Origin of the sequence: Streptomyces indicus (assembly GCF_900100315.1) — a bacterium.
Taxonomy (GTDB): Bacteria; Actinomycetota; Actinomycetes; order Streptomycetales; family Streptomycetaceae; genus Streptomyces; species Streptomyces indicus.
Genome location: NZ_FNFF01000008.1, coordinates 53,353 through 168,695, shown reverse-complemented (window position 1 = coordinate 168,695; position 115,343 = coordinate 53,353). Strand labels below are relative to the sequence as shown.

Here is a 115,343-nt window from a genome sequence, read left to right as displayed (position 1 = left end):
TCTGCCCTTCCACCCGGACCTGCCGGCCTGGGCGATGGACGCCGGCGCCGACGTCTGCGTCACGAGCATCCACAAGATGGGCAGCGGCCTGGAACAGGGCTCGGTGTTCCACCTCCAGGGCGACCTGATCGACCCGGCCGCCCTCGCCTCGCGCGCCGACCTGCTCGGCACCACCAGCCCGTCCGTCCTGATCTACGCGGGCATCGACGGCTGGCGCCGCCAGATGGTCCGGCACGGCCGTCAACTCCTGGGCGACGCCCTGGCCTTGGCCGCCACCACCCGGCAGGCCATCGAGACCGTCGACAGCCTGCACGTGGAGGACCGCGCCGACTTCTGCGGCCCCGGCCTCGCCCACGACTTCGACCCGCTGCCCACGGTCATCGACCTCGCGGAACCGGGCCTGACCGGCTACCGCGTGGCCGACTGGCTGCGCACCCACCACCGCGTCGACGTGCACCTGTCCGACCACCGCCGCATCGGCGCGCAGCTCACCCACGCCGACGACGAGGAGAGCACCGACCGGCTCGTCCTCGCCCTGCGCGACCTCGTCGAGCACGCCGAGGAGCTCCAGCCGCCGGAGAAGGTCGCCGTCCCGTCCTCCTCCGACCTGCGCCTGACGCAGGAAATCCCGCCCCGCGACGCCTACTTCGCCCGCACGGAGGACGTGGCGCTGCACCGCGCCCACGGCCGGATCGCCGCCGAGATGCTCACCCCGTATCCCCCGGGCATCCCGGTGGCCCTCCCCGGCGAACGCCTCACCGAACCGGTCCTGACCTACCTGCGCACCGGCATCGCGGCGGGCATGAACCTGCCGGACGCGGCGGATCCTTCGCTGCGGACGGTGCGGGTGGTGCGCGGGCGCTGACCGGGAGGGTTCACCCGTGGCCGGGTGCGCCGAGCACCTCCCGCGCCCACGCCACGCGCCGGGTCCCTGCCGGGTAGGGGAGCGCGGCGGCCACCGACGCGGCGCGCTCCAACTCGCCTTCGCCCGCCTTCGCGCCGGAGCTCACGCGCGGGCCCGCGCCCCGCTCCCCTGCCGCCCGTACGAGCGCCGCGCCGAGCGCGATCCGGGCCTCCACCTCGGCGAGGCGTTCGCCCGTGCGCTCGGCCCGTGCGACCTCCGCGCGGGCGAGGGTGAGCGCGGACTGCGGCTGTTCCAGGAGGAGTTCGGCCCAGGCCGCGAGGACCGGGGTCTGCTCCGCGTGCCCGTCGAGGGCCGCCGCCGCGTCCGCCGGACGGCCCGCGCGCAGGGCGAGTTCGGCCCGCGCCCGGCGTACCTCGTGCTCCGCCTGCCGGTCGCCGAGCGCCGCGGCGACCGTCCCCGCGCGGTCGAGGAGCGCGGCCGCCTCCGCGGTGTCGTCCAGGCGAAGCCGGACCAGGGCCAGGGTCGTCAGGGCGTACGGGAAGCACCAGGCGTCGTAGGCCTCCGCGCCCGCCACCGCCTGCACGGCCAGGTCGCGGGCCGGGCCGGGCTGCTCCAGCAGCAGGTGCAGCTCGGCGAGGTTGGCCCGCTCGAAGGCGGCCGCGGTCGGGTCGCCGGAGCGCTCCGCGAGGTCGAGGGCGCGGGTGCCGATGCCGACGGCCTCGTGCAGGCGTCCCGCGCGCCGGGCGTTCTCGCGCAGCGTGGACAGGACCGAGCCCAGGAGGGTCGGATCGCCGTACGCCTCGGCGGGGGCCAGGGCCCGGTCGCCGGCCTCGCGGGCCTCCTCGAAGCGGCCGTCGAGCCCGAGGTTGGCCGACTGGAGCGCGAACGCGCGGGCCGCGAGGCCCTGCCCGGCCGCCCCCGGTACGGCAGTCGAGGCGGCGAGCGCCTCGCGGGCCGCTTCGGTGCCCTCCGCGTAACGGCCCTGCACGCAGCGGATCAGGGACAGCGCGAGGTGGTGGCGGGCCGCCGGTTCGGGCGCGGTGTCCGCGGTCACCGGGTGCTCGCGCAGGATGCGCAGACCGGAGGCGGTGGCGCTGGTCTTGGCCAGGGTCTCGGCGAGCAGGGCCGCCGCGAGCACCGCGTCGTCGTGCGCGGCGCGCCGCTCGAACTCGGCGAGGGCGAGCCGCAGCGTGCCGGCCGCCTGCTCGAAGTGGCCCATCCGGCGCAGGACATGGGCGTGCGCGAGCCGGGCGCGGGCCGCGTCCACGTCGAGCCGGGCCACCAGGTCGCGGTAGTAGCGGTCGGCGGTGTCGTTGGCGTACAGGGCGGCGGCGCGCTCGGCGGCCCGGCGCAGATAGTCGGCCGCACGCGGGTCGTCGGCGCGCGTGAAGTGGGCGGCGAGGGTGTCCACGGCGTCGGGCCTGCGGCGCTGCACCGCCTGCGCGAAGGCGCCGTGCAGCTGCCGGCGGCGTACGGCCGAGAGGCTTTCGTAGCAGGTGAGGCGCACGAGCGGGTGCCGGAAGGCGAGGCCGGGCTGCTGTCTCCCGGAGACGACCACGGGCCGTTCCTCGATGAGCGCGGCGCCGATGGCCCGCTCCAGGGCCTCGGTCGCCGCGGCGCCCGTGACCGGCGGATGCAGCCCCTGGGCGGCCACGTCGAGCAGTTCGGAGGTGGCGGTCCGCGCGCCCGCCGCCGAGAGGGCTTCCACGATCCGGCGTGTGTCGTGGTCGAGCCGCGCGAGCCGCTCGGCCACCAACTGCCGTACGCCGTCGGGGGCCACGCTCCCGTACGGTGCGCCGTCCGCAGGAGTGCCGCTGTCGGCGCTGGAGTCGTCGCCGTCCGTACCGGTCGCGGCGTCCCGCGCCAGCTCCAGCGCGAACAGCGGGTTGCCGAGCGACAGGTCCCAGACCCGCCCGAGCCGTCCGTCGTCCACGGCTGCGGGCGCCGCCTCGCGCGCCACCGCCAGGCAGGCGTCCCGGTCAAGGCGCGGCACGGGCTCGACCACGGCGAGCCCCTGGCGGACGAGCGCCGCCAGATCCGCCCGCCGCGGATCGCTCTCGGGCAGCTCCTCCTCGCGGTACGTGACCAGGCACCGCCACCGCCCGCCCCCGGCCCGCCGCGCGAGATGACCGAGCAGCTGGTACGAGCCGGTGTCCGCTGCGTGCAGATCGTCCAGCACGAGCAACACCGGCTGCGCGGCGGCCAGTTCACCGAGCAGCCCGGCCGTGGCGCGGAACAGCCGGTCACGCTCCTGCTCGGGGCTGCGCTCACCGACCGCGGGCACCTGCCCCAACGAGGGCAGGAACGCTGCGAGTTCGGGATACTCGGCGCCCGCCCGGGCCCACTCGGCCACGCTCCGCTCGGCCAGCCACCCGTCGAGCGCCTCCGCGAACACCCCGTACGGCGTGTGCCCCTCCGCGTCGTGCCCCGCGCCCCACAGCACCACCGTGCCCGCCGCGACCGCCCGCCGTGCGGCCTCGCCCGCGAGCCGGGTCTTGCCCACGCCCGCCTCGCCCGTGAGCAGCCGTACCGGCGGTCCGTCGTCGGAGAGCAGCCGGGCCAGTTCCGCGTCGCGGCCGTGCAGCCGGGCCGTCCGGATGCCCCGCAGCGGCGCCGGCAGGGTCGGCGGCAGGTCCGCGGCGAGCGCGGCCGGTGCCGCGAGGGCCGCCCGGTGCAGCCGCTCCGTATCGGGCCCGGGCCGCGCCCCGAGTTCGGCGTCGAGCGCCTCGCGGCACAGGTGGTACTGGCGCACGGCCCGGCGCCGCAGCCCCTGCCGTACGTAGGCGTCGATGAGCACCTGGTGGGCGAGCTCCTCGGCCGGGCTCGCGGCGAGGACCTGCTCGGCCGCGGCGGCGGCCTCGGCGGGTGAACCCTGCGCCATGTGGGCCGCGGCGAGCGCGAGCAGCACCTCCTCGCGCAGGGCCGCGAGCCGGTCGCGGCGGGCCGCTGCCCAGTGCGCGTAGCGGTCCTCGGGCAGCAGCTCGCCGGTGAACTGCCGTAGTACGGAGTCGAGTTCGCCGATCCGCCGGGCGTCGCGGCCTTCGGTCTGCCCGCTGTCGAGCGCCGTACGTGCCGCGGCCTCGACGTGGTCGGCGTCGATCCACACGGTCGCCGGGTCCAGGAGTAGGAAGGCCCCGTCGGAGATCAGATACGAGGAGGCCGCGCGCGGGGCGAGTTCGGGTTCGAGGGCGCGGCGTGCGGCGTGCAGGGCGACCCGGAGGCTGCCGGTGGCGGAGTGCTGGTCGGCGTCGGGCCAGCACAGGGCCATGGCCTGCTCGCGGTGGAGGCGGTGGCCCGGGGTGACGGCGAGCAGCTTCACCAGGGCCTGGGCGCTGGGGCGCGGCCACCGCTCGGGCGTGGCGGGACCTGCTTCCCGTATCGCCCGAAAACCACCCATGAGGTGCAGACGCAGCAGGGGAGCGGTGGCACCGCCGCCTGCTGTCTGTCGTGCGTCCATGAGGGCGCCAGGTTAACCGAGCAGGCCGAAGGCCCCCGGGACGCACCCGGGGGCCTGCGGCCTGCTGACTCAGGCGGCGCTCACGACAGCGTGTACGTCGTCATCTGGTGGATCGCGTTGTTCAGGGACAGCACCCCGCCGCCGAGGAGCTCGGCCGCGCGGTTGACGCCGTAGTCGTCGAAGTTGAGCGAGACCACGTCGTCCACGCCGTCGCCGTCGAGGTCGTCGGCGAGGTAGGCGCGGCCGCCCATGAGGGTGGCGCCGCCGATGCCCGACTGGAACACCTGGCCGTTGGTGAGCTGGTACGGGTCGTACGCCACCACACCGGCCTCGGTGCCGCCGACCACCAGCTTGCGGCCGCCGGGCCCGGTCGCGAAGTCCGCGGTGCGCAGGCTGGCGAGCACCGAGCTGCGGGTCTCCGCGCCGCCCGCGCCGAAGCCCCGGAAGGTGCCGAAGCTGATCGCGTACAGAGGGCTGTCCGCGCCCTCCTCGTCGAGGAAGAAGTTCCCGTGCGACCAGGGGCTGCCGGTCTTCGCCGTGTGCAGCACCTCGCCGGTGCGGCCGTCGCGGATCTCGACGAGGACGCTCGGCGAGGCGGTGCTGAGGTCACCCGAGACGGTCGGGTCGGTCAGCGCCACCCAGGTGTGCACCACCGCGTGGCCGTCCGCGTACGGGATCTTCGGCGAGGCGAAGACCCCGTGGTCGAGCACGACGCCGTGCAGCTTCCCGTCCACGGCGCTGGCCGGTGCCTTCGGCTCGGCGTCCCACTCCACCTCGCCGGTGGCGCCGTCGAGCGCCGCGCCGCCCACCACGGCGTCGTCCGCGAAGAGCGCGTTCCTGGTCGTGTACTGGGTGTGCACCCGGCCGTCCGCGACCACGGTGTCGGCGAACACGACGTCGGTGCGGTCGGTGGGCGCCTCGTACGTCCACAGGCTCTCGCCGGAGCCCGTGTAGACCCGCAGCGCGTCCGTCGGCACGAGGATCTCGTCCTTGCCGCCGCCGTCCACGTCGGCCACGGTCACCGAGCGCACGTACTGGCCGCCCCCGTCGATCGTCCTCAGGACCCTGCCGGTGGCGCCGTCCAGGACCACCGTGGCGTGGTCGGCCGCGACGATCACCTCGGGCCGGGCGTCCCCGGCGACGTCACCGGTCGCGATGTTCCGTACCGCACCGCCCACTTGGGCCTTCCACAGCTGCTCCGGCCCGCCGCCCTTCACCAGCGACGGACCCGACCAGGCCCACACCCCGGTCGACGAGCCGCCGGCGACCACGTCCGGCTTCCCGTCCGCGTTCAGGTCGGCGGTGGCTCCGTAGTTCAAGTCGCCCTGGAGCGCGGTGAGTTCCTTGCGCTTGCCGCCGCCCAGGGTGAAAGTGCGGATGTTCTGCGCCTGGTCGATCACGCGGACCAGGTCGTCCCCGCCCGCGCGCAGGATCTCGTGGTGCAGCGGCGAGGCGTCGGTGCCGCGCTGCTGCCAGGCGATCTGCCCGTTGCCGCGGAACACGGTGAGCGCGCCGTAGAGCCGGCCCGCCGGGTTGGCCGCGTTGTCCACGTCCCGGTCGTCCTGCGCCGAGGCGACCAGCCTGCCGCCGACGGCCTCCAGGTCCCAGAAGCTGGGCCCGTCCCCGGTGTTGTGCGCGTCCCGCTTCACCGTGTGCGTCCACGCGACGCGCGCGCCGTCCTTGCCGTCGAGCACCCGGAGCGTGGCGGAGTTGAGATAGAGGTACGCGTCGAGGGTGGACTCGGCGACCACGTACTCGGCGCCCGCGGTGCCGGCCGCCTCGCCCACCGTCATGGCGGTGGGCAGCGCGTTGACCCGGCTGTCGAGGGTGGTCCGTGCGCCGTCCGCCGGGTCGTACGCGACGACCTCGTACCGCACGGCGTCGTTGACGTCGGCCTGCTCCAGGGCGACGACGCGGCCGCGCGCGGCGTCCAGGTGGAGCTGCCGCCCGTACAGGTCGCTCCCCTTGCTCCACAGCACCGAGCCGTCGGCGGTGTCGAGCGCGAGGGTGGTGCCGTGCGCGGCGACCCCGTTGGCCTTCCGCAGGTTCCACGACACGGCGACCTTGCCGCCGCCGAGCTCCACGAGCCCGCCCCAGGTCGCGGCCCGCGTCTCGCCGGTGTCGTACGTCCAGGTCTTCGACGGCGTCAACTTCCCGTCGGCGTAGGCGAATCGGAGGCCGGTGAGCTGCGCGGTCGCGGTCGCCGGCGCACCGCCCTGGCTGAGGCGCGGCGCGTCCGCGACCAGCAGCGTCCCGTCCACGACCTTCACCATGGAGGCGTACGGGTAGAGCTTGGACCACAGCGTGCTGCCGGTCCGCCCGTCGAGCACCGTCACGAAGGTGCCGCTGGAGAGCGGCGAACCCGGTGAAGTGAACGGCCGGTACGGGGAGTTGCCGACCGCGGCCGAGAACACGAGGTCCGGCGTGCCGTCCCCGGTCAGGTCCCCGGTGTCGTACCCCTGGTCGGAGGCGGGTGTGAACGGGCTCGCGGCGTTGTAGCCCATGAGGATCCGCGCCGGATACGGCTCCTGCTGCCACGGCCGCACCGGCTTGACCTGCCAGTCCGCGTACAGCGAGGCGTTGCTGCGGGCCCAGGCGGTGGTGCCGTCGGGCTCGTGCAGCTGGATGTTCCCCAGGCTGTGGACGGTGAAGTACCGGCCGCCGCCGGCGGGCACGGTGGCGCCGGCGCCGCGTACGCCTTCGAGCGTGGACTTGGCGGTGAACGTCACCGGGCCGTCGGTCGTCGTGTCGTCGGCCGAGGTGGTGGCGTCCGTGGGTGCGTCGGCGGCCGCCTTCTCAGGGGTGGCGGCGGCCGCCGACGCGTCGCCGTACACATCGACACCGATGCGGTCGGCGAGCTTCTCGGCCTGGGCGGCCGTCAGCTTCATCACGGCGCTGTCGTCGCCCTCGGCCGCGAGGGCGTACGGCGCGGCGGTGAGCGTGAGCCCGGCCGCGACGAGCGCGGAGGCGAGTCGAAGACCCTTGCTTGACCTGCGAGTTGTGGACATCACTTGGCTCCCTGCGCGATACGGACCGCCGAACCGTTGCCGAGGACGGCCTGGTCGAACGAGTACAGGAGGGCGTCGGAACCGGCCTGGTCCTCGATGCCGACGGTGGCGCCCGAACCGGCGCCCGGTACGGACTGGTACTGGAAGGTGAAACCGCCCGAGGCCTCGTCGAAGACGGCCTCGAAGCTCACGCGGGCGCCGCTCGCCACGACGACGGCGTTGTTCCACACGACCGCGAACTTCCGGGCGCCCGGCTGGCCCGTGGTGGCCGTCTGCACGCTCGACTTCCGGTCGAGGGTGAGGTCGTCCCAGTACGGGGCGACGATGCCGTTCGGCTTCTCGGCGGCCGGCAGCGCGGTGTTGGCGTAGTCCCCGAGGCGCGGCTCCAGGAAGTTGACAAGGCCGTTGGTGGTGACGGACGCGCTGGTGTACTCGACCCCGTACAGGCTCACGGGGAACGGCAGTTGAACGGTCTTCGCGTCCTCGTCCCCGCTGAGCGCGACCGTGCCGGTGCCCTTGATCCAGGCGTACGCGGCCGGGGCGCAGCTGTTGCCGAAGCGGTCGGCGCGGGCCGGGAGCCGGACCGTGCGCGCCTCGGCGCCGTCCACCGTCAGCTCCGTGCGCGCGACGCCGTTGCAGAGCACCGGCGCGGCGGGCGTCACCGTGAGCGTGTAGCCGCCCTCGGCGACCTCCGGCAGGGTGAACGTGCCGTCGCCGGCCGTGCGCACCTTCGCCACCGGGGTGCCGGTGACCTCGACGGCGGCTCCGGCGAGGGGCTTGCCCGTCACGTCGAGGACGGTGCCGGTGACGGCATGGCGCGCGACCGGGTCCAGTGCGAGGTCCTGCACCAGCGGCTGCCCGGTGGTGAGTTCGACGCCCTCGACGGTCCGCGTGGCGTATCCGTAGCCGCCGAGCGTGAAGTCGTACGTGCCCGGCGCGAGCGGAACGCGGTACGTGCCGTCGGCGCCGGTCGTGACGGTCCGGGTGCCGGACGCGCCGTTCACGGCCTTGACCGTGATGCCCGGCAGTGCGGCCCCGGTGGCCTTGTCCGTCACGCGCCCGGAGACGGTCGCGGCGGTGTGCGGGGCCTTGTCGACCGAGGCGAGGATGTCGAGCCGGCCCTCGCCCCACACGTTGTTGGCCGCGGCGGTGCCGCCGCAGTGGGTGTCGTCCACGTCGTGGGCGCCCTGGTTCAGGAGCGCGCGGGTGGCATCGATGTCACCGATGAGCGAGGGGGCGGCGGACCAGAGCAGGGCGGCGGCGCCGGAGACGTGCGGCGCGGCCATCGACGTGCCGCTGCTGGCGCGGTAGGTCGAACCGGGCCAGGTGGAGCGGACGTCGACGCCCGGCGCGGAGATGTTCGGCTTCATCGACCCGTCCACCTTCGACGGCCCGAACCCGGAGAACGAGGCGATCGCACCGTTGCTGTCGTACGCGCCCACGCCGTAGGACGGCGCCTGCGCGCCCGGGGCCTCGGCCGTGGAGCAGGTCGTGCCGTCGCCCGCGTTGCCCGCGGCGAAGACCTCGAAGATCCCGGCGGCGTTCCAGGCCTCGACGATGTCCTGGTAGAAGGTGGTGTTGCCGCCCGCCCAGGAGTTGTTGACGATGTGCGGCGCCAGATCGGGACGCGGGTTCTGCCCGTTGCGGTCCGTCGGCGCGAGGATCCACTGCCCGGCCGCGAGCAGCGAGGCGTCCGAGCACTCCCGTGCCTCACAGCCCTTGGCGGCGATCCAGGTGGCGCCGGGCGCGACTCCGTACCCGTTCGCGCCGGCCATGGTGCCCATGGTGTGCGTGCCGTGCCCGTTGTTGTCGCAGGGGACACCGGCCGTCGGGCACTGCCCGGTCGGATCGAACCAGTTGTAGTCGTGCTCGAACCTCCCGTCGCCCTTGTTGCCGCGGTAGTTGGCGACCAGATCCGGGTGGTCGAACTGCACACCGGAGTCGATGTTGGCGATGACGATGCCCTCGCCGCGGTTCTCGTACTGCTCCCAGACCTGATCGGCCTTGATGTCGGCGACGCCCCACTGGGGGGTGGCGGCCGCGGCGACCGTGCCGCCCTGCTGCTCCACCTCGTCCAGCGCGTACCGTCGCTCCTTCACCAGCCGGGCCACATCGGAGCGCGCGGCGAGCTTCGCGGCCAGCTCGGCGTCCCCCTCGACCCGTACGACATCGGCGATCCAGAAGTCCTGGTGGCCGACCTTCTCCTTGTCCAGGAAGGAGACCAGGGACCGCTGGTTCTGCCGCGCGTGCTCACGCAGCGCGTCGTACGCGGCCTCGGCCTTCGCGCCGTGCGCCTTCCTGCCGCGCGCACCGGCCAAGTCGGCCTCGCCGCCGTCGAGCACGACGAAGAAGGCGGCCTCACCCCCGTCCTCCAGCGCACGCGCCAGCGCGGCGTCGACCTTGGGGCTGCCGCCCCCGGTCCGCGCACTGTCCTCGGCGGCAGCGGACGGAGGACTCATCAACAGGGCGGCCGCCGCGGACAGCGACACCACCGCCCACACGCCACGGCTGCGTCGCCGGGCCGGTCTTGGCACGTGCATCGAAGGGCTCCTCAAGGGAGGGATCGGGGGAGCCCGGACGCTAGAACCGCGCCGTTACTCGGGCATTACTGCACCGCTCCCGCCTGCCCGGAAATTGCTGCGCACGCTGTCGGCGGCCGCGACTACGGTGCAGCCACCGGTGGTTGCCGACCACCCGGACGTACCCGGACGCACAGGGGAGCCCATGACCACACTCGAGAACCGTCCCGCGACCGCACTCCTCGTCATCGACGTACAGAACGGTGTCGTCGGTGAGGCCCACGACCGCGACGCGGTGATCGCCCGCATCGGCGAACTGGTCGACCGGGCCCGCGCGGAGTCCACCCCGGTGCTCTGGATCCGCCACTCCGACACGAACCTCGCCCACGGCAGCGAGGACTGGCAGCTCGTCCCTGAGCTCGAACCCGCCCCGGACGAACGGATCGTCGAGAAGAACTACTGGGACTCCTTCGAGGCCACCACACTCGAGTCCGCCCTCGCAGAGCTCCATGTCGGCCGCCTGATCCTCACCGGCGCCGAGACCGATGCATGCATCCGCTCGACCCTGCACGGCGCCTTGACCCGCGGCTACGACACCACCCTGGTGTCCGACGCCCACACCACCTCGGACAAATCCTCCTGGGGCGCCCCGGCCCCGGAGTCGGTCATCGCACACACGAACCTGTACTGGACGTACCAGACGGCACCGGGGCGCACGGCGGGCACGGTGCCGGCGAAGGACGTGGATTTCACGGCCGGTTGATCCTCCCGCTGCCTGGCACATCAGTTCAGTCAGTGACTCTCAAGGCGGTTGATCACGTCAATTCGCACCGCTTCAGGCGAGGTTGACGGATTCACAGGCCCCGTAAAGCCATGATCACCGCCATGAGAGCTCCCTTGATGCGCCGCTCCCTGGCCGCGGCCCTGTTCCTGTCCGCCCTCGCTCCCGTCGCGGTGGCGGCCGACCCGCAGCAGTCCGTGGCCGAAGACCCCCGCCCCGCGCGCCCCGCCGCGCACGCCCGTCTCCTCGGCGAGACGACCGTCCCGCACAAGACGGAGTTCCGGGGGACGACGGTCGGCGGGCTGTCCGGGATCGACCGCGACCGCTGCACCGGCGAGTACGTGTTCCTCAGCGACGACCGCTCGTTCCTCCAGCCCGCCCGCTTCTACACCGCGAAGGTGCACGTGGACGCCGAGGGCGTGCACGCCGTCCGCTTCACCGGCACCCGCCCCTTGCGCGGGCCCGATGGCGCCGTCTACCCGTCACCGGCCGCCGACGCCGCGCACGCCGTCGACCCGGAGGAGATCCGCGTCGACCCGCTCACCTGCCGCTACTGGTGGGCCCAGGAGGGCGACCGGCCGACCGCGGCCGACGCTCCGCTGGTGCAGCCCTCGCTCCAGTACGCCGCACGGTCCGGCGCCTACCGCGGCCAGTTCCGCCTCCCCACCAACTACGCCATCACCCGGGACGACCGCGGCCCGCGCCGCAACCAGTCCCTCGAGGCGTTCACCTTCGGCTCCCGCGGCAGGGTCGTGACCAGCGCGGTGGAGGGCCCGCTGTTCCAGGACGGCCCGGTGCCCGACACCCGCCACGGCGCGCTGGTCCGCGTCACCCAGCAGACCCGCACCGGCCGCATGCTCGGCCAGTACGCGTACCCGATCGAGAAGATCTTCGCCGAGTCCGACCCGGACAGCCCGTGGGGCCCGGACACCGGAGTCCCGTCGGTCCTCGCTTTCCCCGACGACCCGCACCGCTTCCTCGTCCTGGAACGCACCTGGGTCGCCGGCTCCGGCTACAAGATCCGCCTCTACGACACCACCACGCGCGGCGCCACCGACATCCGCACCGTGCGCTCCCTGGCGGACCGCGAGGACGTACGCCCGATGCGCAAGAAGCTCGTCGCGGACTTCCACACCCTCGGCCTCTCCACCGTCGACAACACGGAGGGCATGACCTGGGGCCCTCGACTCCCCACCGGCGAACGCACGTTGCTCGTGGTGAGCGACGACAACTTCGACAAGGAGGCGGTCACGCAGATCGCGGCACTGGCGATCCGCTGACGCCCTGACCGCCCGACCGCCCGGCAGCTGCGGCACGACAAAACCCCCAGGTTCAGAACCTGGGGGTTTCACATGGAGCGGGTGACGAGAATCGAACTCGCGCTCTCAGCTTGGGAAGCTGATGTTCTACCATTAAACTACACCCGCGTGACGCACAGTCGCTGACCAGCGCATCGCCGCTCACCATACCTCATCGAAGGCCCCCGGTGCAGAGCCCCGGGGGCCTTCGGCGTGCGTGGGCCGGGTGAAGCGGGTGCGGCGTAAAGGAGTTGGGGCGTACGGTGGGGATGCGGAGCGCCGCCTGGAGTGCCGTCCCATTCATCCCGTAATGTGAGCTTTCGCCGTCAGCAGCGTGGGGAAGGGACCCGAGGACTTGATGGAGCGCACCGTCGTCCGCTGTGCCGAAGGGCACGTGTTCAGCACCGTTTCGTTTCCGATGCAGCAGGCCGACCGGCTCGGCCCGGGGCGGCTGATCCGCTGTCCCCGCTGCGCCCGGCTCCGGCATGCGGTGCCGGTGGAATCGGCCAAGCATCACTGACACGCGTACGGATACATACGCAGTCCTTCGCAGCGCGCGGGTGCCACCGGAATTCGGCGGGCCCGCGCGCTCTGCGTATCCTCGGGACGTGCTTCTCTCAGACAAGGACATCCGCGCCGAGATCGACGCCGGACGCGTACGGATCGATCCCTACGACGAATCCATGGTGCAGCCGTCGAGTATCGACGTGCGCCTCGACCGCTATTTCCGGGTGTTCGAGAACCACCGCTATCCGCACATCGACCCCGCCGTCGAGCAGGCCGACCTGACGCGGATGGTCGAGCCGGAGGGCGACGAGCCCTTCATCCTGCACCCCGGTGAGTTCGTGCTCGCGTCGACGTACGAGGTCATCACGCTGCCCGACGATCTCGCCAGCCGGCTGGAGGGGAAGAGCTCCCTCGGGCGGCTCGGGCTCGTGACGCACTCCACCGCCGGGTTCATCGATCCCGGCTTCTCGGGGCATGTGACGCTCGAGCTCTCCAACCTCGCCACGCTGCCGATCAAGCTGTGGCCGGGCATGAAGATCGGCCAGCTGTGCATGTTCCGGCTGTCCTCGCCGGCCGAATTCCCGTACGGCAGCGAGCGGTACGGCTCCCGCTACCAGGGGCAGCGCGGCCCGACGGCCTCCCGCTCCTTCCTCAACTTCCACCGCACCCAGGTCTGAGAACAGGTCAGAACACCATGAGCGACGTCCGAGAGAACCTGACCTACGAGAAGTTCGGCACCGCGGTGCGCGAGCTCGCGCAGACCATCGCCGACGACGGCTACCAGCCCGACATCGTGCTCAGCATCGCGCGCGGCGGTGTCTTCGTCGCGGGCGGTCTCGCGTACGCCCTCGACTGCAAGAACATCCACCTGGTGAACGTCGAGTTCTACACGGGCGTCGGCACGACCCTCGACATGCCGGTCATGCTCGCGCCCGTGCCCAACGCGATCGACTTCACCGACAAGAAGGTGCTCATCGCGGACGACGTGGCCGACACCGGCAAGACGCTGAAGCTGGTGCACGACTTCTGCCTGGACGCGGTCGCCGAGGTCCGCTCCGCCGTCATCTACGAGAAGTCCCACTCCCTGGTGAAGTGCGAGTACGTGTGGAAGCGCACGGACGAGTGGATCAACTTCCCGTGGAGCGTCGAGCCGCCCGTGGTGAAGCGCGACGGCCAGGTGCTCGACGCCTGAGCCGAAGGCTCTTCAGCCTTTTCGCGAAAACTGGATAGTGTGCCGCGCTTTCCGGATGAAGTCCGGAAATCGAGAATCGTGAGTGTGCCAAGACCCCGCGCATTTCGGATGCCTATCGCGTTCTGCGGATAGGCAAATGCCGTCAGCCTCGATCTCTGCCAGTAGCATCTGCGGAGTCGAGGGTGATAGCAGGGCCGTGGGGAGGGATATATGCCAGGTGAGCCTGGTGGGGATACGGCACCTCGTGTGATCATGCGGACGCGGCAGGTGGACGAGGCTCGCGGGACAATTGCGGACGCCTATTACACCAACAGCATCGAACTTCTCGAGAAGCCGACCGAATTCGATGCCGGCCTGGATATCGCCCAGTTGGGACAGGTCACCAGCGGACTGCTGCACTTCGGCACCGACGTCCGTATGAGCTTCGGCGAGCTGGGGGCGTACCACGTCGACCTCCCCCTGAGCGGCCACCTCGACTGGACGCAGGAAGCCTGCGGCGAGGGGTCGGCGGACGCCGCGGAGGCGGTGGTCTTCGATCCGGTCGGCGATGTGACCCTGGACCGGCTGAGCGGGGACTGCCGCGTCCTCGCGGTCAAGTTCGACCAGGAGGCCCTGCAGCAGCACTTGGAGAAGCTGCTCGGGCGCACGGTGCCCCGGCCGCTGCGGCTGGGCGGGCCGCTGGACGTCTCCAGCGGGGTCGGCCGCGACTGGGCCCGGCTCGCCCGGTGGCTGCAGACGGGGGCGCACGACGGGAGCGGTCTGTTCCGGCATCCGCTGATGGCCCGGCAGATCGAGGAGCTGCTGTTCACCGGTCTCCTGCTGGCCGCCGACCACCCGTACCGCGAGGAAACTGCACGCGCCCGCCGCGCCGTTGCGGCCCAGGGCCCTGAAGCGCGTCATCGAGGCGGTCCAGGCGCGCCCCGAGCATCCGTACACCGCCACCGAGCTGGCACAGATCGCCCAGCTCAGCCCGCGCCGGCTGCAGGAGACCTTCCGCGAGCACCTCGGCCTTTCACCGATGGCGTACGTACGGCAGGTCCGCCTGGAGCGCGTCCATCGCGAGCTGCAGCAGGCCGGGCCCGGCGAGGCCGGCGTCGGTGATGTCGCGCGCCGCTGGGGGTTCACGCATCTGGGCCGGTTCGCGGCCGAGTACAAGGCCAGATACGGCCGTTCACCGTCGTACACGCTCACTCATTGACGCGGGCGTACGGGAATCCGCAGATTCGTTTCCGTTCCTGCCCGAGAATGAAATAACGCTGCTGGACAACTCCCGCGCATTGCGGATGAATTGACGGCCGTATGCGTGAGAGAAAGAGGAAACGAAGGGAATTCGTTTGGGGTGTCCGTGGCGGTGGCGCTAGAAATCCCGCCACGAAGAAGATTCTCGCGGGCTTCGCCGTCGCCGCACTCGGCCTCGGTATTCTCAGCCCCTCAGCAGCTGCGGCCACGGACCCGGTTCCGACGGTCAAGCCGACCTCCTCGATCTCGCAGCTGCGTGGCGGCGACGGGTGCGAGGAATGTGTGAAGCGGTACATCAAGAAGTACGGCAAGGGCCCGAAGGGCGACCGCGGCCCCGCCGGTCCGCGCGGTGTCGCAGGGCCTGCGGGCAAGGCCGGGCCCCGCGGGCCCGAGGGCAAGGCGGGCACGTCCGGGATCGCCGGGCCTGCGGGCAAGGACGGGGCGGACGGGGCCACCGGCCCGCAGGGTCCCGCAGGACCGGTCGGTCCCCCCGGGATCTCGGAGCTGGAGTACGTGGAGGCCAGCGACTCCATCCCGGCGAACTCCGCCAACGGCCAGGTCTCCGTCGTGGCGACCTGCCCGGCCGGCAAGCAGCCGATCGGCGGCGGCGTCTTCCTCAACGCGCAGGGCGACACGAACACCGACAAGTACGGTCTCGCGATCTCCTCGCCGACCACCGCCAAGGACGGCTGGCTCGGCTTCGCCTGGGCCAAGAACCTGCCCAGTCGCCTGGACGTCACCACGCACGCGATCTGCGCCAAGGTCGCGTAACACCGCCTGGCACGGCACTCACAGCACCCGCATGTGAAGGGGCCCGGCTCGCACCCCGAGCCGGGCCCCTTCACGTACGCGTACCGTCAACTGCCTCAGAACGTCCCGAGCTTGATGATCGAGAGCAGCGCGATCAGCTGGATCGCACTGGCGCCCAAGGCGCGCGGCCACGGCAGGTCGTGCGACTTGGAGACCATCGTGGTGAGCAGGGCGCCCGCCGCGAGCCAGGTGGCCCAGCCGAGGATCTGCACCAGCGGGGCGTCGCCGCCGAGGAACATCGCGAACACCAGGCGGGGCGCGTCCGTCAGCGACATGATCAGCATCGAGAGGCCGACCGTCGGCTGCCACGCCCCGTCACCGCCGAGCTGACGCGCGACGGTGTGCGTGACGACGCCGAGCACGAAGGCGCTCAGGACGATCGCCACACCGGTGGTCAGCACGATCGGGACGCTGGTCGCGAGCGTCGCGTTGATCGCGTCCTCGCGGGCGCCGTCGAAGCCGAAGACCGCGAGCAGCCCGTAGACGAAGGTGACGAGCACCGCGGGGACCCACATCGTGTGGTCGCGCATCTGCAGGTAGGTCGGGCCCGGGCGCAGGATCACGCCGCTGACCAGGTCCTTCCAGTGCAGTCTCGGCCCGGCCGGGGCGGGCGCCGCACCGGCGCGGTAGGTACCGCCCTGGCTGTACGGGTCCTCGCCGACCGTGAAGGCCTGCGTGTGGCCCGGGTTGTTGTGCGCCGCGTACGGGTCGTGCCCCTGCTGGTACGGGTCGCCGAAGTACTCCGGCTCACCGTGCGCACCGTGCCCGCGGTCCTGCCGGCCGCCGGCCTGCGGCCACTGCTGCTGACCCGGCTGCTGCGGGTAGCCGCCCGGGCCACCGGGGTACTGCTGCTGCGGGTACGGGGGCGCGGCGGGGCGGCCGTACGGCTGCTGCTGTCCGTACGGCGGCTGCTGCGGGTTGTGTTGCGGGCGCGGGGACGCGGGGCGGTTGCCCCGGTTGCCGCGGCCGATCCTGAATCCAGCCACGTATTCGAACGTACCTGGTTCTGCCGGGCCCGTGGCCGGGCCGGCCACATTACGGCCCCTTTGCGGCTGACCTGTGACAACCCCTAGGGGGTCCCTGAGGGGGTGGCCGGATTGACGTCCGGTCACGGTGTCCGCGGAGGGGGCGCCGGTCCCGTCTCCGCGACGGATTGGTTGAACTCAGTCACCTTTACGATGCTGAGGCCCAATTCGGGGATGTTCGTTACATTACGTACGGCTTGTGCGGACATCGTCCCCGTAGCGTCGAAGGCATCGAACTCAGTGAGAGCCACGTGAGAGCCAGCCGAGGACAGGACGTCATGCGAGCCATCCGCCCCACCGTGCGCACCGCCGCCGTCGCCACCGGCGTCATCGCCGCGTTCGCCGTGTCCACGGGGGCCGCCCTCGCGATGGACCAGTCGCCGGCACCGGCCGAGTCGGCCGCCGTCTCCCCGCGTCCCGACCGGGTCCGCGTGACCATGCCCGACGGGCGGGTCGCCACGCTGACCGAGGGCGGGGCGGGCGGACCGCGCGCCGACCTCGCCATGCCGAACGGCAACCCGCTCGGCAGCCTCGACGCGAAGCACCCCAGTGCGCTGAACGACGGCTGGACGTACAAGCTCGTCCAGGACGGGCGTACGGCCAAGTTCGTGGTGATCGACGGGCGCGGCGGGGGGTGCAGCTGGGTGTACGACTTCGGCGGGCGGCTGATCGAGAAGTACTCCGTCGACCGGGGCCGGCGCGGCCACGGCGGCGACGGTGAGCGTGCGGGCGGTGTCCGGGCCTCCGCCTACGAGGCCGGGGCGAACAGCCCCACCACTCCGCTCGGCAGCGTCCGCGCGGGCGTCGAGGAGCAGCCGCAGGAGCACGCGGTCAGCGCCCCGCTGGTCGCGGCGGGCGGCGGCCTCGCGGCGGCGGGCGCGGCGGGCCTGGGCTTCGCGGTGCTGCGCCGGCGTACGGGCTGAGTGCCGCGTACGAGCTGAGCGCGGTGTACGCGTTGAGCCGGATGCGGCGTACGAGCTGAATACGGCGCGCGGATCGACCGCGGCGCATCCACAAACGGACTGAGGGGCCGGCACGGGGCGGCCCCTCAGTCGCTTTTCCTTTCCCGCTGACGCGGGGACTACTTCACCGGCTCGGGCTCCGGAGCGTCCTCCGACTCCTCGGAACCCGCCGGGTCCACCGGCGTCTTCACCGAGTCGAGCAGCAGCTGCGCCACGTCCACGACCTGGAGCGACTCCGGCGCCTTGCCGTCGTTCTTCTTGCCGTTGACCGAGTCGGTCAGCATGACCAGGCAGAACGGGCAGGCGGTCGAGACGATGTCCGGGTTCACGGACAGGGCCTCGTCCACGCGCTCGGTGTTGATCCGCTTGCCGATCCGCTCCTCCATCCACATCCGCGCGCCGCCGGCGCCGCAGCAGAAGCCGCGCTCCTTGTGGCGGTGCATCTCCTGCTGGCGCAGGCCCGGGACGGCGGACATGATCTCGCGCGGGGGCGTGTAGATCTTGTTGTGCCGGCCCAGGTAGCACGGGTCGTGGTACGTGATCAGGCCCTCGACGGGCGTGACCGGGATGAGCTTGCCCTCGTCGATGAGGTGCTGGAGCAGCTGCGTGTGGTGGATGACCTCGTAGTCGCCGCCGAGCTGCGGGTACTCGTTGCCGAGGGTGTTGAGGCAGTGCGGGCAGGTGGCGACGATCTTCTTCGCCGACTTGGGCTTCTTCGACTCGGGCGTGACCTTGCCGTCGTCGTCCAGCTCCTCGCCGAACGCCGTGTTCAGCGCCATGACGTTCTCCATGCCGAGCTCCTGGAACAGGGGCTCGTTGCCCAGACGCCGGGCGGAGTCGCCGGTGCACTTCTCGTCGCCGCCCATGATGGCGAACTTGACGCCCGCCATGTGCAGCAGCTCCGCGAAGGCCTTGGTGGTCTTCTTGGCCCGGTCCTCCAGGGCGCCCGCGCAGCCGACCCAGTACAGGTACTCGACCTCGGACAGGTCCTCGATGTCCTTGCCGACGACCGGCACCTCGAACTCGACTTCCTTGAGCCACTCCAGGCGCTGCTTCTTGGCCAGGCCCCAGGGGTTGCCCTTCTTCTCCAGGTTCTTGAGCATCGTGCCCGCCTCGGACGGGAACGCGGACTCGATCATCACCTGGTAGCGGCGCATGTCGACGATGTGGTCGACGTGCTCGATGTCCACCGGGCACTGCTCGACGCAGGCGCCGCAGGTGGTGCAGGACCACAGGACGTCGGGGTCGATGACGCCGTTCTCTTCGAGGGTGCCGATCAGCGGGCGCTCGGCCTCGGCGAGAGCGGTGGCGGGCACGTCCTTCAGGGCCTCTTCGGAGGCCTTCTCGTTGCCCTCCATGTCCTTGCCGCCGCCGGCCAGCAGATACGGCGCCTTCGCGTGCGCGTGGTCGCGCAGCGACATGATCAGGAGCTTCGGCGAGAGCGGCTTGCCGGTGTTCCAGGCGGGGCACTGCGACTGGCAGCGGCCGCACTCGGTGCAGGTGGAGAAGTCCAGCAGGCCCTTCCAGCTGAACTGCTCGACCTGGCTGACACCGAAGACGTCGTCCTCGCCCGGGTCCTCGAAGTTGATCGGCTTGCCGCCGGAGGTCATCGGGAGCAGCGCGCCGAGAGCGGTCTCGCCCTTCGCGTTGCGCTTGAACCAGATGTTGGGGAAGCCGAGGAAGCGGTGCCAGGCCACACCCATGTCGGTCTTGAGCGAGACCACGATCATCCAGGTGAAGGAGGTCGCGATCTTCAGGCCGGCGAAGAAGTACGTGAGGTTCTGGAGCGTCGACAGGTCGAGGCCCGCGAGCGCCTGGACCACCGGGTACGAGATGAAGAACGAGGCCTCGTAGCTGTCGACGTGGTGCATCGCGCCCTCGAGCGCGTGCAGCATGAAGATGCAGACGCCCACGATGAGGATCACGGTCTCGACGAAGTACGCCTGGCCCTTGTTCGAGCCCTGGAAGCGGGACTTGCGGCCGGGCTTGTTCGGGTTGCTCAGCTGCCGGATCAGGATCAGCGCGAGGATGCCGACCACCGTCATGGTGCCGATGAACTCGACGTACATGTTGTACGGAGCCCAGTCACCGATGACCGGGATCAGCCAGTCGGCCTGGAAGAGCTGGCCGAAGGCGTTCACGATCGTCAGGAGCAGCGTGTAGAAGCCGATCGCGACGAACCAGTGGGCGATGCCCACGATGCCCCACCGGTTCATGCGCGTGTGCAGCAGGAACTCCCGTACCAGCGTCACCGTGCGCTGATACGGGTTGTCGGTCCTGCTGCCCGCCGGCACCGGCTGGCCCAGCATGAAATAGCGGACGAACTGGCCGATGGCACGCGCGAACAGGGCGACGCCGACCACGGTCAGTACCAACGACACGATGATCGCGGCGAGTTGCATGAGGGCTCCTCGGGCCTGCGAGGCGGGGGGCTTCGGGGCTTGGGCTTCGAGCTTCGGGCTTCAGTGAGATTACTAAGCGGTAACTTACCCGGCTCGTCCGAGCCTACCCACTTCCATGGGGGCAATGTAGCCAGGCTCACGGTGATCTGCGTCGCTGAGGGTTGCCTTGCTCGCCGTGAGCCGGGCCGGTCCGAAGCGCCTTCGGCCGCCGTGAGCCGGGCCGCTGCGAGGTGCCTTACAAGCGCTCCACATTCCGCGCCCGGGCGCACCGGTTGCGGGCGTCGAAGACGTACGCCGCCTCGCGGACCACCAGTTCGTAGTCGATGCAGTCGTGGTCCGTGGCGACGATCACCGCGTCCGCCTCGCGCAGCTCGGGCGCGGTCAGCTCCACGCAGAGCACCTCCGACGGCAGCCGCAGCGGGTCGGCGTAGGGCTCGACGGCGCGGACGCGGGCGCCGCGGGACAGCAGCCGCTCGGCGATCGTGACCGCCGGGGACTCGCGGACGTCGCCGGTGTTCTTCTTGTACGCGAGGCCGAGGAGGAGGATCCGCGCTCCGGCCGCCGGCCGCCCGAGGGCCTGCTCGACGCGGCGGACGACCTGCTCGGGCATGCCGTCGTTGATCTCCTGGGCCAGCGAGACGAAGCGGACGTCGTGCTGGAGCCGGCGGCGCACCTGCCAGGAGAGGTACGAGGGGTCCACGGGCAGGCAGTGGCCGCCGACCCCGGGGCCCGGATAGAAGGGCATGAAGCCGAAGGGCTTGGTGGCGGCCGCGTCCACGGCCTCCCAGATGTCCACGCCGAGCGGGCCCGCGCACAGGGCGAGTTCGTTGACGAGGGCGATGTTGACCTGCCGGAAGGTGTTCTCCAGGAGCTTGGTCAGCTCAGCGGTGCGGGTGGAGGAGACCGGCACGGTGCGCTGCACGATGCGGTCGTAGAACGCCTCCACCGCTTCGAGCGAGGCGGGGTCCACGCCCGACACGACCTTCGGCGTGTTCTCCAGGCGCCAGCGCGCGTTGCCCGGATCGATGCGCTCGGGGCTGTAGCCGAGGTGGAAGTCGCGTCCCGCGGTGAGCGCGCTGCCCGCTTCGAGCAGGGGGCGCAGCAGGTCCTCCGTGGTCCCGGGGTAGCTGGTGGACTCGAGCACGACCGTGGCCCCCGGGCGCAGGTGCGGCGCGACGGCTCGTCCCGCGCTCTCGACGTAACTGAGGTCGGGGGCGCCCTCGCGCAGCGGGGTCGGGACGCTGATCACGCAGATGTCGAAGCCGTCGAGGTCCGCGGCGTCGCAGGTCACCCGCAGCCGGCCGCCGTCGAGCGCGGCGAGCAGCCGCTCGCCGGTGATGTCCTCGACGGGGGAGTCGCCCGCGGCCAGGCGCTTCACGCGCAGTTCGTCGACATCGAGTCCGACGACGTCGAAACCGGCTTCCGCCGCCCGGACGGCGAGCGGGAGCCCCACGTAGCCGAGGCCGATCACGGCGACACGCTCAGGCTGCGGGGTTTCCGGTACGGCCATGCGATGTCCTCAATTCGACTGGATCTGACCGAGTTCGACCAGATGCGATGAAGCGAATCGTGTTATTCGCCACATATTGGGACATAGCGAACTAGCTTATGAAGGCCTCGGCCCGGTGCGTGCGTCATGCATCACCCCGATACCGCAACAGAACGGGCAAGTTCATGGATCGCGAACCCACGACGTACCTGGTCACCGGCGGAGCCGGCTTCATCGGCTCCCACCTCGCCGAGGCCCTGCTGGCCCGCGGCGACTCGGTCGTCGTGCTCGACGACCTCTCCACCGGGGACACGGCCAACCTGGCGGCCGTCATGGACCACCCCCGGCTGCGCTTCATCCGCGGCTCGGTCCTCGAGCCGGAGCTCGTGGCGGACCTCGCCCGCCGCTGCGACGCCGTGGTGCACCTGGCCGCCGCGGTCGGCGTACGGCTGATCGTCGAGCAGCCGCTCAAGTCCTTCACGACGAACGTGCGCGGCACCGAGAACGTGATCGCCGCCGCCCACCGCCACAACCGCCCGCTCCTGCTCGCCTCCACCTCGGAGATCTACGGCAAGAACAGCGCGGGCCCGCTCACCGAGACCGCCGACCGCATCCTCGGCCAGACCGGCGTCGCGCGCTGGTCGTACTCCACCGCGAAGGCCGTGGACGAGATCCTCGCCCTCGCCCACCACCGCGAGTTCGGCCTGCCCGTCGCGGTCGTACGGCTCTTCAACACCGTCGGACCGCGCCAGTCCCCCGCGTACGGCATGGTCATCCCGCGCCTCGTCCGGCAGGCCCTGGCCGGCGAACCGCTCACCGTGCACGGCGACGGGCGCCAGCGCCGCTGCTTCGCCCATGTCGCCGACGTGGTGGACGCCCTGCTGCGGCTGCTCGACCACCCGGGCGCCGTCGGCGGAGTCTTCAACGTCGGCACGGGCGAGGAGGTCTCGATCGCCGAGCTCGCCGCCCGCGTCGTCGCCCGTACCGGAAGCGACTCGCCCATCGGGCTCATCCCGTACGACCAGGTCTACGCGAGCGGCTTCGAGGACATGGAGCGGCGCGTGCCCGACACCACACGGCTGCGCGAACTGACCGGCTGGGCCCCGCGGTTCGGCCTCGACGCCATCCTCGACTCGACGATCGCCGACGTCCGGCGGCGCGCCGCCGCACCCCAGGTCACGGTCCCGGAACCGGCCCGCCCGGGCACCGGATCGCGCCCCCTGGTCTGAACCCTGACCCGACCGGCCGACTGGTCTGACAGGACACGATCCCCATGCTCTACACCGTCGTGGCGGCCGTCGCCGCCGTCCTCCTGACCGCGCTGCTCACCCGCCTCGTCCGCGTACTCGCCCTGCGCACCGGCCTGTTGGACCGGCCCGGCGCGCGCAAGGCGCACACCCGGCCGACCCCGCACCTGGGCGGCGCCGCGGTGGTCGCGGGCACGCTCCTGGTGAGCTGCACGGGGTACGCCCCGCTCGGCTCCGGCACGCAGCGCCTGCTGTGGGCCGCCTCGGCCGTGGCCCTGCTCGGGCTCATGGACGACCTGCGGCCGCTGGGCGCGCGGGTGCGGCTCGTGGTCGAGTGCGCGGCGGCGGTGTACGTCGTGTACGGCTCGGGCCTGGGCTTCCTCGCGGCGCTCTGCGCGGTCGGCTGGATCGTCTTCGTCACCAACGCCTTCAACCTGCTCGACAACTCCGACGGCGCGATGGGCACGGTCGGGGCCGTCACCGCGCTCGGGCTCGCGCTCTGCGCGGCCACGGAGGGGCGTGCCGACCTGGCGCTCGTCCTCACCGTCCTCGCCGCCGCGCTCGGCGGCTTCCTCGGCCACAACTGGCACCCGGCCAAGATCTTCCTCGGCGACTGCGGTTCGCTCTTCACCGGCTTCCTGCTGGCCTCGGCCGCCGTCACCGTGCACACCGGGCACGAGGCGCTGCCGACGGCGCTCGGCCTGCTGGCCCTGACGCTGGTCGCCACCGCCGACACCCTGCTCGTCGTCCTCTCGCGCCGCCGCGCGGGCCGCCCGCTGCTCCTGGGCGGCACCGACCACACCGCGCACCGCCTGCGCCGCGTCGGCTTCACGGTGCCGGGCGCGGCGGTGGTGCTCGGCGCGGTGGCCTTCGCGGGCGTCCTGACCGGCTTCCTGATGCACCGCGGCGCGGCGGGCCCGAGTGCGGCAACTCCCTTGCTGCTCGCGGTGACCGGCGGCGTCTGGGCCCTCCTGAAGGTCCCGGTGTACGGGGAGCGGGCGCGGCTCGGCGCAGCAGCGGGACGGCCCCGCCCCGCGGCCGCGCGCCCCGTACCGCCCGTGCCGCCCGTACGGCGCGGGCCGGTGGGCGGGCCCCGGACGGTGGCGGCGGCCGCCCGTCCGGCCGAAGGCCCGCGCACGCTGGCCCTGCGGACCCGGCCCGCCCGTACGCCTACGGGTACCCGTGCCCCTGCCCCTTCTCCCTCCCCTTCCTCGACGCGCTCCCGGTCCGTGCCCGCGCGGCGGACCTCCGGCACCCCCGCGGCCGGCACCTGGATCCCGGCCGGCGGGCCCAAGTCCCCGGCCGCGGGCGGCCGTACGGGCGCACCGGCGGGCCGCAGCCGGCGCGGACTCGCGGCCCTGACCCGCACCGTCCTCGGGGCGCGCCGTGCGCAGCCGGGGGTCCGGCGCACCACCGCCGACCTGGCGAGAGGCTGACGATGACCACCCTGAAGAGCGGCTTGCACGGCGGGGCGGGGGCGGGATCCGGGGTGGCTGGGTCCGCCTCCCCTGCACCCGAACTCACCGCCTCTGCATCCCCGTTGCCCCCGGCCGTCCTCGCCGCGACCGTCCCCTGCGCGGGCGTGCCCATCGCGGCGGTCGCGCCGGCCGAGGGTGCCGCCGCCGTGGTGCGGCTCGCCGCGCAGGGTGCGGCCGCGGACGTGCACCTCTGCAACGCGTACACCCTCGCCCTCGCCGACACCGAACCCCGGCTGCACCGCCTGCTGAGCTCGGCGACGCTCAACTTCCCCGACGGACAAGGGGTGGTGTGGGCCAACCGCCTCGTGCACCGCGACCGCACCCTGCCGCGCGCCCGCGTCTACGGCCCCGACCTCTTCCTCGACGTCTTCCGCACGGGCCAGACGGTGGGCCTCACCCACTACCTCCTCGGCTCGACCCGCGAGGTCCTCGACGCCCTCACCGCCGAGCTGACCACGCGCTTCCCGCGCGCCCGGATCGTCGGCACCGAGGCGCCGCCCTTCCGCGAGCTCACCGCCGACGAACGTGCCGCGCAGGCCGCCCGCATCGCGGCCTCCGGCGCCCAGATCGTCTGGCTCGGCCTCGGCACCCCGAAACAGGACCACGAAGCCGCCCGCCTCGCCGCCCTGCACCCCGCCGTGTACGTCGCGGTCGGTGCGGCCTTCGACTTCGTCTCGGGCAACAAGCCCCAGGCACCCGCCTGGATGCAACGCACCGGTCTGGAATGGCTGTTCCGCCTGTGCAGCGAGCCGCGCCGGCTGTGGCGGCGGGTGCTGTGGGGGCATCCGCGGTTCCTGTACGCGGCGTTCCGACCCCGTACGAAGGGAGAGGGCCGATGAGCACCACCCCGCGCGGCGGCACCGTCCTGCACCGACTCCGCCTGGCGGCCCAGCAGTTCGGCATCGACATCCGCCGCTACCCGGCCGACCGCACCGGACTGCACCTCGTCCGGCTGCTCGACACGTACGAGATCGACACCGTCCTCGACGTGGGCGCGCACACCGGCGGCTACGGTGATCTGCTGCGCCGCAGCGGCTACCGCGGCCGGATCGTCTCCTTCGAGCCGCTCACCGGCCCGCGCGCCGCGCTGCTGCACCGCACGCAGGCGGACGACACCTGGACGGTGCTGCCGTACGCGCTGGGGGACAGCTCCGGCACCACGGAGCTGAACGTCGCCGGCAACGCGGGCGCCAGCAGCTCCGTTCTGCCGATGCTGCCCCGCCACCGCGAGGCCGCCCCGCAGTCCGCGTACACGGGACGGCAGCAGGCCGAGGTCCGGCGGATCGACGAGCTGTGGGAGCAGATCACCGCGCCCGGCGAGCGGATCTTCCTGAAGCTGGACGTCCAGGGCTACGAGGCCCATGTGCTGCGTGGCCTGGGCGAGTTCGCCGACGAGATCGCCGGCCTCCAGATGGAGACCTCCCTCGTCCCGCTGTACGAGGGCGGGCTGCTCTTCGACGATGCGCTCGCCCGCGTCCGGGGCGAGCTCGGCATGAAGGTGATGTCGATCGTGCCCGGCTTCACCGAACCGGCGAGCGGCCGGATGCTCCAGTGCGACCTGGTCGCGTTCAAGGAGGGCCCGGAGGCGGAGCGCGCCGACCGGGCACACCAGGAGCAGGCCCTCGTATGACGCCGGCAGAGCAGGCAGCGCAGGTGGCGCAGGCGGCGAAGGTCGGGCGGGCATCTCACGCGACGAAGGCGCGGATCGCGTACGTGCTGCCGTATCTGACCGCCTACCGTGTGCCGTTCCTGGAGCACCTGACCCGGGAACTGTCCAGGCGCGGCGTCGAGTTGACGGTCGCGCACGGCCGTGCCACCGGGATCTCGGTGGCCCGCGGCGACGAGCTGCGGATGCCCGGCGCCGTGGAGCTGCGGCAGCGCAGGGTCGAGGTGCGCGGCCGCGAACTGGTCTGGCACCACGGCCTGGGCGCACTGGCGCGTACGCACGATGCGCTCGTCGTGCCGCAGACGCTGCACAATCTGCGCGTCTATCCGCTGCTCGCCCGCCGGCGGGTGCCCGTCGGCCTGTGGGGCCACGGGCACACGCACGTCTCGGCGCACACCGGGGCCGAGCACCGGGCGAAGGCCGCGCTCACGCGGTGGGCCGACTGGTTCTTCGCCTACACCGAGGCCGGCGGGCAGTACGCGCGGCGGGCGGGGCTGCCCGCCGAGCGGATCACCGTGGTGCAGAACACCCTGGACACCGTGGCGCTCACGGCCGCCCGCGACCAGGTCTCCGCGGCCGAGGCGCAGGCCCTGCGCGCACGGTACGGGCTGACGGCCGGGCGGACCGGGCTGTTCATCGGGGCGGTCGACGAGCTCAAGCGCATCCCGTTCCTGCTGGCCGCGGCCGAGCGGATCGCCGGGCAACTGCCCGGCTTCCGGCTGCTCGTCGCCGGTACGGGGGAGCAGCGCACGCTCGTCGAGTCCTGCCCGGCCGCCGTGTACGTCGGGCCGGTGGACGCGGGAGCGAAGGCGCGGCTCGGCGCGGTCTCGGACGTGCTGCTCATGCCCGGCGCGGTCGGCCTGTGCGCCGTGGACTCCTTCGCGCTGCGCACCCCCCTGGTCACCACGCCCTGGCGGTACCACGGGCCGGAGTTCGGCTATCTGGCGCACGGCCGCAACGCCCTGGTGGTCGAGGACGCCGCCTACGCCGACGCGGTCGTCCAACTCCTGTGCAGACCACGCGAATTGGCGCGGCTGCGGCGTGCCTGCCGGTGCGACGCTCAGCGCTACACCGTCGAGGAGATGGCCCTGCGTTTCGCCCGCGGCGCCGAAGGGCTGCTCGCCCTGGCCGGACAGCGGCGCCGCTCCGCACCACGGCGGCCGCGACCGGCCGCGTGAGGACCCCCGTACGTCCCGTCCACGAACCGAGGAGCCGCCGACCATGAGCCTGCTCGACGCCGTGCGCACCAGCCGCGGCACCGTACGCCTGCCGGCCCCGCTGCAACGCGCCACGCGCGCCGCCGCGCTGCGCGGCATGGTCCCCCAGCCTGTGTGGCGGCGGTTGCAGCCCACCGGCTGCTGGACCGTGCACGCCCCGGACGGCAGCGCCTTCCGCTACGAGGCCGCGCAGCGGGACATCATGGCCCGCTGGGTGGTGTGGACCGATCTGCGGGACTGGGAGGAGAGCACCCAGCCGGTGCTCTTCGACCTCGCGCGCTCGGCCCGCTGCTTCCTGGACATCGGCGCCTTCTCCGGCATCTACACGCTGCTCGCCTGCCAGGCCAACCCCCGCCTGCGCGCCCTCGCGTTCGAGCCCAACCCGGCGACGCTGCCGATGCTCCGCCGCAACCTGGAGCTCAACGGCCTTTGCGACCGCGTCACGGTCGTCGAGAAGGCGCTCTCCGACGCACCCGGCCGCGCGCGCCTGACCATCCCGTACGACACCACGGCGGCCTCGCTCAACGACGAGCCCGCCGCCGTGGACAGCGTGGAGGTCGAGGTGACCACGGCGGACGAGATCGCGGGAGACCTGCCGGTCGACCTCGTCAAGATCGACGTGGAGGGCTTCGAGCCGCACATCCTGCGCGGCATGTCGGGCCTGCTCACCACCCGCCGCCCCGCGCTCGTCGCCGAGTGTCTGGACGGGCCCGCCCTGGAGCGGCTGCGCGCCACCGCCGCGGAGTTCGGCTACCGGACGGTGCGCCATCTCGGCCGCGGCGGTGCCGTCCCGGCCGGCGAGGGCTTCACACCACCGCCGTACTACGCCAACTTCCTCTTCACGCACGGAGGTTGAGCGGTGACGGACCGTTCACGGCGCTCCCTGCTGCTGCGCAGGACCGGCTACGTCTGCGCGGGCCTGCTCGTGCTCGCCGTCCTCGCCGGCGGGCTGCTCTACGCCCGTCTCGACAGCAACATCCGCACCGACGAGGCCACCGCCCGCGCCCTGCGCGCGGACCACGGCTCACGGCCCGCCAAGACCGGCAAGGCGCAGAACATCCTGCTGCTCGGCACCGACAGCCAGGCGGGCTGGGGCTCGACCCGCGCGGACACCACGATGCTCCTGCACCTGTCGGCGGACCGCCGCAGCGCCTCGATGACGAGCATCCCGCGCGACCTGATGGTGGACATCCCGGCCTGCCTGACGGCCGAGGGCAATCGCACGCAGGCCGAGTACGCACAGTTCAACTGGGCGTACGAGCGGGCCGGTGCGTCCTGCACCATCCGCACCTTCGAGAAGCTCAGCGGCATCCGCGTCGACCACCATCTGGTGGTGGACTTCTCCGGGTTCATGAAGGTCACCGACGCCGTCGGCGGGGTCGAGGTCGATGTGCCGGCCACCGTGCACGAATCGGTGGACGATCCCGATTACGGTGTCACGCTGAAGCCGGGCCGACAGCTCCTGAGCGGTGAGAAGGCGCTCGTGTTCGTGCGGACGCGGCTCGGCGTCGGCGACGGCAGCGACCTGCAACGCATCGAGCGGCAGAAGCAGTTCATGCAGCAGCTCGCGCGCAAGGTCATCGACGCCGGCACCCTCACATCTCCGACCCGGCTCTATCCGGTCCTGGACGCCGTCACCTCGTCCCTGACCGCGGACTCCGGCATGGACTCGCCCGCCGAGCTGTACTCCCTGCTGAGCAGCGCCCGCAGCCTGCCGCCGCACGCCATCAGGACGGTCACGCTGCCCGCCACCGAGCACCCCGACTACTTCGGCCGCTACAAGCCCGTCGAGGACCAGGCCCGCGCCTTGTTCAAGGCGCTGCGCGCGGACGCGCCGCTGCCGAAGCACCTCTACAACGCGTACGACGAGGACGGCCACCGGGAGCGGCCGTACTTCGAGAAGAGCTGATCCGTCACCACACGTCGCAGATCCGTCACCACACGTCGGGAACCCCCACCATGGCCATGACGCGCGTCGCGGCGCCCCCGCGTCCGCCCGCCCCCTCCCGCGCGCCCGGGGCGCCTCTGCCGCCGGCGCCGTCTCGGCACCGCCTCGCGGCGGCCGTCCTGACGGCCGGCGCGCTGGTGCTGGCCTTCGCCTTCGTCCGGTTCACGGTGGACGACGCGTTCATCTCGTGGCGGTACGGGCGGATGCTCGCGGAGCACGGGGTGTGGAACTGGAACCCGCCCGGCTCCGCCCTCGTCGAGGCCTACACGAACCCCCTCTACACCGCGCTGTCGGCGGTGCCGGCGCTGCTCGGCGTGCCGACCGAGGCCTTCTTCAAGGTGGTCGGCGCGGGTCTGGCCGTGGGGCACGTCCTGGTCGTGCGCCGCCTCGCTCTGCCGTACCGGCGCAAGGTCCTGCTGTGGGCGGTGGTGCTGCTCAACCCGGTGTCCTGGGTGCACGCCTTCAGCGGCCTGGAGACGGCCTCGTTCGCGCTGCTCGTGGCGCTGCTGTTCGGCTGGGTGTACCGGCGCGGGAGTCTGCACCGCTGGGGGCACGTGGTGGCGCTCGCGGTGGCGCTGTCCAGGCCGGAGGGGATGGCGTACGCGCTGGTGGCCGAGGTGTGGGCGCTGGCCGTGAGCCGGCGCCGCGCCGATCTGCGGGGCGCGCTGGCGGTGGGCGGTGCGCTCGGCTGCTACTGGCTCGCGCGGTGGTGGTACTTCGGGAAGTTCTTCCCCAACACCTTCTACGAGAAGTCCACCGGCAAGGACAACTGGATCGACGCGCTCGCCGGGCTGCCGGTGCCGGTGCTGCTCGCGGGGGCCGTGCTCGTCGGGACGGTCGTCGTGGGAGGCGTGCTGGTCCTGCGGAGGGTCCTGCGTGCGGACTCGGGGGGCCGTGCTTCGGCGGGGAGCAACGACCGGCTGCGGTCGGCGACTCCCCTGGTGCTCGCCGCCCTCTCTGCCGCGCTCTTCCTCGGCCTGTACCAAGCCTCCCAGCTCGCCGTGACCTTCTGCGGCCGCTTCCCGTGGCAGGTGCTCTTCCCGGTCGCCCTGGTCGTGCTGGCGCGGCCGGCCGGGGAGCGGAGCGTGCGGTGGCCGGCGGCCGCGGTGCTGCTCGCCGCGGCGGCGGAGGCCCTGAGCAGCGGAGCCGTGGACGCGAGCGCCCTGCTCGCCGTGAGCGTCTGCGCGGCGGCCGGATGGATCCTGTGCCGGGGCGGCCTTCCGGGCCGGGGCGGCCGGGGCCCCGCGGTGCTCCTCCTCGGCGGTGCGCTGGCCGTGAGCGTGTCGGTCACCGGTCCGCGCGAGCTGGGCTTCGCGCTCACCGAGCGCCACCGGCTGGCCCACGCGCACGGCGCGCTCGCCCGCGCGGTGGAGGCCGACCCCTCGCTGAACGGGCCGCTGGCCATGGGGGACGCCGGACTCGCCCCGTACTGCATGAGCGCTGACCGGCCCGTCTTCGACCTGCTCGGCCTGGCCAACCCGGCGGTGGGCACGGGCACGGTGCCCGGGCAGTTCGCCGCCGGGCGCCTGAGCGCGCTCGTCACGCAGGCGCAGCCCGGCGACCCCGAAGGCCTGCGGTACGTGAACGGGGCCGCGCGGCCGGTCCACCGGGCCGCTCTGGACGCCGGTTTCGAGCGGCTGGGGTCCGTGGCGTACACGGGTTCACGCCGGCTGGAGCTGTACGCGCCGCCCGGCCGCGGTGCGCGGGCGGGGGAGGCGCTGGCGCTCGCGGCGCGGGCGGCGGCCCGGGAGCAGGGCCTGTCCGACGTGGCCCTGTTCCGCCGTCACCTCGTCGACTTCCCGTTCCTGCGCGGCTGTTGAGCGATCAGGTCCCGCGCGGCCTCCTGGGGGCCGGCGGGGTTCGGGACCTGTGGCGCGTACGACCTCCGCGTACCGGCCAGGACCGTCTGCGCGAGGACCGGGACGCCCAGCGCCACCGGCACCCAGGCCAGCACCCACAGCCGGTCGAGCTCCTCGAGCAGAGGGTGGGCGAAGGCGGTGCCGAGTCCGGTGAGGCCCGCGGCTAGGGCGAACGGCAGCAGCGCGGGCCGGTGCCGCCACAGCGCCCACAGGCACAGCCCGAGAAGGGCGGCGAAGCCGGCGTTGTGGTGGAACCACGTCGGCCAGTAACCGGCCTCCAGGGCGAGCATGCCGCGGATCGGGTCGGGCACGTCGGGGCGGGTGAAGTAGCGGGTGAGCGTGTCCTGCATCGTCTCGCTCGCCGCGGGCAGACCGAGCAGCGAGGTGGCGGCGGCGACCGCCCCCGCCACCCCCGCCGCCGTCACGGTCAGCAGCCGCAACGCGGCGGGCTGCACGGCCCGTTGCCCGGCCCGCCGCCACAGGCTCAGCCCGCCCGCCGCGGCGAGCGCCACCGCGAACAGCAGGGCCGTGGAGTACTTGGTGAGGGCCAGGGCGAGGAAACCCGTGGCGAAGAGGGCGAGTCCGGCCGTGCGCCGTCCCGTGCCCGCCCCCGCCCCGGTCGAGGTCGTCGTCGCAGCCGTCAGGATCCGCACCACCCCGATGCCGCAGAGCAGCAGGCACGGGGTCGCCAGGGAGTCGGCGAGGGCCCGCGCGCCCCAGTAGCCGAGCCCGCCGGCCAGCAGCACGGCCTCGCCCGCCAGGGACGCGCGCCGGCCGAGTCCCGCGCCGCGCAGCAGCCGGTACGCCAGCACGCCGGAGAGCGCCGTCAGCGCGCAGGACAGTGTCCACAGGCCCTTGAGCGGGCCCAGGAGCGCGATGAAGGGGGCGGCGAGCAGCGGATAGCCGGGCCGGGTGTCGAAGACCCGCTCGTAGCGCGGGTGGTCGGGCTTCAGGCCGTGCGGGTTCGCGGCCACGCAGGCCGCCGTGCCGGGGCCGGCGGCGCAGTAGGCGTCGCGGGCCGCGGCCTGCGCCTGCGCGCGGGGCATGCCGAGGATTTCGTACGCGGCCCGCGTATAGCGGTAACTGTCGTTGCTGTAGCCCCAGTCGGACAGCGAGCCCGCACCGTGGAAGCCGGCCAGGACCAGGGCCAGCAGCAGAGGGGCGGCCAGGCGGCGCAGGATCGTCATCGGGTGCTCCCGAGCGCGGGGGTGTGCCAGGCGGCGGGCGGTGCCGTGAAGCCGAGGTGCGGGGCGAGCAGGTGGCGCAGCACATGGGTCTCGGTCAGATGGGCGCGCACCCAGGCGCGGCCACGGGCACCCCGGGCGAGGAGCTCCGCGGGGTCCTCGCGCAGCAACTCCCGTACGAGCTCGGCCGCTTCGCGCGGCGTATCCGCCAGGTACAGGCCCTCCTCCGGGCCGGGCAGCCACTCCAGGCCCGGCTGCCGCGAGGTGACGTGGACGCGGCCCGCGCACAGGGCGATGGCGAGGCGGTCCGACGCATAGCCGGTGTGGCTGCGGTACCGGTCCCAGCCCGCGGTCAGCAACCCCCGCCGCATCACGGCGAGTTGCTCATGGAACGGCACGGGGCCGCGCGCGTACGACCCGGACCAGCTGCGCCCGTACACCGCGAGGTCGCAGCCGTCCATGCGGGCGAGCCGCCGGACGAGATCGAGGCGTTCGCGGTCGTCCGGCAGCAGTTCGACGCCGCAGAAGGTGCGGCGGGTGCCGAGGAAGGTGACCTGGGACGAGACGGGGCCCGGGTCGTCCTCGTCGGCGTGGAAGCGCAGGGCCGCCGCGTGCGGGCTGTAGTGCACCGGGACGCCGGCGGCCCGCCGGAGCATCGCCTGCTGCTCACCGGCCGCGACGCTGGAGACCACGGTGGCCCGGCGCATCCACGCCAGGTTGCTCCGGCGCGGCTGCTTGAGCGGTCCGCCCCACGCATCGCCCTCCCACACGAGGACCGGCGGCCCGCCGAGCGCGCCGAGCAGTTCCCGTACCTGCCGCTCGGACCAGGTGCGGGCCTGCGGCGACTGGACCATGAGCAGGGCCGGCGGCTCCTCGCGGGCCAGGGCGCGCAGGTCGGGCGGCGTCACGGCGGGCGCGAGATACCGGTGCCGCAGCAGGCCCTCGGCGGCCAGCTCGGCGAAGGCGGGCACGAAGCGGTTGTCCGGTCCGTGGTCGCGCGCCTCGTTGCTGAGCTGGAGGACGAGCGGGGGCTCGGCCCGGTGGTCGGGTGCGGGTGCTGGTGCGGGTGCCGTTGCCCGACTGGTGGCGGGGGCGGTCGTACGGGACGTACGGGTGGTCATGCGGGTCATGCGGGTCATGCGGGTCGTACGGGCGGTCATACGGAGGCCTCCTCGATCCTGCCGCGGCAGTTGACGGTGCGCGCAAACCAGGCGGTGTACGCGCGGGCGGTGTCGTCCAGGGAGAAGCGGGTGCGCACCCGGTCCCGGCCCAGCGCGCCCAGTTCCGCCCGGTGCGCGTGGTCGAGCGCCAGCCGCAGCATGGCCTCGGCGATCAGGTCGGGCCGGTCCACGTCCACGAGGTGGCCGGCCCGGTCCACCACCCACGGCACCGCGCCGCTGCGGCGCCCGGCCACCACGGGGATGCCGAGCGCCATGGCCTCCGCGCAGATCATGGAGAAGGACTCGACGCGGGACGGATGCACGAGCACGTGCGCCTCGGCGGCCAGCCGGCGCAGCATCGCCGCGTGCGGCAGCGGGCCCGCGAACTCCACGCCGTCCGCGAGCCCGCGCCTGCGCGCCCAGGTCTCGGCTTCGCCCCCGGGTCCGTGCGCCCGGCCGAACATCACGAGCCGCGCCTGCGGCAGCCGCTCCCGTACGAGCGGGAACGCCCACAGCGCGGCCGCCGTGTTCTTCCAGCGCCCCCACCCCTGCGAGGCCGTGGCGAACACCGGCGCGCGGCCCGGTGGCGGTGCGGCCGGCGCGGGCAGGGCGTCCGTGCGGACCGCGTTGGGGATGACCTCGATCGGCCGGCGCACCCCCAGGAAGCGGCGGAAATGCGCGGCCGTATAAGGGCTGTTGGCGCCGAGCGCGGTCGCCTTGAGCGCGGCGGGGACGGCCATGGTGTGCCGCCACCAGCGGTACGCGCTGCGCATCTCCCACGCGTACCGCAGCGGGGTGTCCCGGGCGGTGACGCAGGTGGGCAGCCCCGAGGCGATGGCGCCGAGCGCGAACTCGTAGGTCCAGTGCGCGCTCACCACGTCCAGGGGCTGCCCGCGCAGCGCGTCCGCGAGGCCGCGGCGCTCCTCGCGGAACAGGTCGCGGGCCCGGTGCCGCTCCCGCATCGGCACGACCACGAGCTTCAACGAGCCGCTCCCGTACGTCTGTTGAGCGCGCACCCGGTCGCTGAGCGCGACGACCGTGACGTCGTGGCCCTGCTCCCACCAGGTGCGGGCCAGCCAGCCGGTGGACGGGCCGGAGTACACCTGCGGGACCTCGCAGCCGAGGGCCTCCCGCAGGGGGTCGAGGTCTACCGGGCCGGTGAGGCCGATGCGCATACGGGCTCCTGGTGGGGCGGGGTGGCGGCGGATGCGCCGCGGGTCAGGACGGCTCGGACGGCGGGGATGCGCCGCCGGAGCGGGAGGCAGGCCGCCGCGCACGCGAGCACCGCGGCGGTGGACAGACAGGCCCGCGCCAGGGGCTGGCCCGGCAGGGTCCACAGGCTGTGGACACCGCGGCCGGCCGCGAACAGCGCGAGTCCGAGGACCGCGTGCACGGCGTGGGCGCGCAGCAGCGGGCCCGCGGCGAGCACCGCTCCGGCCGACCAGTGGCGCAGTTGCAGGGCATGGCCGAAGGCGGGGGCCGTGGACGCCAGGGCGAGCACGGTGAGGCTGCCGGTCGCCGCGGCCAGGGCGAGCAGCACAACCGTGCCCGCGATCACCGCGGCCTGGGAGGCGACCGAGGCGCCGGGCGCGCGGCGGATCTGGTCGAGGGAGTTGCCGGTGGAGCAGAGCAGCGCGCAGGCCGCGCCGAGCGCCAGCGCCGGAAGCAGCCGGGCCGCGCCCTCCCAGCCGGGCCCGAGCAGCACGAGCAGCCAGTCCGGCCCCGTGGCGGCCACCGCACCGAAGCCGAGGAACCCCGCCCCCGAGGTCGCGCACAGCAGATCGTGCGCGGCCCGGCGGGGCAGCCGGCCGCCGTTGCGCGCGCGGGCCTCGGCCAGTTCGGGGGCGGCCGCGCGCTGGAGGCCCTGGGCGAGGGCGGTCAGCGGGATGCCGGTGGCGAGCGAGGCCCGCGAGAACCAGCCGGTGGCGGCCGGACCGAACAGGGCGGCCGCGCACCACAGGGGCGCGTTGTTCGTGGCCGACTGCACGATGCCGTATCCCGCGAAGAAGCCGGACTGGCCGAGGAGTTCACGGGCGGGCACGGGCGGGCCGCCGGGCAGGGACCGCAGGGCGCCCGAGAGCACCACCCCGGCCAGGACGGTCAGCGAGGCCACCGGCGCCGCGGCCGCCAGACCCCAGGGACTCCAACCGGCGGCCAGGAGCACGAGCCCGGTCGCGCAGCCGAGGGCCTGCCCCGCGGTGTCGAGCAGGGCCGCCTGCCGGGCACGGCCCGCCCGGCGCAGGGCGGCAAGGAGCGCACCTCCGAGGGGCTGCACCAGCAGCTGCACTCCGAGGAGTTGGACCAGCCGTACGGTCTCGGCGTCGGCGAACGGGGCCAGGACCAGTGCCACCACCTGGATCGCCGCGGCGCAGCCGAGGCCGGTCGCGGCGCCGACCGTCGACGCGGCGCGCACCAGCGGCCGGGTCAGCCGGTCGGCGCGCAGCAGGCAGGTGGCCAGGCCCGCGTTGGCCACGTATCCGAAGAGCGTGCTCGCCGTGCACGCGAGGGCGTACCGGCCGAAGGAGGCCGGTTCGACGAGGCGGGCGGTCGCCGCCGTGTAGCCGAGCAGCACGACGACCGAGACGAGGGATCCGCCGGCCGACCAGGCGAACCCGTTCAGGACCCGCCGGCTCATGCCGGCTGCGGCGCGCGCGCCGCCCGGTCCATCGCGGCGATCGCCTGCCACGGGTCGGCGGGGGGCGGGGGCACGTCGAGGTGCGAACCGAGCATGTGGCGCAGGGCGTTGAGGTTCGTCAGCCGGTCCACGACCCAGCGGTGGGCGGCCAGACCGGTGGCGTGCAGGGCGGCGGGATCGGTGCGCAGCAGGGCGGCGACCGTGGCGACGGCTTCGGCGGGCGAGTCCACCAGGTGCAGCCCGTGCTCAGGCCCGGGCAGCCAGGTGGCGCCGGGAGGCCGGACCGTGACGTGCGGGCGGCCCGCGTAGAGGCTGATCGGCAGCCGGTTGGAGAAGTAGCCGGTGCGGCCCGCGAAGTGGTCCCAGCCCACGCTGATCCGGGCGCGGCGCAGGGCCCGCACCTGGTCGTCGAAGGGCACGGGACCGAGCGCGCCGGGCCCGCGCCAGCCGCTGCCGTGCACCGCGAACCGGCAGCCGGGCAGCCGCTGGAGCGCCCGCACGAGCCGGCCGCGCTGCCGCGCGCCGTCCACCCGCTCGAACACCCCGAGCCGCAGATAGCGGCCGCCGATGTGCATCACGTCGTACGCGGCGTCCGAGGGCGGCGGTACGGGGTCGTCGGTGACGAGGCGCTCCGGCACGGTCTGCGCCACGTACCGAACCGGCCGCGGGGTGTGGCGCCCGAACACCTCGGCCTGGGCGCCCAGGCTCACGCTGAACACGGTGTCCGCGTGCCGCAGCCAGGCGGCCAGCCCCTGAGGCACCGGCTTGCGGCCGCCCCACGCGTCGCCCTCCCACAGCAGCACCTGCGGCGAACCGAGCCGCCGCAGCAGCCGCGCCACGTCCTCGCCGGTCCACGGGAAACGGCCGGGGGTCTGCACGAACAGCACGGCGGGGCGGGCCTGTTCGGCGACCCGGTGGATCTCCGCGAGCGCCTCCGCCCGGCCGCGGTGCCGGGCCAGCAGGGCGACGGGCGCGACCGGGACATGGGTGAGCAGCCCGTCGGCGGCGAGCGCGGCGAAGGCCTCGCCGAAGCTGAGGTGCAGCTCGGGGCGGGCGTCGTTGGTGAGGTGCAGCACCGTGGGCGGGACCATGGGGCGCCTCGCGCTCAGGAGCGGAGCTGCGGCGCGGGCGCCGCGCCGGAAGTGCGCGCGCCCGGCACCTCCGCCAGCTCCGCGTCGGTCATGATCCGCGCCAGCTCGGGCGTGAGCACGGAAGGCTTCCAGTCCAGCTCGCGCGCGGCCTTCGACGGGTCGCCGATCAGGTCCGGCACCTCGGAGGGCCTCAAGTACCGCTCGTCGAAGCGCACATGGCGCTCCCAGTCCAGCCCCGCGCGCTCGAAGCAGAACGTCAGGAAGTCGCGCACGCTGTAGCTGGTGCCGGTGGCGACCACGTAGTCGTCCGGGGTGTCGGTCTGGAGCATCCGCCACATCGCGTCCACGTACTCGGGCGCATAGCCCCAGTCCCGCCGCGCCTCCAGGTTGCCCAGGTGCAGGAACTCCTGCTCGCCGCGCGCGATCCGGGCCGCGGCCCGCGCGATCTTGCGGGTCACGAAGGTCTCGCCACGCCGGGGCGACTCGTGGTTGAAGAGGATCCCGTTCACCGCGTGGATGCCGTACGCCTCGCGGTAGTTGCGGGTGATCCAGTACGCGTACACCTTCGCGGCGGCGTACGGGGAGCGCGGGTGGAAGGGCGTGGACTCGGACTGCGGGGGCGCGGTGATCCCGTACATCTCGGAGCTGGAGGCCTGGTAGAAGCGGCAGGGCAGGCCGGTCATCCGGATCGCCTCCAGGAGCCGGGTCGTGCCGAGCCCCGTGGTCGTGCCGGTGAACTCGGGCTCGTCGAACGAGACCCGCACATGCGACTGGGCGGCCAGGTGGTAGACCTCGTCGGGCCTGATCTGCTCCAGGAGCGTGGTGATGCGCGAGCCGTCCGCGAGGTCCCCGTAGTGGAGCCGCAGCCGCGCGTCCGGCTCGTGCGGGTCCTGGTAGAGGTGGTCGATGCGGGTGGTGGAGAAGGTCGAGGAGCGGCGGATCAGGCCGTGCACCTCGTAGCCCTTCTGAAGGAGCAGTTCGGCGAGATACGAGCCGTCCTGGCCGGTGATGCCGGTGATCAGCGCGATACGGCGGGACATGGGGGCTCCAGGCGGGGGGAGAGGGGGCGGGGCAGGGCCGGTCCGGCGGGTTCGGTGGCGCGCGGGCCGGGTCCGGGGGAGTCGGTGCGGGCCCCGGCGATCAGGGCGCACCAGATGACGACGAGGAAGAGCACGCGGTCCGACAGGCCGCTGAGGTTGCGCAGCGGCGACTCGGTCGTGCAGGCCACGACGAGCAGGGCCGTGAGCGCCACGGACAGTCCCTTGGTGGCGGCCGCCGTCCGCCGCGCGTGCACGATCAGGACGACGAACAGGACGCTCAGGCCGGTGAGTCCGAGCAGGCCCGCGGCGCCCAGGGTGTGCAGCAGCTGGTTGTGCGCCTGGCCGATCCACGAGGAGGCGGTGCCGAAGAGCTGCCTGCGGTGTTCGGTGTCGAACAGGTTCGGGCCGTAGCCGAAGAGCGGTGCGCGCAGGAATTCCTCCCAGGCGAGCTGCCACGCCAGGGTGCGGCCGCCCGCCTCGGTGAACTTCGGGTCGGAGCCGAGTGTCGCGAGCGTCGCCTGCACCCCCGGCAGCAGCAGGCCCAGGGCCGCCGCCGCGCCGCACAGGGTGAGCACCGCGGCCTTGCGGACGGTGTGCCGCGGGTCGATGTGCAGGAACACCACGGCGAGCGCGGCGATCCAGGCCGTCCGCGACTGGGTGAGCAGCAACACGAGCGCGGCGGCCCCCGCGTGCAGCGGCCAGCTGCGCCGGCGCGCCACGGAGCAGACCTCGAGGAGCAGCGCGGCGGCGGCGAGCGGCCCGAGGGCGTTCGGGTTGGCGGACAGGCCGGTGAACTGGCCCCAGCCGGTGCCGAGATAGTCCCGTCCCGCGGCCGTCACGGGGGCGAAGAAGGCCCACTCGTACGGCATGAGGACGATCGCGAGGAGCGAGCCGTAGAGGTAGCAGCGCAGGATGACGCGCAGCTGGCGGAGCACCTGCGGGAAGGACCCGTGCAGGGTCAGGTACAGCGTGGCGAACAGGAACGGGCCGATCAGGTCCGTCAGACCGGTCCGGCCGCGGGTGCTGAGCAGCGCGGAGACGATGCCGGCGGCGGTGAACAGGGCGGCGGCCAGCGCGAGCCGCCCGGCGGGACCGCCGACGACGAGTTCGGGCGCGGCGGTGGAGTGCGGCCACAGCCTGCGCAGCGCCGGACGCAGCACCAGGAACGCCGCGAGCAGCAGCACGAGGCCGAGCACGGCTCGCGAGAACAGCAGTGAGGAGCCCGACAGGACGGCACCCTCCAGCTTCTGCGTGCCGCCGTGGTAGAGGTGCGGCAGCAACGGTGCGACGGCGGTGGTGCCCAGGCCGACCGCCCACAGCAGCGCCCGCCCGTCGAGCCTCACCTGCGCACCCCGGCGCGCAGCACCGTCATGACGTACGGGGACACCATCAGGACCGGCGCCCGCCGCCCGGCGTGCCGCAGGCAGTACGCCCACCAGGCGCGCGGCGGCAGTTCGCGCACGGAGGTCACGCGGCGCAGCGCCTCGCGCACCCCGATCCCCGGTTCGCGCGAGCCGCTGAGCGGCGGGTTGCGGCGGCAGCGGCCCACGTGGCGGGGTGCGACGAGGGCCGGCACCCCGGCCTTGCGGGCGCGGAATCCGTGGTCGTAGTCGCCCATGCCGTGCGGGAAGCGCTTGTCGACGTCGCCGACCAGGTCGCGTGCCGCGCGCGGGATGAGCACGACGTTGCCGTTGTACGTGTCGCAGGGTTCGGGCCGTCCGGAGGGCTCGACGAGGTCGAGGCCGCGGCCGCGGCGGCCCGAGTAGGTGGTGCGCGCGCCGTCGTGCACCGCGCCCACCACGATCGCCTCCGGCTCCTGCCGAGCGACCGTCAGGAGCACGGCGAGGGCGTCGTCGTCGAGCACCACGTCGTCGTTGAGCCACAGCTGGTGGGTGTACGCGGGTCCGCCCGCCGCCCGGCTGTTGCGGCTGGCGATGCGCATGCCGCCGCCCCAGAACACGTCGTCGCCCACCTCCATCACCTGCACGTCGGGGTGATGCAGCCGTACGGCGTCGGCGGTCCCGTCGGTGCTGCCCGCGTCGACCAGATACGGATGCAGGGCCGTGCCCGCCGGGAGACCGCACTGCCGCTTCAGGGCGTCGAGGGCCGACAGGGTTGTCGCACACCGGTTGTGACTGGTCATCAGAACGGCTACCAGCGGTTGCACCACTTGAGCTCCTCCAGTAGGGCGCTACCGGGAGAATGCCGCATTCATGACTAATCTCATGGTTTGGACATACCGGGACGATCCGATAGGACGCAGAGCGTGCAACTCCCCCGTACCGCCCGCGTGCACATCGCCGGCCACCGTGGACTCGTCGGCTCCGCGCTCGTCCGCCACTTCAGGTCCGAGGGGTTCGAGGACCTGATGCTCTACGGCTCCGACCGCGTCGACCTGCGCGACCGGGACGCCGTACGCCGCCTCTACGCGGACCAGCGCCCGCGCGTCGTGGTGCTCGCCGCGGCCCGCGTCGGCGGGATCGCGGCCAACGCCGCGCGGCCGGTGGACTTCCTCAGCGACAACCTGCGCATCCAGGTCAACGTCCTGGACGCGGCACGGGAGTTCGGCGTCGAGCGGCTGCTCTTCCTCGGCTCCAGCTGCATCTACCCCAAGCACGCCCCGCAGCCGATCCCCGAATCGGCCCTGCTCACCGGCGCGCTCGAACCCACCAACGACGCGTACGCCATCGCCAAGATCGCGGGCGTCCTGCACGTCCAGGCCCTGCGCCGGCAGTACGGACTCCCGTACATCTCGGCGATGCCCACGAACCTCTACGGGCCGAACGACAACCTCGACCCGCGCACCAGCCACGTCCTGCCGGCCATGCTCCAGCGCACCCACGAGGCGCACAGCCGCAGGGCCGCGCGCATCACGCACTGGGGCAGCGGCACCCCGCGCCGCGAGTTCCTGCACGTGGACGACCTGGCGCGGGCCTGCCTGTTCCTCCTGGAACACCACGACGGCGACGCACCGGTCAACGTCGGCTGCGGCGAGGACGTGGAACTGCGCGAACTGGCCGAGCTGATCGCCGAGGTCGTCGGCTACCGCGGCACCGTCGAGTGGGACACCTCACGGCCCGACGGCACCCCGCGCAAGCTGCTCGACACCTCGGTGATCAACGCACTCGGCTGGAAGCCGGAGATCGGCCTGCGCGACGGGGTCTCCCGTACGTACGACTGGCTGCGCACCCGCCGGTGAACCCGGCCCGCGCGGGACTTCCCCCACGACCCGCCCGGCGACCCCTGCCCTCCCCACGACCCGCTCAGCGCCTCCTCCCCCCACCTGCAAGGAGCACGCCGTGGATCTCCGCGGATTTCTGAAGATCGTCGCGAGACGGTGGCCGGTCGCCGTCACGGTCGTCGTCCTCGGCGTCGCGGCCGGCTGGGCCGCGACCGCCGTCGCGACACCCGTCTACGAGGCCCGTACGCAGCTGTTCGTCGCCACGCGGCACGCGGACGGCGACTCCGCCCAGCTCAACCAGGGCCAGAACTTCTCCCAGGCCAGGGTCCAGTCGTACGCCGCGATCGTCGCGACCGACCAGGTCACCGAGCCGGTCGTGCGCCGGCTCCGGCTGGACACCGCGCCGCGGGAGCTCGCCGGGCGGATCACGGCGCAGGCACCGCTCAACACCGTGCTCATCAACATCGCGGTGACCGACACGGACGCCGAGCGCGCGGCGGCCACCGCGAACGCGGTCGCCGGCCAGTTCGCCGTGGTCGTCGAGAAGCTGGAGAGCCCGCGCAGCGTCACGGCGGCCCCTGCGCGCGCCGCCGGGGGCGCGCCGGTGTCCCCCGCCCCCGAGGCGCCCGTACGCCTGGGCATCACCGAGCACGCGACCGTGCCCACGGCCCCGGTATCGCCCAACGCGATGCTCAACCTGGCCGCGGGACTGCTCGGCGGACTGCTCGGCGCGGCGGCGCTGCTCGTGCTGCTCGAAGTGCTCGACACCACCCTCAAGAGCCAGACCGCGCTGGCCGAACTCACCGGGCACCCCGTGCTCGGCGCCATCCCCTTCGACAAGCAGGCGCCGCAGCACCCGCTGGCCAACACGGACGCGGGCCACTCGGCGCGCGCCGAGGCCTTCCGCAGGCTGCGCACCAACCTCCAGTTCGCGCGGGTCGACGATCCGCCCAAGGTGCTCGTCGTGACCAGCTCGCTGCCGGGCGAGGGCAAGACCAACACCTCCGCGAACCTGGCGCTCGCCCTGGTCGAGGCCGGGGTGTCCACCTGCCTCGTGGACGCGGACCTGCGCCGCCCCTGCGTCGCGAAGACCTTCGGCCTGGTGCAGGACGCGGGTCTGACCACCGTGCTGATCGGGCGGGCCGGCCTGGACGACGTGATGCAGCAGGGGCCCGGCGGCCTCGCGGTCCTGACGGGCGGCGCCCTGCCGCCGAACCCGGCCGAACTGCTCGCCTCCACGCGCATGGGCGAGCTGCTCGCCGAACTCGCCGACCGCTACGAGGCGGTGATCGTCGACAGCGCCCCGCTGCTGCCCGTGGCCGACACGGTCGGCCTCGCCCCGTTCGCCGACGGCACGCTGCTCGTCGTACGGGCCGCGAAGACCTCCCGCGACGAGGTCAGGGCCGCGGCCGAGTCGCTGCGCACGGTGGGGGTGCGCACGCTCGGTGCGGTCTTCTCGATGATGCCCGCGGGCAAGGCCAAGGGGTACGGCTCCTACGGGAGTTACGGCGAGCCGGCGGCCTCCGCGGGGCGGCACCGGATGCCCACGCCGCGGACCATCAGGGAGCGCGCCGACGTGGCCCTCGCGTATCTCGCGGGGGACAAGTGACGGTGCGCGGGGGCGCGGGCGCCGGTCACGGTGCCCCGGGGACGCGCGGATGAGAGTGCTGTTCGTCTGCACGGGCAACGTCCACCGGTCCGTCCTGGCCGAGTGTCTGCTCGCCCGGCGCGCCCCGGAGCTGACCGTGTCCAGCGCCGGGACCGAGGCGCGGCACGTGACGGGCATGGACGCCGCGACGCGGTCGGTCCTGATCCGGTTCGGCGGCTCGGCCGAGGGCTTCGCCTCGCGCCCGCTCACCGCGGACCTGGTGGCCGGCGCGGATCTCGTGCTCGGCATGGAGCGCGAGCACCGGGAGGCGGCCGTACGCCTGGAGCCCGTGGCGATGCGGCGCTGCTTCACGCTCAAGGAATTCCTGCGGCTCGCGCGTGGGCTTCAGGGGGATCCCCCGGCCCCGCCGGAGATCGTCGCGCGGGTGGCGGCCGAGCGCGGCCGGGTGCTCGCGCCGCCCGCGCGGGCCGACGGGTTCGAGGATCCGTGGGCGAAGGGCTACGACGTGCTCCTGGCCTGCGCCGCGGAGCTCGACGAGGCCGTGGAGCAGCTGTGTGGCGTGCTGGGCGCGGGGTACGCGAGAGGCGCCGTACGCGATATAAGCGCACAATAAAGTTGAGTCGGGGTAACTCAGGTCTGTTGCGTTAGCCCGACTGCCGTGTCATCCTTGAGTCAGTTCCACTCAAGTCGTATGGAGGATTCGAAATGGCACGTGCGGTCGGCATCGACCTGGGCACGACTAACTCTGTCGTCAGCGTTCTTGAAGGCGGCGAGCCCACCGTCATCACCAACGCCGAGGGCGCCAGGACCACGCCGTCCGTCGTCGCCTTCGCGAAGAACGGCGAGGTGCTCGTCGGTGAGGTCGCCAAGCGGCAGGCCGTCACCAACGTGGACCGGACCATCCGCTCGGTGAAGCGCCACATGGGCACCGACTGGAAGATCTCGATCGACGACAAGAACTTCAACCCGCAGCAGATCAGCGCCTTCGTGCTGCAGAAGCTGAAGCGGGACGCCGAGGCCTACCTGGGCGAGAAGGTCACGGACGCGGTCATCACCGTGCCCGCGTACTTCAACGACTCCGAGCGTCAGGCGACGAAGGAGGCCGGCGAGATCGCGGGCCTGAACGTCCTGCGTATTGTCAACGAGCCGACGGCCGCCGCCCTGGCCTACGGTCTCGACAAGGACGACCAGACCATTCTCGTCTTCGACCTCGGTGGCGGCACCTTCGACGTCTCGCTGCTCGAGATCGGCGACGGCGTCGTCGAGGTGAAGGCCACCAACGGTGACAACCACCTCGGTGGTGACGACTGGGACCAGCGCGTCGTCGACTACCTGGTGAAGCAGTTCAACAACGGTCACGGTGTGGACCTCAGCAAGGACAAGATGGCGCTCCAGCGCCTGCGCGAGGCCGCCGAGAAGGCGAAGATCGAGCTGTCCTCGTCCACCGAGACCACGATCAACCTGCCCTACATCACGGCCTCCGCCGAGGGCCCGCTGCACCTGGACGAGAAGCTCACGCGCGCCCAGTTCCAGCAGCTCACGTCCGACCTTCTGGAGCGCTGCAAGACGCCGTTCCACAACGTCATCAAGGACGCCGGCATCCAGCTGTCCGAGATCGACCACGTGGTCCTCGTCGGCGGCTCGACCCGTATGCCCGCCGTCGCCGAGCTCGTCAAGGAGCTGACCGGTGGCAAGGACGCCAACAAGGGTGTGAACCCGGACGAGGTCGTCGCCATCGGCGCCGCCCTCCAGGCCGGTGTCCTCAAGGGTGAGGTCAAGGACGTCCTGCTCCTCGACGTGACCCCGCTGTCCCTCGGCATCGAGACCAAGGGCGGCATCATGACCAAGCTCATCGAGCGCAACACCACGATCCCGACCAAGCGGTCCGAGATCTTCACGACGGCCGAGGACAACCAGCCGTCCGTGCAGATCCAGGTCTACCAGGGCGAGCGCGAGATCGCGGCGTACAACAAGAAGCTCGGGATGTTCGAGCTGACCGGTCTGCCGCCGGCGCCCCGCGGCGTCCCGCAGATCGAGGTCTCCTTCGACATCGACGCCAACGGCATCATGCACGTGACCGCGAAGGACCTGGGCACGGGCAAGGAGCAGAAGATGACCGTCACCGGCGGCTCCTCGCTGCCGAAGGACGAGGTCGACCGCATGCGCCAGGAGGCCGAGCAGTACGCGGACGAGGACGCCCGCCGCAAGGAGGCCGCCGAGTCCCGCAACCAGGGCGAGCAGCTGGTCTACCAGACGGAGAAGTTCCTCAAGGACAACGAGGACAAGGTCCCCGGCGAGGTCAAGACCGAGGTCGAGGAAGCGGTCAACGAGCTGAAGGAATCGCTCAAGGGCGAGGACTCGGCCGCGATCCGCACCGCGACCGAGAAGGTCCAGGTCGTCGCGCAGAAGCTGGGCCAGGCCATGTACGCCGACGCCCAGGCCGCGCAGGCCGCCGGCGGCGAGGCCCCGCAGGACCAGCCGGGCGACGCCAAGGCCGCTGACGACGACGTCGTCGACGCCGAGATCGTCGACGACGAGAAGCCGAAGGACGGTGCCGCGTGACGGAGGAGACCCCCGGGTTCGACGAGCAGAACGAGCCCGCCGACGTCTCCGAAGGCAGCGCACCCGAGGCCGCCGAGTCGAAGGCCGCCCCCACTCCTGAGAAGGAGGGGGCGGCCCCGGCCGGAGACGCGACCGTGGCTCTCACGGCCCAGCTGGACCAGGCCCGTACCGCGCTCAACGAGCGCACCGCGGACGTCCAGCGCCTGCAGGCCGAGTACCAGAACTACCGCCGCCGCGTGGAGCGTGACCGGGTCACGGTCAAGGAGATCGCCGTCGCGAACCTCCTGACCGAGCTGCTCCCGGTACTCGACGACATCGGCCGCGCCCGTGAACACGGCGAGCTGGTGGGCGGGTTCAAGTCGGTGGCCGAATCCCTGGAGACGGTCGCCGCGAAGATGGGCCTGCAGCAGTTCGGCAAGGAGGGCGAGCCCTTCGACCCGACGATCCACGAGGCCCTGATGCACAGCTATGCGCCGGACGTCACCGAGACGACGTGCGTCGCGATCCTGCAGCCCGGGTATCGCATCGGCGAGCGCACCATCCGCCCCGCGCGGGTGGCGGTCGCCGAGCCGCAGCCGGGCGCGCAGACCGTCAAGGAGACTCCGGCTCAGGCTTCGGCCTCGGACGAGCCGGCCTCCGAGGACAACAAGGAGAGCGGTGGCCCGGACGAGGGCTGACGCGATCACCATCGGCATACGTGAGGAGGGACGCCGGGGATGAGCACCAAGGACTTCATCGAGAAGGACTACTACAAGGTCCTCGGCGTCCCCAAGGACGCCACCGAGGCCGAGATCAAGAAGGCGTACCGGAAGCTCGCGCGCGAGTTCCACCCGGACGCCAACAAGGGCAATGCCAAGGCGGAGGAGCGCTTCAAGGAGATCTCCGAGGCGAACGACGTCCTCGGCGACCCGAAGAAGCGCAAGGAGTACGACGAGGCGCGCGCCCTGTTCGGCAACGGAGGCTTCCGTGCCGGACCGGGCGCGGGCGGCACCGGCTCCTTCAACTTCGACCTCGGCGACCTCTTCGGAGGCGGGGCGCAGGGCACCTCGGGCGGCACCTTCGGGGGCGGCCTGGGCGATGTGTTCGGCGGCCTGTTCAACCGGGGCGGCACGGGGGCGGGCACCCGCACCCAGCCGCGCCGCGGCCAAGACATCGAGTCCGAGGTGACGCTCTCCTTCACCGAGGCGGTGGACGGCGCGACCGTTCCCCTCCGCATGTCCTCCCAGCAGCCCTGCAAGGCCTGTTCGGGCACCGGCGACAAGAACGGCACGCCGCGCGTGTGCCCGACCTGCGTCGGCACCGGCCAGGTCTCGCGGGGTGGCGGCGGCGGGTTCTCGCTGACCGACCCCTGCGTGGACTGCAAGGGCCGCGGCCTCATCGCCCAGGACCCCTGCGAGGTCTGCAAGGGTTCCGGACGCGCCAAGTCCTCGCGCACCATGCAGGTACGGATCCCGGCGGGCGTCTCGGACGGCCAGCGGATCCGGCTGCGCGGCAAGGGCGCACCCGGTGAACGGGGCGGTCCCGCGGGCGACTTGTACGTGGTCGTGCACGTGGACAAGCACCCGGTGTTCGGCCGCAGGGACGACAACCTCACGGTGACCGTCCCGGTGTCCTTCACCGAGGCGACGCTCGGCGGCGAGATCAGGGTCCCGACCCTGGGCGGGCCGCCGGTCAAGCTGAAGCTGCCCCCGGGCACGCCCAACGGCCGCACCATGCGCGCCCGCGGGAAGGGTGCGGTCCGCAAGGACGGCACGCGCGGCGATCTCCTCGTCACGGTGGAAGTCGCCGTACCGACCGAACTGACCGACGCCGCCCGTGAGGCCCTCGAGTCGTACCGCAAGGCGACTGAGGGCGAGGATCCGCGGGCAGAACTGTTCCAGGCCGCGAAGGGAGCTTGAGGCGCATGGACGGCCGTCGACGCAATCCGTACGAACTGACCGACGAGACACCGGTCTACGTCATCTCGGTGGCGGCGCAGCTGTCCGGCCTGCACCCGCAGACCCTGAGGCAGTACGACCGCCTCGGCCTGGTCTCCCCGGACCGCACGGCCGGGCGCGGTCGCCGCTACTCGGCCCGCGACATCGAACTGCTGCGCCAGGTGCAGCAGTTGTCGCAGGACGAGGGCATCAACCTGGCCGGCATCAAGCGCATCATCGAGCTGGAGAACCAGGTCGCCGCGCTCCAGGCCCGCGTGGCCGAGCTCTCCGCCGCGCTGGAGGGAGCCGCCGCCACGATGCAGCAACGTGAAGCGGCGGTGCACGCCTCGTACCGCCGCGACCTCGTGCCGTACCAGGAGGTCCAGCAGACCTCGGCGCTGGTGGTCTGGCGGCCGAAGAAGCCGACGGACTGAGCGAGTTGTTCCGTTGTACGAGGGCCCCTTCCCGACTTCGGGAAGGGGCCCTCGTACGTCCTGAGCCGCTCAGCCGGAAGCGGCCGGCCGGTGACGGCTAGCCGAGCTTGGCGCCGGCGCTGAACCGCTCGCGAAGGTGCGCGTCGATCCGGGCCTTCAGGGCCGCGTGGTCGGCCGTCAGAGCGTTCGGCAGCGTCAGGCGCTCCGCGCCGCCGGCGTTGAAGTCGAGCTCCGACTCGCGGGCGATCAGGGCGAGTTCGAGGGTGTCGCGCTCGTACTCGGCCGGGAACTTCAGCTCGATCTCCTGCCACCAGTCGGCGGCCTGCACCGTGGTGCGCGCCTTGCCCGGCTTGACCTCGGCCTCGTCGAGGACGAAGCCGAGCTCCTCCATGACCTTCAGGACGGCGTCCTGGGCGGGCAGGGCGTGGATCTCGACCGGGTCGAGGTCGCCCTTGTCCACCGACTTGTCGATGGCGAGCTCGGTGCGCAGGGCACTGTAGGTGCCTCGGATCTCGCGGCCGAGCGCGTGCGTAAGCGGCATCTCCAGCGGCAGGTCGAAGGCCACCTTCTCCGTGCGCGTCTCCCCGGCACGCAGCGTGAACGGGGCCTCGAAGGCGTGCGTGGCGATGGCGTTGAGGTACTTCTCCTCCTGCCCGTCGCGGGCCTCGAAGCGGACGATCAGCTCGACCGTGAACTTCTCGACCTCGACGTCGGCGCCGCCGCCGCGCACGGCGACGGTCGCGGTCAGCTGCTCGCCCGGGCGGGCGATGTGGCTGTCGAGAACGGTCTGCACCTCGGGCGCATTGATGCCGAGGGAGCTGAGCAACTTGCGGAAAGCCATGCGGTGTTACCCCCCAATACGTTGATCAAGTACTGCTTGCCGCACCTTAGACGATCAATCGGTCAGAGGGCGAGAGTCCGGACGTCACCGCTTCCCCCTCACTTCATCACTGCTTCGTCACAGAACCCGGGGCCGGCCCGCGGGTCCACCCGGCCCCCTGCGGGGCCTGTCAACTGCGTTGTGCGGACGGTGCGTTGTGCCTCCCTGCTGAGCCCGGCGCCGAACATCCCGTACAGCGTCCCGATCTCGGCGTGTTGATGGCGGAATGGGGCCGTCCGCGCCGGCCCGCCGCCTGCGATGTGACGGACCCCGGCGGGGAACCTTGCCGGTTTCCGCTGACTGGGGTCTGCGGGTCCTTGGATAATGCCGGGAGCCGGTGGACTTGGGGGTACGACGGTGGCCGGAGCGGATGCGCATCGGCATGGTGCGGATGATCTTTGTGTGGCGGGTGAGCGGGTCTACGGGGCCTCGCTGGCAGCCGGCAGGATCAGCCGCGCGGAGGCCGAACCCGCCGCCTGCCTGCTCGAGTTGGGTCTGCTGCACCCGGATCCCGCCGACACGCAGTGGCTCGTGCCGACGAACCCGGGGCAGGTGGTGTCCCAGCTCATGCGCGGCATCGAGTCGGAGCTGTCCGCGGTGCGTCGGCGGGCGGGACTGGTGGCCTCGATGGCCGAGCGCTTCGCCGCACCGACTCCGGGAGTTGCGGCTGCGAACGAGACGCTGAGGGTGCTGGAGGGCCGCCCCCGGATCAACCGGGCCATCGACGAGGCGACCGCCGTGTGCACCACCGAGATGCGCGCCATGCAGCCGTCGGGCATCCGCTCGGAGAGGGACCTGTCGAACGCGCTGCCCAGGGCGCTGCACATGCGCAGCAACGGAGTGCGCATGCTCAGTCTGTACACGCATGTGGCGCGGCACGGGCAGGGTTTGCAGTCGTACCTCGAGCAACTCCAGGGCTCCGTGGAGGTGCGGACGCTCGACGAGGTGGTCGAGCGCCTGCTGATCTTCGACCGTACCGTGGCCTTCGTCCCCGCGAGTGCGGACCGGTCGGTCGCCCTGGAAGTCCGGGCTCCCGCGATGGTGGAGTTCCTGGTGACGGTCTTCGACCGTTTCTGGCACCTCGCTGTGCCGCTGGGCAACCCGCTGCCCACCGGGGGCGGGGTCGACGGGATCAGCCGGCGCGAGCACGTGATCGCCGCCCTGCTCGCGGACGGACACACCGACGCGGTCATCGCCGAGCGGCTCGGTATCAACGTCCGGACGTGCCGTCATCACATCCGGCGGCTGTCCGAAGCCCTGGGCTGTGCGACGCGCGCACAGCTCGGGGTGCGGATCGCGCAGGCCGGACTCGACCGCCCGCCGCGCTGAGGCGCGGTGGCGCGGCGTGCGTTCAGTGGCCCTGTTCCAGAATCCCCGACTGGGCGATGAGATAGCCGAGTTGGGCGCGGCTGCCGCTGCCGAGCGTGGCGGAGAGCTTGGCGATGTGGCCGCGGCAGGTGCGGACGTTCATCCCGAGCCGTCGCGCTATCGCCTCGTCCACGTGGCCTTCGACGAGCAGTTGGGCGATGGACCGCTGGACACCGGTGACGCCTTCGGGCGTGCGGTCTGTGGGAAGGTGCTCGCCCAGCGGGACCGCGCTGTTCCAGAACTGCTCGAAGACGCTGGTCAGATAGCCGACCAGGCCGGGGTGGCGCAGTTCGAGGGCGATCTCGCGATCGTTCTCCGCCGGGATGTACGCGACCTTTCGGTCGATGACGATCAGGCGGTCGATCAGCTGCTCCAGAGTGCGGATCTCCATGCCGCCCGGCCCCGCCTGCTCCAAGTACGCCTGGATGCCCTGACTGTGGCGGGCCGTGTGCTGGTACAGCGTCCGGACGCGCACCCCCCGGTCGAGCAGGGGGCGGACCCGCACGAGTGCCTGGCTGAGAATGTCGGCGGAACGCCCGCCGCCCGGCTGCAGCGTGAGCAGTTCCTGCGAGCAGCCGGCGGTGGCGCGGCTGAGGGAGGCGTCGATGCGGCTGTACCCCTCCAGCACGGTGATGGCGTGCGTTGTGGGAGGGTCTTGCGCACTGATCTGCATGAACGGCTCAAAGGCGCTGCTCAGTTCGACCGTCTGGCGTCTGCGGTCCTGGATCTCCTGCTCCAGCGGCATGAGAAGTTGAGCCAGCACAGCGGTCGGCGGAACCGGGCGGAGCCATTCCGCGTCATCCGGATCCGGATGCAGCAGGGCCAGATCGATCAGGCAGGGAGCCGGCCCTATCTCGGACCGGGCTATTCGGCCGGTGCGCAGGGCACTTGCGTACAGGCGCGCTCCGTCCTCGCACAGTTCCTGATGGCCATGAGGGTGCCCTTTTTCGTCATCATATGTCTGCATTTGAACACCCCCCAGGCTCCTGCAATTCAGGAACATGATGCACGTAGCCGGTAGTGGAAGCGCAAAGACTCAGCCATTGTCTTGACCGCGGGGGAATCGAAGCAATCAAGTGAGGTCGAAGCCGCCCATGTCCAAGAGAATGGTTCGCTCGGTACTTGCTCTTGCCTTTGCCGCGGCAGCTGCCGTGGGCGTCGTCGGCCAGATGGAGCAGTCTGCGCCCGCCGCAGTCGTTGCGGACCCGATCTGGCAAAGGGCCGCCACCACTGCTGCTGAAGACCCGATCTGGCAGAGCGTCGCACTGGATCCCATCTGGAAGAGTCCCACCACCGACGCGGTGAAGGACCCGATCTGGAAGCCCTCGGGGGCCGTGGCATGACGACCCCTCCGGACGACCGAACCTTCCGCCGCGAAATGGCCACCGCCTACCGCTCCGGCTGGCACTTCATCGATCTCGTCACGGCCATCCCCCGCCCTGGCGACTCGCTGATGGTCACCCTGTTCGGAGAGCCCGTGGTGGTCGTGCGCGACGCGGAGGACGACGACGTCCGGGCCTTCCGGTGCCTGCGCCGGCCCCGTGGCGCGCCGCAGCCCGTGCGGTGTGCGGTGCGCTACGGAATGATCTTCGTGAATCTCGATCAGCGCGACCACCAGTTGGTGGAGCCGCTGGTCGACCCTGAAACCATCCCCGCCACCCCCCGCAGTGCCTGACGCGATCCCCCGTCGTCAAACATCGCTCAGGCGCTTCCCCCCGCAGCGGCGTCACCGTGGACCTGAACACGGTGGCGCCGCTGTGTTTTCCGTGCCGGGGGATTGATCAGGCCATGCGGACGGCGACCACCGCCGACGCGCCCGGTGACGTCAGGACCTCCGTCGCGGTCAGCGCCGGGTGCGTCAGGTAGAACAGGCGCAGTTCGTCCACCTCTCCCTGGAAGCGCGGCGGCCAGTCGGCCGACGGCGTGAAGTCGTCCAGAACCAGAATTCCGCCGGGGGCGAGCAGGCCGACGACCGCCTCGGGGTCGTCGCGTTTCCCGCCGCCGTCGCAGAAGAAGACGTCGAAGGGCGCGTACGGGACGAGAAGTCGCCAGTCGCCGGCGAGCACCCGCACGCGCGGATCGTCCGCGAAGGCGTCATCGGCGCGGGTGGCCAGCGGAGTATCCCGTTCCACCGTGACCAGCCGGGCCGCCGGGCCGAGACCGCTGTGCAGCCAGGCGGTGCCCACACCCGCTCCCGTTCCGCTCTCCGCGACGACACCGTGCGGCTTCGCTGCGGCGGTCGCAGCCAAGAGGCGGCCGACCTCGCGCGAGCAGCTCTTCGTGAAGCCAGACGCGGCGGCGAAGCGTTCCGCCGCTGTGACGGTCTCGGGGACCGGGCGCTGCCTTGTCACGCCCGCCCCATCGCCCGGGACAGCGCGATCTCGATGAGGACGCGGTCCGGGTTCGGGGCCGGGGTGCGGGTGTAGCGCTCCGCGTAGCGGCGGACCGCGTCCGCTATCTGTGCCTCGTCCGTGCGGATGTGCGCCAGGCCCTCCAGTGTGGCCCAGCGGCCGCCGTCGACCTGGCAGAGCGCCACCCTGGCCCCGTCCGGGCCCGCCGCCAGGATGTTGGCGACCTTGGTGCTGGTCTTGTTGGTGATCACGCGGGCGACCCCGGCGTCCGGGTCGTACGTGGCGCCGACCGGCACCACGTGCGGGCTGCCGTCGGGCCGGAGGGTCGTCAGGGTGCACATGTGCCGCTCCCGCCAGAAGCTGAAGTAGGCGGGGTCCGGGGTGCGCGGGTCGAAGGCCATAGGTCCGGAACCTAAGGCACGGGCATGACGGCGCCGGATCCGGGTGCCCGTAGGAGTGGCCCGCGAGGGGCCGCAAAGGAGAAGGGCGGCCTGTTCCCGCCATCTTGAGTGGAATAGACTCAACTTTGTGTACGTTGGAAGGGTCAGAGTCCGAAGACCCCCACGTAACAGGAGGAGAAGCCACACGTGGACGCCGAGCTGACCAACAGGAGCCGGGACGCGATCAATGCGGCGAGCAGCCGCGCCGTGTCCGCCGGACACCCCGATCTGACCCCCGCGCACTTGCTGCTCGCGCTGCTCGAGGGTCAGGACAACGAGAACATCACCGATCTGCTGGCGGCGGTGGACGCGGATCAGGCCGCCGTACGGGCCGGGGCCGAGCGCGTCCTCGCGAGCCTGCCGAGCGTGACGGGGTCCACCGTCTCGCCCCCGCAGCCCAACCGCGAGATGCTCGCCGTGGTCGCCGAGGCCTCGAAGCAGGCCAAGGAGCTCGGCGACGAGTATCTGTCGACCGAGCATCTGCTGATCGGGATCGCCGAGAAGGGCGGTCAGGCGGGACAGGTGCTCGCCAAGGAGGGCGCCACCGCCAAGCGCCTGCTCGACGCGTTCCAGAAGACGAGGGGTACCCGCCGCGTGACCACCGCCGATCCCGAGGGCTCGTACAAGGCCCTGGAGAAGTTCGGGACCGATTTCACCGCCGCCGCCCGCGAGGGCAAGCTCGACCCTGTCATCGGGCGGGATCAGGAGATCCGGCGCGTGGTGCAGGTGCTGAGCCGCCGTACGAAGAACAACCCCGTGCTCATCGGTGAGCCCGGCGTCGGCAAGACCGCCGTGGTCGAAGGGCTCGCCCAGCGGATCGTGAAGGGCGATGTGCCGGAGAGCCTCCGGGACAAGCGGCTGGTCAGCCTCGACCTGGGGGCGATGGTCGCGGGTGCCAAGTACCGCGGTGAGTTCGAGGAGCGGCTCAAGACCGTGCTCTCCGAGATCAAGGAGAGCGACGGGCAGATCATCACGTTCATCGACGAGCTGCACACCGTCGTGGGCGCGGGCGCCGGCGGGGACTCCGCCATGGACGCCGGCAACATGCTGAAGCCGATGCTCGCGCGCGGCGAGCTGCGTATGGTCGGCGCGACCACCCTCGACGAGTACCGCGAGCGCATCGAGAAGGACCCCGCCCTGGAGCGCCGCTTCCAGCAGGTCCTGGTCGCCGAGCCGTCCGTCGAGGACACCATCGCGATCCTGCGCGGACTCAAGGGCCGGTACGAGGCCCACCACAAGGTCGTCATCGCCGACTCCGCGCTGGTCGCCGCCGCCACCCTCTCCGACCGCTACATCACCTCGCGCTTCCTGCCCGACAAGGCCATCGACCTCGTCGACGAGGCCGCGTCCCGGCTCCGTATGGAGATCGACTCCTCGCCCGTGGAGATCGACGAACTCCAGCGCGCCGTCGACCGGTTGAAGATGGAGGAGCTGGCGCTCAGCCGTGAGACGGACCCCGCCTCGCAGCAGCGCCTGGAGAAGCTGCGCCGCGACCTCGCCGACAAGGAGGAGGAGCTGCGCGGTCTGACCGCACGCTGGGAGAAGGAGAAGACCTCCCTCAACCGCGTCGGTGAGCTCAAGGAGAAGCTGGACGCGCTGCGCGGCCAGGCCGAACGGGCCCAGCGCGACGGCGACTTCGACACCGCCTCCAAGCTCCTGTACGGGGAGATCCCCACCCTGGAGCGGGAGCTTGCCGAGGCCTCCGAGGTCGAGCAGGAGGTGTCGCAGGACAAGGACACCATGGTCAAGGAGGAGGTCGGCCCGGACGACATCGCGGACGTGGTCGGCTCCTGGACCGGCATCCCGGCAGGCCGGCTGCTCGAAGGCGAGACGCAGAAGCTGCTGCGCATGGAGAGCGAGCTGGGCAAGCGGCTCATCGGGCAGACCGAGGCCGTGCAGGCGGTGTCGGACGCGGTACGGCGTACGCGCGCCGGCATCGCCGACCCCGACCGGCCCACCGGATCGTTCCTCTTCCTCGGCCCGACGGGTGTCGGCAAGACCGAGCTCGCCAAGGCGCTCGCCGACTTCCTCTTCGACGACGAGCGGGCGATGGTCCGTATCGACATGTCGGAGTACAGCGAGAAGCACAGCGTCGCCCGGCTCGTCGGCGCGCCTCCCGGCTACGTCGGATACGAGGAGGGCGGCCAGCTGACCGAGGCGGTGCGCCGCCGTCCGTACTCCGTCGTGCTGCTCGACGAGGTCGAGAAGGCGCACCCGGAGGTCTTCGACATCCTCCTCCAGGTGCTCGACGACGGACGCCTGACCGACGGGCAGGGCCGCACGGTCGACTTCCGCAACACGATCCTGATCCTCACCTCGAACCTCGGCAGCCAGTACCTGGTCGAGCCGATGACGAGCGAGGAGGAGAAGAAGCAGCAGGTCCTGGAGGTCGTCCGGGCCTCCTTCAAGCCGGAGTTCCTGAACCGGCTGGACGACCTGGTGGTCTTCTCGGCCCTCACCAAGGACGAGCTGGCGCACATCGCCGAGCTGCAGATCGGCCGCCTCGCCAAGCGTCTGGCCGAGCGGCAGCTCACCCTCGACGTCACCCCGGCCGCGCTCGCGTGGCTGGCCGACGAGGGCAACGATCCGGCGTACGGCGCCCGCCCCCTGCGCCGCCTCATCCAGACCGCCGTCGGCGACCGCCTCGCGAAGGAGATCCTCGCGGGCGAGGTCAAGGACGGGGACACGGTGCGGGTGGACGTGGCCGGGGACGGCCTGCTGGTCGGTCCGGCGCAGTAAGCACGCGTGGTCGTACGGCGGCCGGTCCGGGCAGCGCGCCTGGACCGGCCGCCGGCACGAGGCCCGGGCCGCCGCGGCCCGATCGTGTCAGCCCGCAGCGGAACCCCCGGACCCGCCCGGGGCGGGCCTTTACAAGCCCCGCCCGGCATGGGGGAGGATGGGCCAATCCGTACGAAGGGAAATACACGGTGAGCATCGACCCGTCCTCGATTCCGAACTTCGGGGGCCAGCCCAAGCCTCAGCAGGCCCAAGGACCGGCGGGCGCCGTCGTCCCCGACCAGGACCTCGTCAAGCAGCTCCTGGACCAGATGGAGCTCAAGTACGGCGTGGACGAAGAGGGTGACCTCGTCGCGCCGTGGGAGGAGTTCCGCACCTACTTCATGTTCCGCGGCGAGGAGGACCAGGCGGTCTTCTCGGTCCGTACGTTCTACGACCGTCCGCACGCCATGGAGTCCAAGGCCCAGATCCTCGACGCGATCGACGACTGGAACCGCCGCACCCTGTGGCCCAAGGTCTACACCCACACCCACGAGGACGAGGACGGCACCGCGACCGTCCGCCTCATCGGTGAGGCCCAGACCCTGATCGGCACCGGCGTGCTCCTGGAGCACTTCGTGTCCTCCACGGTCAGCTGGGTGCGCGCCGCCATCGAGTTCGACCGCTGGCTGGTCGAGCACCTCGGCCTCGTCGAGGACGTCGACTCGGCGGAGAAGCCCGAGGACGAGGGCTGAGCCCCGAGGTCCTCAGGGGCATACGGGCCTAGAGCGGCATCCGGGCCACGGCCACGAGATAGGCCCCGTACCCGAGCGAGAGCCCGGCCAGGGACGCGAGCACCACGCCCGCGTGCCACGGCCGGGCTCGCGTCGTACGGGCCAGGGCGCGGGCGAGCGGGATCAGGAGCGGGAAGGCCGGCAGCAGGAAGCGCGCCTTGGACTCGAAGAAGCCCGAGCCGCCGACCACCACCAGGAGCAGCACCCCGCTGTAGACCACGAGCGCGAGCGGCGCCCGGTCGGCGAGGAGCAGCGCGAAGAGCAGCACCCCGGCGGCCACGATCACCAGCGCCGCGGCGAACACGAACCGGTCGCCGGTGAGCAGCATCCTCTTGGCGAAGGCCAGCGAGGCGCGGCCCAGGTCGAAGTGCGAGCCCCAGCCGTCCTGCACACCGAAGTACCCGCCGAACAGATCGCCCTGCCGCCGCCCCACCCACAGCACATACGCACACCACCCGGCGGGCGCGAGCAGCGCCCCCGCCCACAGCGCGCGGCTGCCTCTTCCCCGTACGGTCTCCACCGCGGCCACCACGATCACCGCCGCGGCCACCGCGAACCCGTTGGGCCGGGCCAGGCCCGCGAGCGCGGCCAGCGCACCCGCGACCACCGGATGCCCGGTCAGCAGCGCGTACAGCGCCCAGACCGCACAGGCGGTGAGCACCGGCTCGGTGTACGCCATCGACAGCACGACCGAGTGCGGCAGCAGCCCCCACAGCAGCACGAGAAGGGTGGCGGTGCGCCGCCCGTACAGGTGCGCGCCGAGCACGAAGATCCCGTACGCCGCGAGGGCCGCCGCCGTCCAGGCCACGAGCAGCCCTGCGGCCGGACCGCTCACCGGCAGCACGGCCGTGACCGCCCGCACGAGCCCCGGGAAGAGCGGGAAGAAGGCCAGGTCGCTCTGGGTGACCTCGGGCCCGAAGTGCAGGGTGCGCCCGTACCCGTGGGCCGCGATCCCCACGTACCACCGCGCGTCCCACGAGGTCCCGAGCAGCCCGAACGTGTCCTGCCCGGTGCGCCGCGCGACGGCCGCGAGCACGAGGATCCCGGCACACCGCGCGGCGGCGAACAGGCCGAGGGCGAGGAGGGGGGCGGGCAGCCGCCCGATCCGGCTCCCCGCGCGGCCCCGCGACCAGGCGGCCCGCGGCGCCCGTGCGGTCCGCGCGGGCCGGGCAAGGGTGTCAGTCACACGCGTACGATGCGCGCTTCACCCCTTTTGTCCGCGCGGACGCGACCGCACACGTACCAATCCGTTACCAGGACTTCAGCCGCTGGACGGCCTCCTCGAGGACCTCCGTCCTCTTGCAGAACGCGAAACGCACGAGGGAGCGGCCGGCCTCCTTGTCGTCGTAGAAGACGGAGGTCGGAATGGCCACGACCCCGCAGCGCTCGGGCAGGGCGAGGCAGAAGTCGATGCCGTCGGCGGCGCCGAGCGGGGTGATGTCAGTGGTGATGAAGTACGTGCCGGCGGGCCGGTGGACCGTGAAGCCGGCGTCGGCGAGGCCGGCCGCGAGCAGGTCGCGCTTGGCGCGCAACTCCTCGCGCAGGCCGGCGAAGTACGACTCGGGCAGTGTGAGGCCCTCGGCGATCGCGTACTGGAACGGTCCCGACGAGACGTACGTGAGGAACTGCTTGGCGGTGCGCACGGCCGTGACCAGTTCGGGTGTGGCGGTGATCCAGCCGACCTTCCAGCCCGTGAACGACAGGGTCTTGCCGGCCGAGGAGATCGTGACCGTGCGCTCGCGCATGCCCGGCAGTGAGGCGATCGGGATGTGTTCGCCGTCGAACACGAGGTGCTCGTAGACCTCGTCGGTGACGACCAGCAGGTCGCGCTCCACGGCGAGTTCGGCGATCGCGGTGAGTTCGGCGCGGGTGAGGACCGTGCCGGTGGGGTTGTGCGGGGTGTTCAGGAGGATCAGGCGGGTCCGGTCGGTGACCGCGTCGCGCAGCTCGTCCAGGTCGAGCCGGAAGCCGCGGCTGTCCGGGCCGCCCGCCGGGTCCGGGCGCAGCGTGACGGGCACGCGCCGGCCGCCGGCCATGGCGATCGAGGCGGCGTACGAGTCGTAGTACGGCTCCAGGGCCACCACCTCGTCACCGGGCGCCACCAGGGCGAGCAGCGAGGCGGCGATCGCCTCGGTCGCGCCGGCCGTCACGAGCACCTCGCGGTCCGGGTCGTACGTCAGCCCGTACCGCGTCCGCTGATGCGCGGCGATCGCGAGGCGCAGTTCGGGCACCCCGGGCCCCGGTGGGTACTGGTTGCCGCGGCCGTCGCGCAGCGCGCGCACCGCGGCCTCGCGCACCTCCTCGGGGCCGTCCGTGTCCGGGAAGCCCTGGCCCAGGTTGATCGCGCCGGTCCGCACGGCGAGGGCGGACATCTCGGCGAAGATCGTGGTCCCGAACTCGGCGAGGTGGGCGTTGAGGTGGGGGCGGGGTGCGGGTGGGGTCATGGCGGACATCCTGCGCTGTGCGGGGGCGGGTGCTCAAGGCCGGGGCGGCGGCCCGGGCCCGGCTGCCGCTGCCGTACGCGGGCCGGAAACCTCTGAAGTTCCTCAACTCCGCTTTGGCCGCGGGTGGCCGGGGGCATCCCCCTCGCACACAAGAAGCGGGATCGCCGCTTCGGGGGACGGAAGGCGGGGGTGATCTCCATGGGGATTGTCATCGCGGTAGGTGTCGTGCTCTTCGCGCTCGTGGTGATCGGCACCATCGGCGCGCAGTCGGGCGGCGGCAGGCCGAAGCGGCGCCGGCGCAGTGGCTGGGCCGGTTCGGGCGGGAGCAGCGGGGGCAGCGGGGGCTGCGGCGGGTCGTCGTCGTGCGGCGGCGGCGGGGGATGTGGCGGCGGGGGATGCGGCGGAGGCAGCTGACCGGGTCGCGGGGGATGCGGCGGAGGCAGCTGACCGGGTCGCGGGCCGCGGTGCAACGGCTGACACGGGGCAGCTGATGCACAGGACGGGCCACTGACACCGGGCAGTTGACGCACGGGACGGGCCGCCGGCACGGGGCGGCGGTCCGGACGTGGCATCTGCCAGGGGGAATGCATCCGGCATAGTCGTCACACCCAGGTGCCCGGCGGGGCAGAACACCCGCCGGGCACCTGCTTGTTGAAGTGTGGAGAACAGTTGAACTGTGGGGCCCTCGGGGGGATGGAAACCCCACGAAGTTGGGTAAAAACGCTGTGGCGGCGCTCCCCTTCATGATTCCCTTCACCTGTTGACGCAGCCCGGACCGCCAGAGCCAAGCCCAAGTGCCAGGTCCGCCCCACTTCCCACTGCGTGTTTGCGGAGCCGACCCATGCTCACGACCCTCCAGACCACCTACACCGACACGCGCGCCACCGACCTCGCCTGGGCGCTCGGCCGTGAGCCGTTGCCGGCGTTGTCGGTGCTCGACCTCGAACTGGGGGACGCCAAGGTGCAGTTGCGCCTGCTCGGCGCCTCGCACCAGGTGCTCCTCGACCAGGAGGAGGGCACCTGTTCGGAGACCGTGGCCTGCATGCCGGGCAGCAGCACACCGCTGCCGCTGGGGGTCGCCAAACGGGTGGGCGACTGGGAGTACGAGTTCGCCGCCCGCGTCGAGACCCTCTCGCGCGGCTCGTTCGCGGGCCGCGCGCAGGAGCTGCTCGCGCTGGTCTCCGACCATCCCAACGGGCTCGCGGGCGTCTTCCCGGGCAGCCCGCACGCGTTCACCGCGATGCTCGTCCAGCGTCACCCGGACAACCCCGCCCAGGTGCACTGGCGCACGTGGCACGCGTATCCGCAGGAGGGGCAGTTGGTCGCCACCCGCACCCGGGTCGGGGTCCGGCAGCCCGCGGTGGTCTGAGCCGGCGCGGAGAACGATGCGCGGCGACCGGCGCGCGGTCGCGGTGGGCCGCGCGCGAGACCGGGGAACGGCCGCTCAACCCTCGAACCGGCGAGTTAAGCCTTGTGGGTGACAGGCTGTCCACGGGTCGTGACGTAGCGTTCGGAGCGTGATCGAACCGCCCGTGTCCGCACCTCCCGGCGTGCCCCCGCCGCGCGAGCCGGCCGCCCGCGCAGGGCTGCCGGTGTCCGCGCGTACCGGCCGGTTCCTGGTGCTGCTCGGCGTCTTCGTCTGCGCGGCCTGCGGACTCGTCTACGAGCTCGAACTGGTCGCCCTCGGCTCGTACTTGATCGGCGACTCCGTCACCCAGGCCTCCGTCGTCCTGTCCGTGATGGTCTTCGCGATGGGCGTCGGATCGCTGGCCGCGAAGCGGCTGAGCTGCCGTCCCGCCGCCGGGTTCGGCATGGTCGAGGCGGTGCTCGCGCTGGTCGGCGGACTCAGCGCGATGGCGCTGTACGCGGGGTTCGTCTGGGGCGGCGAGGCGCGCGCCCTGCTCGTGGCGTTCTCGCTGGCGATCGGTGTGCTGATCGGGGCCGAAGTCCCCTTGCTGATGACACTGATCCAGCGGATCCGGCGGCAGGACGCGGGCGGCGCGGTCGCCGATCTGTTCGCCGCCGACTACGTGGGGGCGCTGGTCGGCGGGCTCGCCTTCCCCTTCCTTCTGCTGCCGCTGTTCGGGCAGTTGACCGGCGCGCTGCTCACCGGCGCGGTGAACGCGGTGGCGGGCGGCGCCCTGGTGCTCGGCCTCTTCCGCGGCGACCTGAGCCGCCGCAGCCGCCGCCTCCTCGTGCTCGCCAATGTCACGGTGCTCGCGCTGCTCGCCGCCGCGGCCGTCCTCGTCGACGACTTCGAACGGGCGGCGCGGCGTGCGGTGTACGGGCCGGACGTGCGGGTGGCGATGCAGACGGACGTGCAGGAGGTGGTCCTCACCGGCCCGCCCACCGGACCGCTCGACCTCTTCCTCGACGGCCGGCTGCGGGTCAGCGGCCGCGACGAGCACCGCTACCACGAGGCCCTGGTCCAGCCGGCGATGACGCGGGCGCACCGCCGGGTGCTGGTGCTCGGGGGCGGGGACGGCCTCGCGCTGCGGGAGGTGCTCAGGCATCCCGGGGTGCGCCGCGTGGACGTGGTCGAACTCGACGCGGCCGTCGTGGACCTGGCTCGCCGCGACCCCGCGCTGGTCGCCCTGAACCGGGACGCGTTCGCCGACCCGCGGGTGCGGGTGGTGCACGCGGACGCCTTCCAGTGGCTGCGTACGGCACCGGGGCCGGTGTACGACGTGGTGGTCTCCGACCTCCCGGACCCCGGGATCACGGCCTCGACCAAGCTCTACTCGCAGGAGTTCTTCGGCCTGGCGGGGCGGCTGCTCGCGCCGGAGGGCCGGTTCGTGGTGCACGCGGGTTCGGCGAGTACGCGCCCGCGGGCGTTCTGGACGGTGGACGCGAGCGTACGGGCGGCGGGCCTGGCGACCGTGCCGTACAGCGCGGGCGGCCGGCTCGCCGGGTTCGCGGCCGGACCCGACCGCGGGGCCGCCGGGCCGCATCAGCCGCGCGACTGGGGATTCGTGCTCGCCGGCCATACGAAACCGTCCCTCGCCCTCGACCCCGGGCGCCGCTACCGCTCCCTGAGTGAGCCGGCGCTGCGGGCGGGGGCGCGGGCGGTGCAGCGGACCCGGGTGGCGGTGGGGCCCTCGACGCTGGTGCATCCGCGGTTCTGAGCGGGCGGGCGTATGCACGGGTGCGGGGGCTGTGGGGAGGTCCCGCACCCGAACGCCCAGAACCACTGCCCCCGCGCGAACCACGCCGGTAGGCTCGCGAGGCATGGAGCTTGAGGTGTTCGTCCCGGTGCCCGAAGCCGAACTGCGGCGCGCCCTGGGGGACCCCGAAAGAGTCGCCCGGAGCGTCCCCGGCCTGCAGCGCGCGGCCGACGGCGAGCCGCTCGAAGGCCGCCTGAAGGTACGGATCGGCGGCCACACCATCACCTACCGCGGCTCCGCGAAGGTCGCCGCGCGCGGTGGTGCGTACGCGATCGAGGGCGAGGCCGCCGAGGCGCGGGGCTCCGGCTCCGTACAACTGGCCCTGAAATTGCGCCTGGTGGCGGCCGAAGGCGGTACGACGCTGGCGTTCAGCGGCGGCGCCAAGGCCGACGGGCGGGCCGCGGAGGCGGAGGACGCGGCGGTGGAGTCGGCGGCCCGCCGGCTCCTGACGCGGTTCGCCGAGCGTCTCGGCGAGGTGGCCGCGACGCCGCGCGCGCCGGAGGCGGTCGCGGAATCGGAGGCGGCCGCGGAGACGGAGCCGTCCGTGGGGACTGAGGCCTCCGTCGAGACGGAGCCGGTGGTCGCGCCGGAGGCGGAGCCCGCGGAGGCTCCGGGGATCGAGCCGGCGGCCGGGGAGAAGGCGGAAGCGGAGGCCGCGGCGGACGCGCAAGCCGAAGCCGAAGCTGAAGCGCGCCCCGAAGCCGAAGCCGCCCCGGAAGAGGACGTGCCCGAGGCGCCCGAAGAGCCCACCTCCGTCTTCGACACCGAGGTCCCCCCGCCCTCCCTCGACCGCGGCTACGACGAGCAGCTCGCCGACGAGGTGGACGAGGTGTTCGGCGAGCTGCCCACCGAGGCCGCGCACGCCCGGCGCACGATGATCGGCCGCAGCGCCGAAGAGGTGGACCACGCTCCGCCCCGCGGCCGCTACGCCCCCGTGCCCGCACCCGACAGCGGCACCGCGTCGGACACCCTGCGCTGGGTGGCCCCGGCGGCCGCGCTGGTCGTGGCCTCGGCCATCGTCGTGGGCCGGGTGCTGCGCCGCCGCAGGTAGCAGACGGCAGGTAGCGGGCGGCAGGGAGCGGCCGTACGGGCACTGTGCCGCCGCGAGTAGTCGGGCGCCGCGGCACGGGTCTAGGGTCGAAGGTGTGACGACTAAGGACGACATCACGCTGGTTGCGGGCGGCGCGGAGCTCACCGTGCAGGGCGGCAACGGCTGCCGGATCGGCTCGCTGCGGATCGACGGCACCGAAGTGCTGCGGCAGGGCGACCACTACGGCAGTTTCCCGATGGTCCCGTGGTGCGGGCGCACCGAGAACGGGCGCTTCCTCAGCGGCGGCCAGACCTACCAGCTCCCGATCACCGATCCGCCGCACGCCATCCACGGCACCGTGCGCGACCAGGCCTGGACCCCGGTGCGCTCCTCGGCGACCGAGGCCGTCTTCACGTACGACCTGACCGACCCCTGGCCGTGGGACGGCCGTGTCACGCAGATCTTCGCGCTGGCCGAGGACAGCGTCACGATCACGATGGGGATCGAGACGTACGGGGAGTCCTTCCCCGCGCAGATCGGCTGGCACCCGTGGTTCAGGCGCACCCTGCGCGAGGGCGGCGCCGAGGCGGAGATCGCCTTCGACGCGGCCTGGCAGGAGGAGCGCGGCGAGAACTACCTGCCCACCGGCAAGCGCATCGACCCGCAGCCGAGCCCCTGGGACGACTGCTTCGGAATGCCGGACGGGGTGGACGTCACGGTGACGTGGGCCGGGGAGCTGGAGCTCAAGGTCGCCAGCCGTGAGCAGTGGGTCGTCGTCTACGACCACCAGCCGGAAGGGGTGTGCGTGGAGCCCCAGACCGGGCCGCCGAACGGCCTGAACACCCACCCGCGCCTGGTCACGCCGATCGATCCGCTGGAGGCGTCCACCACGTGGAGCTGGCGCCGGCTCTGACCGGCCCCGGCGGGCGCCCCGATACCCTGAGCCCATGAGTGACGTACGCGGCGAGCTGCTGCAGCAGATCAAGGACAAGGCCGTCGTGCACGGCAAGGTGACGCTTTCCTCCGGGATCGAGGCCGACTACTACATCGACCTCCGCCGGATCACCCTCGACGGCGAGGCCGCCCCGCTGGTCGGCCAGGTGCTGCTCGACCTGACGAAGGACCTCGACTTCGACGCCGTCGGCGGCCTGACCATGGGCGCCGACCCGGTGGCCGGCGCGATGCTGCACGCCGCCGCCGCGCGCGGGCAGAAGCTGGACGCCTTCGTGGTCCGCAAGGCCGCCAAGGCGCACGGGCTCCAGCGCCGCGTCGAGGGCCCGGACATCAAGGGCCGCCGGGTGCTCGTGGTCGAGGACACCTCCACCACCGGCGGCTCCCCGCTGACGGCCGTCGAGGCCGTACGGGAGGCCGGCGCCGAGGTCGTGGCCGTGGCCACCATCGTGGACCGCGCCACGGGCGCCGCCGAGAAGATCCAGGACGGCGCCGGGGTGCCGTACCTCTTCGCCTACGGCAAGGACGAGCTCGGCCTCGACTGAGCGCGGGACCAAGGGCTGGTCGGACGGGGGACTCAGGTCCCCCGTTCTGCGTTCCCCCGTGGACTGGAGCAATCCCGCAAGTCTGGAAAGATAGGGGCGACGATGACGTCATCCCCTCTGTGAGGGGCCCGGCGGACACCAGCCAGGGCGCCGAGCAAACCGACACCGCGTACATCAAGGAGCGGACAGATGCCCATCGCAACCCCCGAGGTCTACAACGAGATGCTCGACCGGGCGAAGGCAGGCAAGTTCGCCTACCCGGCCATCAACGTGACCTCCTCGCAGACGCTGCACGCTGCCCTGCGCGGCTTCGCGGAGGCGGAGAGCGACGGCATCATCCAGATGTCCACCGGTGGCGCCGAGTTCCTGGGCGGCCAGCACAACAAGGACATGGTCACCGGCGCGGTCGCCCTCGCCGAGTTCGCGCACGTCGTCGCCAAGAAGTACGACATCACCGTCGCGCTGCACACCGACCACTGCCCCAAGGACAAGCTGGACACCTACGTCCGCCCGCTGCTCGACATCTCCGCCGAGCGCGTGGCCCGCGGTGAGAACCCGCTGTTCCAGTCCCACATGTGGGACGGCTCGGCCGAGACCCTCGCCGACAACCTGGCCATCGGCCAGGAGCTGCTCGCCAAGGCCGCCGCCGCGAAGATCATCCTCGAGGTCGAGATCACCCCGACCGGCGGCGAGGAGGACGGCGTCAGCCACGAGATCAACGACGAGCTGTACACCACCGTCGACGACGCGATCCGCACCGCCGAGGCCCTGGGCCTGGGTGAGAAGGGCCGCTACCTGCTGGCCGCCTCGTTCGGCAACGTGCACGGCGTCTACAAGCCGGGCAACGTCGTCCTCAAGCCCGAGCTGCTCAAGGAGCTGCAGGAGGGCGTCGGCGCCAAGTACGGCAAGACCTCCCCGTTCGACTTCGTCTTCCACGGCGGCTCGGGCTCCACGCTCGAGGAGATCCACACCGCCCTGGAGTACGGCGTCGTGAAGCAGAACCTCGACACCGACACCCAGTACGCGTTCTCGCGCCCGGTCGCCGACCACATGTTCAAGAACTACGACGGCGTCCTGAAGGTCGACGGCGAGGTCGGCTCCAAGAAGACCTACGACCCGCGCACCTGGGGCAAGCTGGCCGAGGCCGGCATGGCCGGCCGCGTGGTCGAGGCCTGCAAGGCGCTGCGCTCGGCGGGCACCAAGCTGAAGTAAGCGTCACCAGTCCAGGGTTGGGCCCGGGTTCCGTTGCGGAACTCGGGCCTTTCGCCTGGTCGGAGGCGGACCAGGGGCTGTGCGCGGAGCACGGCGTCGCGGCCGTCCTGTCGCTCGTCGGGCACATCGCCGCGTACCGCGATGGCGAGGGCTGGCTGAACGAGCTGTGCGGATACGTCCGGGGGAATCTGCGGATGGTCGCCGGGAGGCTGAGCGCGGTGGGCCTCGACTGGCAGCCGCCGCAGGCCGGTTACCTCGCTTGGATCGATCTGCGTCCCCTCGGGATCCACGAGGACGAGCCGTTGCGGCGCGAGCTCATCGAGAGGGAGAAGGTCGCGATCATGCCGGGCGGTGCGTACGGCGCGCCGGGTTTCGTCCGGCTCAACGTGGGCTGTCCGCGGGCCAAGGCGGGGGCGGACGCGCTGGTCCGTGCGGTGCGGCGGCTGACCGCCTGACTGCCTGACAGAAGAAGGGCCGGACGCGGCGTCCGGCCCTTCTCTCGCGTGCCGCGTCAGCGCTTGAGCTGCTCGTACGCCTCTTCGCTGCTGTCCCGCAGGAACTGCCAGCAGCGCTCGAACTCTTCCTTCTCACCGATCTCGCCGGCCGCGCGGGCCAGGGCGGCCAGGCAGCGCAGGAAACCGCGGTTGGCCTCGTGGCTCCACGGCACCGGGCCGTGGCCCTTCCAGCCGGCGCGGCGCAGCGCGTCCAGGCCGCGGTGGTAACCGGTCCGGGCGTACGCGTACGACTCGATGACGCGTCCGCCGGCGTAGGCCTCGTCCGCGAGCAGCGCCCAGGCCAGCGAGTACGTGGGGTGCGCCGCGGCCACCGCGGCCGGGGCCTCGGTGGCGATCTGGGCCTTCGCCGCCTCGTTCTCCGGCAGGTGCGTGGGGCCGGGGCCGCCGAGCAGGTTCTTGTGCGTCTCCATGGCCGCCAGTCTGCCACCACGGCTGTTCGAGTGGTTTCCTCGGTCGGGGAGGTGCCGTGCTGACTCGACGACCACACCTGGCACTGGCCGCGGTGGCCGGGGCGGGGGTGCTCCTGTCCGTGCTCGTGCTGCCCTGGGCCATGCCGCTCGGCTGGGACGAGCTCGTGTACGCGACCCGCTTCTCGCCGTACGCCGGCGGCGTCGACGTCGAGTTCAGCGCCCCGCGCACCCGCGGCGTGCCCCTGCTCATCGCGCCGGTCGCGCTGTGGAGCGACTCGGTGGTGCTGCTGCGGGTGTGGCTGCTCCTGCTGTGGGCGGCGGCGCTGTATCTCGGGTTCCTGCCCTGGCTGCGGGTGCTGCGGCCGCGGTCGGCCGGACCTGTGGTGGTGCTCGGGGCCGCGGTGTACGCGAGCGTGTGGAGCGTCCTGTTCTACGCCGGGCACGCGATGCCCAACCACTACACCGCGATGGGGGCACTCGCCGCGGTGGGCTGTCTGCTGCACGTACCGCGCGGGCCCGCCTCGTACGCGGGCATCGTCGCCGGCCTCGCGACGGCCACGCTCATGCGCCCCAACGACGGGGTGTGGATGGCGCTTCCGCTGCTGGTGTGGGCCCTGCTCACGCGCGCCCCCGCGGCAGCCGGCGCGGTCACCGGAGGTGTGGCGGCCGGGCTGCTGCCGTGGATCGTCGAGGCCGAGCTGCGGTTCGGCGGGGTGCGCGAGCGGCTGCACGAGGCGAGCGGGGTGCAGGGCGGGGTGCGGCCGGTCCTGTCCGTACGCGACCATCTCGCCGCCCTCGACGGACGTCTGCTGTGCCGCCCCTGCGACGCGGACCAGCCGAGCCCGCCGGGCGTCATGATCTGGGTGCTCCTGGCCGTGCTCGTCGTGCTCGGGGTGCGCGCCGCGCCGCGTCCCCGGCGTGCCGTGTGGCTGCTGCTCGCCACCGCCGCCTGCGCCGCAGGACCGTACTTCTTCCTGGTGCCGTACGCGGCGCCGCGCTTCCTGTTCCCCGCGTACGCGCTGCTCGCGCTGCCCGCCGCGTTCGGCCTGCTCGCCGTACGGGACGCGGTGCGCGGCTCGCGTGCGCGCACCGCCCTCGTCATCGGGGTGCTCGCGGTGCACCTCGCCGGGCAGCTGCTCCTGCTGTACCGGCACGGCGGCATCCAGGACGGGGCCCGCTCGGACTGGGAGCGGGTCGCGCGGGTACTCCGGGAACAGGGGGTGCGCACCCCCTGCGTCATCGGCGGCAACGCCCAGCTCCAGCCCGTCGCGCACGCCGCGGGCTGCCGCGCGGACAAGGCCGCCGCCCGCCCGCACGCGCTCGTCCTCCTGAACGGCACCCCGCCGCCCTGGGCCCGCACCTGGGAGCGGCACCCCGTGCCCGACACGTACAACAAGGGCTGGTCGGTGCTGGTGAACCCGGACCGCGCGATCCCCGCGAGCGGGCCGTGAGACGGCTGTGACCAGGCGGCTCTTGCCGATACGGGGGAGGATTGCGGAGGATGCGGGTGGGGACCGGGGCCCCCGTGCCGGCATCGGCAGGGGCGGACCGCTACCCGAAGTACCGAGGAGACAGTGATGTCCCACGAGACCGCAGAGGCGGGGGCCGCTCGGAGCCCGGAGACCCCGGAGAGCCCGGACACCCCGCATCTCGACTTCGCCGGCACCACGCCGTACGAGGACTACGTCCAGGCCGATGTCCTCACCCACCTGCAGAAGACCCTCTCGGACGACCCCGGGGAAATGGTCTTCCTGGTGACGACACAGGTCATGGAACTCTGGTTCACGGTGATCGTGCACGAGTGGGAGACCGCCGCGAAGGCCCTGCGCGACGACGACCTGACCGTGGCGAAGGACGCGCTGAAGCGCTCCGTGCGCGAACTGGAGGCGCTCAACGCGTCCTGGACCCCGCTGGCCGGTCTGACCCCCGCGCAGTTCAACTCCTACCGCGCCGCACTCGGCGAGGGCTCCGGCTTCCAGTCGGCGATGTACCGGCGCATGGAGTTCCTGCTCGGTGACAAGTCCGCCTCCATGCTCGTCCCGCACCGCGGCGCGCCGCGCGTGCACGCCGAGCTGGAGAAGGCCCTGCACGAGCCCTCGCTCTACGACGAGGTGCTCCACCTGCTCGCCCGCCGCGGCTACGCGATCCCGCGCTCCGTACTCGACCGCGACCTCTCGCAGCGCTACGAGCCCTCGGCCGAGATCGAGGCGGTCTGGGCCGAGGTGTACCGCGGGGACCAGGACGACGAACTGGTGCGCCTGGGCGAGGCGTTGACGGACGTCGGCGAGCTGGTGTGGCGCTGGCGCAACGACCATCTGGTCGCGACGCGGCGCGCGATGGGCTCCAAGACCGGGACCGGCGGCTCGGCCGGCGTCGCGTGGCTGGAGAAGCGCGCCCGCAAGAACGTGTTCCCCGAGCTGTGGACGGCGCGGTCGTATGTCTGAGACTGCTGAGAACCCGCGGGTGCCTGAGGCTGCCGAGAACTCGCCGGTGTCGGGGACTGCTGAGCACTCGCTGGCGATACGGGCCGCCGAACTGGACGCCGCCGACGAACTGGCCAAGCTGCGCGACCGGTTCGTGCTCGACGAGACCGTGTATCTCGACGGCAACTCGCTCGGCGCGCTGCCCGCCGCCGTCCCCGAGCATGTCGCGGATGTCGTGGCGCGCGAGTGGGGGCGGATGCGGATCCGCTCCTGGACCGAGTCCGGCTGGTGGGAGGCGCCCGAGCGGATCGGCGATCTGATCGCCCCGCTCGTGGGGGCCGCGGCCGGGCAGATCGTGGTCGGCGACTCCACAAGTGTCAATGTGTTCAAGGCGGTTGTGGGGGCGGTCCGGCTCGCGGGCGAGGGCCGGGACGAGATCCTCGTGGACGAGCGGACCTTCCCGACGGACGGGTACATCGCCACGTCCGCGGCGCGCCTCACCGGCTGCACCGTGCGCCCCGTCCCCGTGGGCTCGCTGGCCGAGGAGGTCGGGCCGCGTACGGCGGCGGTCCTTGTCAACCACGTCGACTACCGGTGCGGGCGGCTGCACGACCTGCCCTCGGTCACCGCTGCGGTGCAGGCGGCCGGCGCCCTCGTGGTCTGGGACCTGTGCCACAGCGCGGGTGCGCTGCCGGTGGGTCTCGACGAGCACGGGGTCGATCTGGCGGTCGGCTGCACGTACAAGTTCCTCAACGGCGGCCCGGGCGCGCCCGCGTTCCTGTACGTGGCCGAGCGCCACCAGGCGGCCTTCGACTCCCCCCTGCCCGGCTGGAACTCGCATGCCGAACCCTTCGGAATGCGGCCGGAGTTCGTGCCCGTGGACGGGGCCCGGCGCGGCCGGGTCGGCACCCCGGACATCCTGTCCATGGCGGCGCTCGAAGCGGCACTCTCCGTGTGGGACGGGGTCTCGGTCGAGTCCGTACGGGCCAAGTCCCTCGCCCTGACGGACTTCTTCCTGGAGTGCGTGGCGGCGTACGTGCCCGAGGGCCGGGTCTCGGTCCTCACCCCGCTCGACCACGCGGCGCGGGGCAGCCAGGTGGCGCTGCGGTGCACGGACGCCTCCGAGGTGATGGCCGAGCTGATCCGGCGGGGCGTGGTCGGTGACTTCCGCGCCCCGGACGTCCTGCGCTTCGGCTTCACTCCGCTGTACGTGGGCTTCGCCGAGGTGGAGCGCGCGGCGCGCGTCCTGTCCGAGGTGCTCTGACCCGGTTCGGGGTACTCCTGATGGGCCCGGACCGGACCGGTCCGGCCGGGCCTGACGGAAGGAGTCCCCCATGAGCGGTCCGGAGTGGGCCATCGCGGTGCTCGTGGTGGTGCTTGCCGTGGTGGCCGGCTTCGCCCTCGTCCTGCTCGTCCGTCTGGTGCGCACCCGGCGGATGCTGCGCAGGGCGGGGGTGCCGGTGGAGAACACGCTCGCGTTCTGGGGCGCGCTGCTCTACGTGATCTCGCCCGTGGACCTGCTGCCGGACCCCGTCTACCTGGACGACATCGGTGTACTGCTGCTCGGTCTGCGCGCGCTGCACGCCGCCGCCGAACGCTCCGGCCTGCGCAAGGGCGGCTCGGCGCGGGACGGCTGAGGTACCGGCGCGGGACGGCTGAGGTACCGGCGCGCGACAACTGACAAAATCAAGCCACCCCGCCGGGCCCACCGCCCCGCCCGAACCGCCCACCGAAAGGCCGCACATGTCCGAGGACGCCACCGCCAGAGCAGCCGCCGAGGAGCAGTCGGCGTTCTCGCATCCGGCGGTGGAGCCGGACGCCACGGCCGCGTACGGGGAACACCCGGACCAGGTCGTCGACTTCTACGCGCCGCACGCCGTCGGACCGGCCGGCGCCCCGCTCGTCGTCGTGATCCACGGCGGCGCCTGGCGGGCCCCGTACGACCGCAGGCACCTCACCCCGTTCGCGGACTTCCTCGCCCGGCAGGGCTTCGCCGTGGCCAACATCGAGTACCGCAGGGGCAGTTCCATCCCCGCGCAGGGCGGCACCCTGGTCGCGGGCCGCTGGCCGGAGACCTTCGACGACGTCGCGGCCGCGCTCGACGCCCTGCCCGCGCTCGTACGGGACCACCTGCCGCAGGCCGACCCGCGCCGCACCGTCCTGACCGGGCACTCCGCCGGCGGCCAGCTGGCCCTGTGGGGCGCGTCCCGGCACGTGCTGCCCGAGGACTCGCCGTGGCACACCCCGTACCCCTCGCACCTGCGCGGGGTCGTGGCCCTCGCCCCGATCGCGGACTTCGCGCTCGCGCGCGAGCTGAAGGTGTGCAACGACGCGGTGCTCCAACTCCTGGGCGGGCCCGACCGGTTCGAGGAGCGGGCCGCGCACAGCGACCCGGCCGCGCTGCTGCCGACCGGCATCGCCACCGTCCTGGTGCAGGGCCGCGAGGACGCGGATGTGCCGTACCCGGTGGCGGAGGCGTACGCGGACGCGGCGGCGAAGTCCGGTGAGGTCGTGGGGCTCACGCTGCTCGAGGACATCGGGCACTTCCCGCTCATCGACCCCGCCGCGGACGCCTGCGCGGTGGTCGCCGAGGAGATCGCCCAACTCGCCTTCTAGGGAAGCACCCCAGCACTCCGGAGACGCGCCCCGGCTCTCCGGAGACGCGCCCCGGCTCCGCGGAGACGCGCCCCCGCTCTTCGCAGAAGCGCCCGCCCCGCTCTCCGCGCAAGCGCCCGCCCCCCTTTCCAGGGAAGCGCCCCCGCTCTCCGCGCAAGCGCCCACCCCCCTTTCCAGGGAAGCGCCCCCGCTCTCCGCGCAAGCGCCCGCCCCGCTTTCCAAGGAACCACTCGAAGCCGGGCGGTTACGATCGCAGCATGCCGCTGACGATGACCGACGTGGACCGCTTCGAGGCCGCGCGCCCGCGCCTGGAGGCCATCGCGTACCGCATGCTCGGCTCGTCCGCGGAGGCCGAGGACCTCGTGCAGGAGACGTATCTGCGCTGGCAGGCAGCGGACGTCGAGCGGATCGAGGTGCCCGAGGCCTGGCTGACCAAGGTGCTCACCAACCTCTGCCTCAACCACCTGACCTCGGCCCGCGCCCGCCGCGAGACCTACGTCGGCCAGTGGCTGCCCGAGCCGCTGCTCGAAGGCGACCCGATGCTCGGCCCGGCGGACACGGCCGAGCAGCGCGAGTCGGTCTCGTACGCCGTGCTCACCCTCATGGAGCGGCTCTCGCCGAACGAGCGCGCGGTGTACGTGCTCAAGGAGGCCTTCGCGTACGGGCACCGCGAGATCGCCGGGATCCTCGACATCAGCGAGGCCGCCAGCCAGCAGATCTTCAGCCGGGCGAAGAAGCACCTCGCGCAGGGCAAGGCACGTACCGAGATCGACGAGGCGGCGGCGCGGCGGATCGTCGAGGAGTTCCTCGCGGCCGCGACCAGCGGGCAGACCGAGCCGCTGGTGAAGCTGCTGACCTCGGACGCCATCGCGGTCGGCGACGGCGGCGGGAAGATCCCGGCGAAGGCCACGCCGTTCGAGGGTGCGCGTGCGGTGGCCACGTTCCTGCGCGGCATGTTCAAGCCGGCCGACAGCAAGCGCCGCCTGATGGGCGGCGCCCCGGAGGTCTACGCGACCACGGCCAACGGCGCCCCGGCCCTCGTCGTCGTGGTCGACGGGCGGGTCTTCGGCGTGATGTGCCTGGAGCAGTCCGAGGAGGGCATCGTCGCGGTCCGCAGCCAGGTCAACCCGGACAAGCTGCACCGCGCCACCGAGGTCTGGGGCGCCGCGGAGCACGGGGAGCCGCTGGTCCTGGCCGGCTGGTGACCCCTCCGTCCGCCCTGTGACGCAGGTCACATCCCGTACCTGTCAGGAATCCGCGGGCCGCCCGGTTCAAGGGGCGTGACCGCGAAGAGCGACCGACAGCGTCAGTCGGCGACAGACAGGGGCAGGACCATGAACGCACTCCGCAAGCACCGCATCGTCGTCCTCGGCGCCGGCTACACCGGGGCCGGCGCGGCCGGGCGTCTCGCCAAGCGGCTGCACCGCGACGACGTCGAGATCACCCTCGTGAACGCCGAGCCCGACTTCGTCGAGCGCGTCCGCAACCACCAGCTGGCCGTCGGCCAGGAGCTGAAGGCCCGGCCCTTCGACGCGATGTTCGCGGGCACCGGCATCCGGCTCGAGCTCGCGCGGGTCACCGCCGTCGAAGTGGACGCGAAGACCGTGCGCGTCCGCGGCGGGGACGGCGACGAGAGCATCCCGTACGACACCCTCGTCTACGCACTCGGCAGCCGCTCGAACGACCACGGCGTGCCCGGCGTCACCGAGCACGCCCACGAGGTGGCGAGCCGGCCCGGCGCGCTGCGGCTGCGCGCACGGCTCCAGGAGCTGGCCCCGGGCGGGAAGGTCCTGGTCGTCGGCGGCGGGCTCACCGGCATCGAGGCCGTCACCGAGATCGCCGAGTCCCGGCCCGACCTCGATGTGGCGCTCGCCGCGCGCGGTGAGCTCGGCGACTGGCTGAGCCGCAAGGGCGCGGCCCACCTGCGCAAGGTGTTCGGCAGGCTCGGCATCACCGCGTACGAGCACACCGCGGTCGCCGCCGTCGAGGCCGGACAGGTCAAGACCGAAGAGGGCGAACTGATCGCCGCCGACGTCACCGTCTGGACCACGGGCTTCGCGGTCGACCCGATCGCGCAGGCCAGCGGCCTGCAGGTGACCGAGAACGGGCAGATCGTGGTCGACGGCATGATGCGCTCGGTCTCGCACCCGGAGGTGTACGCGGTGGGCGACGCGGGCTACGCGATGGGCGCCGGCGACAAGCCGCTGCGGATGTCCTGCGCCACCGGCACCCCGATGGCCTGGCAGGCGGCGGACGCGATCGCGGCGGACCTGACCGGCCTGAAGGAGCCGAAGATGCCGCTGCGCTACTTCCAGCAGTGCGTCTCGCTCGGCCGCAAGGAGGGCCTGATCCAGTTCGTGACGGCCGACGACACCTCGGTGGAGCGGGTCCTGACCGGCCGCAAGGCCGCCGTCTACAAGGAGCTGATCTGCAAGGGCGCGGCCTGGGCCGTGGCCAACCCGGGCGCCATGGTGGGCTCGCGCGGACGGCGCGTGCGGGCCGGGCGGCCGCAGACCGTGGCGGCGGCCTGACGGTACGTCGTCACCCCCGGGCAGTGGGTACGTCGTCACCCCGGGTAGTACCTGAGACGGACCCCGCAGGATCCGGCCCGCAGGTGACGACGCCGCCCGGGCGCCCCTCTACCGTCGTCTGCGTGGACCAGACAGCTCAGACCCCTCAGGGCGCCCGCACCGAGGCCCGCCTCATCCGAGGCGGGCTCGGTGCGCTGCGCGCCGATCTGTTCAGCGGCGCGTTCGCGTTCCGGCCGCTGCCGCCGCTGGAGCCCGGTCACCGGGCGCTGCGGCGGATACCCGAGCAGTACCGGGAGCGGGCGCGGTGGCTGCCGCACGGTCTCGTCGTCCTGGCGGCGGTGTTCGTCTTCCTGCTCGGCATCGCCGAGAGCGGCTCCTACGGCGGTGATCTGGAGGGCATCACCGTCGGTTTCGTCGCCGCCTTGCCGGTGCTCCTCACGCTGACCAGGCCGGTGGCCGCCTTCTGGCTCTCCGTCGCGGTCAGCGCCGTCACGGTGCTCGTCGGCGCCGCGTACACCGGCGCCTTCCCCTGGACGGCCGCCGGCTTCCTCGCCCACCTCGTCGTCATGACGCAGATCGCCCTGCGCAGCCGGCCGCGGGTGGCCGTCGAGATGTGGCTGATCACGGTCGGTCTCGCCGCCCTCGTCGTCGCCGGCGAGGGGCACGGCGACGACGCCCTGATGGCGATGCTCGTCCTGGCCGCCTTCGCCCTCGCGGCCGCCGTGTCGGTGGGCGGCTGGAACACCGCCCGCCAGGAGGTCGCCGTCAAGGAGGCCGAGGTGGCGACCAAGGAGGCGGACACCCTCGCCGAACGCTCCAAGCGCACCCGCCTGGAGGAGCGCACCAACATCGCGCGCGAGCTGCACGACGTGGTCGCCCACCACATGAGCGTGGTCGCGATCCAGGCCGAGGCCGCGCCGTACCGCGTCGAGAACCCGCCGCCGGAGCTGGAGCAGGCCTTCGCCACGATCCGTGAGAACGCGGTGGCCGCGCTCACCGAACTGCGCCGCGTGCTCGGCGTCGTACGGGCGGAGGACTACGAGGCGCCGGACGCGCCCCAGCCCACCCTCGCCGACCTCGACGCGCTGCTGCGCAACGTCCGCGAGGCCGGGCTCACCGCGGACAAGACGGTCACCGGCGCCGTGCGCGAACTGCCGCCGGGCGTCGAGCTGTCCGCGTACCGCATCGTCCAGGAGGCCCTGAGCAACACGCTGCGGCACGCGCCCGGCGCGCAGGCCAAGGTCGAAGTGGCGTATGTCCTGGGCGGGTTGGGCCTGCGGGTGGTCAACGGGCCCGCGACCGGTCTCGTCAAGCCCTCGCCCGGAGCCGGCCACGGCCTGACCGGGATGCGCGAGCGGGTGGCGATGCTCGGCGGCGTGATGACCGCGGGGGAGAGCGCGGACGGGGGATACGAGGTGAGCGCGTTCCTGCCGGTGGAGCCGGCGGCCGGGGACGCCGGAGCGGAGACCTCGTGACGATCCGTGTCGTCATCGTGGACGACCAGATGATGGTCCGCGAGGGCTTCTCCGTGCTGCTCAACGCGATGCCCGACATCGAGGTCGTCGGCGAGGCGGTGAACGGGCGCGAGGCCATCGCGAAGGTGGCCGAACTGCGCCCGGACGTGGTCCTGATGGACATCCGCATGCCCGAGCTCAACGGTATCGAGGCCACCCGCGAGATCGTCGCCTCCGACGCCGCCACGAAGGTGCTCGTCCTGACCACCTTCGACCTCGACGAGTACGTGTACGAGGCACTGCGGGCCGGAGCGTCCGGGTTCCTGCTGAAGGACGCCTCGGCCCGTCAACTGGCCGAAGGGGTACGGGTGGTGGCGGACGGCGAGGCGCTGCTCGCGCCGACCGTCACCAAGCGCCTGATCGTCGAGTTCTCCCGGCTGGGCGGCCAGGCCGGGCTCAAGGCCCCGGCCCAGGAGCAGATCGGCGACCTCACGGAGCGCGAGACGGAGGTGCTCGTCCTGATCGCGCAGGGCCTGTCGAACGCGGAGATCGCCGACCACCTCGTCGTCGCCGAGTCCACGATCAAGACGCATGTCTCCCGGATCCTGGTGAAGCTGGGCCTGCGGGACCGCACGCAGGCGGCGGTGTTCGCGTACGAGGCGCGGCTGGTGACGCCGGGGTGAGAGCGGGGGCGGGGCGCCGGGGTGATTGCGGGGTCGGGGCGCTGGGGCGGGCCGGGGCGGTGACGTCGCGGCAGGGCCCGCCTAGGGTCGGTCCATGACGACGTCAGCCTTCGCCCCGTCCTCGCCGGAGTTCGCCGCCGACCCCTACCCCGCGTACGCCGAACTCCGCGCCGCGGGAAGGGCGTTGTGGTTCGAGCCCTCGCGGCAGTGGCTGATCCCGCACCACGCCGACGTCTCCGCCCTGCTCAGGGACCGCAGGCTCGGGCGCACCTACCAGCACCGCTACACGCACGAGGAGTTCGGCCGCACCCCGCCGCCGCCCGCACACGAGCCCTTCCACACCCTCAACGACAACGGGCTGCTCGACCTGGAGGCCCCGCGGCACACCCGGATCCGGCGCCTGGTGTCGAAGGCGTTCACGCCGCGCACGGTGCAGCGACTGACGCCGTACGTCGAGGAGTTGGCAGCCTCCCTCGTGGCGCGGCTCGTCGCGAACGGGGGCGGGGATCTCGTCGCCGAGGTGGCCGAGCCGCTGCCGGTCGCCGTGATCGCCGAGATGCTCGGCGTTCCCGAGAGCGACCGCGGGCTGCTGCGGCCCTGGTCGGCGGACATCTGCGGGATGTACGAGCTGAACCCGTCGGACGAGACCGCGCGGCGGGCCGTCTCCGCGTCGGTCGAGTTCTCCGCGTATCTGCGCGAGTTGATCGCAGCGCGGCGCAAGGAGCCGGGGGAGGATCTGATCTCCGGCCTGATCGCCTCCCACGACGAGGACGACGGCCGGCTGACCGAGCAGGAGATGATCTCCACCTGCGTGCTGCTGCTCAACGCGGGACACGAGGCGACGGTGAACACGACCGGAAACGGGTGGTTCGCCCTGTTCCGGAACCCCGAACAGCTGGCCGCCCTGCGCGCGGACCCCGCTCCGGAAAAGTTGTCCACAGCTGTGGAAGAACTGATGCGCTACGACACCCCGCTCCACCTCTTCGAGCGCTGGGTGCTCGAGGACATCGAGGTGGGCGGGGTGCGGATCCCGAAGGGCTCCGAGGTCGCGCTGCTCTTCGGGTCCGCCAACCACGACCCGGCGGTGTTCGTGGAGTCCGAGCGCCTCGACCTGACCCGCGCGGACAATCCGCACGTGTCCCTCGGCGCCGGCATCCACTACTGCCTGGGCGCCCCGCTGGCCCGGATCGAACTCGCCGCTTCCTTCGGGCAGTTGATCCGGCAGGCGCCCGCGCTGCGGCTCGCGGGAGAGCCGCAGCGCAAGGCCGGGTTCGTGATCCGGGGGCTCGGATCCCTCCCGGTGGAGGTCTGAGCGAAGGCGTTGTCAGTGGGGGCCGATAGCCTGAGAAGGGCTTCGGCCCCCGGGCGGGAGGGGACTGTTCCGAGTTCAGCTCTGCATGCCCCGGTTCAGCTCTGCATGTCCCGCCGCCTCAGCCCCACCAATCCCGCCACCGTGAACACCGCCGCCAGCGCGAGCTGGACGAGGACCGGTGTCCACTCCATCGCGTTGCCCGGCATCTTGGGCAGATGCTGGAACGGTGACAGGTTCAGGGCCGCGTCCGGCAGGTTGAGCGCCGGGCCGATCCAGCCGAGGCCGAGCGAGAGCGCCGCGTACGCCCAGCCCAGGGGCGCGAGACGGGGCAGCAGCCCGTAGACGAGGACCGCGAACGAGCCGAGCAGCCAGACCGCCGCGATCTGCACGAGGCTCGCGCCCAGGAGCGGGCCGGCCTCCTTGCGGTAGCCGACCGCCAGGCCCAGGCCGCCGAGCAGCAGGAGCAGGGCCGCACCGCCGAAGGCCACGTACAGGTGGCCCGCCGCCCACCGGACGCGGCCCACCGCCGCGGCCAGGACCGGCTCGGCGCGCTGGGCGGTCTCCTCGCCGTTCAGACGGAGCACCGACTGCACGATGTACAGCGCGCCGACCATCGCGAGCATGCCGAGCATCGCGGCGAGGAAGGCGTCGGTGACGCCCGCCTGGCCGCCCATCCGCTCCAGCATCTCCTTGGTGTTCTCGTTGTCGCCGACCAGGTCGGCCGCGCCCTCGGTCATCGAGCCGAACATGATCCCGGCGAGCAGGAAGCCGGCGCCCCAGCCGAGCAGCGCGCCGCGCTGGAGCCGCCAGGCCAGTGAAGTCGCCGTCGACAGACGGCCTTCGGCGGGTCCGGGGCGGGCGGGGATGAAGCTCATCCCGACGTCGCGGCGGCCCGCGAGGGTGTACGCCACCACGGCCTGGACCGCGACCACGGCCGCGAACAGCAGCACCACCCACCAGCGTTCACCGGCGAAGGCCCGCATGTTCTCGGCCCAGCCGATCGGCGAGAGCCAGGTCAGCGGGTGCGAGCCGTCGGTGCGCGCGGCGTCGCCCGCCGCCTTGAGCGCCCAGGCGAGCCCGAGCACCGCCGCGGTCAGGCCCCTGGCCAGCCGCGCGGTCTCGGTGAGCTGGGCGCAGACGGCGGCCAGGGTCGCGAACACCATGCCCACTCCGGCGATCGCGAGCCCGAGCGCCAGCGCGCCGGCCGCGCCCTCGCCCGCGAGCCCCAGCGTCACGAGCAGTGCGATGCCGGCGTTGGCGATCAGTGCGGTGAGCAGCGCCGCCGTCAGCGAGGCCCGCCGCCCCACCTGGAGCGAGGCGAGCATCTCCTGCCGGCCCGTCTCCTCCTCCTCGCGGGTGTGCCGTACGACGAGCAGCAGGCTCATCACGGCCGCGAACGCGCCCATGAACGCCACGTACCGCCAGGACACGAGCGCCCCGAGCGAGTCGTCGAACACCGGCCCGTACAGCGAACGCAGCGAACTGTTCGTCGCCATCGAGGAGATGACGTTCGCCCGCTCCTCGGGGGTGTCGTAGAAGGCGCCGAGGGAGTTCGCGGCGCTCGCGGTGGTGCCGCCGACGACGAGCACCCACAGCGGGAGCATCACACGGTCGCGGCGCAGCGCGAGCCGCAGCAGCGCGCCGGTGCCTGCCAGCGGGCGGGTGCCGCCGGTGCGGGGCGCGAACCGGGTGTCGGCCGTCACGGCGGTCATCGCGCCCTCGCCCCTTCGCCGCCGGCTGCTGCGGTCACCTCGTCCTGGTAGTGCCGCAGGAACAGCTCCTCCAGGGTCGGCGGCGTGCTGGTCAGCGAGCGCACCCCGGACTCGGTGAGCGACCTCAGTACCGCGTCGAGCTTGTCCGAGTCGACCTGGAGGCGGACCCGGTGGCCCTGGACGTCGAGGTCGTGGACGCCGGGCAGGGCGCTCAACCCGTTGGGCGCGCCCGCCAGTTCGGCCGTCACGGAGGTGCGGGTGAGGTGGCGCAGGTCGGCGAGCGAACCCGTCTCGACCGTACGGCCCTTGCGGATGATGGAGACCCGGTCGCAGAGCTCCTCGACCTCGCTGAGGATGTGGCTGGACAGCAGGACCGTACGGCCGCGCCGCCGTTCCTCCTCCACGCAGCTCTGGAAGACCTCCTCCATCAGCGGGTCGAGCCCGGAGGTGGGCTCGTCGAGGATCAGCAGCTCCACGTCCTTGGCGGCGAAGGCCGCGACCAGGGCGACCTTCTGCCGGTTGCCCTTGGAGTAGGTGCGGCCCTTCTTCGTCGGGTCGAGCTCGAAGCGCTCGATCAGCTCGGCCCGCCGCGCCTTGTCGAGTCCGCCGCGCAGCCTGCCGTACAGGTCGATGACCTCGCCGCCGCTGAGGTTGCGCCACAGGGTCACGTCGCCGGGGACGTAGGCGATACGGCGGTGCAGCTCCACGGCGTCGTGCCACGGGTCCCTGCCGAGCAGCTGGGCGGCGCCGGAGTCGGCGCGCAGCAGGCCGAGGAGGACGCGGATGGTGGTGGACTTGCCGGCCCCGTTCGGGCCGAGGAAGCCGTGCACCTCGCCGGCCTCGACCTCGAGGTCGAGGCCGTCCAGAGCGTGTGTCCTGCCGAACGCCTTGTGGAGTCCGGAGACGGTGATTGCCTTCGTCATGGTTTTGAACGTACGGTACTTTCAGAAATTTGTGAAGTTAAGGAAGCGTATAAACTCGGGGTCGCGCCGGTGAGCAGGGGAGATGATCGGGACATGGCCGCAGGGAACGACCGAGCCGACGGGCAGGGGACGCGCGAGGCGCGTGTGGACCGCTTCGTGGAGACGTTCGCGGCGCAGCTGACCGAGGCCGGCATGCAGCGGATGCCGGCCCGGGTCTTCGGGGCCCTGCTCTCCTCGGAGTCGGGGGCCATGAGCTCGGCGGAGCTGAGCGAGCAGCTGAAGGTCAGCCCGGCGGCGGTCTCCGGGGCGGTGCGCTATCTGGCCCAGGTCCACATGGTGACGCGCGAGCGCGAGCCCGGTTCGCGCCGCGAGCGCTACCGCGTGCACGCCTCCAGCTGGTACGAGGCGCTGACCAACCGCGACCAGGTGCTCAAGCGCTGGGAGGCGACCCTGCGCGAGGGTGTGGACAGCCTCGGCTCCGATACGGCGGCGGGGCGGCGGATGGCCGAGACGCTGGAGTTCTTCGAGTTCCTGGAGAGGGAGCTGACGGGGCTCATGGAGCGGTGGCGGACGCACCGGGACGCGGTGTTCGGCCGGCAGCAGTAACCGGCGGGCTCACGCACGGGAGCCCCGCTGCTCCCCCGAGCGCACCACCGGAGCCCTGCCCCTCACCACCTCCGAGCGCACCACCGGAGCCCGGCCCCTCACCCCCGCGGCAGCGTCAGCGCCCACGCCCCCGCCCGTACCGTCCACGTCCGGGTGCGCACCGGGCCCGCCGTCAGGGCGTCCGCGCGGTAGCGGAAGTCGGGGCCCGAGACCGTCACCGTGCGGGCCCTGGCGTGCAGGGCCGGGGCCGCGGCGCCCACCGACGTGGGCCTGACCTCGACCCGCGCGAAGCCCCCGCGCGCGGTCGACACCGAGACGTCCGCCACCGGCTGGTCCAGATCGACGAGCGTCACCCCGTCCGCCTCGACCCGCAGCCGCGAAGGGCCGGGGGACTGCGCCGGAGCAGGCCGTACGAGGGTCCGTACGAGCGACTGGCAGGTCCGCAGGCCCGGCCCCCACCACGGGGCGCGGCCCGCACCCTCCGCGGCCGGCAGGGCCGGGATCCGCAGGTCGCCGAGGACGACACCGTCGCTGTCGTCCACCAGCAGGTCGAGCCGGCGGGCCTCGCCGTCGAGCACCGCCGAGGCCGCCGCGACCGGGCCGTCCGGCACCCCGAGCCCTTGCGCGAGGCAGGTCCGGGTGCCCACGGGGACCACCGAGAGCACCGAGGAGGCCAGCTCGCGCTCGCGGTGCAGCAGCGAGACCGCCCGCAGGAGCGCCCGGTCGTCGCCGACGACCACCGGTCTGCGCGTGCCGCGGCGCCGGAGCGCCCGGGCGAATTCCTCCGGCCCGTCCGGCAGGCAGATCTTCACCGGCCCGCCGGAGCGCGCGCAGAGCACGTCCTTGGCGATCCGGACGGACTCGCCGTCGGTGCGCCTGGCTGCGGGATCGATGACGACAAGGAGCGGCTGGGAGCTCTTCGCAGCGGGCGCTGGAGCCGACACCTCGGTCCTTCCTCAAGGTACGGGGTAGCATCTTTGTGCAAGAGCCCCTTGCGCTATTGCGCCAGGGGCTTCGTCTATTCCGGGGCACCGGTCCGACGGGTGCGGCCAACGAGGGTCGCCGGTGTACGCATACGCGTACGCCCCTGACCTTGGACATGCCCCGCCCGGAAGGGGTGTACGCCTGTGCCCGCACTTGTGCTGCTCGGTGCTCAGTGGGGTGACGAGGGCAAGGGAAAGGCCACCGACCTGCTCGGTGGTTCCGTTGACTATGTGGTGCGCTACCAGGGCGGCAACAATGCCGGTCACACGGTTGTCGTAGGCGACCAGAAGTATGCGCTCCACTTGCTCCCCTCCGGCATCCTGTCGCCCGGCTGTACGCCGGTCATCGGCAACGGTGTCGTCGTCGACCCGGCAGTCCTGCTCTCCGAGCTGAGCGGTCTGAACGAGCGCGGCGTCGACACGTCGAAGCTGCTGATCAGCGGTAACGCGCACCTGATCACGCCGTACAACGTGACCGTCGACAAGGTGACGGAACGGTTCCTCGGCAAGCGCAAGATCGGCACGACCGGCCGCGGCATCGGCCCGACGTACGCCGACAAGATCAACCGCGTCGGCATCCGGGTGCAGGACCTCTACGACGAGTCGATCCTCACCCAGAAGGTCGAGGCGGCCCTCGACACCAAGAACCAGCTCCTGACGAAGGTCTTCAACCGTCGCGCGATCGAGACGGACAAGATCGTCGAGGAGATGCTGCACTACGCGGACCAGATCAAGCCGTACGTGGCGGACACGACGCTGATCCTGAACAACGCCATCGACGAGGGCAAGGTCGTCCTCTTCGAGGGCGGCCAGGGCACGCTGCTCGACGTGGACCACGGCACGTACCCCTTCGTGACCTCGTCGAACCCGACCTCGGGCGGCGCGTGCACGGGCGCGGGCGTCGGCCCGACCAAGATCTCCCGGGTCATCGGCATCCTGAAGGCGTACACGACCCGCGTCGGTGCGGGCCCGTTCCCGACCGAGCTCTTCGACCAGGACGGCGAGGACCTGCGCCGGATCGGCGGCGAGCGCGGTGTGACCACCGGCCGTGACCGCCGCTGCGGCTGGTTCGACGCGGTCATCGCCCGCTACGCGACCCGCGTCAACGGCCTCACGGACTTCTTCCTCACGAAGCTGGACGTGCTGACCGGCTGGGAGCAGATCCCGGTCTGCGTCGCGTACGAGATCGACGGCAAGCGCGTCGAGGAACTCCCGTACTCCCAGACCGACTTCCACCACGCGAAGCCGATCTACGAGTACCTGCCGGGCTGGTCCGAGGACATCACCAAGGCCAAGACCTTCGCGGACCTGCCGAAGAACGCGCAGGCGTACGTGAAGGCCCTGGAGGAGATGTCGGGCGCGCCGATCTCGGCGATCGGCGTGGGCCCGGGCCGGACCGAGACGATCGAGATCAACTCGTTCCTCTGATCCTCGTTCCGATCTCGTCCACTCGTAGGGGTGGGTCGCACTGGGATGCGACCCACCCCTTGCATATGCCCGGGCACACTGGCGTCCTCCGGGAGGGGAGTGCAGCATGACGCTTATGGCAGAGCGCACATCTCAAATGTCGGTGGAGGAGTTCGAGGAGATTGCCTCCACGGCCCCCGAGACCGTGACCTTGGAGTTCATCGGTGGACGGCTTGAGGTGAAGCGCGTGGCGGACGGGGACCACGGAACGATCATCATGTGGCTGCTCAGGCAGTGCATGCAGGCTCGCCCGGACATGGACCTGGACCCCAATCAAGGGCTCAAAGTCGGGCGTTACCGAAATGGGCGGGCCCGCCCAGATGGCTCACTCGCTCCCGTTGCGCACTTTGCCGGGCAGGGCGACTGGGCTGATCCCGAGGGGGTCTTGATGGCCGCCGAGGTCACCTCGTACGACTCCGACACCAATCGCAGGGACCGAGAAGAGAAGCCCGACGCTTATGGGGCCGCGGGCATCCCGGTGTACCTGTTGATCGACCGGGACCAAGGTGCAGTGGTCGTCCACACCAACCCGGACACCGACCTTGGCGGCTACCGGGACCGGCACACCGCCCTCCTGGGCGAGGAGGTCACCCTGCCCGACCCGGTAGGCATCACCCTCGACACCGAGATCCTCAAGAACTACGTCCGCTGACGAGCCGTAACGCCTACACGTCGAACGTCGTCTCCCGCCCCACCTTGTCCCACGCCGTGAGGTCCGCGCGGACCTGGTCCAGGTGGGTGTGGATGGTGTCGATCGCGTCGGCGCCGAGGGCCAGGCGCAGCGGGGGCTCGGTGGCGTTCAGGGCCGCGAGGACCGCCGCGGCCGCCTTCGCCGGGTCGCCCGCCTGGGTGCCGCCGCCCGTCTCGACCATCGTGCGGGTCGCGCCGACCGTCGGCTCGTAGTCCTCGATCTCGCCCTTGCTGAGCGAGTGGTTGCCGAACAGGCTCGTGCGGAAGGCGCCGGGCTCGACGATCAGGACGTCGATGCCGAGCGGCTTCACCTCGGCCCGCAGCGCCTCCGACAGACCCTCCAGCGCGAACTTCGTCGCGCTGTACGCCCCGAAGCCCGCCATCGACATCTGCCCGCCCACGCTGCTCAGCTGCACGATCGCGCCCGAGCGGCGGGCCCGCATGTGCGGCAGGACCGCGCGGACGAGGGCCGCGGGACCGAAGAAGTGCAGGTCGAAGAGCGAGCGCAGCTCGGCGTCGCCGTTCTCCTCCACCGAACCGACGTGCGTACGGCCCGCGTTGTTGACCAGGACGTCGATGCGGCCGTGGCGGGCCGCGACGTCCGCGACCACGCGGTCGATCGCGTCGAGGTCGGTCACGTCCAGCGTGACGGCCTCCACCTGGTCCGGGTGCGCCGCGACCAGGTCGTCCAGCGTCCCGGCACGGCGGGCCGCCGCCACGACCACGTCGCCCGCGCCGACCGCCGCCTCGGTGAACGCCCGGCCGAAGCCGCTGTTCGCACCCGTGATCAGCCAGACCTTGCTCATGTTCCCACCTCTTCGAATGGCCCTGCTCCGTATGGAGTTCAGCCTCGCCCGGCCTCCCCTTCCCCGTCCAAGACCCGCCGTGATAACCATCGGTTATGGACGTACACGGCCGGGACCTGCGCTACTTCGTGACGGTCGCCGAGGAGCTGCACTTCACGCGCGCCGCCGAGCGGCTGTACGTGTCGCAGCCCGCGCTCAGCAAGCAGATACGGGCGCTGGAGCGGCAGTTGGGAGCGGAGCTGTTCGAGCGGGGGCCGCAGGGGGTCCGGCTGACCCCCGTCGGTGTGGCGCTTCTGCCGCACGCCCGGCGGGTGTTGGAGGCCTGGGGTGCGGGGGAGGCGGCCGTGGAGGCCGCCAAGGTGAAGCAGCGGGCGACGCTCGTCGTGGGCATGAGCCACAGCCCGGCACGCGGTGGGCTGCGGCCGGCGATCCGGTCCCGGTTCACCGAGGCGCACCCCGGGGCCGAGGTGCGGATGCGGCAGGTGCGCTGGGAGGACCCGACGGCGGGACTCGCGGACGGCTCCAGTGACGTGGCCTTCGTATGGCTTCCCCTGGCGGATCCGGAGCGCTACCGGTGGGTGGTGCTCGCCACCGAACCGCGCCAGGTCGCGCTGCCCGAGGACCATCCGCTGGCCGCGCGCGAACGGATCGCGTTCGCCGAGCTGCTCGACGAACCCTTCCTGGCCCTGCCGCCCGAGGCCGCCGAACTGCGCGCCTACTGGCTGGCGTCGGACGAGCGCGGCGGCCGCCCGCCCCGGATCGGCGCGGAGATCGCCAGTGTGGACGAGACGTACGAGGCGCTGGTGGACGGGCGCGGGGTGTGCCTCGTGGCCGCGGGCAACGTGCCGCTGGTCGCGCGCGGCGGGGTGGTGACGCGGCCGGTGGACGGGGTGTCGCCCAGCCGGTTCGCGCTGGCGTGGCGGGCGGGGGACGAGCGGCCGCTGGTGCGGGCCTATGCGGAGGCGGCGCGGCTGGCGGTGGGCCGGGCGGACGCGTAGCTGCCGCCCGGGGAGTGTCCGCGGGGGCGCTCAGGAGCCGGCCGGAGCCGCCTCGCCGCGGGCCCGCACCCCCACCCCCACCGCGGCCGCCACCGCGAGAAGCGCGGAGGCGATCCACCAGTATCCGTCGGGGACCACGAGCGGGCGCCCGATCAGCGCGAAGCCGTCCCCGTACGGGTGGACCGCGAGCGCGGTGCCGGTCAGCGCCGCCGCTTGCAGCACGGCGCCGACCAGTCCGGCCGTGCCTCCGGTGTCCGCGGGCGCGACGTCGGTGACCGCGGCGAACAGCGGGCCGCAGGCCAGACCCAGACCGAGCGCGCAGCCGAGCAGCGCGGGAGCGGGACCGGCGAAGTACCCGGCCTCGTCGCCGTAACCGAGCGGCACGAGCCCTCCGGCCGTGAGCAGCAGCCCGCCGCCCTGGCGCGCCACCCCGCTCAGACGCGGTCCGAGGATCCGCGCGGCGAACAGGAAGACGGCCACGGTCAGAAGCGCCACCGTCGCCAACTCGGCCCCGCTGCGCGGCAGGGTGATCGCCACCTGCCCCTGCGCCGCCACACCCAGCGCCACCCCGGCCAGGCCCAGGGCGAGCAGCGCCCCGCGCCGGCCGCGGTCCTGCCACAGATACGCGGGCAGCATCGCGTGGGGTGAGCGGGACTGCTGCCGGAAGAAGGCCGCGAGCAGGAGCGCGCCGGTCAGGAACAGGACCAGCGTGACCGGTGCGGTCCAGTGGACGATGACGGCCGTGTCGAAGGCGAGGCCGATCGCGAGGAGCCCGAGGACGCTGAGCACCACGCCCGCCGTGTCGAGACGGGCCCGGGAGCGCGGCGACCGGTCGCGTACGGCCACGGCGGCGACGAGCACACCCAGCGTCAGCGCGGCGATCGCGTACAGGACCACGCGCCACACCGCGAACTCCCGGTGGAGCGCGGCGAGCGGGAACGCGAAGAGCGGCCCGCCGGCGCCCACGAGCGCGTACGTGCCGAGCCGCCGGACGCGCGCGGGGCCTTGTCCCGCGCCTGCCGCGACGGTGCCGAGCGCCGACGAGGTCACCAGGGCCGCGGAGGCACCCTGCACGACCCGGAGGGCCGTCACGCCTTCGCCGCCCGGCAGGAGGGCGAGGGTGAGGACGGAGAGCAGGCAGCCGCAGAGGCCGATCAGGAGTGTGGTCCGGCGGCCGATGCGGTCCCCCAGATGCCCGGCCGCCGGCAGCAGGGCGCCGAAGGCCAGCAGATACCCGGTGTGCAGCCATCGGACGTCCTCCGTGGGGAGCACGCCCTCCCGTACCAGGTGGTCCGCCATCATCGCGGTGACCGCGAACTCGAGCACCACGATCAGCTGCGCGAGGGCTGCCACGACCAGAGGCGCACGGCTGCCCCCGGAGCTCGGCCGCGGGGGAGCGGCGGGTGCGGTCGGCGTGTAGGCGGCGGGCGAAGGGCCACCGGCGGGCGCGCCCCGAGGAGGCTGCTGCGGTACGGGTGCGGCGGGCTCCGGAGCGGGAGGATCCGGCTGTACGGGCACGCGCGGATCGGGCACGCGCGGACCGGCCGCGGAAGGAGCACGCGTCGGCGGCGCGAAGTCCAGCAACTGCGCCGCATGACGTCCCAGTTGGGCAAGCACCTGCCCCGGCAGCCACTCCTCCGCCCCGCGGTCGGCCGTCCGCTCCATGATCTGCGCCGGCGTCGGCCGCCGCGCCGGGTCCTTGTGCAGGCAGTCCTGTACGAGATCGAGCAGCCCGGCCGGGACGCCCGTCAGGTCCGGCTCCTCCTCCGCCACCCGGAAAAGATGGGCGTTGAGGCCGGTCGAGCCCGCGCCGAACAGGAGCCGCCCCGTGGCCGCGTACACGAGCACCGAGCCCAGGCAGAACACATCGCTGGCGGGGGTGAGTTCGAGGCCGCGCACCTGCTCGGGGGACATGAACCCGGGGGAGCCGATCAGCATGCCGGTGTGGGTGAGCAGGCTGTCCGGGGCGAGGCCGTCCATGGCGCGGGCGATGCCGAAGTCGATCACGCGCGGGCCGTCCACCGTGACGAGGACGTTGGAGGGCTTGAGGTCGCGGTGGATCAGGCCCGCCCCGTGCACGGCGGTCAGCGCCTCGGCCAGGCGGTGGGCGAGGGTCCGCAACGACGGCTCGGGCAGCGGCCCGTAGTCCTTCGCGACCACCGTCGCCAGGTCGGGGCCGGGGATGTACTGCGTGGCCACCCACGGGACTTCGGCCTCCGTGTCGGCGTCGAGCACGTCGGCCGTCCACGCCCCGCCGACCCGCCGGGCCGCCGCCACCTCGCGCGCGAAGCGCCTGCGGAACTCGGGGTGTGCCGCGTGCTCGGCCTGCACCACCTTGACGGCCACCGTGCGGCCCGCCTCGGAGCGGCCCAGATAGACCAGGCCCATGCCGCCCGCACCGAGGCGGGCGATCAGGCGATACGGGCCGATGCTCGTCGGGTCTTCCGTGATCAGCTGGTCCACGGGGGGACCGTAGACGATGTCGTATGCATCAAGTAGACGTAATCAGCAGTCAGTTGACGAGCTGTTACGTGAGGGGCGAGGGGGACGAGGGTGCGGGGCGCCCGGATTCACTGCCCCCGGATTCACTGCGCCCGCACCAGCTCCGCCGGCTCGCTCCCCGGCCCCCGCCAGTCCTCCACCAGGAGCTTGCCGCCCGCGTACGGCGTGACCCGCTCGCTGGTGCGCGCCCCGCAGTCGCCGCCCGACGGCTTCGACGAAGGCCCGTACACCAGGCCCTTGTCCAGCGAGGCGAGCACCTGGGTCGTCGTGCACGGCGTCCCGTAGCGCTGGTCGACGACCGTGATGCGCGCCGTGCCCACGGCCCCCGCCTCGATCGTGAACCAGATCTTGTTGCGGTTGCCCTCCAGGTCCAGGGCCTGCCACTTCCCGACGTACGAGGACGGGACGGCCGTGCCCGCGCGGCTGAGCCGGACCGTGCCCTCCGAGGACTTCAGGTTCAGGACGTCCGCCGAACCGGCCGTCAGGGACATCTCCGTCGGGAAGGTGCACTTGGCCGGATTGCGCTGGAGCGGGAACTCGCCGCCGTTCAGCTCCAGGGTCGAGGAGTCGGCGGAGACGGCGACGGACTTGCGTACGCACATCCAGTCGTTGCCCACGTCCACGGAGGTCGCGACGGTGTCGCCCTCGCGGCCCGCGCGGATGTCGATCCGCAGAATGCCGTTGCCGCCCGGGAGTTCACCCTCCCAGCCGCCGACGAACGCCGAGGCGACCTTCCCGTCCCCGCCGCCGGACGCACCACCGCCGGAAGAAGCCGACGCGCCGGGCGACTCCTTCCCCTTCCCGTCCTCCTCCCCCTTCCCCTTGCCCTTGCCCTTCGACTCGGAAGGCATCGGGGAGGGCGAGCCGGAACCGCCCGGCGACTGGCTGGACCGGCCCGCGCCGCCCGTCGCCCCCTTCGCGTCCGTCCGGCCGCCCTCGTCACCCGCCGGGTTCAGGACATACGCGAGCGAGGCGGCCGCGCACACGGCCAGGACCGCCCCGGTCGCGATGAGCTTCGGCCGCCTCTTCCGGCCCGCCGTCGCAGGGCCCTGCGTCCCGCCCGTGGCGGAAGGCTCGGCGGGCAGCCGGGTCACCTCGGCCGCGAGCAGCGCCGAGGCGTGGCCCGCGAGCAGCGTGAGCACGGGCTCGGGCAGCCAGGGGCCGAGCGGATCGGGGTTGGTGAGCTCCAACAGCCGCTCGGCGTCCGGCCGTTCACCCGGCTCCTTGCGCAGACACTCCCGTACGAGATCGAGAATGCCCTCCGGGACGCCCGCCAGGTCGGGCTCCTCGAAGGCGACCCGGAACATCAGGGCGTGGGCGCCGCTGTCCGCGCCCTCGAAGGGACCGCGCCCGGTCGCCGCGAACACCAGCGCGCACCCCAGCGAGAACACGTCGCTCGCCGGTGTGAGCCGCTCCCCGCGCACCTGCTCGGGGCTCATGAAGCCGGGCGAGCCGAGCACCGCGCCGGTCTGCGTGAGCTGACCGCCGGTGACCGTGTCGAGGGCGCGGGCGACACCGAAGTCGATGACGCGCGGGCCCTCGGCGGTGACGAGGATGTTGGAGGGCTTGAGGTCGCGGTGCACCAGACCCGCGTCGTGGACGGCCCGCAGCGCCTGGGCCAGCCGGTTCGCGAGCACCCGCAGCGAGTCCTCGGGCAGCGGCCCGAACTCCCTTGCCACCAGGGCCTGGAGCGACATCCCGGGGATGTACCCGGTGGCCACCCACGGGACGGCCGCGTCCGTATCGGCGTCGATGACGGGCGCGGTCCACTCCCCGGTGACCCGCCGCGCGGCGGTCACCTCTCTCGCGAACCGCTCACGGAACTCGCTCTGCCCGGCCAGCTCACTGTGCACGAGCTTGACGGCGACGGCACGCCCGGCACCGGCACGCGCCAGATACACCCGCCCCATGCCGCCGCTCCCCAGGCGGCCGATGAGCGTGTAGGGGCCGATCCGCGCGGGCTCGTCCGGGGTCAGCGGTTCGAGACCATCCATGCCTCGGATCTTCGCATTTCTGTACGGGAGTTGGGACCCGTTCGCGCGCCGACTTCCCACTCCTTCCGCGCGGCGGCCGACCGGCTCACGCCCCGCAGATCTTCAGCCCCTCCGGCGTGTAACACGGCAGATGCCCGTGCGTGCGGACCACGTCCTGGCCGCTGCCGCGCATTGCGTAGTTGAGGAAGCTGGAGGCCAGGGAGTCGGCCGGGGGGCGGCCGTAGGTGTGGGCGTACTCGATTTCGCGGAAGGGGTACGCGGGCGAGGTCGAGGCCGCGTCGAGGGTCGGGCGGTGGCCGTCGAGGGCGAGGCGGTGCAGGCCCTTCGTCTCGGTGCCCGTGCGCAGTTCGCTGTAGCCGATCGCGCCCGGGATCTCGGCCACCGTGGCGAGCACCTGGTCGGTGGAGTCGAGTTCGCAGCGGAAGACGCGGGCGCGCGGGTCGTTCTTCTCGTGGCAGTCCGAGGAGGACTCGGCGGGCTCGAAGCCGCGCAGGATGCGGCGCTGGAAGACGCCGCGCGTACCGGAGTTGGAGTTGCGGCTGACCAGGACGACGGGGAGGTCGGGGCCGCCCAGGGTCGACCAGTTGCGGATGTCGCCCGAGTAGAGGCGGCGGATGTGGTCGGTGGTGAGGTTCTTGAGCGGGACCTTGTCGTTCAGGACCATCGCGAAGGCCGAGACGGCGACGCGGTTCTCGGTGAGCTGCGTGTCGCCGCCCGCACCCGGGCCGTCCGAGAGGGTGATGAGCGCGGGGGAGCCGGACTTCGCCGCCTCGCCCGCCTCCTTGAGCTCGCGGATGCCGGCCGCGCTGCCGCGCGCGTCGACCGTGATGACCGAACCGGGGCAGTCCCGCTCGTACTTGTCGGCGAGCTCCTCGGCCACCGGCTCGAACGCGGTGGAGCCGACGACCCGCAGCGAGCCCTTCTCGCAGCCTATGGGCGGGGGTGTGTCACCGCGCACCATGACGAGGGTGGAGAGCGTCACCACGCACGCGGTGAGCAGGACGGTCAGCAGCCGCGCCTGGCGGCTGAAGAGGGGCGGGGTCTCGTCGACCGTGACGGAACGGGTCTCCTGGACGAAGCCGCCGGTCAGCCGGCCGATGATGCGCACCTCGCTGCGCGTGGGGCCGTTGCCGAGCAGCACGAGCAGCTTGAAGTGGTCGCCCGGGTTGAGGTGGACGCGCGGGAGGTAGAGGCAGTTGTCCTCGTGGCGCAGCCCCGTCCCGGCCGCGGAGAAGGCCTCCATCATGTCCTCGCTGCCGCGGGGCAGGGTGACGGCCGAGCCGCGGATGACGCGGTCCTGGAACTCCACGCGCAGGCCGTGCGGCCGCGAGGTGTAGTCGTCGGGGTCGATGGGCTGCGCGCCGCTGTTCTCGAAGCGCAGCAGGACGAGGGTGGCGTTCTCCATGTTACGGGCGTCATTGAAGAGCCCGAGCCGGACGTTCTGCTGACCTTGTGCGCCGTTGTTGCCGATCGGGGTGTCGAGCTGGATGCGGTAGCCGAGCCGCTTGCGCCGCGGCACGAGCCGCTCGTAGACGAGCACGCCGATCGTGGCCACGACGCCGAGCACGGCGGTGCCGACGGCGATGACGTTCTCGGTGCTCAGCCACTCCATGCGCCGACGGTACGAAGGAGTCGCCCCGTGTGGGGGACGGGATCCGGAGCTTCGGCGAATGTTCGTGAAGTGTTCAACCGGACTGGTTTCAGGGCGAGTTGGGCGCGGCGGGCGGTGGGCCGGTCACTGGGTCTTCTTGTACGTGAGCGGCTCGCCGCCGCTGCCGATCAGCTCGCGGCGCAGCGTCACGTCGTTGAGCAGTCGCAGCTCGCTGACCTGGCCCGGCTTGCACTCGGTCGGCTTGCCGTACGTCACCTCCGACGGTCCGAGGACGAGCACGCTGCCCGCGGAGCGCAGCGTCGCCGTCCAACGGCAGTCGTGCGTGGGGCCCTTGCCGGTCAGGGACATGACGGTGTCGCCCGCGTTGCCCTGCTGGATCTTCAGGACGCGCGTGTTGGTGCCGCCGCCGGCCTCGAACGAGGACTCCCAGGTACCCAGGAACTCCTCGGGGATCTCGCCGTCCGCCGGCGGCTCCTCGGTGGTGGGCGCCGGCGAGGTGGGCGGGGCGTCCGAGGTCGGCGGCGGGTTGGGGTCGTCCGAGGTGCCGGACGTGCCCGGTGTCGTGGGCGCGACCGAGCGCGAGGCGCCGCGGTCCTTGCGGTTGCCCTCGTCGCCCTTCATCACCGCGTACACGGTGCCGCCGGCGCCGACCGCCACGACCACCGCGACGGCGACGAGGAGCACGGTGGCTCTGTTGTTGCGGCGCGGCGGCGGCTGCGGCGGGCCGTAGGGCGGGGTGCCGGTGCCGCCGCCGGAGTGCCAGCCGTCGTGCGGCGGGTAGGGCGCGCCGGGGTGACCGTACGGCTGGGCGGCGCCGGGTGTGTACGGGTGCCCCTGCGGGCCGGAGTGCGACCCGGACTGCGGGCCCGGCTGCGGGTAGCCGTACGCGGGTGCGTGGCCGTGCGGGGGCGGCGCGTGGCCGTCGGGGGAAGCGGGCGCGGCGCCGTCGGGCGACGGGGCCGCGGCGGCGGGCGGGGGAGTCACGGCGGGCGGCGGTGCGGCGGGCTGTCCGCCGACGATCACCGTGGGGAGGTGGTTGAGCGGGGCCTCGCCGGGGGTACCCGGGGCGGGGGGCGCGTCGGGCGCGGCACCGTCCTGGGAGGCGGCTCCCGCGGCTCCCGCGGCTCCCGCACCGTCGGCACCCGGGCCCGCGGCACCCGCACCACCGGCCCCCGCAGCGCCCCCGGCCGCCCCCACCGGCCCCTGCGGATCCTCCGAGTCCAGCAACTCCACCGCATGGCGCCCGAGTTGGGCCACGAGGATCGCCGGCAGCCACGGTTCGAGCACCCGCCCGCCGCTCACCGTGTCCTCGCCGCCGGCCTGCTCCACCACCTGGTCGAGCGTGGGCCGTGCGGCCGGGTCCTTGTGCAGGCACGCGGCGATCAGGTCATGCAGGCCCTCCGGGAGTTCGGAGAGGTCGGGCTCCTCCTGCGCGATACGGAACATCAGCGCGTGCACCCCGCTGCCCCCGCTCCCGAAGGGCAGCACCCCGGTGGCCGCGTACGCGAGCACGGAGCCGAGGCAGAACACGTCGCACGCGGGCGTGATCCGGTCCCCGCGCACCTGCTCGGGCGCCATGAACCCGGGCGAGCCCACCAGCGCGCCGGTCCGCGTGAGCCCGCCGTCGGTGACCGTCTCCAGGGCGCGCGCGATCCCGAAGTCGATCACGCGCGGGCCGTCGATCGTCACCAGGACGTTGGAGGGCTTGAGGTCGCGGTGGATCAGGCCGGCCCGGTGGATGTCCTTCAGGGCGTACGCGAGGCCGGTGGCCAGGACCCGCACCGACCGCTCGGGCAGCGGCCCGTGGTCGACGGCGACCACCTGCTGCAACGAGGGCCCGGCGACGTACCCCGTGGCCACCCAGGGGATCGCCGCCTCGGTGTCGGCGTCGAGCACGGGCGCCGTCCATTGGCCACCCACCCGCCGCGCGGCCTGCACCTCCTGGCGGAAGCGCGCCCGGAACTCCTCCTGCTCGGCCAGCTCCTGCCGTACGAGCTTGACCGCGACCGTCCGCCCGCGCTCCGAACGCGCCAGATACACCTGGCCCATCCCGCCCGCGCCCAGCCGTCCCAGCAGCCGGTACGCCCCGATCCGCGTCGGATCGCCCGCCCCGAGTGACTCCATCGCCGCCGCCCTCCCCCGTGCCCGGCTCGTCAACTCGAGGATAGTGCGCGGGGAGTTGGCGGTTCCCGCACAGATCGGCAACGACTTCGTACGGGGGGCGTACGCCCGCGCTCGGCCGGGTCGAGGCCGGGCCCGGCGCGGTGCCGCCCGCGCTCAGTCCAGTGGCGTGGCGCTGAAGTGCCGCACCTGGAGCGGTGCGAGGAGGAACTCCTCCTCGCCCGGCAGCAGCACGGGCTGCGCGCGCCAGTCGTCGCCCGCGTACGCGGCCAGGTCCTCCTCGCTGCGCCAGCGGCTCACGTAGAGCAGCGAGTGCGGCGGGGCCACGAGCACCTCATGCGAGACGAGACCGGGGTGGCGGCCGGGGAACTCCCGCACCGCGTCGACGATGAACTTCTCGAACTGCGCGAAGCGCTCCGGGCACACGCGCGCCTCGCTGATACGGGTGATCACCTGCGGTGTACGCGTCTTCTGGGTCATGTGCCGATCGTCCGGGCCCGCGCGGCCCCCGCCCAGGCAGGTGACTGCCGTCCGAGCCGGAATTCCTGCCACGGCCGCCCCTCGTCCGGGCGCCCGCGCGCCGACCCGGCAACCTGTCGAGCCGCACCCGCCGACCCCGGACAGGACGCCGATGGAATGTCCGTATGACGGACATCTACCCTCGCCCCATGACCCCTCACGAAGCTGCTGACCTCGCGAAAGGCGCCGCCGTCAAGGCCGCCGACCGCGCGCACGTGTTCCACTCCTGGTCCGCCCAGGAGCTCATCGACCCGCTCGCCGTCGCCGGAGCCGAGGGCGTGCACTTCTGGGACTACGAGGGCAACCGGTACCTCGACTTCACCAGCGCGCTCGTCTACACCAACATCGGCTACCAGCACCCGAAGGTCGTCGCCGCGATCCAGGAGCAGGCCGCGACGATGACCACCTTCGCGCCGGCCTTCGCGGTCGAGGCGCGGAGCGAGGCCGCGCGCCTGATTGCCGAGCGCACGCCGGGCGACCTGGACAAGATCTTCTTCACCAACGCCGGCGCCGAGGCCGTGGAGCACGCCGCCCGCATGGCCCGGATCCACACCGGCCGCCCGAAGATCATGAGCGCCTACCGCTCGTACCACGGCGCCACCGCCACCGGCATCAACCTCACCGGCGACCCGCGCCGCTGGGCCTCGGACACGGGCAATGCGGGGGTCGTACGGTTCTGGGCGCCGTTCCTGTACCGCTCGCCCTTCCACGCCGAGACCGAGGAGCAGGAGTGCGCCCGCGCGCTCCAGCACCTCGAGGACACCATCGCCTTCGAGGGCCCGCAGTCCATCGCCGCGATCGTCCTGGAGACCGTGCCGGGCACGGCCGGGATCATGGTGCCGCCGCCGGGCTATCTGCCGGGCGTGCGCGAGATCTGCGACCGCTACGGCATCGTGCTGATCTTCGACGAGGTCATGGCCGGGTTCGGGCGCACCGGCAAGTGGTTCGCCGCCGAGCACTTCGACGTGGCCCCCGACCTCATGACCTTCGCCAAGGGCGTGACCTCGGGCTACGTGCCGCTGGGCGGCGTGGCCATCAGCGGCGCCATCGCGGAGACCTTCGCGCGCAAGCCCTACCCGGGCGGCCTCACCTACTCCGGGCACCCGCTCGCCTGCGCCGCCGCCGTCGCGACCATCAACGTGATGGAGGAGGAGGGCGTCGTCGAGCACGCCGCCCGCATCGGCTCCGACGTGATCGGCCCGGCCCTCGCGGACCTGGCCGAGCGCCACCCGTCGGTGGGCGAGGTGCGCGGCCTCGGTGTCTTCTGGGCCCTTGAGCTCGTACGGAACAAGGCCACGCGCGAGCCGCTCGTGCCGTACAACGCGAGCGGCGCGGACGCGGCGCCGATGGGCGCGTTCGCGGCCGCGTGCAAGAAGGAGGGCCTGTGGCCCTTCGTGAACATGAACCGCACGCACGTGGTGCCGGCCTGCACGATCACCGAGGCCGAGGCCAAGGAGGGCCTGGCGGCGCTGGACGTGGCGCTGTCGGTGGCCGACGAGTACGTGACCGAGTAGCCCGCACGCGTACGACAGCACCGGGGTGCCCCCGCACGGGCGCCCCGGTGCTGTTGTATTTGCATAAATACGCAAGTAAGTGTCATGCTGCGGGAGGCCGAGAGCCCTGGGCGATCAGCGCCCGGGTGGCCCCGTACCCCTGATGCAGGAGAGAGGAGGCAGTCGTGAGCAACGACGACACGCACAGTACCGACCGCCTCCACAGCGCCCACTGACGGCGCACCACGTCGCCCACTGACGGGCGATTCCTCCGTATTCATCCCGACCCGTGGTCCGCTGAAGCCTGCGCGCACGCCCGCGCCCGGCTCCGCAGCGGTCCCACAGGGGGTACTCGCATGACCACCGTCACCACCCGCGCACCCCGCCGCACCCTGACCTGGGTGGACTTCGCGGTCGCCGCCGGCGTGCTCGTCCTCGGCTATCTGATCCTCCAGGTCGGCAAGGGCACGACGGTCAACGTCGACCCGGCCGACGTCTCCGGCGTGAACACCGACCCGGCGCAGCTGCCGTACTACGCGGCGCGCAGCCTGCTGAGGATGTTCGTCGCGCTCGGCGCCTCGGTGCTCTTCACCTTCGTCTACGCCTACGCCGCCGCCCGCAGCCGCAGGCTGGAGCGCATCCTCATCCCCGCGCTCGACATCCTCCAGTCCGTGCCGGTGCTCGGCTTCCTCGCGATCACCACCACCGGCTTCATCGCCCTCTTCCCCGGCTCGATGCTCGGCCTCGAACTGGCCTCCATCTTCGCGATCTTCACCTCGCAGGCCTGGAACATGACCTTCGGGTTCTACGCCTCGCTCACCAGCCTGCCGCGCGAACTCGACGAGGTGTCACGGTCGTTCGGCTTCACGCGCTGGATGCGCTTCTGGAAGATCGAGCTGCCCTCCGGAGCGATCGACCTCATCTGGAACGGCATGATGAGCTTCGCCGGCGGCTGGTTCTTCCTCGTCGCCTCCGAGGCCATCTCCGTCGCCAACCACAGCTACACGCTGCCCGGCGTCGGTTCGTACGCGGGCGCCGCGATCGGCGACGGCGACCTCGGCAAGGTCGGCTGGGCCATCCTCACCATGGCCGTGATGGTGATCGGCGTGAACTTCCTGTTCTGGCGGCCGCTCACGGCCTGGGCCGAGAAGTTCAAGAACGAGCAGTCCGAGGCCGCCCACGTCCAGCGCTCCCTCGTCCTGGACTTCCTGCGCCGCTCGCACTGGCCCCAGATCCTCGGCCGCTTCCTCGCCCCCGTCCGTGAAGCGGCGGCCCGCGCGGGCCGGGTCTTCGGCCGCGACGACCGCCCGCTCAGCGTGGACCCGGTCAAGCGCCGCGTCGGCGACGTGGTGTTCGGTGTGCTGGCGGTCGGTCTGATCGGCTGGGGCCTGTTCGACCTCCTGCGGTACCTGAGCGACAACGTCGGCCTGGGCGTCTTCGGCGAACCGCTCGTCCTCGGACTCGTGACACTGCTGCGGGTCGTGGTCCTGGTGGCCGTCGCGACCGTGGTCTGGGTGCCGGTCGGCGTGAAGATCGGCTTCTCGCCGCGGCTCGCGAAGATCGCCCAGCCGGTGGTCCAGGTGCTCGCGAGCTTCCCGGCCAACTTCCTCTTCCCGCTGGCCATGTGGTTCTTCCTGCGCACCGGCCTCGACATCAACATCGGCTGCGTCTTCCTGATGGCGCTCGGCGCCCAGTGGTACATCCTCTTCAACACCATCGCCGGCGCCATGGCCATCCCCTCCGACCTCAAGGAGGCGATGGACGACCTGGGCGTGCACGGGTGGCAGCGCTGGAAGCGCCTGATCATCCCGGGCGTCTTCCCCTCGTACGTCACCGGCGGCATCACCGCTTCGGGCGGCGCCTGGAACGCCTCGATCGTCTCCGAGGTGGTCACCTTCAGCGGCACGACGCTGAGCGCCACCGGCCTGGGCGCGTACATCTTCGAGGCCACCGAACAGGGCGACTTCCCGCGCCTGCTCGCGGGCGTCGCGGTGATGAGCCTCTACGTCGTGGCCCTCAACCGCCTGTTCTGGCGCCGCCTCTACCGGCTTGCGGAGTCCCGCTACAGCCTCTGACTTCTTCTTCCTTACGTATCGATCGCCGAGGAGGCGACCCTCATGACCACTGCCACCCGCGACGTCCTGCTCGCCGCCCGCGACGTCACCAAGTCCTACGCCGGCGCCGACGGCGAACTGCCGGTGCTCGGCGGGATCGACCTGGAGATCCACGAGGGCGAGATCGTCGCGCTGCTCGGCAAGTCCGGCTCCGGCAAGTCCACGCTCCTGCGCTGCCTGGCGGGACTGATCCCGGCCACCTCGGGCTCGGTCACGTACAAGGGCGAGCAGCTGCACGGCGCCAACCCCGGTACCGCCATGGTCTTCCAGACCTTCGCCCTGCTGCCCTGGCTCACCGTCCAGCAGAACGTCGAACTCGGCCTGGAGGCCAAGGGAGTCGGCCCGAAGGAGCGCGCCGAAGCGGCCGTGCAGGCCATCGACCTGATCGGCCTCGACGGCTTCGAGTCCGCCTACCCGAAGGAGCTCTCGGGCGGGATGCGGCAACGCGTCGGGTTCGCACGGGCGTTGGTGGTCGAGCCGGACGTCCTGATGATGGACGAGCCCTTCTCGGCCCTCGACGTGCTGACCGCCGAGAACCTGCGCGGCGAGCTGATGGAGCTGTGGGAGTCGGGACAATTCCCCACCAAAGCCGTGGTGTTGGTGACCCACAACATCGAGGAGGCCGTCCTCATGGCCGACCGCGTGGTGGTGCTCGGCTCGCGCCCGTACGGCACGATCCGCGAGACCTTCGACGTCTCCCTCGCCCGCCCGCGCGACCGCCAGTCCGCCGAGTTCGAGCGCATCGTGGACGCCGTCTACCAGGTCATGACCGGCCGTACGAAGGACAGCCCGAAGCTCTCCGAGCCCGCGCCCGCCCGTCGCACCCCGGCCACCACCCCGCTGCCGGCCGCGTCCGTCGACGGCCTGTCCGGACTCGCCGAGATCCTCGCCCAGTACGAGGGCGCCCGCTGCGATCTCGCCGACCTGGCCGACGACTTGGGCCTGGAGGTGGACGACATGCTGCCGCAGGTGGACGCGCTCGAACTGCTCGGCCTCGCCGAGGTCAGGGACGGCGACCTGTGCCTGACCGGGCGGGGCGCCGCCTTCGCGCGCGCGGACGTGCAGGACTCGAAGAAGCTGTTCGCCGAGGCGGCCCTGGAAGCGGCCCCGCTGGTCCACCTCATCACCTCGACGCTGCTCCGCTCGGGCGAGGGCGTCCAACGGGCCGGATTCTTCCGGGACTTGCTCGCCCACCACTACACCAGCGAGCAGATCGACCGGCAGCTGGAGACGGCCACGGACTGGGGCCGCTACGCGGAGCTGTTCGCGTACAACGCGGACAGCGAGGAGTACCGGCTCGACGAGGACGCCCGGTTGACGGTGGACACGGGAGCGGTCAGCTGACGGAGGACGCGGGAGCGGTCAGCTGAGTGTGGTCGCGGGAGCGGGGGCGGCCGGGGTTGAGTAGGGACCTGGTGGTTCCTGAGTACCCGTACTCATCCCCGGCGGCCGGGCGCGATCAAGACTGACGGGCATGAGAAGACTTCCTGTCCTGGTCATTGCCGCGGTCGGTGCCCTGACGCTCGCGGCTTGTGGTGCGCAGAGTGGTGAGGGGGCGCGTACGGACGCACGGGCCGAAGCGGCTTCGCAGCAGAAGTCCGGGGACAAGTCCCCGGCATCGGCGGCCGGTGCCTCGAAGCAGGAGGTGCTCGACGCGTTCACGATCCCCGAGGCGCTGCTCGGCATCGAGAAGGAGTGCGGGGGCGGCAAGGAACTGGACGAGTACCTCAAGGCCGTCGAGGAACTGAAGAAGCTGCCGGAGGACGCGGGGGCGATGCCCACGGCGGGCACCGGCGACGACGGGCAGGCGACGGGGGAGCCGGTGCCGGCGGACGGCCAGGCGAACGACGGCCCGCCCGACCCGCAGGACTTCGACCCCCCGTACACGGGCCCGCTGGAGGAGGGGAAGCCGGAGTCCGACCGGCGCGACACGTGTGTCTTCGACCGGCACACCCAGCGCGTCACCAAGGCGCTGGGCTCCCGCGCGAGCCTGACCCCGGACGACGTGTCGGCCGTCCTGAAGGACCTGGGCTATCCGGCGAAGCGCATCGTCGGCCCGGCCCGTGAGAACGGCGCGGTCCAGTTCACGCTGGACCTGAGCCTGCCGTTCGGCCCGCGCTGCCTGTCGATGGGGGCCGCGGACGGCAAGGTGGCGGCGGTCCCGCACCACGAGCAGGTTTTCGCGAACGACGACCGCGAGGACTCCGAGCAGTGCGTCCAGCAGGAGGCCGTCCCCGCGGGCTAACCCCCTGCCGGCTCCAGGTCCCACACCCATACCCCGCCCACGAACTCCGGCTGCTGCCCGCCGAGCAGCCGGGTCACGGTCTCCCGCAGCGCGTCCTGATGGTGCTGCGGGGCGAGGACGAGAGCACCCGCCTTCCAGTACGCGAGGTCCCTGCGCGCCTGCTCCTGCCAGGCCTCCCCCAGCGCGGGGACCTCACCGGTGCCGCGCACCTCCGCGAGGAGGTTCGAGGTGTGGCGGGGGACCGCGCCGTAGATGCCCTTGCGCTCGGGCCCCCACGGGCCGTTGAAGTAGCCGCCGGGCAGCTTGAAGCCGAGGTCGGCGGCCGTCTGCCAGTGCAGCGGCTCGGCCACCCCGGGGTCGGGGAGCGGCACCGGGACGAGGGTCTCGCCCGAGGCCTCGTCCACGTATGCCTCGTACATGCCCTCGGTGACGAAGGCGGGCACCGGGATCCGGTCCACGGCCTTCAGGGGCAGCGGCACGATCGGGATCAGCGCGGCCGCGACCGCCACACCGCCCCACAGCCGGTGGGCGGGCCGGGCCGTGCGCAGCCGGGTCAGGGCCAGGGCGATCAGCAGGCCGAGCACCGGCGCGCAGATCATCGCGAGCCGCGACTCGATCACCGCCGAGAACAGCGGCTGGTGGGCCAGCGCCCGCCACGGGCCCGTGACGGTGATGGCCGTGCCGGGGATCTCGAAGCGCGAGCCGAGGGAGAGCAGCGCGGCCGCGAAGCCCGTGAAGGCCAGCGCCTTGACGAGCGCCCGGTCCCACAGGCGGACGACGATGCCCACCGCGAGCGCGAGCAGCGGCCAGCCGTAGAAGGCGTTCTGCTCGGTGATGTTCATCGCCAGAGACTGCGAGTTCGCGCGGTCCCCGGCCAGCGAGCGCTCGGCGAACGAGACCAGGGCGAGCGGGCTGTTGGCGGTGTTCGGACCGTGCAGCACGTCCGAGTAGCTCTGCGGCCCGAAGAACTGCCACCACAGCGGGAACGCCACGATCGGCACGCAGACCGCGGCCGCGATCCCGAGCCCGCGGAGGACCGGACGCCAGGCGTCGGCGAAGACATCCTTGCGGACCACGGAGTAGCCCGCCGCGAACAGCAGCAGCCCCATCGCCGCGAGCAGCAGCGGCTCCTCGCCGAGGAAGATCTGGTACGCGGCGAACAGGCCGAGCACCACTCCGTCCCGTACGACCCGGTCACCGGTCACCAGCCGCAGCGCGCGGTCGATGATCAGCGGGAGCATGAACAGGACGATGAAGTTGGGGTGCGCGTTCGCGTGGCTGATCATCGGCGGCGCGAAGGCCGCGAGCGCCGCGCCGACCGCGGCCGGGACGCGCTCGCGGGTGACATGGCGGCGGATCAGCCAGTACCAGGCGTACGCGGTCGCGGCGAGCCCGAGCGTCATCACCAGTTGCAGGGACAGCGCGGGGCCGAAGAGCGCGGTGACGGGCGTGAACGGGACGGACAGCCCCAGCATCACCGTGTTCGCCATCAGGTTCACGCCGTCCGGGAAGCCCTGGAGGTCCGTGAACAGCGGGTTCTGGAGATGCAGGACGTTGTGCGCGGTGACGTCGAAGAACCACTCCCACTGGTTCTGGTCCTGCAACGAGTCCGGTATGTAGCGGCCGTCGGGGTCGCTCCAGCGGTTCTTGTAGAGCAGGAAGGACGCGAGCACGAACAGGCCGGCGACGGCGAGCGAACCGCGGTCGAGCGCGCGGGCCTTGAGCACGGACAGCTCGCGCAGCACGGACAGGTAATCGCGGGCGCGTACCTTCGAGCCGTCCTGATGGGACCAGCGCACCGGGACCTCCGCCACGGGCAGACGATGACGACGGAAGAACTGGAGCACCTCGACGTCGATCGCCCAGCCGTCGAGCCGGGAGGCGGCGAAGGCGGCGCGGGCGCGCTCGCCGTCGAAGAGCTTGAAGCCGCATTGGGTGTCGCGTATGCCGGGCACCGCGAGCAGCCGGATCAGCAGGTTGCCGGCGCGGCCGAGGGTCTCGCGCACCGGATGCTGGTGCTTCTCGATGCGGGCGCCCGAGGCGGCCCGCGAGCCGATCGCGGCCGCGTGCCCGTCGGCGAGCGCCTTGTCCAGGCGCTCCAGTTCGCCGATCGGCGCGGCGAGGTCCGCGTCCGTGATCAGGACCCGCTCGCCGCGTGAGGCGAGCACCCCGCGGCGCAGGGCGTGCCCCTTGCCGTGGTTGGTGTCCCCGGGCAGGACGCGGATCCGCGGCTCGGCCACGGCGGCCTCGTGCGCTATCCGCCGGGTGCGGTCGCTCGACCCGTCGTCGACCACGATCAGCTCCCAGGTGCGGGTGTCACCGAGGTGCGCGGCGATCGCGTCCAGGGTGGGCCGCAGCCGCTCCTGCTCGTTGTACGCGGGGACGACGACCGTCAGCTCGATGGCCAACGGGACTCACCCCGCCAGCTTGTCGACGAGTTCGAGCGAGTGCCGGTTGTACGCGGTCACGATCGCGTACGCCGCGGACGCGTCCCGCCGGCCCACCGCGTCCACGAGCTCGGTGTGCCCGCTCCACAGGCGGCCCTCCAGGGAGCCCGCCGTGCGCAGCACGGGCACCGCGAAGGCCCAGGACTGGACGCGCAGGCGGTGCAGGAAGTCGGTGAGGTGCGTGTTGCCGAAGAGGGAGCTCAGCTCGCGCCAGAAGCGCAGGTCGTAGCCGATGAGCACGTTGAGGTCGCCGCCGGCGGCCGCCCGGGCCGCCTCCTCCGCACGCCGGCGCACCGAGACGAACGAGTCCTCGGGCCGCCCGCCCCCGCCGACGTCCTCGATCCCCTTGATCCCGCGCTCGGCGATCCCGCGGAAGATCGCCTCGGCGACGAGGGCGCGCGCCTCGACCATGCCGCGGTAGTCCTCCACGGTGTACTCGTGGACCTTGAAACCGCGGTGCTGCGCGCTGTCGAGCAGCCCTTGCGCGGAGAGGTCGACCAGGGCCTCGCGGACGGGCGTTGCGGAGACCCCGTACTGCTCGGCGATCTCCTTGACGGTGAACTCCTGCCCGGGTGCGAGACGCCCCGCGAGCACCTCGTCACGCAGCGCGTCCGCGATCTGCTGGCGCAGCGTGCTGCGGGTGACCGCGGTGCTGCCGGCGGTGCGCATCGTGGGCTTCCCTCCCCTGGCCTGACGCGGGTCGCGTCGGTGTGCTGCCGCGGCGCGCGGCCGGTGTCCGCATCGTGCCGCGGCGCACGGCCCGCGGTCCGCGTGGTGCTGCGGGCGCCCGGTCGTCGTCCGCGCCCTGCACCTTACGCGCCCGTGGCCGGACGCACCGCCCCCGAGCTCGTGCGAACTGCGGCTTTGCGGGTCCGCGCGGAACCGGCCGCCTTGGCCGTACGGGCCTTCGCGGGCGCCTTCGCACCGGCCTCCGCGCTCTCCGGGGCCGCTTCGGAGGCGCCTGACTCCTCGAGGGCGCGGGCGGTGAGGAACGCGTCCTCCAGGAGCGCCCGCACGTGCTCGCCGGCCGCCCGGTAGTAGATCCGGGTGCCCTCGCGCCGGGAGGTGACGAGCCCGGCGGTGCGCAGCCGGGCCAGGTGCTGCGAGACGGCGGCGACATGCGCTCCCGTCAGCTCGGCGAGCTGCCCGACCGGCCGCTCGCCCTGCGTCAGGGCCCACAGGATGGTGAACCGGGTCGGGTCGGCGGCGGCCTTGAGCACCGCCACGGCGCGGGTGACGTCGGGGTGGGGGCCGGGGTCCTGTTGTTGCGTGTCCACGCAAACAGGGTACGCGGAGTCGGCGCACGGGCCGTGCGCACGCCGGTGCGGTGTGTGGGCAGGCCGGACCGGCGGCCCGCAGCGCGGACCGTCGGCTCAGCTGAAGACGATCATGGAGCCCTGGCCGAGGCTCCGGGTGGCCGCCGCGTGCAGCCCCAGCCAGACATGCCGCTCGCGCGCGAACGGGCTGGCGTCGTACGGCGCCGGGGCCGCGGGCTCCTCCAGCTCGGTGGGGCCCGGCGGCGGCGCCGGCGCGGCCGGCGGGTTGGCCGGGTCGATCCCGAGCGCGGGAGCCACGAACTCCAGCTCCCTGAGCAGCGCCTGCGTGGAGCCCAGCGGACCGCCGGACTCCAGGAGCTCGTCGCTGACGAGCGGCACCTGGAAGTCCACCGGCACGTAGGCGCCCGCGTGGTCGTAGTGCCACACCAGATGCGACTGCTGCGCGGTCGCCTCGAACATCTCCAGCAACTGCTCGTAGTCCCCGCCGAGTTCGTCCACGGGTGTCACGGCGAGCCCGCACAGCTGGAGCAGATAGGCCCGCCGCAGGAAGTGCAGCGCGTCGTAGTCGAATCCGGCGACCGGGGCCACGTCACCGCTCAGACCCGGCATGTACGCGAACACCGGAACCGGTGGCAATCCCGCCTCGGACAGGACCTTGTCGTAGAGCGCGAGCTCTTCGGAGAAAGGGTTCTCGGGGCTGTGGCAGAGCACGTCGACGAGGGGGACCAACCACAGGTCACAGGCCAAGAGACGCTCCTCGGATCAGCGTTCGGGTCCGGGCAGCGTAGTCCTTGGGGCACTCCCTGTGCAGGGCTCCGGCCCAAGCTGTGGGGGATGCGGGCGCATGCGCCGGGCCCGCCCCCCTGTGGGTGGGGACGGGCCCGGGCCGACGGGTGTGCCGGGTCAGCTGCCTATGAAGAAGCCGCCGCCGCCCGTCGCCATCAGAATGATCACGAGCACGATGTCGACCACACCGAGCACGATCGCGGCGGTGGCCATCCCGCTCGAACCGTTCGCGCCGGCGTTCTTGCGCCCGACGAAACCGAAGATGATGGCCAGGGGGCCCAGGATGAAAGCGGCGACGATCAGGCCGACCACACCGCACGCCAGTCCCGCCACTGCAAAGCCGTTGGTGCCCGAACGTCCTCGTGCCGATGCGTACTGACCCGTCATGATTCCTCACTTGATTCCGGAGTTGTTCGGAACCTCCGAGTACCCCGGGCCGCCTCCCGCACGCACACCGCTTCTCCACAAGTCCCTCCCGTACAAGGGGACTTGACTGCTCCGGGGCGCCCGGCGCCCCTTCGGCGGGCCCTGCGCACCACTCAGCGGGCCTCCGGCGGGCGCTGGCGCGGCATGTTCGGGCGGGTCACCGGGGCGAGCGGGAAGCGGGTCGGGGCGGGGCCCTCCGAGCGCGGCCCCGCCGTGCCCGAGGACTGCATCAGGAGCGGCGCGTGCCCCGAGCGGAACTCGACCATCCAGTCCGCCGTCTCCGCCCGCACGAGCTCCGTCACGTCCTCCGAGAACCGCCGCAGCACCCCGAGACAGCGCTCGGCGGCCTCGCCGGCCGTCCCCTCGGTGGGCCCGAGCACCTCCCGTACGGACTCCGAGGCCCAGTCGAACTGGAGCGCCTGGAGCCGGCGCTGCACCGCCTGGGCCGTGGCCACATCCCTTATCCAGCCCGAGGTCAGGCCGAAGTACCGGTCGCAGCCGATGCAGGCGACCGCGAGCAGCAGCGCGAGGTAGCCCCAGGGCGCCGCCCCCGAGACCGCGGAGGTCAGGTCGAGCAGCGGCAGCCCCGCGCCCGCCACGAGCCCGAGCGCCGCCCCGGTCCGCAGCGCCCGCGCCCCGCGGCGCTTCCAGCCGCGGTCGGTCAGGTACCAGGCGGCCGTGGCGAGCGCCCCGTCCTCCACCCACCGGTAGAGCTCGTCGAGCCGCTCGGCCGGCTCGCCCCAGTCGCCGAGCGGAAACGGCCGTGCGGTGAGATCCTTCGCCCCCTCGCCCTGTGTGCGCGCGCCCTCGTCGTTCCCGCCCGGCGGCGGGGTCTCGGGCTGCATCCCCGGCTGGCTCACCCGGCACTCCCTTGTCGAGCAACGGCTCCCGGGGTGCGCGGTGGCCGGGGAGCCGGCCGCCACGACCCTGCGGCACCGATGCGTATTGGTACGGCTGGGACAGATGTGCAGGCATCTTCCTACCGCCCAATGGGTGGCCATGGAGCCGATCCGGCGGGTTTTCCGCCCGTACGTGGGTGTTCATCGGGTATAGGGCGCTCTCCCGTCACTCGAAAGAGTGCCGGGGCATGGCGTGCGGGGAGCACGTAGGCTCGTGCCAGACGGACAACGGGATCCGGACCGACCCGGACGGACCCGACGCATCCGGCGGACCAGACCGACCCGACGGACCAGACCCAGGAGCTGATCGTGATTCCCGGTGGTGGCCAGCCCAACATGCAGCAGCTGCTCCAGCAGGCCCAGAAGATGCAGCAGGACCTCGCCAAGGCGCAGGAGGAGCTCGCGCAGACCGAGGTCGACGGGCAGGCGGGCGGCGGCCTGGTGAAGGCCACCGTCACCGGCTCGGGCGAGCTGCGCGGCCTCGTGATCGACCCGAAGGCGGTGGACCCGGAGGACACCGAGACCCTCGCCGACCTGATCGTGGCGGCGGTCCAGGCCGCGAACGAGAACGCGCAGACGCTCCAGCAGCAGAAGCTCGGCCCGCTCGCGCAGGGCCTCGGCGGCGGCAGCGGCATCCCCGGACTGCCGTTCTAGGACGGCCCGCGGTGCGCCCGTCCAAGTGACAGTCGGCGACGGCCCTTCTGCGGGTCCGGCGCACCAACTACCGTACGTCTGAAGGAACCAGAGGAAGGCAGTCCGTTGTACGAAGGCGTGGTCCAGGACCTCATCGACGAGTTGGGCAGGCTGCCCGGCGTCGGTCCCAAGAGCGCGCAGCGGATCGCCTTCCACATCCTGCAGGCGGAGCCGACGGATGTGCGCCGGCTCGCGCACGCGCTCCTCGAGGTCAAGGACAAGGTCCGGTTCTGCAGCGTGTGCGGCAATGTCGCGCAGCAGGAGCAGTGCGGGATCTGCCGTGACCAGCGGCGCGACCCCGCGGTGATCTGCGTGGTCGAGGAGCCCAAGGACGTCGTGGCGATCGAGCGGACCCGCGAGTTCCGCGGCCGCTACCACGTCCTCGGCGGGGCGATCAGCCCCATCGAGGGCGTCGGCCCGGACGACCTGCGGATCCGCGAGCTGCTCGCGCGCCTCGCGGACGGCACGGTCACCGAGCTGATCCTCGCCACCGACCCCAACCTCGAGGGCGAGGCCACGGCCACGTATCTGGCCCGCATGATCAAGCCGATGGGCCTGAAGGTCACCCGCCTCGCGAGCGGCCTCCCGGTCGGCGGCGACCTCGAATATGCGGACGAGGTCACGCTGGGGCGGGCCTTCGAAGGAAGGCGGCTCCTGGATGTCTGACGGCCTCAGCGCTCTCGTCGGACGGAGTCCGGCGCAGCACCCCGCTGCCTGCGAAGCAGTGCGAGGGGTGCAGAAAGAGGGGTCGCGGACGAGGTCACGCTGGGGCGGGCCTTCGAGGGGAGGAGACTCCTCGATGTCTGAGAAGTCCGATGACGGTACGGCGCCTCGGCACGGCGCATCCATGGGAGGTCGAACCCGACATGTCCACTTCGGCTGACGCCACGCTGCACGCCAAGGCATCCGACCCGGACGACTTCGCGGTCCAGATCGCCGACCAGATCGAGTCGTTCATCGTCGCCGTGACCGAGGTCGCCAAGGGCGACGAGCCGGACTCGGCGGTCCCGTTCCTGCTCCTGGAGGTCTCGCAGCTGCTGCTCGCCGGCGGCCGCCTGGGCGCCCACGAGGACATCGTCCCCGACGAGCGCTACGAGCCGGATCTCGGCCCGGAGCCGGACGTGGACGAGCTGCGCGAGCGCCTGGCCGGCATGCTCGACCCGGTCGACGTCTACTCCGAGGTCTTCGACCCGTACGAGCCGCGCAAGGCCCCGGTGGCCTGCCGTATCTCCGACGACCTCGCCGACGTGATCACGGATCTGCGGCACGGCATGGCGCACTACCGCGCGGGCCGCACCACCGAGGCGCTGTGGTGGTGGCAGTTCTCGTACTTCTCCAACTGGGGCTCCACCGCATCCGCCTGCCTGCGCGCCCTGCAGTCCCTGGTCGCCCACGTCCGCCTCAACCAGCCCCTGGAGGAGCTGGACGGCCTGGACACCGACCAGGACCTCGGCGAGGACGCGCTCGCGGAGGAGGCGGGCAAGGTGATGGCCGAGGAGATCGCGGGCCCGCTGGGGCTGCGTCCCGTCAAGTGACCTTCGTCAAGTGACCTGCGGCGTACGGCCGGTGGGGGATCCCCTCACCGGCCGTACGCATGCCTGAGCGCCTACGGCCAGGGCGTCACCACATCACCGGCAGCCGCTCCGGCAGCCGCTTCATGAACCCCGTGCGCCACACCAACTGCTCCATCGGCACGGCCAGTCGAAGTTCCGGTGTGTGCTCGATCAGCGCCTCGATCGCGAGCTCCGCGTGCTTCTTGCCGAGCGCGGTCGCCGGGCAGTAGTGCTGGCCGCCGCCGAACGACAGGTGCTGCGCGTTGTTCGGCCGCTCCAGGTCCACCTTGCCGGGGTCGGCGAAGGCCTCGGGGTCGAAGTTGCCGCCCTCGGGCAGGACGAGGACGAGTTCCCCCTGCTTCACCAGGATCTCGCCGACCTGGATGTCCTCGGTGGCGAGCCGCGGCAGCCCGTCCGCGATCGAGAGGTTGATCCGGAGGAGCTCGTCCACGGCCGCGGGGATCTTCGAGCGGTCCGCGCGCAGCTCCGCCCACAGCTGTGGATGCTGGAAGAGCGAGACGACCGCCATGACCAGGAACCCGGCGGTGGAGATGACGCCCGCGCCGAACATCGTGACACCGACGGTCGCCAGCATCTCGTCCGTGAGGTGGGCGTACTCCGGGTCCTCGCGCAGCGCGGCGAGTTCGGCCATCAGGCCCGTGGTCGACGGGTCGTCCAGGCGCTCCACCATGTACGCCATGTCGCGGTCCCAGTTGAGCTTGGCGCCCGTGATGGGGCAGGCCGAGTTCATGAACGCGATGTGCAGGCTGCGCATCAGCTTGTCCGCGTCCGCGCGCGGGATGCCGAGGATGTGGCAGTGCATGCCGGAGGAGTACGGGTCGGTGAACTGCTCGCGCAGGTCCGCCGGGGCGCCCTCCGCCTTGAAGGCATCGATGAGTTCGGCGGCGTACGCGCGCATGAACTCCTGAAGCCCCGGCGCCTTCGGGTTGAGCGCCTTGAGCACCGCCTTGCGCAGCCCGGCACCGGTGATGTTGCCCATGTTGTTGACGACCTCGGGCGGGATCGTCAGCGCGTACTGCCGGGGCACGCCGGGCGCCGAGGTGTCCTTCAGGCTGAACCGCCGGTCCTCCAGGACCTGCTTGCACAGCGCGTACGAGGAGACCAGCCAGGCCTCGTCGCCGGCGATGGTGCGCACCCGGCGTATCGGGGTCTTCTCGCGCAACTCCTCCACTTGATGGGGGAGTTGGTCACCGCGCGCGGAGAACGGGAAGTCGATCAGGTCGTACGCCGGGGAGGCGAGGGCGGGCGCGGTCATCGGGCTTCTCCTTCGGCGGGCGTGACGATCGCGTGGCCCTGGTTGCGGGAGGCGCGCAGGCCGTGGCCGCGCGAGTAGAGCAGCTCGGCCATCGGCAGCAGCTGGTGGTAGCAGTTGAGCGAGGACGGGACGCCGAGGATGGCGGGCGTGTCCAGAAACAGCGGGGCCTCGGCGCACACGTAGCGCAGGCAGACCTCGCGCTGCTCCGCGGTGGCCTTGCCGCCGTCGAGCACCTTGTCGGACAGGAAGGTGTCCACGAGCGCGTCGCACGTCGTACGGAAATCGTCGTCGTGCGCGAGCCGGTCCTGGAGGTGGCGGTGGATCTCGCGGTACGCGGGGTTCTCCGTGAAGGAGGACATGGGCTGGGCGCGCAGGCGCTCGCCCTCGGGGTCGAGGGCGGCGACGGCGTTGTTCACCTTGGCCCGTACGCCGCGCAGGTTCTTCACGAACTTGCGGCGGGCGTCCTCCGGCGCATAGCCGAAGGCCTCGTACATCTCGGCCACGTGCAGGTCGGTATAGACGAAGTCGACCTGTCGGAAGAGGGCCAGGCCCCATAGCGCGAGGTCATGGATGCGCTGCGCGGAGAAATAGCTGTTGCCGGGGGAGACCCCGATGACGGCGTGGTCGCCGTCCTCGCAGATCACGCGGCAGTGCGCGGTGTAGGGGGCGACGTGGAATTTCTGGGTGAACGGCTGGGATTCGAGAACGGTCACAGCGGTCAACTGGACGAATTCCTTTGGCCGTTGCTATCCCCGATGGGGCCTTGTGCCCCTGGTGCGGCAACGGCGACGCACAGTCAACACCGGGCTACTGAGAGGCGTCAACGGATACTGACCGGCCACCCAGTCGGTCGGGCCGCTGCGGATTTCGTTGCGGACCTCTCCGCTGACGGAACCCCGTGCGCCCTTGTGAAGCAGGACACTTTCCGAGTGCCCCGCCCGGCCCGGGGCAGATGCCTGACCGAGCGGGCCGGGCGGCCCGGATGATCACGTCGTGAGCGGGACATCTCACGATGCGGCCGCACGAGGGCCCCGGCCGCCCGCTCGTTAAACTGAGCCGACCACCTATGGACTGAGCGAGGAGCGCACGTGAGCCTTGTCGTGCAGAAGTACGGAGGCTCCTCCGTAGCCGATGCCGAGGGCATCAAGCGCGTCGCCAAGCGGATCGTGGAAGCCAAGAGGAACGGCCACCAGGTCGTGGCCGTGGTTTCCGCGATGGGCGACACGACGGACGAGCTGATCGATCTCGCCGAGCAGGTATCCCCGATCCCTGCCGGGCGTGAGCTCGACATGCTGTTGACCGCCGGAGAGCGGATCTCCATGGCCCTGCTGGCCATGGCGATCAAAAACCTGGGCCACGAGGCCCAGTCGTTCACCGGCAGCCAGGCAGGTGTCATCACCGACTCGGTCCACAACAAAGCGCGCATCATCGATGTCACGCCGGGCCGCCTGCGCGCCTCCCTCGAAGAGGGCAACATCGCGATCGTCGCCGGGTTCCAGGGCGTCAGCCAGGACTCGAAGGACATCACCACGCTCGGCCGCGGCGGCTCCGACACCACCGCCGTCGCCCTCGCCGCCGCGCTCGACGCGGACGTCTGCGAGATCTACACGGACGTCGACGGTGTGTTCACCGCCGACCCGCGTGTGGTGAAGAAGGCGAAGAAGATCGACTGGATCTCCTTCGAGGACATGCTGGAGCTCGCCGCCTCCGGCTCCAAGGTGCTCCTGCACCGCTGCGTCGAGTACGCACGCCGATACAACATTCCGATCCACGTGCGCAGTTCGTTCTCCGGTCTTCCGGGTACGTGGGTCAGCAACGAGCCGCAAGGGGATCAGCAGGTGGAGCACGCGATCATCTCGGGCGTCGCGCACGACGTCTCCGAGGCCAAGGTCACCGTCGTCGGCGTCCCCGACAAGCCGGGCGAGGCCGCGCACATCTTCCGCGCGGTCGCCGAGGCCGAGATCAACATCGACATGATCGTGCAGAACGTGTCGGCCGCCTCGACCGGTCTCACCGACATCTCCTTCACGCTGCCGAAGGCCGAGGGCAAGAAGGCCACCGCGGCGCTCGAGAAGATCAAGGCCACGGTCGGCTACGAGTCGCTGCGCTACGACGACCAGATCGCCAAGATCTCCCTCGTCGGCGCCGGCATGAAGACCAACCCGGGCGTCACCGCGCAGTTCTTCGAGGCGCTCTCCGACGCGGGCGTCAACATCGAGCTGATCTCCACCTCGGAGATCCGCATCTCGGTGGTCACCCGCGCCGACGACGTCAACGAGGCCGTGCGCGCCGTGCACACCTCCTTCGGCCTGGACAGCGACTCCGACGAGGCCGTGGTCTACGGAGGCACCGGACGATGAACACCGCGAGGCACGGGGCCGCGCGCCCCGTGCGCGGAGGCCGGGCCCGATGAACCAGCCCCGGTCCGCCCCGACCCTCGCCGTGGTCGGGGCGACCGGCGCCGTCGGCACGGTCATGCTCCAGATCCTGTCCCAGCACGCGGACATCTGGGGCGAGATCCGTCTGATCGCCTCCTCGCGCTCGGCCGGCCGCAAGCTGACCGTGCGCGGTGAGGAGGTGGAGGTCCACGCCCTTGCGGAGGAAGCCTTCGAGGGCGTGGACATCGCGCTGTTCGACCTCCCCGACGAGATCGCCGCCCAGTGGGCGCCGATCGCCGCCGCCAAGGGCGCGGTGGTCGTGGACAATTCAGCCGCTTTCCGGATGGACCCGGACGTGCCGCTCGTGGTGCCCGAGGTCAATCCGCATGCCGTACGGGTCCGCCCGCGCGGCATCGTCGCCACCCCCAACTGCACCACCCTGTCGATGATCGTCGCGGTGGGCGCCCTGCACGCCGAGTTCGGGCTGCGGGAGCTGGTGGTCTCCTCGTACCAGGCCGTCAGCGGCGTCGGCATGGCCGGCGTCGAGGCGCTGCGCGAGCAGACGAAGTTGGTCGCGGGGACGGAACTGGGCACGGCACCGGGCGATGTGCGCCGGGCCGTGGGCGAGGCCACAGGGCCCTTCCCCGAGCCCATCGCGCTCAATGTGCTGCCCTGGGTGGGCTCGCCCGCGGACGACGGCTGGTCCTCCGAGGAGATGAAGATCCGGGGCGAGTCGCGCAAGATCCTGGACCGGCCCGACCTCAAGGTCAGCGCCACCTGCGTCCGCGTCCCGGTGGTCACCACGCACTCGCTCGCCGTGCACGCGCGGTTCGAGAACGAGATCACCGTGCAGCGCGCGTACGAGATCCTCTCGACCTCGCCCGGTGTGGTCGTCTTCGACAACCCCGCGGCCGGTGAGTTCCTCACGCCCGCCGACGTGGTGGGCACCGATCCGACCTGGGTCGGGCGGGTGCGCCGCGCCCTGGACGATCCCTGCGCGCTGGACTTCTTCGTGTGCGGGGACAACCTGCGCAAGGGCTCGGCGCTGAACACGGCGCAGATCGCGGAGCTCGTCGCGGCGGAATGGTCCGGCTGATTCCTTCCGTTTGCGGCCGGTTGGGCCGGTTGGGCCGGTTCGCCGGGCGGTCCGCTGCCCGAAATCTCCGTTTGCTTCGGTGAACCCGAAGGTTCACCCACGGGGTCCGTATGAGGCCGTAATGCCCGAATTCAGGGGCAGTTCGGCCCCCCTCCGGCCTCCTCGTGCCGCGTAACTTCTGTGTAAGTTGTGTGTGCGGCCCACAGGTCCAGTCCAGAGGGGGACGGGCAGCTCGGGGCGTCCGGATTTCCTCCCCGTCGAAGTGCAACCGAGCACACGGCGGGGAGCGTCTATGCGGTCGCCCGTTTCGAGCGCTGCAGCATTTGGGGCATAGGGGAAGAGCTGGTACGTATGACGGCATCTGACACCACGTCATGGGCGAAATCCGCCGCAAACGTGATGCCACACACGTACAACCCTGACGGGGGGAAGCGTGTCCAACAGGCGTGGCAGAGGTACTCGAGTTCTCCATGGCCCTTGCGGGCCCGCGGACGCAGCGGCGTCCCAGGCCGGCCGCGGCCGGCGCTCCACCGCGGAGCCGTGGCGACGACAGCGGCATGCCGGTGATCGCCCCCATGCCGGCAACGCGGCCTGCCCGCATACCCAGCCAGCGCGACGGCGCTGACACCGCCATGGCTGCGGGCACCGACGCCACCGCCGCGGGCACCACCGTCGACCACCTCACCGAGACGTACCGACAGCACTACCGCTCCCTGCTCGGGCTCGCGGCGCTGCTCCTGGACGACACGGCCTCCTGCGAGGATGTGGTCCAGGAGGCGTTCATCCGCGTGCACTCCGCGCGCAAGCGGGTGCGCGACCCCGAGAAGACCCTCGCGTATCTGCGCCAGACCGTGGTGAACCTGTCGCGCAGTGCGCTGCGCCGCCGCATCCTCGGCCTGAAGCTCCTGTCCAAGCCGATGCCGGACATGGCGAGCGCGGAGGAGGGGGCGTACGACCAGCTCGAACGGGACGCCCTCATCAAGGCGATGCGCGGGCTCCAGCGGCGCCAGCGCGAGGTTCTGGTGCTCCGCTACTTCGCGGACATGACCGAGGCGCAGGTCGCCGAGACGCTCGGCCTCTCGCTCGGCTCGGTCAAGGCCTACGGCTCCCGCGGGATCGCGGCACTGCGGATCGCCATGGAGGCGCCCGCATGAGCGAGTTCGGCGGCGATGGGCCGGGCGGCCACCCCGACGAGGGGCGGGACGCGCGCGGCCGGTACGGTCGGGGCGCCCCCGGCCACGAACACGGTCACGAGGAAGCGGGCCGCGGTCAGGACGCAGCGGCCCGGAGCCGCGACGGAGCAGGCCGCGGCCGCGACGGAGCCGGCACGTCCTGGGCGGGACGCGGCGGGCCCCGGGTGTCCTGGGCGGGACGCGAGCAGCGTGGCGGGTCCCGGGCGGGCCGCGGCCACGACGACGAGCAGCACGGACAGCATCAACAGCATGGTGGGTACGGAACGGTGAACGGCGCGAGCGGCCCCGAGTACGACCCGGACCGGCGAGGGCAGGAATCCGCGCAGTCGGGCCTGGACCCCGACGAACTCGCGCTGCGCCGCATGCTGCGCGGCGCCGTCGGCGGCCTGGAGCCCTCCGACGACGCGCTGGACCACCTGCGCCGCGCGGTGCCCGCCCGCCGCGCCCGCAAGCGGCAGGCCCTCGTGGGCATGGCGGCGGCGGCGCTGCTCGTCGGCACCGCCGTGCCGGCCGTGTTCCACGTCGCGACCTCGCCGGCCGCCGAGGACAACCTGACCAGTGCCGGCGACTCCTCCAACGCGCCGGGCGAGACGGGCACCGACCAGGGCCCCGGAGCCGAGGCCGGCGCCGGGCAGGAGCCCGGCGAGAAGGAGAAGGACAAGGAGAAGGAGCAGGAGAAGGAGGAACCCGGCACGGGCGACACCGCCTCCAGCGGCGCCACCGCCGGCACCAGCCCCACCGGCGAAGTCGTCGCCGACGCTCCCGTGTGCGACGCGTCGATGCTGGCCCAGCCCTCCTCCTCCACCGGCGCCGCGCACCCCGACGGCTCGGTCTACGGCTCCTTCCGCGTGGCCAACACCTCCACCGCCAACTGCACGGTCGGTGGCTCGGGCAGTGTCACCTTCGCGGCGCAGG

General features: G+C 72.4%; 100 protein-coding genes, 1 tRNA gene and 2 pseudogenes (2 of these 103 only partly in view). 63 read left to right on the top strand and 40 right to left on the bottom strand.

The window, feature by feature from the left end; all coding sequences use genetic code 11:
- Positions 1-865, top strand: the 3' portion of a protein-coding gene (locus tag BLT97_RS20920; RefSeq protein ID WP_093612515.1) for an aminotransferase class I/II-fold pyridoxal phosphate-dependent enzyme. 692 nt of this gene lie to the left of the window's left edge; only the last 865 of its 1,557 coding nucleotides appear in the window; its start codon lies off the left edge, out of view; it ends in the stop codon at positions 863-865.
- Positions 866-875: 10 nt separating this feature from the next.
- Here BLT97_RS20920 and BLT97_RS20915 read toward each other — a convergent pair whose 3' ends face one another.
- From BLT97_RS20915 to BLT97_RS20905, 3 genes are all read right to left on the bottom strand, one after another.
- A complete protein-coding gene (locus tag BLT97_RS20915; RefSeq protein WP_093612513.1) occupies positions 876-4,322 on the bottom strand; it encodes an ATP-binding protein in 3,447 nt (1,148 codons plus the stop codon).
- Positions 4,323-4,402: 80 nt separating this feature from the next.
- The gene (locus BLT97_RS20910; RefSeq protein WP_093612511.1) at positions 4,403-7,330 is read right to left on the bottom strand and encodes a hypothetical protein; all 2,928 of its coding nucleotides are present in this window, start codon (positions 7,328-7,330) and stop codon (positions 4,403-4,405) included.
- A complete protein-coding gene (locus tag BLT97_RS20905; RefSeq protein ID WP_093612509.1) occupies positions 7,330-9,870 on the bottom strand; it encodes a S8 family serine peptidase in 2,541 nt (846 codons plus the stop codon). The genes BLT97_RS20910 and BLT97_RS20905 overlap by 1 nt, the downstream gene beginning before the upstream one ends.
- A 184-nt stretch (positions 9,871-10,054) precedes the next feature.
- Between BLT97_RS20905 and BLT97_RS20900 the strand changes: the two genes are divergently transcribed.
- Together BLT97_RS20900 and BLT97_RS20895 are read left to right on the top strand one after the other, a co-directional pair.
- Positions 10,055-10,612, top strand: coding sequence for an isochorismatase family protein (locus tag BLT97_RS20900; protein ID WP_093612508.1), 558 nt, complete (start codon positions 10,055-10,057; stop codon positions 10,610-10,612).
- A 122-nt stretch (positions 10,613-10,734) separates the two neighbouring features.
- Positions 10,735-11,910, top strand: coding sequence for an esterase-like activity of phytase family protein (locus BLT97_RS20895; protein ID WP_245769443.1), 1,176 nt, complete (start codon positions 10,735-10,737; stop codon positions 11,908-11,910).
- Positions 11,911-11,983: 73 nt separating this feature from the next.
- Here BLT97_RS20895 and BLT97_RS20890 read toward each other — a convergent pair.
- Positions 11,984-12,057: transfer RNA gene (locus BLT97_RS20890), tRNA-Gly, on the bottom strand.
- 229 nt (positions 12,058-12,286) lie between these two features.
- On the opposite strand from BLT97_RS20890, the gene BLT97_RS37930 reads away from it, so the two are divergent.
- The 6 genes and pseudogenes from BLT97_RS37930 (at position 12,287) to BLT97_RS20870 (ending at position 15,637) form a co-directional block, all read left to right on the top strand.
- Positions 12,287-12,448, top strand: coding sequence for a hypothetical protein (locus tag BLT97_RS37930; protein ID WP_176953848.1), 162 nt, complete (start codon positions 12,287-12,289; stop codon positions 12,446-12,448).
- A gap of 88 nt (positions 12,449-12,536) precedes the next feature.
- Positions 12,537-13,112, top strand: coding sequence for a dCTP deaminase (dcd, locus tag BLT97_RS20885; RefSeq protein ID WP_093612506.1), 576 nt, complete (start codon positions 12,537-12,539; stop codon positions 13,110-13,112).
- Between the two features lie 17 nt (positions 13,113-13,129).
- Complete coding sequence (locus BLT97_RS20880) at positions 13,130-13,627, top strand: phosphoribosyltransferase (protein ID WP_093612504.1); 498 nt, start codon at positions 13,130-13,132, stop codon at positions 13,625-13,627.
- A gap of 210 nt (positions 13,628-13,837) precedes the next feature.
- Positions 13,838-14,386 (top strand): annotated as a pseudogene (locus tag BLT97_RS38585) (cupin domain-containing protein); the annotation flags it as partial.
- 112 nt (positions 14,387-14,498) lie between these two features.
- On the top strand, positions 14,499-14,825 hold the full coding sequence (locus BLT97_RS38580; RefSeq protein ID WP_245769442.1) for a helix-turn-helix transcriptional regulator: 327 nt from the start codon (positions 14,499-14,501) through the stop codon (positions 14,823-14,825).
- Positions 14,826-15,148: 323 nt separating this feature from the next.
- Entirely contained in the window at positions 15,149-15,637 is a 489-nt protein-coding gene (locus tag BLT97_RS20870) for a collagen-like protein (RefSeq protein ID WP_143041361.1), read from the top strand.
- Positions 15,638-15,732: 95 nt separating this feature from the next.
- Here BLT97_RS20870 and BLT97_RS20865 read toward each other — a convergent pair whose 3' ends face one another.
- Positions 15,733-16,662, bottom strand: a complete 930-nt coding sequence (locus BLT97_RS20865; protein WP_093612500.1) for a Yip1 family protein — start codon at positions 16,660-16,662, stop codon at positions 15,733-15,735.
- A 317-nt stretch (positions 16,663-16,979) separates the two neighbouring features.
- Here BLT97_RS20865 and BLT97_RS20860 point away from each other — a divergent pair, with 317 nt between their 5' ends.
- Positions 16,980-17,624 carry a hypothetical protein gene (locus tag BLT97_RS20860; RefSeq protein ID WP_093612498.1) on the top strand — a complete coding sequence of 215 codons (645 nt, stop codon included), beginning with the start codon at positions 16,980-16,982 and terminating at the stop codon, positions 17,622-17,624.
- 158 nt (positions 17,625-17,782) lie between these two features.
- On the opposite strand, the gene BLT97_RS20855 is transcribed toward BLT97_RS20860, so the two are convergent.
- Both BLT97_RS20855 and BLT97_RS20850 read right to left on the bottom strand, forming a co-directional pair.
- Complete coding sequence (locus BLT97_RS20855) at positions 17,783-20,065, bottom strand: (Fe-S)-binding protein (protein ID WP_093612496.1); 2,283 nt, start codon at positions 20,063-20,065, stop codon at positions 17,783-17,785.
- Between the two features lie 235 nt (positions 20,066-20,300).
- Positions 20,301-21,575, bottom strand: a complete 1,275-nt coding sequence (locus BLT97_RS20850; RefSeq protein WP_093612494.1) for a nucleotide sugar dehydrogenase — start codon at positions 21,573-21,575, stop codon at positions 20,301-20,303.
- A 164-nt stretch (positions 21,576-21,739) separates the two neighbouring features.
- Here BLT97_RS20850 and BLT97_RS20845 point away from each other — a divergent pair, with 164 nt between their 5' ends.
- The 8 genes from BLT97_RS20845 (at position 21,740) to BLT97_RS20810 (ending at position 30,930) form a co-directional block, all read left to right on the top strand.
- Positions 21,740-22,783: an NAD-dependent epimerase/dehydratase family protein gene (locus BLT97_RS20845; protein ID WP_093612492.1), complete on the top strand. Its 1,044-nt coding sequence runs from the start codon at positions 21,740-21,742 to the stop codon at positions 22,781-22,783.
- A 44-nt stretch (positions 22,784-22,827) separates the two neighbouring features.
- Positions 22,828-24,237, top strand: coding sequence for an MraY family glycosyltransferase (locus tag BLT97_RS20840; RefSeq protein WP_093612490.1), 1,410 nt, complete (start codon positions 22,828-22,830; stop codon positions 24,235-24,237).
- A gap of 146 nt (positions 24,238-24,383) precedes the next feature.
- On the top strand, positions 24,384-25,118 hold the full coding sequence (locus tag BLT97_RS20835) for a WecB/TagA/CpsF family glycosyltransferase (RefSeq protein ID WP_245769440.1): 735 nt from the start codon (positions 24,384-24,386) through the stop codon (positions 25,116-25,118).
- Positions 25,115-25,909, top strand: a complete 795-nt coding sequence (locus BLT97_RS20830) for an FkbM family methyltransferase (RefSeq protein WP_093612486.1) — start codon at positions 25,115-25,117, stop codon at positions 25,907-25,909. The genes BLT97_RS20835 and BLT97_RS20830 overlap by 4 nt, the downstream gene beginning before the upstream one ends.
- Entirely contained in the window at positions 25,906-27,123 is a 1,218-nt protein-coding gene (locus BLT97_RS20825; protein WP_093612484.1) for a glycosyltransferase family 4 protein, read from the top strand. Before BLT97_RS20830 ends, BLT97_RS20825 begins: the two co-directional genes overlap by 4 nt.
- A gap of 43 nt (positions 27,124-27,166) precedes the next feature.
- Entirely contained in the window at positions 27,167-28,018 is an 852-nt protein-coding gene (locus BLT97_RS20820) for an FkbM family methyltransferase (protein WP_093612482.1), read from the top strand.
- Positions 28,019-28,021: 3 nt separating this feature from the next.
- Positions 28,022-29,071 carry an LCP family protein gene (locus BLT97_RS20815; RefSeq protein ID WP_093612480.1) on the top strand — a complete coding sequence of 350 codons (1,050 nt, stop codon included), beginning with the start codon at positions 28,022-28,024 and terminating at the stop codon, positions 29,069-29,071.
- A 50-nt stretch (positions 29,072-29,121) separates the two neighbouring features.
- Positions 29,122-30,930: a hypothetical protein gene (locus BLT97_RS20810; RefSeq protein ID WP_093612478.1), complete on the top strand. Its 1,809-nt coding sequence runs from the start codon at positions 29,122-29,124 to the stop codon at positions 30,928-30,930.
- Here the strand turns inward: BLT97_RS20810 and BLT97_RS37925 are convergent.
- Genes BLT97_RS37925 through BLT97_RS20770 form a run of 8 tightly spaced genes read right to left on the bottom strand, consistent with a single transcriptional unit; the run spans position 30,894 to position 40,222 of the window.
- Complete coding sequence (locus BLT97_RS37925) at positions 30,894-32,156, bottom strand: hypothetical protein (RefSeq protein ID WP_093612475.1); 1,263 nt, start codon at positions 32,154-32,156, stop codon at positions 30,894-30,896. The genes BLT97_RS20810 and BLT97_RS37925 overlap by 37 nt on opposite strands.
- Positions 32,153-33,313, bottom strand: a complete 1,161-nt coding sequence (locus BLT97_RS20800) for a glycosyltransferase family protein (RefSeq protein WP_093612473.1) — start codon at positions 33,311-33,313, stop codon at positions 32,153-32,155. The genes BLT97_RS37925 and BLT97_RS20800 overlap by 4 nt, the downstream gene beginning before the upstream one ends.
- Positions 33,310-34,488, bottom strand: a complete 1,179-nt coding sequence (locus BLT97_RS20795; protein WP_093612471.1) for a glycosyltransferase family 4 protein — start codon at positions 34,486-34,488, stop codon at positions 33,310-33,312. Before BLT97_RS20795 ends, BLT97_RS20800 begins: the two co-directional genes overlap by 4 nt.
- Entirely contained in the window at positions 34,461-35,948 is a 1,488-nt protein-coding gene (locus BLT97_RS20790) for an oligosaccharide flippase family protein (RefSeq protein WP_143041360.1), read from the bottom strand. The genes BLT97_RS20795 and BLT97_RS20790 overlap by 28 nt, the downstream gene beginning before the upstream one ends.
- Positions 35,945-37,039, bottom strand: a complete 1,095-nt coding sequence (locus BLT97_RS20785) for a glycosyltransferase family protein (RefSeq protein ID WP_093612467.1) — start codon at positions 37,037-37,039, stop codon at positions 35,945-35,947. The genes BLT97_RS20790 and BLT97_RS20785 overlap by 4 nt, the downstream gene beginning before the upstream one ends.
- A gap of 14 nt (positions 37,040-37,053) precedes the next feature.
- The gene (gene gmd / locus BLT97_RS20780) at positions 37,054-38,079 is read right to left on the bottom strand and encodes a GDP-mannose 4,6-dehydratase (protein ID WP_093612465.1); all 1,026 of its coding nucleotides are present in this window, start codon (positions 38,077-38,079) and stop codon (positions 37,054-37,056) included.
- A complete protein-coding gene (locus tag BLT97_RS20775) occupies positions 38,058-39,422 on the bottom strand; it encodes an O-antigen ligase family protein (protein WP_093612463.1) in 1,365 nt (454 codons plus the stop codon). The genes gmd and BLT97_RS20775 overlap by 22 nt, the downstream gene beginning before the upstream one ends.
- Positions 39,419-40,222 carry a glycosyltransferase family 2 protein gene (locus tag BLT97_RS20770; protein ID WP_093612461.1) on the bottom strand — a complete coding sequence of 268 codons (804 nt, stop codon included), beginning with the start codon at positions 40,220-40,222 and terminating at the stop codon, positions 39,419-39,421. The genes BLT97_RS20775 and BLT97_RS20770 overlap by 4 nt, the downstream gene beginning before the upstream one ends.
- Positions 40,223-40,345: 123 nt before the next feature.
- On the opposite strand from BLT97_RS20770, the gene BLT97_RS20765 reads away from it, so the two are divergent.
- The 7 genes from BLT97_RS20765 (at position 40,346) to BLT97_RS20735 (ending at position 47,781) form a co-directional block, all read left to right on the top strand.
- On the top strand, positions 40,346-41,278 hold the full coding sequence (locus BLT97_RS20765; protein ID WP_176953847.1) for a GDP-L-fucose synthase family protein: 933 nt from the start codon (positions 40,346-40,348) through the stop codon (positions 41,276-41,278).
- Between the two features lie 100 nt (positions 41,279-41,378).
- Positions 41,379-42,869 (top strand): tyrosine-protein kinase domain-containing protein, encoded by a 1,491-nt coding sequence (locus BLT97_RS20760; protein ID WP_093612459.1) that lies wholly within the window; start codon positions 41,379-41,381, stop codon positions 42,867-42,869.
- A 49-nt stretch (positions 42,870-42,918) separates the two neighbouring features.
- A complete protein-coding gene (locus BLT97_RS20755; RefSeq protein ID WP_093612457.1) occupies positions 42,919-43,482 on the top strand; it encodes an arsenate reductase/protein-tyrosine-phosphatase family protein in 564 nt (187 codons plus the stop codon).
- Between the two features lie 92 nt (positions 43,483-43,574).
- Positions 43,575-45,431, top strand: coding sequence for a molecular chaperone DnaK (gene dnaK / locus BLT97_RS20750; RefSeq protein WP_093612455.1), 1,857 nt, complete (start codon positions 43,575-43,577; stop codon positions 45,429-45,431).
- Positions 45,428-46,108, top strand: coding sequence for a nucleotide exchange factor GrpE (gene grpE, locus BLT97_RS20745; protein WP_093612453.1), 681 nt, complete (start codon positions 45,428-45,430; stop codon positions 46,106-46,108). The genes dnaK and grpE overlap by 4 nt, the downstream gene beginning before the upstream one ends.
- 39 nt (positions 46,109-46,147) lie before the next feature.
- On the top strand, positions 46,148-47,329 hold the full coding sequence (gene dnaJ / locus BLT97_RS20740) for a molecular chaperone DnaJ (RefSeq protein ID WP_093612451.1): 1,182 nt from the start codon (positions 46,148-46,150) through the stop codon (positions 47,327-47,329).
- 5 nt (positions 47,330-47,334) lie between these two features.
- On the top strand, positions 47,335-47,781 hold the full coding sequence (locus tag BLT97_RS20735) for a heat shock protein transcriptional repressor HspR (RefSeq protein WP_093612449.1): 447 nt from the start codon (positions 47,335-47,337) through the stop codon (positions 47,779-47,781).
- A gap of 97 nt (positions 47,782-47,878) precedes the next feature.
- Here BLT97_RS20735 and BLT97_RS20730 read toward each other — a convergent pair whose 3' ends face one another.
- Positions 47,879-48,622 (bottom strand): sporulation protein, encoded by a 744-nt coding sequence (locus BLT97_RS20730; RefSeq protein WP_093612447.1) that lies wholly within the window; start codon positions 48,620-48,622, stop codon positions 47,879-47,881.
- Positions 48,623-49,063: 441 nt separating this feature from the next.
- On the opposite strand from BLT97_RS20730, the gene BLT97_RS20725 reads away from it, so the two are divergent.
- On the top strand, positions 49,064-49,990 hold the full coding sequence (locus tag BLT97_RS20725) for a helix-turn-helix transcriptional regulator (protein WP_342742758.1): 927 nt from the start codon (positions 49,064-49,066) through the stop codon (positions 49,988-49,990).
- Positions 49,991-50,012: 22 nt separating this feature from the next.
- On the opposite strand, the gene BLT97_RS20720 is transcribed toward BLT97_RS20725, so the two are convergent.
- Positions 50,013-50,996, bottom strand: coding sequence for a helix-turn-helix transcriptional regulator (locus BLT97_RS20720; protein ID WP_176953846.1), 984 nt, complete (start codon positions 50,994-50,996; stop codon positions 50,013-50,015).
- Positions 50,997-51,123: 127 nt separating this feature from the next.
- On the opposite strand from BLT97_RS20720, the gene BLT97_RS20715 reads away from it, so the two are divergent.
- Both BLT97_RS20715 and BLT97_RS20710 read left to right on the top strand, forming a co-directional pair.
- The gene (locus BLT97_RS20715; protein ID WP_093612442.1) at positions 51,124-51,372 is read left to right on the top strand and encodes a hypothetical protein; all 249 of its coding nucleotides are present in this window, start codon (positions 51,124-51,126) and stop codon (positions 51,370-51,372) included.
- Positions 51,369-51,704, top strand: coding sequence for a Rieske (2Fe-2S) protein (locus BLT97_RS20710; RefSeq protein WP_093612440.1), 336 nt, complete (start codon positions 51,369-51,371; stop codon positions 51,702-51,704). The genes BLT97_RS20715 and BLT97_RS20710 overlap by 4 nt, the downstream gene beginning before the upstream one ends.
- Positions 51,705-51,810: 106 nt before the next feature.
- On the opposite strand, the gene BLT97_RS20705 is transcribed toward BLT97_RS20710, so the two are convergent.
- Positions 51,811-52,380 (bottom strand): O-methyltransferase, encoded by a 570-nt coding sequence (locus tag BLT97_RS20705; protein ID WP_093612438.1) that lies wholly within the window; start codon positions 52,378-52,380, stop codon positions 51,811-51,813.
- Positions 52,377-52,781, bottom strand: a complete 405-nt coding sequence (locus tag BLT97_RS20700; RefSeq protein WP_093612436.1) for a pyridoxamine 5'-phosphate oxidase family protein — start codon at positions 52,779-52,781, stop codon at positions 52,377-52,379. Before BLT97_RS20700 ends, BLT97_RS20705 begins: the two co-directional genes overlap by 4 nt.
- Positions 52,782-52,967: 186 nt before the next feature.
- Here BLT97_RS20700 and clpB point away from each other — a divergent pair, with 186 nt between their 5' ends.
- Together clpB and BLT97_RS20690 are read left to right on the top strand one after the other, a co-directional pair.
- Positions 52,968-55,559 (top strand): ATP-dependent chaperone ClpB, encoded by a 2,592-nt coding sequence (gene clpB / locus BLT97_RS20695; protein WP_093612434.1) that lies wholly within the window; start codon positions 52,968-52,970, stop codon positions 55,557-55,559.
- Between the two features lie 188 nt (positions 55,560-55,747).
- Entirely contained in the window at positions 55,748-56,290 is a 543-nt protein-coding gene (locus BLT97_RS20690; protein ID WP_093612432.1) for a type III secretion system chaperone family protein, read from the top strand.
- Positions 56,291-56,318: 28 nt separating this feature from the next.
- Here the strand turns inward: BLT97_RS20690 and BLT97_RS20685 are convergent, their stop codons facing one another.
- Positions 56,319-57,515 (bottom strand): hypothetical protein, encoded by a 1,197-nt coding sequence (locus BLT97_RS20685; protein ID WP_342742757.1) that lies wholly within the window; start codon positions 57,513-57,515, stop codon positions 56,319-56,321.
- 64 nt (positions 57,516-57,579) lie between these two features.
- Complete coding sequence (locus BLT97_RS20680; RefSeq protein WP_176953845.1) at positions 57,580-58,782, bottom strand: pyridoxal phosphate-dependent aminotransferase; 1,203 nt, start codon at positions 58,780-58,782, stop codon at positions 57,580-57,582.
- Positions 58,783-59,614: 832 nt separating this feature from the next.
- Here BLT97_RS20680 and BLT97_RS20670 point away from each other — a divergent pair.
- The 7 genes and pseudogenes from BLT97_RS20670 to BLT97_RS20640 form a co-directional block, all read left to right on the top strand.
- Complete coding sequence (locus BLT97_RS20670) at positions 59,615-60,142, top strand: DUF2617 family protein (RefSeq protein ID WP_093612428.1); 528 nt, start codon at positions 59,615-59,617, stop codon at positions 60,140-60,142.
- A gap of 148 nt (positions 60,143-60,290) precedes the next feature.
- Positions 60,291-61,898, top strand: a complete 1,608-nt coding sequence (locus tag BLT97_RS20665; protein ID WP_093612426.1) for a polyamine aminopropyltransferase — start codon at positions 60,291-60,293, stop codon at positions 61,896-61,898.
- 103 nt (positions 61,899-62,001) lie between these two features.
- Complete coding sequence (locus tag BLT97_RS20660) at positions 62,002-62,988, top strand: SRPBCC domain-containing protein (RefSeq protein WP_093612424.1); 987 nt, start codon at positions 62,002-62,004, stop codon at positions 62,986-62,988.
- 94 nt (positions 62,989-63,082) lie between these two features.
- A complete protein-coding gene (locus BLT97_RS20655) occupies positions 63,083-63,880 on the top strand; it encodes an aldose epimerase family protein (protein ID WP_093612422.1) in 798 nt (265 codons plus the stop codon).
- 34 nt (positions 63,881-63,914) lie between these two features.
- Positions 63,915-64,463, top strand: a complete 549-nt coding sequence (pyrE, locus tag BLT97_RS20650) for an orotate phosphoribosyltransferase (protein ID WP_093612420.1) — start codon at positions 63,915-63,917, stop codon at positions 64,461-64,463.
- 189 nt (positions 64,464-64,652) lie between these two features.
- Positions 64,653-65,675 (top strand): class II fructose-bisphosphate aldolase, encoded by a 1,023-nt coding sequence (gene fbaA / locus BLT97_RS20645; RefSeq protein ID WP_093612418.1) that lies wholly within the window; start codon positions 64,653-64,655, stop codon positions 65,673-65,675.
- Positions 65,676-65,737: 62 nt separating this feature from the next.
- Positions 65,738-66,130, top strand: a pseudogene (locus BLT97_RS20640) (aminotransferase class I/II-fold pyridoxal phosphate-dependent enzyme); the annotation flags it as partial.
- A 56-nt stretch (positions 66,131-66,186) separates the two neighbouring features.
- On the opposite strand, the gene BLT97_RS20635 reads toward BLT97_RS20640, so the two are convergent.
- Positions 66,187-66,600 (bottom strand): DUF3151 domain-containing protein, encoded by a 414-nt coding sequence (locus BLT97_RS20635; protein ID WP_093612416.1) that lies wholly within the window; start codon positions 66,598-66,600, stop codon positions 66,187-66,189.
- 56 nt (positions 66,601-66,656) lie between these two features.
- On the opposite strand from BLT97_RS20635, the gene BLT97_RS20630 reads away from it, so the two are divergent.
- From BLT97_RS20630 to BLT97_RS20585, 10 genes are all read left to right on the top strand, one after another.
- Positions 66,657-68,051, top strand: coding sequence for a hypothetical protein (locus BLT97_RS20630; protein WP_245769439.1), 1,395 nt, complete (start codon positions 66,657-66,659; stop codon positions 68,049-68,051).
- Positions 68,052-68,177: 126 nt separating this feature from the next.
- On the top strand, positions 68,178-69,044 hold the full coding sequence (locus BLT97_RS20625; protein WP_093612414.1) for a tryptophan 2,3-dioxygenase family protein: 867 nt from the start codon (positions 68,178-68,180) through the stop codon (positions 69,042-69,044).
- Entirely contained in the window at positions 69,037-70,287 is a 1,251-nt protein-coding gene (kynU, locus tag BLT97_RS20620; protein ID WP_093612412.1) for a kynureninase, read from the top strand. Before BLT97_RS20625 ends, kynU begins: the two co-directional genes overlap by 8 nt.
- 70 nt (positions 70,288-70,357) lie before the next feature.
- Complete coding sequence (locus BLT97_RS20615) at positions 70,358-70,660, top strand: YkvA family protein (protein ID WP_093612410.1); 303 nt, start codon at positions 70,358-70,360, stop codon at positions 70,658-70,660.
- A gap of 106 nt (positions 70,661-70,766) precedes the next feature.
- Complete coding sequence (locus tag BLT97_RS20610) at positions 70,767-71,639, top strand: alpha/beta hydrolase family protein (RefSeq protein WP_093612408.1); 873 nt, start codon at positions 70,767-70,769, stop codon at positions 71,637-71,639.
- A 257-nt stretch (positions 71,640-71,896) separates the two neighbouring features.
- A complete protein-coding gene (locus BLT97_RS20605; protein ID WP_093612406.1) occupies positions 71,897-72,844 on the top strand; it encodes an RNA polymerase sigma-70 factor in 948 nt (315 codons plus the stop codon).
- A gap of 129 nt (positions 72,845-72,973) precedes the next feature.
- Positions 72,974-74,170, top strand: a complete 1,197-nt coding sequence (locus BLT97_RS20600) for an NAD(P)/FAD-dependent oxidoreductase (RefSeq protein ID WP_093612404.1) — start codon at positions 72,974-72,976, stop codon at positions 74,168-74,170.
- 122 nt (positions 74,171-74,292) lie between these two features.
- Positions 74,293-75,645: a sensor histidine kinase gene (locus BLT97_RS20595; protein ID WP_093612402.1), complete on the top strand. Its 1,353-nt coding sequence runs from the start codon at positions 74,293-74,295 to the stop codon at positions 75,643-75,645.
- Positions 75,642-76,307 carry a response regulator gene (locus BLT97_RS20590; RefSeq protein ID WP_093612400.1) on the top strand — a complete coding sequence of 222 codons (666 nt, stop codon included), beginning with the start codon at positions 75,642-75,644 and terminating at the stop codon, positions 76,305-76,307. Before BLT97_RS20595 ends, BLT97_RS20590 begins: the two co-directional genes overlap by 4 nt.
- 94 nt (positions 76,308-76,401) lie before the next feature.
- Positions 76,402-77,619: a cytochrome P450 gene (locus BLT97_RS20585; RefSeq protein WP_093612398.1), complete on the top strand. Its 1,218-nt coding sequence runs from the start codon at positions 76,402-76,404 to the stop codon at positions 77,617-77,619.
- A 95-nt stretch (positions 77,620-77,714) separates the two neighbouring features.
- Here the strand turns inward: BLT97_RS20585 and BLT97_RS37920 are convergent, their stop codons facing one another.
- Together BLT97_RS37920 and BLT97_RS20575 are read right to left on the bottom strand one after the other, a co-directional pair.
- On the bottom strand, positions 77,715-79,331 hold the full coding sequence (locus tag BLT97_RS37920; protein ID WP_093612396.1) for an ABC transporter permease: 1,617 nt from the start codon (positions 79,329-79,331) through the stop codon (positions 77,715-77,717).
- Positions 79,328-80,254, bottom strand: coding sequence for an ABC transporter ATP-binding protein (locus tag BLT97_RS20575; protein ID WP_093612394.1), 927 nt, complete (start codon positions 80,252-80,254; stop codon positions 79,328-79,330). The genes BLT97_RS37920 and BLT97_RS20575 overlap by 4 nt, the downstream gene beginning before the upstream one ends.
- 93 nt (positions 80,255-80,347) lie before the next feature.
- Between BLT97_RS20575 and BLT97_RS20570 the strand changes: the two genes are divergently transcribed.
- Positions 80,348-80,860, top strand: coding sequence for a GbsR/MarR family transcriptional regulator (locus tag BLT97_RS20570; RefSeq protein WP_093612392.1), 513 nt, complete (start codon positions 80,348-80,350; stop codon positions 80,858-80,860).
- A gap of 98 nt (positions 80,861-80,958) precedes the next feature.
- On the opposite strand, the gene BLT97_RS20565 is transcribed toward BLT97_RS20570, so the two are convergent.
- Positions 80,959-81,804: a diacylglycerol kinase family protein gene (locus BLT97_RS20565; protein ID WP_093612390.1), complete on the bottom strand. Its 846-nt coding sequence runs from the start codon at positions 81,802-81,804 to the stop codon at positions 80,959-80,961.
- A gap of 183 nt (positions 81,805-81,987) precedes the next feature.
- On the opposite strand from BLT97_RS20565, the gene BLT97_RS20560 reads away from it, so the two are divergent.
- Entirely contained in the window at positions 81,988-83,271 is a 1,284-nt protein-coding gene (locus BLT97_RS20560) for an adenylosuccinate synthase (protein WP_093612388.1), read from the top strand.
- A gap of 106 nt (positions 83,272-83,377) precedes the next feature.
- Complete coding sequence (locus tag BLT97_RS20555; protein WP_093612386.1) at positions 83,378-83,962, top strand: Uma2 family endonuclease; 585 nt, start codon at positions 83,378-83,380, stop codon at positions 83,960-83,962.
- A 13-nt stretch (positions 83,963-83,975) separates the two neighbouring features.
- On the opposite strand, the gene BLT97_RS20550 is transcribed toward BLT97_RS20555, so the two are convergent.
- Positions 83,976-84,806 carry an oxidoreductase gene (locus BLT97_RS20550; RefSeq protein ID WP_093612384.1) on the bottom strand — a complete coding sequence of 277 codons (831 nt, stop codon included), beginning with the start codon at positions 84,804-84,806 and terminating at the stop codon, positions 83,976-83,978.
- 95 nt (positions 84,807-84,901) lie between these two features.
- Between BLT97_RS20550 and BLT97_RS20545 the strand changes: the two genes are divergently transcribed.
- Complete coding sequence (locus BLT97_RS20545) at positions 84,902-85,804, top strand: LysR family transcriptional regulator (protein ID WP_093612382.1); 903 nt, start codon at positions 84,902-84,904, stop codon at positions 85,802-85,804.
- A gap of 30 nt (positions 85,805-85,834) precedes the next feature.
- Here BLT97_RS20545 and BLT97_RS20540 read toward each other — a convergent pair whose 3' ends face one another.
- The 5 genes from BLT97_RS20540 to BLT97_RS20520 form a co-directional block, all read right to left on the bottom strand.
- A complete protein-coding gene (locus BLT97_RS20540) occupies positions 85,835-88,267 on the bottom strand; it encodes a bifunctional serine/threonine protein kinase/MFS transporter (protein ID WP_093612380.1) in 2,433 nt (810 codons plus the stop codon).
- A gap of 122 nt (positions 88,268-88,389) precedes the next feature.
- A complete protein-coding gene (locus BLT97_RS38575) occupies positions 88,390-90,300 on the bottom strand; it encodes a serine/threonine protein kinase (RefSeq protein ID WP_093612378.1) in 1,911 nt (636 codons plus the stop codon).
- Between the two features lie 85 nt (positions 90,301-90,385).
- Positions 90,386-91,912, bottom strand: a complete 1,527-nt coding sequence (locus BLT97_RS20530) for a substrate-binding domain-containing protein (protein WP_093612376.1) — start codon at positions 91,910-91,912, stop codon at positions 90,386-90,388.
- 123 nt (positions 91,913-92,035) lie between these two features.
- Entirely contained in the window at positions 92,036-94,036 is a 2,001-nt protein-coding gene (locus tag BLT97_RS20525; RefSeq protein WP_093612374.1) for a serine/threonine-protein kinase, read from the bottom strand.
- Positions 94,037-94,189: 153 nt separating this feature from the next.
- Positions 94,190-94,513 carry an antibiotic biosynthesis monooxygenase gene (locus BLT97_RS20520; RefSeq protein ID WP_093612372.1) on the bottom strand — a complete coding sequence of 108 codons (324 nt, stop codon included), beginning with the start codon at positions 94,511-94,513 and terminating at the stop codon, positions 94,190-94,192.
- Between the two features lie 188 nt (positions 94,514-94,701).
- Between BLT97_RS20520 and BLT97_RS20515 the strand changes: the two genes are divergently transcribed.
- The 4 genes from BLT97_RS20515 (at position 94,702) to BLT97_RS20500 (ending at position 100,404) form a co-directional block, all read left to right on the top strand.
- Complete coding sequence (locus BLT97_RS20515; RefSeq protein ID WP_093612370.1) at positions 94,702-96,066, top strand: aspartate aminotransferase family protein; 1,365 nt, start codon at positions 94,702-94,704, stop codon at positions 96,064-96,066.
- Between the two features lie 335 nt (positions 96,067-96,401).
- A complete protein-coding gene (locus tag BLT97_RS20510) occupies positions 96,402-98,120 on the top strand; it encodes an ABC transporter permease (RefSeq protein WP_093612368.1) in 1,719 nt (572 codons plus the stop codon).
- Positions 98,121-98,162: 42 nt separating this feature from the next.
- Positions 98,163-99,503: an ABC transporter ATP-binding protein gene (locus BLT97_RS20505; RefSeq protein ID WP_093612366.1), complete on the top strand. Its 1,341-nt coding sequence runs from the start codon at positions 98,163-98,165 to the stop codon at positions 99,501-99,503.
- Between the two features lie 130 nt (positions 99,504-99,633).
- Positions 99,634-100,404, top strand: a complete 771-nt coding sequence (locus BLT97_RS20500; RefSeq protein ID WP_143041359.1) for a hypothetical protein — start codon at positions 99,634-99,636, stop codon at positions 100,402-100,404.
- On the opposite strand, the gene BLT97_RS20495 is transcribed toward BLT97_RS20500, so the two are convergent.
- The 6 genes from BLT97_RS20495 to BLT97_RS20470 all read right to left on the bottom strand — a co-directional run bounded on the left by BLT97_RS20495 (position 100,401) and on the right by BLT97_RS20470 (position 106,200).
- On the bottom strand, positions 100,401-102,812 hold the full coding sequence (locus BLT97_RS20495) for a dolichyl-phosphate beta-glucosyltransferase (RefSeq protein ID WP_093612362.1): 2,412 nt from the start codon (positions 102,810-102,812) through the stop codon (positions 100,401-100,403). The genes BLT97_RS20500 and BLT97_RS20495 overlap by 4 nt on opposite strands.
- 6 nt (positions 102,813-102,818) lie before the next feature.
- Complete coding sequence (locus tag BLT97_RS20490) at positions 102,819-103,520, bottom strand: GntR family transcriptional regulator (protein ID WP_093612360.1); 702 nt, start codon at positions 103,518-103,520, stop codon at positions 102,819-102,821.
- A gap of 143 nt (positions 103,521-103,663) precedes the next feature.
- Positions 103,664-104,128, bottom strand: coding sequence for an ArsR/SmtB family transcription factor (locus BLT97_RS20485; RefSeq protein ID WP_093612358.1), 465 nt, complete (start codon positions 104,126-104,128; stop codon positions 103,664-103,666).
- 96 nt (positions 104,129-104,224) lie between these two features.
- Positions 104,225-104,875, bottom strand: a complete 651-nt coding sequence (locus tag BLT97_RS20480) for a hypothetical protein (protein ID WP_093612356.1) — start codon at positions 104,873-104,875, stop codon at positions 104,225-104,227.
- 156 nt (positions 104,876-105,031) lie between these two features.
- Complete coding sequence (locus BLT97_RS20475; protein WP_093612354.1) at positions 105,032-105,301, bottom strand: DUF4190 domain-containing protein; 270 nt, start codon at positions 105,299-105,301, stop codon at positions 105,032-105,034.
- 152 nt (positions 105,302-105,453) lie between these two features.
- The gene (locus BLT97_RS20470; RefSeq protein WP_245769438.1) at positions 105,454-106,200 is read right to left on the bottom strand and encodes an SLATT domain-containing protein; all 747 of its coding nucleotides are present in this window, start codon (positions 106,198-106,200) and stop codon (positions 105,454-105,456) included.
- 348 nt (positions 106,201-106,548) lie between these two features.
- Between BLT97_RS20470 and BLT97_RS20465 the strand changes: the two genes are divergently transcribed.
- The 4 genes from BLT97_RS20465 (at position 106,549) to BLT97_RS20455 (ending at position 108,467) form a co-directional block, all read left to right on the top strand.
- On the top strand, positions 106,549-106,893 hold the full coding sequence (locus BLT97_RS20465) for a YbaB/EbfC family nucleoid-associated protein (RefSeq protein WP_093612350.1): 345 nt from the start codon (positions 106,549-106,551) through the stop codon (positions 106,891-106,893).
- Between the two features lie 105 nt (positions 106,894-106,998).
- On the top strand, positions 106,999-107,598 hold the full coding sequence (gene recR, locus BLT97_RS20460; RefSeq protein WP_093612348.1) for a recombination mediator RecR: 600 nt from the start codon (positions 106,999-107,001) through the stop codon (positions 107,596-107,598).
- A 48-nt stretch (positions 107,599-107,646) separates the two neighbouring features.
- A complete protein-coding gene (locus BLT97_RS39125; RefSeq protein ID WP_425442745.1) occupies positions 107,647-107,739 on the top strand; it encodes a hypothetical protein in 93 nt (30 codons plus the stop codon).
- Positions 107,740-107,798: 59 nt separating this feature from the next.
- A complete protein-coding gene (locus BLT97_RS20455) occupies positions 107,799-108,467 on the top strand; it encodes a DUF5063 domain-containing protein (RefSeq protein WP_093612747.1) in 669 nt (222 codons plus the stop codon).
- An 85-nt stretch (positions 108,468-108,552) separates the two neighbouring features.
- Here BLT97_RS20455 and BLT97_RS20450 read toward each other — a convergent pair whose 3' ends face one another.
- Together BLT97_RS20450 and BLT97_RS20445 are read right to left on the bottom strand one after the other, a co-directional pair.
- Positions 108,553-109,761 carry a cytochrome P450 gene (locus tag BLT97_RS20450; protein WP_093612346.1) on the bottom strand — a complete coding sequence of 403 codons (1,209 nt, stop codon included), beginning with the start codon at positions 109,759-109,761 and terminating at the stop codon, positions 108,553-108,555.
- Positions 109,758-110,474: a cyclodityrosine synthase gene (locus tag BLT97_RS20445; protein WP_245769455.1), complete on the bottom strand. Its 717-nt coding sequence runs from the start codon at positions 110,472-110,474 to the stop codon at positions 109,758-109,760. The genes BLT97_RS20450 and BLT97_RS20445 overlap by 4 nt, the downstream gene beginning before the upstream one ends.
- A gap of 375 nt (positions 110,475-110,849) precedes the next feature.
- On the opposite strand from BLT97_RS20445, the gene BLT97_RS20440 reads away from it, so the two are divergent.
- The 3 genes from BLT97_RS20440 to BLT97_RS20430 all read left to right on the top strand — a co-directional run bounded on the left by BLT97_RS20440 (position 110,850) and on the right by BLT97_RS20430 (position 114,389).
- Positions 110,850-112,121 (top strand): aspartate kinase, encoded by a 1,272-nt coding sequence (locus BLT97_RS20440; RefSeq protein ID WP_093612342.1) that lies wholly within the window; start codon positions 110,850-110,852, stop codon positions 112,119-112,121.
- A gap of 49 nt (positions 112,122-112,170) precedes the next feature.
- Positions 112,171-113,235 carry an aspartate-semialdehyde dehydrogenase gene (locus BLT97_RS20435; protein WP_093612340.1) on the top strand — a complete coding sequence of 355 codons (1,065 nt, stop codon included), beginning with the start codon at positions 112,171-112,173 and terminating at the stop codon, positions 113,233-113,235.
- Between the two features lie 446 nt (positions 113,236-113,681).
- Entirely contained in the window at positions 113,682-114,389 is a 708-nt protein-coding gene (locus BLT97_RS20430) for a SigE family RNA polymerase sigma factor (RefSeq protein ID WP_425442740.1), read from the top strand.
- Here BLT97_RS20430 and BLT97_RS20425 read toward each other — a convergent pair.
- On the bottom strand, positions 114,335-114,679 hold the full coding sequence (locus tag BLT97_RS20425; RefSeq protein ID WP_093612336.1) for a hypothetical protein: 345 nt from the start codon (positions 114,677-114,679) through the stop codon (positions 114,335-114,337). The genes BLT97_RS20430 and BLT97_RS20425 overlap by 55 nt on opposite strands.
- A 15-nt stretch (positions 114,680-114,694) precedes the next feature.
- Here BLT97_RS20425 and BLT97_RS20420 point away from each other — a divergent pair, with 15 nt between their 5' ends.
- On the top strand, positions 114,695-115,343 hold the 5' portion of the coding sequence (locus BLT97_RS20420) for a DUF4232 domain-containing protein (protein WP_093612334.1). Its footprint extends 392 nt past the window's final position; only the first 649 of its 1,041 coding nucleotides appear in the window; its start codon is at positions 114,695-114,697; the stop codon falls past the right edge of the window.

Coding starts and splice junctions, on each gene's coding strand:
- BLT97_RS20915 (WP_093612513.1), bottom strand. CDS start 4,322: ATGGACGCACGACAGACAGCAGGCGGCGGTGCCACCGCTCCCCTGCTG.
- BLT97_RS20910 (WP_093612511.1), bottom strand. CDS start 7,330: ATGTCCACAACTCGCAGGTCAAGCAAGGGTCTTCGACTCGCCTCCGCG.
- BLT97_RS20905 (WP_093612509.1), bottom strand. CDS start 9,870: ATGCACGTGCCAAGACCGGCCCGGCGACGCAGCCGTGGCGTGTGGGCG.
- BLT97_RS20900 (WP_093612508.1), top strand. CDS start 10,055: ATGACCACACTCGAGAACCGTCCCGCGACCGCACTCCTCGTCATCGAC.
- BLT97_RS20895 (WP_245769443.1), top strand. CDS start 10,735: ATGAGAGCTCCCTTGATGCGCCGCTCCCTGGCCGCGGCCCTGTTCCTG.
- BLT97_RS37930 (WP_176953848.1), top strand. CDS start 12,287: ATGGAGCGCACCGTCGTCCGCTGTGCCGAAGGGCACGTGTTCAGCACC.
- BLT97_RS20880 (WP_093612504.1), top strand. CDS start 13,130: ATGAGCGACGTCCGAGAGAACCTGACCTACGAGAAGTTCGGCACCGCG.
- BLT97_RS20860 (WP_093612498.1), top strand. CDS start 16,980: ATGCGAGCCATCCGCCCCACCGTGCGCACCGCCGCCGTCGCCACCGGC.
- BLT97_RS20855 (WP_093612496.1), bottom strand. CDS start 20,065: ATGCAACTCGCCGCGATCATCGTGTCGTTGGTACTGACCGTGGTCGGC.
- BLT97_RS20850 (WP_093612494.1), bottom strand. CDS start 21,575: ATGGCCGTACCGGAAACCCCGCAGCCTGAGCGTGTCGCCGTGATCGGC.
- BLT97_RS20845 (WP_093612492.1), top strand. CDS start 21,740: ATGGATCGCGAACCCACGACGTACCTGGTCACCGGCGGAGCCGGCTTC.
- BLT97_RS20840 (WP_093612490.1), top strand. CDS start 22,828: ATGCTCTACACCGTCGTGGCGGCCGTCGCCGCCGTCCTCCTGACCGCG.
- BLT97_RS20830 (WP_093612486.1), top strand. CDS start 25,115: ATGAGCACCACCCCGCGCGGCGGCACCGTCCTGCACCGACTCCGCCTG.
- BLT97_RS20825 (WP_093612484.1), top strand. CDS start 25,906: ATGACGCCGGCAGAGCAGGCAGCGCAGGTGGCGCAGGCGGCGAAGGTC.
- BLT97_RS20820 (WP_093612482.1), top strand. CDS start 27,167: ATGAGCCTGCTCGACGCCGTGCGCACCAGCCGCGGCACCGTACGCCTG.
- BLT97_RS20810 (WP_093612478.1), top strand. CDS start 29,122: ATGGCCATGACGCGCGTCGCGGCGCCCCCGCGTCCGCCCGCCCCCTCC.
- BLT97_RS37925 (WP_093612475.1), bottom strand. CDS start 32,156: ATGACGATCCTGCGCCGCCTGGCCGCCCCTCTGCTGCTGGCCCTGGTC.
- BLT97_RS20800 (WP_093612473.1), bottom strand. CDS start 33,313: ATGACCGCCCGTACGACCCGCATGACCCGCATGACCCGCATGACCACC.
- BLT97_RS20795 (WP_093612471.1), bottom strand. CDS start 34,488: ATGCGCATCGGCCTCACCGGCCCGGTAGACCTCGACCCCCTGCGGGAG.
- BLT97_RS20790 (WP_143041360.1), bottom strand. CDS start 35,948: ATGAGCCGGCGGGTCCTGAACGGGTTCGCCTGGTCGGCCGGCGGATCC.
- BLT97_RS20785 (WP_093612467.1), bottom strand. CDS start 37,039: ATGGTCCCGCCCACGGTGCTGCACCTCACCAACGACGCCCGCCCCGAG.
- gmd (WP_093612465.1), bottom strand. CDS start 38,079: ATGTCCCGCCGTATCGCGCTGATCACCGGCATCACCGGCCAGGACGGC.
- BLT97_RS20770 (WP_093612461.1), bottom strand. CDS start 40,222: ATGACCAGTCACAACCGGTGTGCGACAACCCTGTCGGCCCTCGACGCC.
- BLT97_RS20755 (WP_093612457.1), top strand. CDS start 42,919: ATGAGAGTGCTGTTCGTCTGCACGGGCAACGTCCACCGGTCCGTCCTG.
- dnaK (WP_093612455.1), top strand. CDS start 43,575: ATGGCACGTGCGGTCGGCATCGACCTGGGCACGACTAACTCTGTCGTC.
- dnaJ (WP_093612451.1), top strand. CDS start 46,148: ATGAGCACCAAGGACTTCATCGAGAAGGACTACTACAAGGTCCTCGGC.
- BLT97_RS20735 (WP_093612449.1), top strand. CDS start 47,335: ATGGACGGCCGTCGACGCAATCCGTACGAACTGACCGACGAGACACCG.
- BLT97_RS20730 (WP_093612447.1), bottom strand. CDS start 48,622: ATGGCTTTCCGCAAGTTGCTCAGCTCCCTCGGCATCAATGCGCCCGAG.
- BLT97_RS20720 (WP_176953846.1), bottom strand. CDS start 50,996: ATGCAGACATATGATGACGAAAAAGGGCACCCTCATGGCCATCAGGAA.
- BLT97_RS20715 (WP_093612442.1), top strand. CDS start 51,124: ATGTCCAAGAGAATGGTTCGCTCGGTACTTGCTCTTGCCTTTGCCGCG.
- BLT97_RS20710 (WP_093612440.1), top strand. CDS start 51,369: ATGACGACCCCTCCGGACGACCGAACCTTCCGCCGCGAAATGGCCACC.
- BLT97_RS20700 (WP_093612436.1), bottom strand. CDS start 52,781: ATGGCCTTCGACCCGCGCACCCCGGACCCCGCCTACTTCAGCTTCTGG.
- BLT97_RS20680 (WP_176953845.1), bottom strand. CDS start 58,782: ATGTCCGCCATGACCCCACCCGCACCCCGCCCCCACCTCAACGCCCAC.
- BLT97_RS20670 (WP_093612428.1), top strand. CDS start 59,615: ATGCTCACGACCCTCCAGACCACCTACACCGACACGCGCGCCACCGAC.
- BLT97_RS20660 (WP_093612424.1), top strand. CDS start 62,002: ATGGAGCTTGAGGTGTTCGTCCCGGTGCCCGAAGCCGAACTGCGGCGC.
- pyrE (WP_093612420.1), top strand. CDS start 63,915: ATGAGTGACGTACGCGGCGAGCTGCTGCAGCAGATCAAGGACAAGGCC.
- fbaA (WP_093612418.1), top strand. CDS start 64,653: ATGCCCATCGCAACCCCCGAGGTCTACAACGAGATGCTCGACCGGGCG.
- BLT97_RS20635 (WP_093612416.1), bottom strand. CDS start 66,600: ATGGAGACGCACAAGAACCTGCTCGGCGGCCCCGGCCCCACGCACCTG.
- BLT97_RS20625 (WP_093612414.1), top strand. CDS start 68,178: ATGTCCCACGAGACCGCAGAGGCGGGGGCCGCTCGGAGCCCGGAGACC.
- kynU (WP_093612412.1), top strand. CDS start 69,037: ATGTCTGAGACTGCTGAGAACCCGCGGGTGCCTGAGGCTGCCGAGAAC.
- BLT97_RS20615 (WP_093612410.1), top strand. CDS start 70,358: ATGAGCGGTCCGGAGTGGGCCATCGCGGTGCTCGTGGTGGTGCTTGCC.
- BLT97_RS20610 (WP_093612408.1), top strand. CDS start 70,767: ATGTCCGAGGACGCCACCGCCAGAGCAGCCGCCGAGGAGCAGTCGGCG.
- BLT97_RS20605 (WP_093612406.1), top strand. CDS start 71,897: ATGCCGCTGACGATGACCGACGTGGACCGCTTCGAGGCCGCGCGCCCG.
- BLT97_RS20600 (WP_093612404.1), top strand. CDS start 72,974: ATGAACGCACTCCGCAAGCACCGCATCGTCGTCCTCGGCGCCGGCTAC.
- BLT97_RS20585 (WP_093612398.1), top strand. CDS start 76,402: ATGACGACGTCAGCCTTCGCCCCGTCCTCGCCGGAGTTCGCCGCCGAC.
- BLT97_RS37920 (WP_093612396.1), bottom strand. CDS start 79,331: ATGACCGCCGTGACGGCCGACACCCGGTTCGCGCCCCGCACCGGCGGC.
- BLT97_RS20575 (WP_093612394.1), bottom strand. CDS start 80,254: ATGACGAAGGCAATCACCGTCTCCGGACTCCACAAGGCGTTCGGCAGG.
- BLT97_RS20570 (WP_093612392.1), top strand. CDS start 80,348: ATGGCCGCAGGGAACGACCGAGCCGACGGGCAGGGGACGCGCGAGGCG.
- BLT97_RS20555 (WP_093612386.1), top strand. CDS start 83,378: ATGACGCTTATGGCAGAGCGCACATCTCAAATGTCGGTGGAGGAGTTC.
- BLT97_RS20550 (WP_093612384.1), bottom strand. CDS start 84,806: ATGAGCAAGGTCTGGCTGATCACGGGTGCGAACAGCGGCTTCGGCCGG.
- BLT97_RS20545 (WP_093612382.1), top strand. CDS start 84,902: ATGGACGTACACGGCCGGGACCTGCGCTACTTCGTGACGGTCGCCGAG.
- BLT97_RS38575 (WP_093612378.1), bottom strand. CDS start 90,300: ATGGATGGTCTCGAACCGCTGACCCCGGACGAGCCCGCGCGGATCGGC.
- BLT97_RS20530 (WP_093612376.1), bottom strand. CDS start 91,912: ATGGAGTGGCTGAGCACCGAGAACGTCATCGCCGTCGGCACCGCCGTG.
- BLT97_RS20525 (WP_093612374.1), bottom strand. CDS start 94,036: ATGGAGTCACTCGGGGCGGGCGATCCGACGCGGATCGGGGCGTACCGG.
- BLT97_RS20520 (WP_093612372.1), bottom strand. CDS start 94,513: ATGACCCAGAAGACGCGTACACCGCAGGTGATCACCCGTATCAGCGAG.
- BLT97_RS20515 (WP_093612370.1), top strand. CDS start 94,702: ATGACCCCTCACGAAGCTGCTGACCTCGCGAAAGGCGCCGCCGTCAAG.
- BLT97_RS20510 (WP_093612368.1), top strand. CDS start 96,402: ATGACCACCGTCACCACCCGCGCACCCCGCCGCACCCTGACCTGGGTG.
- BLT97_RS20505 (WP_093612366.1), top strand. CDS start 98,163: ATGACCACTGCCACCCGCGACGTCCTGCTCGCCGCCCGCGACGTCACC.
- BLT97_RS20500 (WP_143041359.1), top strand. CDS start 99,634: ATGAGAAGACTTCCTGTCCTGGTCATTGCCGCGGTCGGTGCCCTGACG.
- BLT97_RS20490 (WP_093612360.1), bottom strand. CDS start 103,520: ATGCGCACCGCCGGCAGCACCGCGGTCACCCGCAGCACGCTGCGCCAG.
- BLT97_RS20475 (WP_093612354.1), bottom strand. CDS start 105,301: ATGACGGGTCAGTACGCATCGGCACGAGGACGTTCGGGCACCAACGGC.
- BLT97_RS20455 (WP_093612747.1), top strand. CDS start 107,799: ATGTCCACTTCGGCTGACGCCACGCTGCACGCCAAGGCATCCGACCCG.
- BLT97_RS20450 (WP_093612346.1), bottom strand. CDS start 109,761: ATGACCGCGCCCGCCCTCGCCTCCCCGGCGTACGACCTGATCGACTTC.
- BLT97_RS20435 (WP_093612340.1), top strand. CDS start 112,171: ATGAACCAGCCCCGGTCCGCCCCGACCCTCGCCGTGGTCGGGGCGACC.
- BLT97_RS20425 (WP_093612336.1), bottom strand. CDS start 114,679: ATGCTGTTGATGCTGTCCGTGCTGCTCGTCGTCGTGGCCGCGGCCCGC.